The sequence below is a fragment of the Bradyrhizobium sp. 604_D8_N2_3 genome, from assembly GCF_051810765.1.
Lineage (GTDB): Bacteria > Pseudomonadota > Alphaproteobacteria > Rhizobiales > Xanthobacteraceae > Bradyrhizobium > Bradyrhizobium barranii.
The window spans coordinates 5,138,687-5,253,738 of the sequence record NZ_JBPWPM010000001.1 but is presented as its reverse complement, the minus strand read 5'-3'; the positions used below and the strand labels follow the sequence as shown (position 1 = coordinate 5,253,738).

The window sequence follows — 115,052 nt, the reverse complement described above, 5'->3', positions numbered from 1 at the left end:
GCGGAGGAGGGGCTCGCCAACCGCCTGCGCGTGCACGGCCTGTCGCTGGGCACCACGGAAGAGGACTACGACAAGCGCCTGGCGTTCGAGCTCGACGTCATCATGCGGATGAAATACGCGGGCTACTTCCTGATCGTGTCGGACTTCATCAAATGGGCGAAGGGCCAAGGGATTCCGGTCGGACCGGGGCGCGGTTCGGGCGCCGGCTCTCTGGTCGCCTGGGCGCTGACCATCACCGACCTCGACCCGATCAAGTTCGGCCTGCTGTTCGAACGCTTCCTCAATCCGGAACGCGTCTCGATGCCGGACTTCGACATCGATTTCTGCCAGGACCGCCGCGGCGAGGTGATCAGGTACGTCCAGGAGCGCTACGGTCGCGACCAGGTCGCGCAGATCATCACCTTCGGTACATTGCAGGCGCGCGGCGTGCTGCGCGACGTCGGCCGGGTGCTGCAAATGCCCTATGGCCAGGTCGACAAGCTGACCAAGCTGGTGCCGCAGAATCCGGCCGCGCCGGTGACGTTGGCCGCCGCGATCGAGAGCGAGCCGAAGCTTCAGGCGTTCCGCGATGAAGACCCGGTGGTGGCGCGCGCCTTCGACATCGCGCAGCGCCTCGAAGGCCTGACCCGCCACGCCTCGACGCACGCCGCCGGCATCGTGATCGGCGATCGCCCCTTGAGCGAACTCGTGCCGATGTACCGCGATCCCAAGTCGGACATGCCGGTGACCCAGTTCAACATGAAATGGGTCGAGCCGGCCGGGCTCGTGAAGTTCGACTTCCTCGGCCTGAAGACGCTGACCGTGCTCGACGTCGCGGTGAAGCTCCTGAAGCCGCGCAACATCGACATCGATCTCGCGACGCTGCCGATCGACGATGCCGAAAGCTACCAGATGCTGGCGCGGGGCGAGGTGGTCGGCGTGTTCCAGGTTGAAAGCCAGGGCATGCGGCGCGCGCTGGTCGACATGCGCCCCGACCGTTTCGAGGACATCATCGCGCTGGTCGCGCTCTATCGCCCGGGCCCGATGGCGAACATCCCGACCTATTGCTCGCGCAAGCACGGCGACGAGGAGCCGGAATATCTGCATCCGGTGCTGGAGCCGATCCTGAAGGAGACCTTCGGCGTCATCATCTACCAGGAACAGGTGATGCAGATCGCGCAGGTGATGTCGGGCTACTCGCTCGGCGACGCCGACCTGCTGCGCCGCGCCATGGGCAAGAAGATCCGCGCCGAGATGGACAAGCAGCGCGACATATTCGTCGCCGGCGCGGTCAGGAACGGCGTGCCGAAGGGGCAGGCCGAGACCATCTTCGAGCTGCTCGCAAAGTTCGCCGACTACGGCTTCAACAAGAGCCACGCGGCGGCCTACGCGCTGGTGTCCTACCACACCGCCTATATGAAGGCGCATTACCCGGTGGAGTTCATCGCGGCGTCGATGACGCTCGATCTCAACAACACCGACAAGCTCTCCGAATTCCGTTCCGAGGCGCAGCGCCTCGGCATCAAGGTCGAGCCGCCGAACATCAACCGCTCAGGCCCGACCTTCGAGGTCGGCGAGAAGACGATCTATTACGCGCTCGCCGCGCTCAAGGGCGTCGGCATCCAGGCGATCGAGCAGATCATCGAGGAGCGGACCAGGCGCGGGCTGTTCACCTCGCTCGCCGACTTCGCCGCGCGGGTCAATCCGCGCGCGATCAACAAGCGCATCATCGAGAGCCTCGCCGCTGCCGGTGCCTTCGACACGCTGGAGCCGAACAGGGCGCGGGTCTTTGCCGGCGCGGACTCGATCCTTGCCGCCTGCCAGCGTGCGCATCAGGCCGAGACCATCGGCCAGAACGACATGTTCGGCATGTCGGCGGACGCACCGACCATCATGCTGCCGCAGATCGAGCCCTGGCTGCCGGCCGAGCGGCTGCGCCGCGAATATGACGCGATCGGATTCTTCCTGTCGGGCCATCCGCTCGACGATTACGCGATGGTCCTGAAGCGCCTGCGGGTGCAGAGCTGGGCCGAATTCTCGCGTGCGGTGAAGACCGGCGCCACCGCCGGCAAGGTCGCGGCCACCGTGGTGTCGCGCATGGAGCGGCGCACCAAGACCGGCAACAAGATGGGCATCATGGGGCTGTCTGATCCCACGGGCCATTTCGAGGCGGTGCTGTTCTCCGAGGGCCTCGCGCAATACCGCGATGTGCTCGAGCCGGGCGCCGCCGTGCTGCTCCAGTTGGGCGCGGAATTGCAGGGCGAGGACGTTCGTGCCCGCGTGCTGCATGCCGAGCCGCTCGATGACGCCGCCGCCAAGACGCAGAAGGGCCTGCGCATCTTCGTGCGCGACACCAAGCCGCTGGAGTCGATCGCCAAGCGACTGGCCGGACCCGACATGGCGGCCTCGAACGGCGCCGCGCCAAAAGTCGGCAGTCCCGGCATCGCGCCGCGCTCGAACGGCGACGGCGAGGTCTCGCTGGTGATGATGCTCGACCTCGAGACCGAGGTCGAGATGAAGCTGCCCGGCCGCTTCAAGGTCTCGCCGCAGATCGCCGGCGCGATCAAGGCGGTCGCGGGCGTGGTGGACGTGCAGCAGCTGTAAAGCGCGATGAGATCTGGAAGAATCGTCATCGCGCTTGGGATCGGCGTTGGCGTATGATCTCACCACAAACGCGTGCCGCATTTGTGGTGAGTGAGAATTGCTGCCCTTTTCCGGATCATGCTTTAGCAGCCGATCTCGAATATATGCAGATGGACGCAGCTCTGTGCGGTCGTTGCACGTGAGGCGAGCGATCGCTTCGGCTTTGCAACATGGTTCGCGTTGCAGCAATCATCAGTTGCATCATTTATCATTGGTGATTTCTTCACATCGATGCACCTATCATCGCGACGCTTCCATTCGTCCACTGTACCTGGGGAAACGTCACATGTGCGACAAGTGCTCTGAATCTCTGCATCGAGACATCGCGCCGTCGCGGCGATCCGCGATGCTGTTTGGCGCCGCTGCGTTCGGCATGGCCGTCGCCGGCGGAGCTTTCGCGAGCGGCGCCTTGGCAAAGGAGGCCAAGCAGCCACCCAAGCCGCAGAATGTGTTGTCGCCCGACGCATCGCTGAAGCGGCTGATGGAGGGCAATGCGCGCTATGTCGACGGTGTGGCGCGGCGCCACGATTTCAAGCACGAGCGCGAGGCGCTGGCCGGTGGACAGAATCCGTTCGCGGCGGTTCTGAGCTGCGCCGATTCACGCATCGCGCCGGAATATGCCTTCGACAGCGGCCGCGGGGATCTCTTCGTCTGCCGCGTCGCCGGAAATTTTGCCGGCACCGAAACCATTGCCAGCATGGAATATGCGGTGGCCGTGCTCAACGCACCGCTGATCCTCGTGCTTGGCCATGATGCCTGCGGCGCGGTCGATGCGACGCTGAAGGCAATCAAGGACAACACGTCGCCGCCGGGCCACATTCCCTCGCTGGTCGATGCGATTGCGCCCGCCGCAAAGGCTGCGATGCAGCAGGGCGGGGACGTGCTCAACAAGGCGATCCGGCAGAACGTGATCGACAACGTCGCGAAGCTGAAATCGGCCGCGCCGATCCTCAACGCGGCCGTGGAGCAGGGCAAGCTGAAGGTCGTCGGTGGCATCTACCGGCTCACCACGGGAACAGTCGATCTGATCGCGCAGGGCTGAGCGAGGTTCGCGCCACAGCGCGGTCGCGAGGCTTACGCGGGCCTGACGCAGGGACTTGATGGGGCGGGGGCGCCATGCCGCCGCCTCAATCCGCGCATTTCGTTCAAGAGCCATTCAGCCGGCCGCGCGTCTCATGTACGGTGGCAGCTCAACAACGATAGCGGGCAAGCAAGCCATGCGTGGGACCTACAAGGCCTTCATCTGTTTTCTCTTGCCGATCCTGGCGTTCGCTGCGGCCGCGCCCGATCCGGCGCGCGCGCAGCAGCAGGAAAAGCGCATCGCGCTCGTGGTCGGCAACGGCGCTTACGCCAAGTCGCCGCTGGCGACGACCGCGAACGATGCCGGCCTGATCGCGCAGACGCTGCAAGCGGCGGGCTTCGACGTGGTCGGCGCGCGCGATCTCGACGGCGACACGCTGCGCAAGAGTCTTCGCGATTTCATCCAGAAGGCGCAGGCCTCGGGCCCCGGCACCGTCGCGATGATCTATCTTGCCGGTTACGGCGTGCAGCTTGCGGGTGAGAACTATTTCATCCCGGTCGATTCCAACATCATCCGCGACACCGACATTCCGACCGAAGGCCTGCGCATCAGCGACTACGCCCGCCAGCTCGCCTCGATTCCGCTCAAGGCCAACATCGTCGTGCTCGACGCGGCGCGCGCGCAGCCCTTCATCGAGGGCGGCCAGCCGATCGCGAGCGGACTGGCGCTGGTCGAGCCCGATCCGAACATGCTGATCGCCTTCAACGCCGCGCCCGGCACGGTCGCCCCGGAAGAGCCCGGCCCGTACGGCATTTACGCGCAATCGCTGGCGGAGATGATCCGTACCGGCGGTCTGCCGCTGGCCGAGGTGTTCGACCGCGTCCGCCTCCGCGTCAACGAGGCCAGCAAGGGCGCGCAGGTGCCCTGGAACGAGGCGAAGATATCGGCGCCCTTCTCGTTCTTCGAGCGCGGGCCCGATGCGCCGCCGCCGGAGGCCGCGCCCGACCAAATTGCCGCGATCCGCAACAAGCCGATCCGCGATCTCGGCGTACAGGACGCCTATGCGGCCGCGCTCGAGCGCGACACGTTGCCGGCCTATGAAGAGTTTCTCGCGGCCTATCCCGGTGATCCGATGTCGAAGCGCGTGATGGCGATCGTCGCGGCGCGCCGCGAGGCGATCACCTGGCGGCGGACCTATCGCGCCGATACGCCGGACGCCTACTGGTCGTATCTGCGTCGTTATTCGCGCGGTCCGCATGCCGGCGATGCACGGCGCAGGCTTGCAATCCTGACCGCGCCGCTCGAGCCGCCGCCGACTTTCACGATGATGGACTATGACGTGCCGCCGCCGCCGCCGGAGGAGATCGTCTATGTCGACCGTCCCGTGCTGCTGTTCGGCGACCCCGTGTTCGGCTTCGCGCCGCCACCGCCGCCGCCGGTCTATTATCTGCCGCCGCCGCCGCCGGATTTCATCGTGCTCGAGCCGCCGCTGCCCGTGGTCGGCCTGTTCGTGCTGCCGCAGCCGATGTTCGTGCCGATCCCGGTGTTCGTCAGGCCGCCGATCTATGTCGCGCCGCCGCCGAACAACATCGTCTTCAACAACATCCATAACACCACGGTCATCAACACCGTGATCAACCGGCCGCCCGCCCCGCCCGTGGGAGCGGGAGGAGGGACCGGGCCTGGCAATCTGAGGCCGGCGATTGCCGACCGCGCCAACCCGGTAGCGCCAATGTTGCCGCAAGCCGCTACGCAGCGCGCCGCGCTGATCCAGCAGGGCAAGGCGCCGATGCCGCTGAGCGCGACGGTCCAGCCGACGGCGAGGCCGGGGATACCTCCGGGGACGCCGGCCAATGTCGCGCCGACCGGCACGCCCCCCGCCGCACCGCCGACCAGGCTGCCACAGACCAACACGCTGCCGGTTCCCGGCGCCCAAGGCGGGCCGCCAGCGCCGCCGGCCGGGGCAGGTACGTCGCCTGGCGGCAGGCCCTTGGCGCCGACGGCAAATGCACCCGGTGCGCCCCCGCCGACGCATCCGGGGGCGCCGACCACGGCTGCGCCCGGCACAACGCTGCCGTCCCATCCTGGCGCGCCAACGGCCGGCACTCCGACGACCGTTGCGCCCACCGCGAACCCGGCTGCGCCCGGCCAACCGCCGAAGCCCCCGGTTGCTCAGACCCCGGCCGGCGGCGCGCCCGCTGGCGGCAAGTCTGCAACCCGCGAGCCGGCTGTCGCGCCGCCAACTGCTGCGGGCACACCGCCCGGCACGCCCTCGGGCACCACGGGCAAGCCGGTCACGCCGCCGCCCTCGGCCGCGCGCGAGCCGGTCAAACCGCAGAACTTGCCCGCGACCCCTCCAGCGCAGGCCGCCCGGCCGTCGCCGTCAGCTCCAGCACCGCGACCGCAGGCCGTGGCGAGGCCGACGCCGCCACCGCCCGCCGCTCGCCCGGCACCGCCGCCGCATGCCGCATCGCCTCCGCCGGCCCGAGCGGCTCCGCCTGTGGCCGTTGCACGGCCGGCGCCTCCGCCAATGGCCCGGCCTGCACCTCCACCCGTGGCGCGGCCCGCGCCGCCACCGCCGGTCGCCCGGCCGGCACCACCGCCGCCGCCGCGGATGGCCGTCGCGCCCCCGCCGCGTCCAGCGGCACCTCCGCCGCACCCAGCGGCGCCGGCGGCGAAAAAGTGCCCGCCGAACCAGCCCAAGTGCTAGGTCTTTGCGTGCTGGCGTGGTCTTTACGGAAGAGGGCCTTCGGGAGGCGAAAACAGCCCCCGAAAGGCCCTTATTTCCTTGCTTCTGGCCGAAATGGCGCTATATAGCGCCCCATCTCACACGGAAACATGGCTCACAAGGCCGTCCGGTGGCAACCGGGGCGAGAACGCTCCGTTTTGCTCACACGTTTCCGGAGGAACCAACCGGAGAATTGAAACTATGGCGCTACCCGATTTCACCATGCGTCAGCTCCTCGAAGCTGGCGTGCACTTTGGTCACCAGTCTCACCGCTGGAATCCGAAAATGGCACCGTTCATTTTCGGCGCCCGCAACAACATCCACATCGTCGACCTCGCGCAGACCGTGCCGTTGCTGCATACCGCCTTGCAGGCGGTTAGCGACACCGTCGCCAAGGGCGGTCGCATCCTGTTCGTCGGCACCAAGCGCCAGGCGCAGGACGGCGTCGCGGACGCTGCCAAGCGCTGCGCGCAGTATTTCGTCAATTCGCGCTGGCTCGGCGGCACGCTGACCAACTGGAAGACGATCTCGGCCTCGATCAAGCGCCTGCGTCATCTCGATGACGTGCTGTCCGGCGGCGACGCCACCTCCTACACCAAGAAGGAGCGTCTGACGCTTCAGCGCGAGCGCGACAAGCTCGATCGCTCGCTCGGCGGCATCAAGGACATGGGCGGTCTGCCCGACCTGATCTTCGTGATCGACACCAACAAGGAAGACATCGCGATCCAGGAAGCCCAGCGGCTCAACATTCCGGTCGCCGCGATCGTCGACACCAATTCGGATCCCAAGGGCATCACCTATGTGGTCCCGGGCAATGACGACGCCGGCCGCGCGATCGCGCTGTATTGCGACCTGATCGCACGTGCGGCGATCGACGGCATCTCGCGTGCCCAGGGCGATTCGGGCATCGACATCGGTGCCTCGGCTCGTCCGGTCGCCGAAGAACTGCCGGCCGCTTCTTCGAGCGGCTTCCAGGGCCTTGCCGGTCCGCGCGGCACCGCCGACGACCTCAAGAAGCTCCCCGGCGTGTCGGGCGCGATCGAGAAGAAGTTCAACGACCTCGGCATCTTCCACTTCTGGCAGCTCGCCGAGCTCGATCACGACACCGCGCACAAGATCGGCGAAGAAGTCGGTCTGCCGAGCCGTGCGGATGCCTGGGTGGCCAAGGCCAAGGCGCTGACCGCGGAAGCGGAATAGTCAAAAAGAGCGATGGGTTGGCCGGATATAAGTCCGGCCACCATTTCAGTTGACGCGAATTCCTGAGATGGACCGCGGCGGGGCTGTTTGATGCCACGCCGCGGCAAACCGGCAGGCAAGAAGGATTTTCAACGATGGCAACGATCACAGCTGCGATGGTCAAGGATCTGCGCGAGTCCACCGGCGCAGGCATGATGGACTGCAAGGCCGCGCTCACCGAAAACGACGGCAACATGGAAGCCGCGCAGGACTGGCTGCGCAAGAAGGGCCTGTCGAAGGCCGCCAAGAAGTCCGGCCGCGTCGCCGCGGAAGGCCTGATCGGCGCGCTCACCAAGGGCACCAAGGGCGTCGTGGTCGAGGTCAACTCCGAGACCGACTTCGTCGCGCGCAACGGTCAGTTTCAGGGCCTCGTCAAGATGGTCGCGCAGGTCGCATTCGACGTCGGCGCCGATGTCGAGAAGATCAAGGCCGCCAAGGTCGGTGACGTCACGATCGAAGCCGCGATCAACGACGCGATCGCCACCATCGGCGAGAACATGACGCTGCGTCGCGCAGCTTCGCTCGAAGTGACGCAGGGCGTCGTGTCGAGCTACGTCCACGGCGCCGTCGTCGAAGGCGCCGGCAAGATGGGCGTGATCGTCGCGCTCGAATCGCCCGGCAAGGCCGATGAGCTCGCAGCCCTCGGTCGCCAGATCGCGATGCATGTCGCGGCCACGAACCCGCTCGCGCTCGAGCCGTCCGGCCTCGATCCGGCGGTCGTGAAGCGCGAGAAGGACGTGCTCGCCGACAAATATCGCCAGCAGGGCAAGCCCGAGAACGTGATCGAGAAGATCGTCGAGTCCGGCCTCAAGACCTATTACAAGGAAGTCTGCCTGCTCGAGCAGGCCTTCATCCACGACACCGGCAAGTCGGTGGCGCAGGCGGTGAAGGAAGCCGAAGGCAAGGTCGGCGGCGCGGTGAAGATCGCGGGCTTTGTGCGCTATGCTCTCGGTGAGGGAATCGAGAAGCAGGAAAGCGACTTCGCGGCCGAGGTCGCAGCGGCCAGCGGCAAGAAGTAAGCGCCGGTACGTTCCTTCCGGCTTGCCGCCGGAAGCGGCGCCCGGACGGGGAAAGTGCTCATGACTGATCCGGTCTATCGTCGCGTCGTGATCAAGCTGTCCGGCGAGTATCTCGCGGGGCAGCAGGGTTTTGGCATCGATCAGCCGACCCTCGACCGGGTTGCGGACGATCTGATCGCCGCCCGCCAGCTCGGTACCGAAGTTGCGGTGGTTATCGGCGGCGGCAACATCGTGCGCGGCGTCGAAGTGTCCTCGCAAGGGGTGTCGCGCACCACCGGCGACACCATGGGCATGCTCGCCACCATGATGAACTGCCTCGCGCTGGAGGCGACGATCGAGCGCAAGGGCACGCCGGCACGTACGCTGTCGGCCTTCGTCATGCCCGAGATTTCCGAGCTGTTCACCCGCACCGCGGCGCACAAATACCTCGCCGAGGGCCGGATCGTGCTGCTCGGGGGCGGAACCGGCAATCCGTTCTTCACCACCGATACGACCGCGGTGCTGCGGGCCGCCGAGATCGGAGCCGAGGCTGTGCTGAAGGCAACCAATGTCGACGGCGTCTACTCGGCCGACCCGAAAAAGGATCCGACCGCCACGCGATTCGACCGGCTGACGCATTCGCAGGCGATCGAGGGTGGCTACAAGGTGATGGATGCGACCGCCTTCGCGCTTGCCCGCGAGACGTTGCTGCCTATCATCGTGTTCTCGATCGCGGAGCCGGGTTCGATCGGCGCTGTGCTGCGTGGCGGCGGCCACGGAACCGTCGTCGCCGGCTGACGGCTCGTCGGTCGCGCCGGAGGGGCGCGGAGTGGGTCGCCGGGATTTTGAAGGAGAAACGTGATGGCCACGGGTAATTTCGACCTCAACGAAGTGAAGCGTCGCATGCAGGGCGCCGTCCAGGCCCTCAAGCACGAGCTTGGCGGCCTGCGCACGGGGCGCGCGTCGGCCTCGATGCTCGACCCGGTGCAGGTCGAGGCCTACGGCAGCCACATGCCGCTCAACCAGCTTGCCACCGTCAGCGTGCCGGAGCCGCGGCTGATCTCGGTGCAGGTCTGGGACAAGTCGATGGTCAAGCCGGTCGAGAAGGCGATCGTCGATTCCAATCTCGGCCTGTCGCCCGCGACCGAAGGCCAGGTGCTGCGCCTGCGCATCCCCGAGCTCAACGAGGAGCGTCGCAAGGAGCTCGTCAAGGTCGCGCACAAATACGCGGAAGCGGCCAAGGTCGCCGCGCGTCACGTCCGCCGCGATGGCCTCGACGTCCTCAAGAAGCTCGAGAAGAATCACGAGATGTCGGAAGACGATCAGAAGCGTCACGCCGACGAGGTGCAGAAGGCGACCGACGGCACCATCTCCGAGATCGACCAGTTGCTGGCTGCCAAGGAAAAAGAAATCCTCACCGTCTAAAGCGCGATCATCGCGCTTTAGGTTATTGTTCGCGCATGGTCTTTTCGGAAAGCCGCGTCGCACTTGTCCGGATCATGCTTTTGGGGCCGCCTTCATGTCCAACGCCGCCGCGCCAGCAACCGAAGGACCCGACCGGTCCGACGCGCCTGCGCATGTCGCCATCATCATGGATGGCAACGGGCGTTGGGCCGCCGCGCGCGGCCTGCCGCGGGCCGAAGGGCATCGCCGCGGTGTCGAGGCGCTGCGCCGGGTGGTGCGTGCCTCGCACGAGCTCGGCATCCGCTATCTCACCATCTTCTCCTTCTCTTCGGAGAACTGGTCGCGCCCGGCGAGCGAGATCGGCGATCTGTTTGGTCTCCTGCGTCGCTTCATCCGCAACGATCTCGCGAGCCTGCACCGCGATGGCGTCAAGGTCCGCATCATCGGCGAGCGCGACGGACTCGATAGCGACATCTGCGCACTCCTCAACGAGGCCGAGGAGCTGACGCGCGACAACACGCGCCTGACGCTGGTCGTCGCCTTCAATTACGGTTCGCGGCAGGAAATCGCGAAAGCGGCGCAGAAGCTCGCGCGGGAAGTCGCAGACGGCAAGCGCGCCCCTGAAACGATCGACGCCGAGACGATCGGGGCTCATCTCGATGCGCCCGACATCCCCGATCCCGATCTCATCATCCGCACCAGCGGCGAGCAGCGGCTGTCCAACTTCCTGATGTGGCAGGCCGCCTACAGCGAGCTGGTCTTCGTGCCGATCCATTGGCCCGATTTCGACAAGGCGGCGCTGGAAGGCGCGATCGCCGAATTCGCCAGACGCGAGCGCCGCTTCGGCGGTCTGGTCGCGAAAAACGCCTCGTGAGCGAACCCGACGCCGCATCGGCGGGCGAGAAGCCTGCCCCGAGCAATCTCGTGATGCGAGTCCTCGCAGCGCTAGTGCTGGCGCCGCTAGCTATTGCACTCGCTTATGCCGGCGGCTGGCTGTGGGCGCTTCTCGTCACCCTGGTGTCGATCGGGCTGTTCGCGGAATGGCTGATGGTGGTGGGCGCGGGGTCTGCTGCACTGACCGGGGCAGGGACGATCGTCATTGCCATGATGGGGGCCTGCGTCGCCTTCGGCGCGCTCAAGACCGCAATCATCACCGGCCTCATCGGCGGCGCGATCGTGACGCTGATCGCGCGGGGCAAGTTCATCTGGGCGGCCACCGGCTTCGCCTACGCATCAGCGGCGCTGCTGGCCTCGATCCTGGTGCGGCAGGATCTCGTCAACGGCTTCGCCGCGCTGATGTTCGTGCTGCTGGTGGTGTGGGCGACCGATATCGGCGGCTATTTCGCCGGACGCAGCATTGGCGGGCCGAAACTATGGCCGCGCGTGAGCCCGAAGAAGACCTGGTCCGGGGCGCTCGGTGGCTTCGCGGCGAGCCTTTTGGTTGCGGCCGGTTTTGCGGCGTGCGGGATCGGAAAGGCGGTTCCACTGCTGCTCGTCAGCGCCATCCTGTCGGTGGTATCGCAGGCGGGCGATCTGTTCGAATCCGCTGTGAAGCGGCGCTTCGGCGTCAAGGATTCCAGTCACTTGATTCCCGGCCATGGCGGGCTACTGGACCGTCTGGACGGTTTTGTTGCCGCCATCCTGATGGCATGGATTATCGGCTTTCTCCGCCATGGTGTGCATAGCGCCGGAAGCGGTCTTATGGTTTGGTGAGGATATGAGCGCGGTCCCATTGCGTAACAACAAGGCTGTGGCGTCGACCGTCCGCAGTGTCACGGTTCTCGGCGCCACCGGCTCGATCGGCGACAGCACGATGGATCTGCTGCGCGCCTCTCCCGAGCGCTATCGCGTCGAAGCCTTGACGGCGAACGGCAATGTCGAAGCGCTGGCCAAGCTCGCCAAGGAGTTTTCCGCGCGCTACGTCGCGATCGCCGACACATCCAAGTTCGCCGAGCTCAAGGCCGCGCTCGCGGGAACGAGCACGGAATGCGGCGCGGGCGAAAGCGCGGTGATCGAAGCCGGCGCGCGTCCGGCCGATTGGGTGATGGCCGCCGTGAGCGGTGCCGCCGGACTGAAGCCGGCCCTGGCCGCGGTCGATCGCGGCGCGCATGTCGCGCTCGCCAACAAGGAATGTCTCGTCTGCGCCGGCGATTTCTTCATGCAGCGCGCGGCGAAAGCGGGCGCCTGCATCCTGCCGGCCGATTCCGAGCACAATGCGCTGTTCCAGGCGCTCGGCTCAGGCAACCGCGACGAGCTCGTCCGCGTCATCATCACTGCCTCGGGCGGGCCGTTCCGGACCTGGAAGCCCGCCGACATCGAGCAGGCGACCCTCGAGCAGGCCCTGAAGCATCCGAACTGGAGCATGGGCCAGAAGATCACGATCGATTCCGCCTCGATGATGAACAAGGGCCTCGAGGTGATCGAGGCGTCCTATCTATTCGCGCTCTCGCCCGACGAGATCGACGTTCTCGTGCATCCGCAGTCGATCATCCACGGCATGGTCGAGTTCTCCGACCGTTCGGTGGTGGCCCAGCTCGGTTCTCCCGACATGCGCACGCCGATCGCGCACTGCCTCGGCTGGCCCGATCGCATCAAGGGGCCGGCGGCCAAGCTCGATCTGGCCAAGATCGGCCAGCTGACCTTCGAGGCGCCGGACTTCGAGCGCTTCCCTGGGCTTCGGCTGGCCTTCGATTCGCTCCGGACCGGGAAGGGGGCGACCACCGTCTACAACGCCGCCAACGAGGTTGCGGTCGCCGCTTTCATTGCCGGCAAGATCCGGTTCGGCGCGATCGCGCGGCTGGTCGAGGCGACGCTGGACGACTGGATTCGCGGCGGGAACCAGGCTCCCCTGACGTCCGCCGACGATGCAATCTCTGTTGACCATGTTGCGCGAAATAGAGCTGCCGCCCTATTGCCTCAAATTGCCTTAAAGGCATCCTAGATGGCACGGGGCCAGGGCCTTGCGGCGCTGGATGAGGGAATTCGATGATCGACTTTTTCGTCCATAGTTTCAATACGTTGAGCCATGGGCTCCTCGGCTACGCGGTTCCCTTCCTGTTCGTCCTGACGATCGTCGTGTTCTTCCATGAGCTCGGCCATTTCCTGGTCGCGCGCTGGGCGGGCGTTCGGGTGCTGACCTTCTCGCTCGGTTTCGGACCGGAGCTGGTCGGCTTCAACGACCGCCATGGCACCCGCTGGAAGATCTCGGCGATCCCGCTCGGCGGTTACGTCAAATTCTTCGGCGACGAGAGCGAAGCTTCGACCCCGTCAGCCGAGACGCTTGCGGCCATGACGGCCGAGGAGCGCGCCGGCAGCTTCCATCACAAGAAGGTCGGCCCGCGCGCCGCCATCGTCGCGGCCGGACCGATCGCCAATTTCATCCTGGGCGCACTGATCTTCGCCGCCATGGCGCTCTATTACGGCAAGCCGAGCACGATCGCCCGCGTCGACGGCGTCGTCGCCGACGGCGCTGCGGCCACGGCCGGCTTCAAGATCGGCGACGTCGTCGTGCAGATCGACGGCAAGCCGATCGAGAGCTTTGCCGACATGCAGCGAATCGTTGCGATGAATGCGGGTTCGGCGCTTGCCTTCCAGGTCAAGCGGGACGGCGCCATCGTCTCCCTGACCGCGACGCCGGCGCTGCTCGAGCGCAAGGATCCGTTCGGCAACAGCCACCGCCTCGGCGTGCTCGGCGTCGAGCACAAGTCGCAGGCCGGCGAGGCCTCGACCACGCCGGTCGGCGTCGGCGAAGCGCTCAAGATCGGGGTCGAGCAGGTCTGGTTCATCATCACCAGCACCTTCAAGTTCCTTGGCTCGCTGTTTGTCGGACAAGGCAATCCCAACGAGGTCAGCGGCGTGCTCGGCATCGCCAAGATGTCGGGGCAGGCGGCCAGCGCCGGGTTCCAGTTCGTGATCAATCTGTGCGCGGTGCTGTCGGTGTCGATCGGGCTGTTGAACCTGTTCCCGATCCCGCTGCTCGATGGCGGTCACCTGATGTTCTACGCGGCGGAGGTGGTCCGGGGCCGACCCCTGTCCGAGCGGACTCAGGAGATGGGGTTCCGAATCGGGCTCGGTTTGGTGCTGATGCTGATGGTGTTTGCCACCTATAACGACATCTTGCGGATGGCAGCTTCCTGATACGGGCTTTTTTGTGGCGTTGCTCATGAGCAACGTCTTGGAATGAAATTGAAATTACGGTGTCAGCGGCCGTTTGCGACATCGGGGAAATTGGCTACAAGCGGCTTCGAACTTGGGGAATCTCCCGGACCGGCGTTGGGGTTGGGTCTGGTACTGATAAGGGCGCGTTGCGCAATGAAGTTTGGACTGCGACTCCGGGGGGGCTTGCTCGCATCCCTGATCTTGTTCGGCGCGCCGGTGCTTGCCCCGGTTGGGGCTGCTTTTGTGTCTTCGTCTGCGCTTGCTCAGACCGTCCAGTCGATTTCCGTCGAAGGAAATCGCCGTGTCGAGGTGGAGACGATCCGCTCCTATTTCAAGCCGGGCCCGGGTGGCCGCCTGGATCAGGGCGCCATCGATGACGGCCTGAAGGCCCTGATCGAGACCGGCCTGTTCCAGGACGTGCGAATCAATCGCGGTTCCGGTGGCCAGATCATCGTCTCCGTGGTGGAAAACCCGGTGATCGGCCGCATCGCGTTCGAAGGTAATAAGAAGGTCAAGGACGAGCAGCTCACCGCTGAAGTCCAGTCCAAGGCGCGCGGCACCTTCTCCCGCGCCATGGTGCAGTCCGACACCCTGCGAATCGCCGAAATCTACCGCCGCTCGGGTCGCTATGACGTCCGCGTCACGCCCGAGATCATCGAGCAGCCGAACAACCGCGTCGACCTGATCTTCACGGTCGAGGAGGGCGCCAAGACCGGCGTCAAGTCGATCGAGTTCGTCGGCAATAACGCGTTCTCGTCCTACCGCCTGCGCGACGTCATCAAGACGCACGAATCGAACCTGCTGAGCTTCCTCGCCAGCAACGACCTCTACGATCCCGATCGCGTCGAGGCCGACCGTGACCTGATTCGCCGTTTCTATCTCAAGAACGGTTTCGCCGACGTCCAGGTGGTCGCCGCGCTCACCGAATACGATCCGGAGAAGAAGGGCTTCAACGTCACCTTCAAGATCGAGGAAGGCTCGCAGTACCGCGTCGGCACCGTCGACTTCCGCTCCTCCATTCCGAACTTCGATCCGACCACGATGCGTAACTATTCGCGCGTCAATGTGGGCGCGCTCTACAACGTCGAATCGGTCGAGAAATCGGTCGAGGAAATGCAGATCGAGGCGTCGCGGCGCGGCTATGCCTTCGCCGTGGTCCGTCCCGGCGGCGACCGCAATTTCGAGGCGCACACCGTCGCCGTCGTGTTCAACATCGACGAGGGCCCGCGCACCTATATCGAGCGCATCAACGTCCGCGGCAACACCCGCACGCGCGACTACGTGATCCGCCGCGAGTTCGACATCTCCGAGGGCGATGCCTACAACCGCGCGCTGGTCGACCGTGCCGAGCGCCGCCTGAAGAACCTCGACTACTTCAAGAGCGTGAAGATCACGACGGAGCCGGGCTCCTCCAGCGACCGCGTGGTCCTGATCGTCGATCTCGAAGAGAAATCGACCGGCGACTTCTCGGTCTCGGGCGGCTACTCCACGACCGACGGCGCGCTCGCCGAAGTCTCGATCTCCGAGCGCAATTTGCTCGGCCGCGGCCTGTTCGCCAAGGCGTCGGTGACCTACGGCCAGTATGCGCGCGGCTATTCGCTGTCGTTCGTCGAGCCGTATCTGCTCGACTACCGCGTCGCGCTCGGTCTCGACCTCTATCAGCGTCAGCAGCTCTCCAACAGCTACATCTCCTACGGTACGAAGACGCTGGGCTTCAGCCCGCGCCTCGGCTTCAGCCTGCGTGAAGATCTGTCGCTCCAGCTGCGCTACTCGATCTACCAGCAGGAAATCACGCTGCCGTCCTACCTGGCGAACTGTAACAACGTCCTCGGTTCGTCGGCCTTCAACCCGAGCCCGGCCTTTGCCGCATCGCAAACGCCGCCGATCGATCTGACCTCGACCGGCGGTCTCGGCTGCTACTCCGACGGCGAAGCCTCGCTGCCGGTCCGCAAGGAGCTTGCCGGCGGCAAGACCCTGACCTCGGCGCTCGGCTACACGCTGACCTACAACACGCTGGACAACAACAAGAACCCTACCGACGGTCTGCTTGTCGACTTCCGTCAGGATTTCGCCGGCGTGGGCGGCGACGTCACCTACCTGAAGTCCGTCGTCGACGCGAAGTACTACGCTCCGCTGGTGTCCGACATCGTCGGCCTCGTTCACCTTCAGGGCGGCATGCTGAACAAGATCGGCAACAACGATATCCGCATGCTGGATCAGTTCCAGATGGGCCCGAACTTGGTCCGCGGCTTTGCTCCGAACGGCATCGGTCCGCGCGATTTGAATCCCTTTGGCACGCAAGACGCGCTTGGCGGCACCAAATATTGGGGCGCTTCGTTCGAATTGCAGATGCCGTTCTGGTTCCTGCCGAAGGAAGTGGGTCTGAAGGGCGCGGTCTACGCCGACGCCGGCGGCCTCTTCGACTATCAGGGCCCGACGACGTGGTCGCTGACGAACGAAATGACCACGACCAGGAACTCGAACTGTACGCCGTCGACCATCAACCCGCCCTCGGCTGGAACCTGTACCGGCCTGGTGTATGACAACGGCAATGTCGTCCGTTCGTCGGTTGGTATTGGCCTGATCTGGCAGTCGCCGTTCGGTCCGCTGCGGTTCGACTACGCCGTGCCGCTCACCAAGGGCCAGTTCGATCGCGTGCAGCAGTTCAGGTTCGGCGGCGGCACCTCGTTCTAGTTCGATCAGCAGGGCATGAGCCGGCCCCTTGTTGGGGCCGGTTTCCAAAAAGATCGTGCTCAATCCGTGAGATAAGGCATGATGCGGCCTCACCGCTTCATGCCGAAGCCGGACCGCGATGGGGTGGAATGGCGCAGCCGACCTTCTTCAAAAAGCCGCCGGCCTCAGCGCTGGCTGACATTGCCGCGCTGACCAAGGCGCAACTCGTCGACCCTGCCAGGGGCGGTCACGTCATTACCGGTCTTGCTTCGCTCGACGAAGCCGGCCCGATGCATCTGGCGTTCTTCGATAACCTCAAATATGCCGACGAGCTCAAGGCGACCAAGGCCGGGGCTTGCCTGGTGAGTCCGCGCTTCGAGGCCCAGGTGCCCGCGCATGTGGCCGTGTTGCGGGTGGCGCAGCCGTTCCGCGCCTTTGTCGGGCTCGCCCGGGAATGGCACGGCGATGCGCTGCGCCCGCAGTCCTGGGTCGGCAATGACGGCATCGCCCCGTCGGCCATCATCGATCCCTCGGCCCGGCTGGAGGACGACGTCATCGTCGATCCCCTGACCGTCATCGGCCCTGACGTCGAGATCGGCAGCGGCACCGTGATCGGGGCCGGCGTGGTCATCGGTCCCGGCGTCAAGATTGGCCGCGACTGCAATGTCGGCGCCCGCACGGCCATCCAGTGCGCGCTGATCGGCAACAACGTGCTGATCCATCCCGGCTGCTCGATCGGCCAGGACGGCTATGGCTTCATCTTCTTCGGCCCCGAGGGCCATCTCAAGGTGCCCCAGACCGGCCGCGTGCTGATCCAGAACAATGTGGAAGTCGGCGCCGGAACGACCATCGATCGCGGCTCCCTGCGCGACACGGTGATCGGGGAGGGCACCAAAATCGACAACCAGGTCCAGATCGGCCACAATGTGACCATCGGTCGGAACTGCCTGCTGGCGGCCCAGATCGGGCTCGCGGGCAGCCTGACGATCGGCGACAACGTGGCGCTGGGAGCAAAGGTTGGCATCAACAATCACCTCAAGATCGGCGATGGGGCCCAGGTCACCGCGATGAGCGGCGTCAAGGACGACATCCCGCCGAACGGACGCTGGGGCGGCTTTTTCGCCAAGCCGACCAAGCAGTGGTTCAAGGAAATTATCGCGGTGGAGCGCCTGGTACGCGACAGCAGGGCCGATCCGAAGAACGAGGGACGGGAATGACGGAGGAATCACCGATCAAATTCGAGCTGGTGGATATCAACGCGATCCTCCGGACGCTGCCGCACCGTTTCCCGATGCTGCTGATCGACCGTGTGATCAATATCCGCGCCGATTACAGCGGCATCGGCATCAAGAACGTCACCTTCAACGAGCCGGCCTTCCAGGGGCATTTCCCGGAGCGCCCGGTCTATCCCGGCGTGATGATGATCGAAGCGATGGCGCAGACCGCGGGCGTGATCGGCATCACCTCGGTCGAGGGCACCGAGAAGCCGCGCGCGGTGTATTTCCTCACCATCGACAAGTGCAAGTTCCGCAAGCCGGTGCTGCCCGGCGATACCATCGAATATCACATGCGTTCGATCGGCCGCCGCAAGGCGATGTGGTGGTTTCACGGCGACGCCAAGGTCAACGGCCAGATCGTTGCGGAGGCCGATGTCGGCGCCATGCTGACGGACTGAGCGGCTCAAGCCAGCGGAAATGGATTGTGCGCCGCAGCCGTAACGGCCGCCGGCCGTCTCGCGCCTGATATTTCGGTTGAAGAACTGGCCCATCGACGGCACGCCGAGCAGGCTGTCGATCGTCTCGGCCGCGACTCCGCAATAGCGGTCATATTGGCCGTCGATCGCGACGATGAGGTCCTGCCGCGCGCGGTCGTAGCAGACCCGCTGAAGCACCGAGCTGCGAGTGATGTCGCGGCACTCGAACGTGCCGAGATCGACGAAGCGGCGTTCGCCGGTCTCGACCGTCTCGGAGACGATCGGGGCGGCCGCGAGCTGTGCAAGCAGAACTGCCAGGGCCCTGACCACGATGACTTCAAGCTCCACATGAAGGCGTTGACGAGCTAGAGCATGATCCGGAAAAGCGTGCAGCGGTTTTCAGAAAGGATCATGCTCGAACGATAGCCTGAAGCGCGATGACGATTCATCCCAATCTCATCGTGCTTTAGGACGGCCGGCTCATCCGGTGCCTGAAACAGGCCGAGATGATACGTCACTGGACAGATCGGGCATAGTCGCGCTAACCACCGGAAAACTGAGCGACTTCAACACATAATCAGACCTTCTTGATGAGTCAGATTGCTTGATGAGTAAGATTGATCCCACCGCACGGGTCGAGGACGGCGCCGTGATCGGCGAGGGTACCGAGATCGGACCCTTCTGCATCATCGGTCCGAATGCCGTGATCGGCGCGAACTGCAAGCTGATCGGACAAGTCACGGTCATCGGCCACACCTCGATCGGCGACGGCTGCGTGATCTCGCCCTTCGCTGTGCTGGGCGGGGCGCCCCAGGATCTCAGCTACAAGGGCGAGCCGACCAGGCTGGAGGTCGGTTCCGGCTGCACCATCCGCGAAGGCGCGACGATGAATGTCGGCACCATCAAGGGCGGCGAGCTGACGCGCGTCGGCAACGGCGGCTACTTCATGAACAACAGCCATGTCGGCCATGACTGCATGGTCGGCAACAACGTGATCTTCGCGACCTCGGCGACGCTCGGCGGCCACTGCGAGATCGGCGATTTCGTCTATATCGGCGGCTTGTCGGCGGTGCATCAGCTCACGCGCATCGGCCCGCAGGTGATGGTCGGCGGCCTCTCGGGCGTGCGCGACGACATCATTCCGTTCGGCCTCGCCAACGGCCAGTATGCGGCGCTGGAAGGCCTCAATCTCATCGGGATGAAGCGGCGGCAGTTCACCAAGCAGCGGCGCGCGACCGTGCAATCGTTCTACCAAAAACTCTTCCACGGCCCCGGCACGTTTGCCGAGCGGCTCGCGGCGGCCCAGCCGCTCGCGAGCGAAGACCCCGCGATTGCCGAGATCCTCGACTTCATCGGCAAGCGCAAGCATCGCCCGATCTGTCTTCCCGCCATCGAGAAGTGATTTCGGGATGGCCGCGGGCATGACATCGGCGGCTTCGGAGATTTCGTCACCGGTCGGCGTCGTCGCCGGCGGCGGTGCCATGCCGTTCGCGGTCGCCGATTCGCTTGCCGCGCGCGGCATCACGCCGGTGCTGTTCCCGCTGCGTGGCGCCTGCGATCCGACGCGGGTGGAGCAATTCCGCCATCGCTGGATCTCGGTCGGCCAGCTCGGCCGCGCGATGCGGCTGTTCCGCGAGGAGGGCTGCCGCGATCTGATCTTCATCGGCACATTGGTGCGGCCCGCGCTGTCCGAAATAAGGTTCGACGTCACGACACTGCGCCTGCTCGGCAACGTCATCCGCGCCTTCCGCGGCGGCGACGATCATCTGTTGTCCGGGGTCGGGCGCATTCTCGAGCAAGGCGGCTTTCGCATGGTCGGCATCAAGGATGTCGCGCCGGATCTGCTGATGCCCGAGGGCTGCATCAGCCGCGCCTGGCCGAACGACAACAGCAAGGCCGACATCGAGCGCGGCCGCGCGGTGCTGACCGCGCTCGGCCCGTTCGACATCGGCCAGGCCGCGGTCGTGATCGACGGCCATGTAGTGGCGATCGAGGATATCGAGGGCACCGACGCGCTGCTCTCGCGCGTGGCACGCCTGCGCGAGGAAGGTCGCATCCGCGCTGCGACAGGACGCGGGGTGCTGGTGAAGGTGCCGAAGAGCGGGCAGGATTTGCGCTTCGACCTGCCGACGATCGGCCCGCGTACCCTCGAGGGCGTCGCCCGCGCTGGACTGGCCGGCATCGCCGTCGTCGCCGGCAACACCATCGCCGCCGAGCCGCAGGCGATGATCTCGCTCGCCGACGCCAAATATCTCTTCGTCATCGGCCTGACGGCATGATGCAGAGCCGCGATCCCAAGCGGAAGATCTTCCTGATCGCGACGGAGGAATCCGGCGACCGGCTCGGCAGCGCCTTGATGAAAGTGTTGCGCCAGCGGCTCGGCGACGGCGTGCAGTTTGTGGGCGTCGGCGGCCGGACCATGGCGCGTGAGGGGCTCGAGACGCTGTTTCCGATCGAGGAGCTGTCGATCGTCGGCTTCGCCGGGGTCGTCCAGCAGTTGCCGAAGATTTTGCGGCTGATCCGCCAGACCGCGGATGCCGTGACTGCGGCCGCACCCGACGCGCTCGTCATCATCGACAGTCCCGATTTCACCCATCGCGTCGCCCGCCGCGTGCGCGCGAAGACGCCGGAGATCCCGATTGTCGACTACGTGGCGCCGCAGCTCTGGGCCTGGCGACCCGGGCGGGCGCGCACCATGCGCCGCTATGTCGATCACGTGCTCGGCCTGCTGCCGTTCGAGCCGGAGGAATACCGCAAGCTGGGCGGACCGCCCTGCAGCTATGTCGGCCATCCCCTGATCGAGCAATTGCCGTCGCTGCGGCCAAATGCGGAGGAGCAGCGGCGCCGCGATGCCGAGCCGCCGGTTCTGCTGGTGCTGCCCGGCAGCCGCCGCAGCGAGATCAGGCACCATCTCGACGTGTTTGGCGCGACGCTCGGACGGCTCCAGGCCGAAGGCCGCGCCTTCGAACTGAAGCTGCCGACCATGCCGCATCTCGAAGCCACCATCCGCGAAGGCATCGCGAGCTGGCCGGTCAAGCCGCAAATCGTGGTCGGCGAGACCGAGAGGCGTGCCGCATTCCGAACCGCGCGCGCGGCGCTGGCCAAATCCGGCACCGTGACGCTGGAGCTCGCGCTGTCCGGCATTCCGATGGTGACGGCCTATCGTGTCGGCGCGATCGAAGCCTTCATCCTGCGCCGCGCGATCCGCGTCTCCTCGGTGATCCTCGCCAATCTCGTGATCGGCGAGGATGTCGTTCCGGAGTTCTTGCAGGAGGACTGCGTACCGGAGAAGCTGGCGCCGGCACTGTCCGAACTGCTCACGGACACGCCGCTGCGCAAACGACAGGTCAACGCCTTCGCTCGGCTCGACACCATCATGTCCACCGGCAACAAGTCGCCGAGCGTGCTCGCCGCCGACATCGTGCTCGCGACGATGCGCAAGGGGCGGCGGAGCTAGGCGAGGCCGCCGTCGACCCGAAAACACTGGCTGGTGATACGCTGGCTCTCGTCCGATGCGAGAAACAGCGCCATGCTGGCGATGTCCTCGGGCGTCACCGCATCGGGAACCGCCTGGCGGGTGCGCAGCTCGGAGATCTTCTGCTCGTCCGGAAACCAGAGCCGGCGCTGGCGCTCGGTGATCACCATGCCGGGCGCGATCGCGTTGACGCGAATGCGGTCGGGGCCGACTGACCTGGCCAGCGAATTGGTGAAGCCGACGATCGCCGCCTTCGCCGCGGCATAGACCGGCAGCGCCGGCGCACCGCGGATCCACGCCACCGACGACATGTTGATGATCGAGCCGCCGCCGCGCGCCTGCATCTGCGGCACCACCGCCTGGGCCGCAAAGAAGACGTGCTTGAGATTGACGCCGATCGTCCAGTCGAATTCGGCCGGCGTCACCTCGGCCAGCACCTGACGCTGGTCGTTGGCGGCATTGTTGACGAGGACTGCTGCATCGCCGAGCGATCCGTGCACCCGCGCCATGGCCGCGCGCAAGGCGTCGATGTCGAGGAGGTCGCAGGGCACAAACAGGGGCGTTGAGCCGGATCTGGCCGCGACGTCCCGCACCAGCGCTTCGCCGGCGCTCGCCTCGATGTCGAGGAAGGCGACACGGGCGCCCTGGGTCGCGAAGGCGCGCACGAAGGCGGCACCGATGCCGCTGGCGCCACCTGTGATCAACACCACGCGGCCGGCAAGGCTGGGATAGATGGTCCGGGTCATGCGATCAGCCGCTCCGTCTCTGGGTCAAACAGGCAAATGCGCCGCGTGTCGAGCGCGAAGGTGGCGGTCGCGCCGGGCGCGGGACGGATATCCGGCGTGATGCGCGCCAGCGCAGTCTCGCCGCCGAGACGCAGCAGCACGATTGTCTCGGCGCCGGTCGGCTCGATCATCTCGACCGGCGCGTCGACGAGGACGGGTGCCTCGCCGGAAAAGACGCGGCTGGCCTCGGCGATGCATTCCGGCCTGATCCCGACGACCACCTCGCGGCCGACATAAGATGCTGCCGCGTCGTGTCCATGCAGGCGCAGACGAACCTCGTCCGGTCGCCCCGCGCCGATCACGGCCACAGGTCCGCCGCTATCGGCCTCGAGCCGCCCCGGCATGGTGTTCATCGGCGGCGAACCCATGAAGCGGGCGACGAACAGATTGGCCGGATAACGGTACACGGTGTCCGGATCGGCGAACTGCTGCACCACGCCCCGATGCATCACGGCGATGCGCGTTGCCATCGTCATCGCTTCGATCTGGTCGTGGGTGACATAGATGATGGTGGCGCCGATACGCTGGTGCAGGCGCTTGATCTCCATCCGCATCTCGACGCGCAGCTTCGCATCGAGGTTGGAGAGCGGCTCGTCGAACAGGAAGAGCAGGGGATCGCGCACCAGCGCCCGTCCCATCGCCACGCGCTGGCGCTGGCCGCCGGACAATTGCGACGGCTTGCGGCCGAGCAGGGGCTCGATCTGAAGGAGGCGAGCCACATTCGCCAGCGCCTTCTCCTGCTCGGCCTTCGGAACGTGACGGCATTCCATGCCGAAGGTGATGTTCTGGCGCACCGTCATCGACGGATAGAGCGCGTAGGATTGGAACACCATGGCGATGTCGCGATCCTTGGGCGGGACGTCGTTGACGACGCGTCCGCCGATCTCGATCGTTCCGTCACTCGGACGATCGAGCCCGGCGACGATGTTGAGCAGGGTGGACTTGCCACAGCCGGATGGCCCGACCAGCACGGTGAACTCGCCGCTCTCGATGTCGAGGTTGATGCCCTTCAGCACCTCCAGATTGGCGTAGCGCTTGGACAGGGTGCGAATGCTCAGTGCTGCCATGACGACCCCATCATTTCACTGCGCCGGCGGTCAGGCCGCGCACGAAGTACCGTCCGCCGAGGAGATAGATCAACAAAGTGGGTAGCGCCGCGATGATCACCGCGGCGCTCTGCACGCCATGCTGCGGAATGTCCGCAATTGCGGCAGAGAGCGCGATGAGCGCGGCCGTGACGGGCTGCTGCTGGCCGGTGGTGAATGTCACGCCATAGAGGAACTCGTTCCAGATATGCGTGAACTGCCAGATCACGGTGACGATCAGGATAGGAGCTGAGAGCGGCAGGATGATACGCCAGAAAATACGAAAGAACCCGGCGCCATCGATGCGTGCGGCCCTGATCAATTCATGGGGGATGGCGACATAGTAGTTTCGGCAGAACAGCGTGGTGAAGGAGAGCCCCTGGATCGTGTGGATCAGCACGAGGCCCGTCAGCGTGTTGATGAGACCGGTGTCCCGCAGCACGATGGTCCAGGGAAGCAGGCGCATCTGCTGGGGAAGGAAGAGGCCGAGGGTCACGATACCGTAGATCCAGCTATCGCCGCGAAAGCGCCAGAGCGACACGGCGTAACCGGCGACGGCGCCGAGCAAGGTCGAGAAAATTGTCGCCGGGATGGTGACGAGCGCGGAGTTCAGCATGTACGGCCGGATGCCGGCGCAGGTCTCGGCGACGCAGAAACCGCTCCAGGCCTTGGCGTAGTTGCTCCAGGCCAAATGTTGCGGCCAGCCGATCATCGAACCCTGCGCGATCTCCTCGTTGGTGCGGAGAGAGTTCAGGACAACAACAACGAGTGGCGCCAGATAGGCCGCAGCGAACAATGTCACGACGAGATAGATCAGAATTCGGCTCGGTGCGAAGCTGCAGTCACGCATGGGTGGCCTGCCTTCGCTGGACATAACGCCACGCCGCATAGGGTAGCAGCACCGCAAGCAGAATGAGCAGCATGAGCACCGCCGCCGCGGCGCCCCGGCCGAGCTGGCTGCGCTGGAACATGAGGTCGTAGACGACAAGGGCCGGCAGCTGGGTCGCGATTCCCGGCCCGCCATTGGTGAGCGCACGGACGAGGTCGAAGGCCGAGATCGCGAACTGCAACTGGACGACGACGACGGTGATGGTGATCGGCCAGAGCGTCGGCAGAATGACCCGCCAATAGGTTCGGATCGGTCCGGCGCCGTCGATCTGGGCGGCCTTGATGATGTCGGAATCGACGGAGCGAAGGCCGGCGAGGAAGAGCGCCATGGCGAAGCCCGACGATTGCCAGATCGCGGCAATCACGATTGTCCAGATCGCCATGTCGCGGTCGATCAGCCAGTCGAACCGGAAGGAGGTCCAGCCGAGGTCATGGACGAGCTTCTGGATCCCGATGCCGGGATTGAGTAGCCAGCTCCAGACCGTGCCGGTGACGACGAACGACACCGCAAGCGGATACAGGAAGATGGATCGCAGCACATTCTCGCCGCGAATGCGCTGATCGAGCAGGATCGCAAGCATAAGGCCGGTGATCAAGCTCAGCAGCACGAAAGCACTGCCGAACAGCAGCAGATTGTCGAAAGCGATCTGCCAGTTCCGGGACGCCAGGACGGAATTGTAGTTGCGCAAGCCGACCCACCCCGACACCGGAATAAGGGTGGATGGCGTGAACGAAATCCAGATCGTCCAGATCGAAAACGTAATGAGATGCGCTGCGGATAGAAGCAGCGGCACCCAGATCATCAGATATTCAGGCAGCCGGCGCACCGTTTCAGCGGTCGCCGACCGGCCCGGTCGCGTTGCTGTCGAGACGGCGTCGGTCAACGCGCGCCCTCGACGGCCTCGGCGAGGCGGGTAACGGCCTCCTCCGGCTTGATCGTCTTGTTCTTCGCGTACTCCGTGAACACGTCGATCATCGCAGCCGTCAGGCCGTTTTCCTGCGCCATGTTGTGCGCGAGGCTCAGCACGGCCTGATTGTTGGCGACGGCATTCTTCAATGCGGCCGCGGTCGTCCGTTGACCATCCGACCAGCCTTCACCGGTCAGATCGACGTCGGTGCGCACGGGGATCGATCCCGTGATCTGCGAGTACATGGTCTGGATCGCCGGATCCATGACGAGCTGGGCCATCAACATCTGGCCGGCCTGCAGATCGGCCTCCTTGCGCTGCCAGAAGATGAAGGCATCGGCATTCAACAGGAACACCGGCTTGCCATTATCGCTGGGGCCTGGCGCGATGATGAAGTCGTCGAGCTTGAAGCCGGCGTTCTTCAACACGCCCTGTGCCCATCCGCCCATGATGAGCATGCCCATGTCGCCGTCGATGAAGCGCTTCAAATTGACGGCATAAGGTTGGGCGCCGACATTGGGGTCCATCCACTCGGTGAGCTTGCGCATCTGTGCGAAGGCGGCTTTCATCTCGGGACCCTCTAGGGCCTTCTTGTCGAGATTCATGCAGGCGGCGCGGTATGCCGTCGGGCTGATGCCGGCGAGGGACGCCTCGAATTTTTGACCATCGTCGGCCCGGGTGCCGCCGTTAGCGAAGGGATAGGTCACGCCGGCCGCCTTCATCTTCTCGGCGAGCGCATTGAAATCCGCCCACGTGACAGGCGGCTTGTCGGCCTTTGCCTTGTCCAGCGCACGCTTGGAGAGGAACAGCATGTTGGTGCTGTAGATCTGCAGCGGCAGCGCGATCCACTTGCCGCCGGGCTTGTGCAATTTTGCGAGGTCCGGCGCGACGACCTTTTCGTAGCCGGCGGCGGCGACCACGGCGTCGAGGTCGACGGTCGGAGCGATCTTCGACCAGGCCGCAATCTCCGGGCCCTTGAGCTGCGAACAGGCCGGCGGATCGCCGGCGATGATCTGGGCGCGCAACTTGTTCATCATCTCGGTGGTGAAGCCGGGGACCGGCGAGTGCTGCCAGACGCCGCCTTTCTCCTCGAATTTCTTGCCGAGCGCGGTGATCGCCGCCCCATCGCTGCCTGCGGACCATTGCGAGATCGCGGTCAGGCGCGGCTTGGCCGCGCCTTGCGCGCGGGCGAATGCCGGTAGTGCGAGTGCGGCCGCGGATCCAGCGAGCAGACGGCGTCTTGTTGTCGTGATCGGCATGGCAGTTCCTCCCGGTGTGAACTTTCTTGGCGCGTTGAGCCACGCGGCTCAGGGCATGTCAGGCGGCCTCCGTCGAAGCCGCGGGCATCCCGCCGCGGCTGGCGAGACAAAAGGCGGCGAAGGCGAGAGCTGCTTGCGGATCGTTGCCGTTCGAGGGTGGCACGAAGGCGAGCGACACCTGCGCCAGTTTCCGCCCGCCGAGAAGGCAGGCGTCGATCCCATCGACCACCGCTTTCCGATCCTCTTCAGAGAGAAGCGACGGCCAGCCGCTGATCGCGACGCCGTTGCATGGCTTTACGTTGAGCGTGTTGCCGATCGAAAGGCCCAGCCGGAACAGGCGCTGGCGCAACTCTTGGCGCATTCGCGACGAGCGCGGGATCGTGCTCACCCACTCGCTGCCGAGCTGGAGCAGTTCGGCCTCAGTTGCGCCGAGGAGCTCGGCGAGGGCCGGAAGCGACGTGTAGGCCTCGACGCAGCCATGGTGACCGCAGCGGCAGCGCGGCCCGTCGGCGTTGAACACCATATGGCCGAGCTCAACCGGCTGCGGGGCATCGGCCTCAAGCGGATCGTCCATCCAGGCGCCGGCAACGCCCTGGCCGACGAAGACGAAGAGATGTGCGCCGCTGAAGGGATAGTCCTGCGTACGGCAGCGGTGAAACGTGGCGTGTGCGACCACCGAGTTGGTGAACTCGACCGGCACGCCGGCAAACATTCCGCCGAGCATGTCGCTGATGCGTTCGACGTCGCAGGGAATGATCGGATTGCCCGCGGCGCTCAGGCGGCCGAGGCCGGGAATGGTGATGCCGATCTGCGCGAGACTGATGCGGCGGCGGCGTGTCCAGTCGCGCAGTAAGGTGAGGGCTTCGCGGAACACCCTGCCGACGGTCTCGACGGTCGGCTTCTTCAGCAACGGAACACGCTCGGTGTAGTGCATTTCGCCCGACATGCCGCCAACGCCCACGCTGAGCCACTGGCCGGTCAGCTCGAGGGCCGCGAGCGCCACGGAGCCATCGAGCGACACGAGGCCCGTCGGACCGCCGACATAGGGGGCAGGGCGCCGCACTTCCTCGATCAGGCCTTCGGCTTTCAGGTCAAACAGGATGCGCGACAGGCTCGCCTCGGACAGGCGCACGGCCTTGGCCAGCGGCGGCCGGAACGAGCCGCCGGACTGGAGCAAGTGAGTCAAAATGGCAGCACGCGTCTGCCGCCGACTTCTCGGCTGCTCCGGCATTTCCATCCCTGTCGTCATTCTTACTTAGTGTAAGAATTTGCGCGCGGAGCGTTTCGACTGTCAAGCGATTGCGGACGCGATGAGTCGACTTGTTGTTGTGCGTGGCAGCAAGATGAGGCGAGGAACCGATCAGGCTTTTGGTGCCGTGCCTTCGGCCCACTCCGGTAATTCGGCCTTCGGGTCATACCAGTTGGCGGAATCCGATCGCCAGATGTGCATTTCGGGCCGTTCTGCGATCGGTGTGTCGAGGCAGCCCATCCGCAGCAGGACCCTGTCCTTGCCCTCGCGCGAAGCGACGATGTGCGAGCCGCATTGCGAGCAGAAATAGCGGGTTTTGCCGGGCGAGGATTCGAAGCCGCGCAGCAAGTCTTCGCCCTTGATCCAGCGGAAGCGGTCGCGCGGCACGTTGGTGACGGTGGAGAAGGCCGATCCGTGCGTCTTGCGCAGGTCTGGCAATGGCAGTGCATGATGGTGCCCGGGGGCGCGTCGACTTCGTAGGCAACTCCTCCGCAGAGGCAACTTCCGTTCAGCATCGGGTTCTCCGTATCGGTAGGGTGGGCAAAGCGCAGCGTGCCCACCGTTTTTGTCTCGCTCGCGGAGAGGTGGTGGGCACGCTTCGCTTTGCCCACCCTACGGGCCCCAAAAACAAAAACGGCGCCATCGCAGGATGGCGCCGTTTCCAAAAGCCCTAAGGCCGATCTTACTTCCGGTCCTTGATCGCGACGTAGTCGCGGCGGGTGACGCCGGTGTAGAGCTGGCGCGGACGGCCGATCTTCTGCTGCGGGTCCTCAATCATCTCGCTCCACTGGCTGATCCAGCCGACGGTGCGGGCGACCGCGAACAGCACGGTAAACATCGAGACCGGGAAGCCCATCGCCTTCAGCGTGATGCCCGAATAGAAGTCGACGTTCGGGTAGAGCTTGCGGTCGATGAAGTACTGGTCGCTGAGCGCGATCTTCTCGAGCTCGAGCGCCACCTTCAGCATCGGATCGTCGCCATGGCCGGTCTCCTTGAGAACGGCATGACACATCTTCTGCATGATCTTGGCGCGCGGATCGTAGTTCTTGTAGACGCGGTGGCCGAAGCCCATCAGGCGGACTTCGCTGTTCTTGTCCTTCACCTTGGCGATGAATTCCGGAATCTTGTCGACCGAGCCGATCTCGGCGAGCATCGCGAGCGCGGCTTCGTTGGCGCCGCCATGCGCCGGGCCCCAAAGGCAGGCGATGCCGGCGGCGATGCAGGCGAACGGGTTGGCGCCGGAGGAGCCGGCGATGCGCACCGTCGAGGTCGAGGCGTTCTGCTCGTGGTCGGCGTGCAGGATGAAGATCTTGTCCAGCGCGTCAGCGAGCACCGGATTGATCTTGTACTCCTCGCACGGCACGGCGAAGCACATGTGCAGGAAGTTCTCGGCGAACTTCAGCGAGTTCTTCGGATACACGAAGGGCTGGCCGATCGTGTACTTGTAGGCCATGGCCGCCAGCGTCGGGATCTTGGCGATCATGCGCATCGACGCGATCATGCGCTGCTTCGGATCGTTGATGTCGGTGGAGTCGTGGTAGAAAGCGGCGAGCGCGCCGACGGAGGCCACCATCACCGCCATCGGATGGGCGTCGCGGCGGAAGCCCTGGAAGAAGCGGGCCATCTGCTCGTGCACCATCGTGTGATGGATCACGCGGTCGTCGAAATCCTTCTTCTGCGCGGCGGTCGGCAGGTTCCCGTAGAGCAGGAGGTAGCAGGTCTCGAGGAAGTCGCCGTTCTCGGCGAGCTGCTCGATCGGATAGCCGCGGTATTCCAGCACGCCGGCGTCACCGTCGATATAGGTGATCTTGGACTCGCAGCTTGCGGTCGAGGTGAAGCCGGGATCGTAGGTGAACAGCCCGGACTGGGCGTAGAGCTTGCCGATATCGACGACATCAGGCCCGACGCTGCCGCTGTGGATCGGGAGATCGTAGTTCTTGTTTCCGACCGTCAGCGTGGCGGTCTTATTGCTTGCTTTTGCGTCCATCAGAGGTCCCCGATGTGTGGTGAAACGGGCCGGACCCGGAAGGCCCCGATGACTTGGTGGGGCAGGCCGGATATTCCAGAAGGTACGGGTGAGATGGGTATATTATTGCTGTGTGCGCTGCAAGATCGCCGCACGCATGGTCGACTTACGTCGTAGCCTGGTCCTTGGCCTAGTCCTTGGACTGGTCCTTAAGCCGGCCCAGGCTTTCCTGGCGTCCCAGCACGTCCAAAACCTCAAATATACCAGGCGATGTCGACCGTCCCGTCAGCGCAGCCCGCAGCGGCTGGGCGACGGCGCCGAGCTTGAGACTATTTTCCTCGGCAAAGGCGCGCAGCGCGGCCTCCGCATTCGCCGCACTCCACGTCTCGACTTTCTCCAGCGCGGAATGAAGCTGGCCGATCAGCTTGCGGTTCTCGGGCGTCAGCAGCGCTGCCGCCTTGGGATCGAGCTCCAGCGGCCGGTCGGCGAAGATGAAACAGGCGCTGTCGATCAACTCGATCAGCGTCTTGGCGCGCTCCTTCAGGGCCGGCATGGCCTTGAGAAGCTGCGCCCGCGTCGTGTCGTTTAACTTGGCCTTAAGCTCGTTGCGGCTGGGCACGACGTGGTCGAGCACGTCCTCGAACATCTTCACGAGTGATTGATCGTCGGCGTGGCGGATGTAGTGGCCGTTGAGGTTTTCGAGCTTGGCGAAATCGAAGCGGGCGGCGGCGCGGCCGACGCTGGCGAGGTCGAACGCGGCGATCATCTCCTCGGTCGAAAAGATCTCCTGATCGCCATGGCTCCAGCCGAGACGGACGAGGTAATTGCGGAGCGCCGCCGGGAGGTATCCCATGGCGCGGTAGGCATCGACGCCCAGCGCGCCATGGCGCTTGGAGAGCTTCGAGCCGTCCGGGCCATGGATCAGGGGGATGTGGGACATGCTCGGCAGCGCCCAGCCCATGGCGTCGTAGATCTGCTTCTGGCGGGCGGCGTTGATCAGATGGTCGTCGCCGCGGATGACATGGGTGACGCCCATGTCGTGGTCGTCGACCACCACAGCGAGCATGTAGGTCGGATTGCCATCGCCGCGCAGCAGGACGAGATCGTCGAGGTTCTCGTTCTGCCAGACTACACGGCCCTGGACCTGGTCCTCGATCACGGTCTCGCCGGTCTGCGGCGCGCGAAGGCGGATGGTGGGCTTGACGTCGGAAGGCGCCGTTGCCGGGTCACGGTCGCGCCATAGGCCGTCATAGAGGCGGGTGCGGCCCTCGCTGCGCGCCTTCTCGCGCATGGCGGTGAGCTCCTCTGCGGTCGCGTAGCAGCGATAGGCCTTGCCGTCGGCGAGCAGCTGCTCGGCGACCTCGCGGTGGCGGGCGGCGCGGCTGAACTGGTAGATGACGTCGCCATCCCAGCCGAGCTCCAGCCATTTGAGGCCGTCGAGGATGGCGCCGATCGCAGCCTCCGTGGAGCGCTCCCGGTCGGTGTCCTCGATCCGGAGCAGCATCTTGCCGCCGTGCTTTTTCGCATAGAGCCAGTTGAACAGCGCCGTGCGGGCGCCCCCGATATGGAGGAAGCCGGTCGGCGAGGGAGCAAAGCGGGTGACGACGGAATCGGTCATTCTTGGCAGGGCCTATGCATTGGAGGCGGTGGTATATAACAGGACCGGAGCATAACTAAAGCCCGGCAGTGGACCGCTAAGCTCTTGGCTCAGCCAAGCGAATTTGGCAGAAGGGCCGCTGATTTCCCTACAGGATTTTCGTAATGACAGAACCGGTGGCGAACGAGGTTGGGCGCGATTTCATTCGTGACATCATCCAGGCCGACCTCGATCAGGGCAAATACCAGGAGATCGTGACCCGGTTCCCGCCGGAGCCGAACGGCTACCTGCATATCGGGCACGCCAAGTCGATCGCGCTCAATTTCGGCATCGCCCAGGAGTTTCCGGGCCGCTGCCATCTGCGCTTCGACGACACCAACCCGGTCAAGGAAGAGCAGGAATACATCGATTCCATCCAAGCCGACGTGCACTGGCTCGGCTTCGACTGGGGCAAGAACCTGTTCTTCGCCTCGGACTATTTCGACCGCCTGTACGAATGGGCGGAGAAGCTGATCCGCGACGGGCTCGCCTATGTCGACGACCAGACCCAGGAGGAGATTCGCCTCGCGCGCGGCACGCTGACCGAGCCCGGCAAGAACTCGCCGTTCCGCGACCGCAGCGTGGACGAGAATCTCGACCTGTTCCGCCGCATGAAGGCCGGTGAATTCCCGAACGGCGCGCGCGTGCTGCGGGCCAAGATCGACATGTCCGCGGGCAACATCAACCTGCGCGACCCCGTGCTGTACCGCATCCTGCATGCGCACCATCCGCGCACCGGCACCAAGTGGTCGATTTATCCGAGCTACGATTATGCGCACGGCCAGTCGGATGCGATCGAGGGCATCACGCACTCGATCTGCACGCTGGAGTTCGAGGACCATCGGCCGCTCTACGACTGGTTCATCGAAAAGCTGCCGGTGCCGTCCAAGCCGCACCAGTACGAAATGGCGCGGCTCAACCTGACCTACACGCTGCTGTCCAAGCGCGTGCTGACCCAGCTCGTCCGCGACGGTCATGTCGCCGGATGGGACGATCCGCGCATGCCGACTGTAGCGGGGATGCGCCGCCGCGGCGTGCCGCCCGCAGCCTTGCGCGAATTCGTCAAGCGCATCGGCGTTGCCAAGGCCAACAGCGTCGTCGATGTCGGCATGCTGGAGTTCTGCATCCGCGAGGAGCTGAACCGCACGTCGCAGCGGCGCATGGGCGTGCTGCGGCCGCTCAAGGTGGTCATCGAGAACTATCCGGAAGGGCAGACCGAAGAGCTCGAGGCGATCAACCATCCGGACGATCCCTCGGCCGGCACGCGCAAGATCACGTTCGGCCGCGAGCTCTATATCGAGCAGGACGACTTCATGGAGAACCCGCCGAAGAAGTTCTTCCGCCTGTCGCCGGGCAACGAGGTGCGGCTGCGCTACGCCTATTTCGTCAAGTGCACCGGTGTGATCAAGAACGCAGCGGGCGAAGTGGTGGAGCTGCGCTGCACCTACGATCCCGCGACCAAGGGCGGCAACGCGCCCGACGGCCGCAAGGTCAAGGCGACCATGCACTGGCTGCCGGCGGCGACGTCGGTGCCGGCGGAGATCCGCATCTACAACCAGTTGTTCTCCAATCCGAGCCCGGACGCCTCGAACTTCGCGGCCGATCTCAATCCGCAGTCGCTGGAGATCCTCTCCAACGCGCGGATCGAGGCATCGGTTGCGGAAAGCAATTCGACCGAGCCGATGCAGTTCGAGCGTCAGGGCTATTTCGTGCGCGACAAGGACTCGACGCCGGGCAAGCCGGTGTTTTCGCGGACGATAGGCCTGCGCGATACGTTCGCGAAGGAAGTCGCCAAGGGCTGAGGGGATTGGGCCTATGAGCAGTGAAGCCGACGCGATCGTTTCCGCCATCATCGCGAAATGGTGCGCCGGCTTCGCGACGCTCGATGCGGCTGCGCTGTCGTCGCTCTATGCGAAGAACGCGTTCTTCTTCGGCTCGAATCCAAGACTCTATCGGGGCAGGGACGGCGTCGCCGACTACTTCAACGGCCTGCCGCGCTGGCGCCAGCCGAGCGCGGCCTTTTCCGACGTGCAAGCCGCGCAGGCCGGTTCGGACCTGATCAACATGGCCGCGATCGTGTCGTTTGACCTCGCCGGCGAGAGGGCGGAGTTCTCGGTCAAGATGAGCTGGGTCATCCTCCGCGAGGACGGCGACTGGAAGATCGTCAATCACCATGCCTCGTCGCGCGCGCCGTTGATCTAGCTGTCGCGCTACTCCGCCTCTCTCGTCATTCCGGGATGGCCCGAAGGGCCAGGCACGGAATCCATAACCCAGACTTGTGGTTATGGATTCCGGGCTCGCGCCAAGTGGCGCGCCCCGGAATTGCGATAGCAACGAACGCTGCCCCCGCGCGTTGGGGTGGGTCCAACAAGGAACCCACCATGCAGAACATCGCAGAGCATATGGAAGTCATCGGCGCCGATGGCGTCCACATCGGCACGGTCGACAAGGTCGAGGGCCATCGCATCAAGCTGACCAAGAAGGACAGCGGCGAGGGCAGCCACAAGGGCCACCATCACTTCATCGACAAGGGCCTCGTCGCCGGTGTCGAGGGCAACAAGGTTCGGCTCTCGGCCAAGGCGGACGTCGCCGTGACGATGGAAGAGGAAAAGTAGGGGGACCTTCGCTCCGTTCCTGATCCGTACCGCTATTCGCGCAGCCGCACGTTCCGGTAGCCTCCTGGCCTGTCGCGTATCGTAAGGTGCAGGGAATGGCGGAGCCGGGCCGGCCAGTTCGGTCCCAGGGGATTGCGGGGACTTGGATCGCGGGGACTTGGCCCGTCGGCCGAGCTGCCTCCGCGGGCGGCCTCGCGCCGGCAGGGTTCGACCTCTGGACGTCGCTGGCCGAGACCCTGCGCGAATGGGCGCGCGCCGAGGCCGGCGCCGGGCGATTGTTGCCGTGGGTGCCGGTCGCGTTCGGCGGCGGCATCGCGCTCTACTTTGCCGCCGATCATGAACCGGTGCTGTGGGTCGTTGCCGCAACGGCCATCGCGCTCACGCTTGGCGCCGTGCTGTTGCGGCGGAGCCGGTTGTTTGCGCCGGCGATCATGATCGCGGCGGTCGCGGCCGGTTTTGCCACGGCGACCTGGAAGACGGCGCGGATCGCGCACACGGTGCTGGCAAAGCCGCTCTATTCCGTCTCGCTGTCGGGCTTCGTCGAGACCCGCGACATCCGCGAGCGCACCGACCGCTTCGTGCTGCGCGTCACCGCGATGGAGGCGCAGCGCAGCGACGTCAAGCTCGAGCGCGTGCGCCTCTCCGTGCGCAAGGGGACTGCGCCCGAGGTCGGCAGCTTCGTGCAGTTGAAGGCGCGGCTGTTGCCGCCGTTGTCGCCGGTGCGCCCCGGCAGCTATGACTTTTCGCGCGACATGTTCTTCCAGGGCATCGGCGCCTCCGGCTTCGTGATGGGCACGATTGCGGCATCGGCGCCGCCGGATGCCGGCGGCTTGCGGCTGCGTTATGCCGCCTTCATGCAGGGTCTGCGCGATGCGATCGACGCGCGCATCCGCGCCACGCTCGAGGGCGACAATCGGGCGATCGCGACCGCGCTGCTCACGGGCCGGCGCGATGCGATTACCACGCCCGTCAACGACGCCATGTTCATCTCGGGGCTCGGACATGTGCTCTCGATTTCCGGCTATCACATGGCGGTCGTCGCCGGCGTGGTCTTCTTCGCGGTGCGCGCGCTGCTGGCGTTGATCCCTGGAATGGCGGCCGGCTTTGCCATCAAGAAATGGTCGGCGGCCGCCGCGCTGGTCGCAGCCGCGTTCTATCTGCTGCTGTCGGGTGCGGAGGTCGCGACGCAAAGATCGTTCTTCATGACCGCGGTGGTGTTGATCGCGGTCATGGTCGATCGCCGTGCCATCACCTTCCGCACGCTGGCGGTGGCCGCGCTGATCGTGCTCGCGGTCGCACCGGAGGCACTTGTGCATCCGAGTTTTCAAATGTCCTTCGCCGCGACGCTCGGACTGGTGGCACTGGTGCAGATCGGCATGCCAAACCTGTTTGCGTCGCCCGATCATTCCGCGACCGCGCGGATTGCAATGTGGGGCGGACGCGAGATCGCGATGCTGTTCCTGGCCTCGCTGATCGCGGGGCTCGCGACCACGCCCTATGCCGCCTTCCATTTTCACCGCGTCACCCCGTTCGGCGTGCTCGCCAACCTCGGGGCGATGCCGGTGGTCTCGGCCCTGGTGATGCCCGCGGGCCTGTTGGGTTTGATTGCAGCGCCGTTCGGACTTGATGGTCCGTTCTGGTGGCTGATGGGGATCGGCATCGACTGGATGGTTGCGGTGTCGCGCTGGGTGGCCGCTTTGCCGGGCGCGGTCGGCCGCATCTCGGCTTTCGGCATCGCACCGCTGATCGTTGCAAGCTTGGGAATCATCGTGATGGGCTTGTTGCGCACGCCGTTGCGCTGGGCCGGCGCGGTGGTGCTGTTGGCCGCGATCCTCTGGGGACTGTGCGCGCGGCAGCCCGATGTCCTGATCGCCGGTGACGGCCAGAGCGTCGCTGTGCGGGGCAGGGATGGGCACCTGCATCTCATCAGGTCGAGCAAGGACAGTTTTCTTCTGAAGGAATGGCTCGCCGCCGACGCCGATCCGCGCGATGCCGGCAGTGCCTCACTGGCCGCCGGGGTGTCGTGCGACGAGGCCGGCTGCGTGACGCCGCTCGCCGACGGGCGCCTGGTCGCGCTGGCCTTGCGCATCGATTCACTGGCTGACGATTGCAGCCGGGCCGCGCTGGTGGTGACGGCGCGGCCGGCGCCGCCGGATTGCGCAGCGATGGTTGTCGACCGTCAGCGTCTCGCAAGGCAGGGCGCGCTGGCGCTGACGCGAAGCGGCGACGGCTTCGCGGTTCAGGCGGCGAAGGCAAGGGGGGCAGACCGTCCGTGGTCGCCGGCGGCCGCCGGCGAGGCGGATTTCGGCGCGAGCCTTGCGCCGCAGGCGGCGGCTCCCCGCAACCGCGACGCGACGCCATCGGAAGCCGACCTGCAGGCCGAGGATTGAGCGGACGGGTTACAGATACCAGGCCAGCACGGCGTCGAGCCTGGCGTTGCCGATCACCGGCAGGACGACCATCTGGCTCAGTCCAGAGGCGCAGGCCTGCAAGGCCGCGACCGAGCCGTCACGCGCGAGATCGTCGTTGAGCGCGGGCATGCCGGTGGCCCAGGCCCCGCCGATGCTGCCTTCGCCTTTGGCGATGGATTTCGCCGCATAAAGCGCGGCGAGGTCGGTCTGCCCGCTGCAATCGCCGGCGCGGAAGACCAGCGCCGAACGGGCCTCGTCCGGGACCCAGATCTCGAAGCGTCGCGCGATTGGCGTCGCCTGCGCGGAGAGGAATGTCAGCACCCAGGTCTGATCGGTGCCGGTCCGGTAGGGAACGCCGACGCCGAGATTGATTCCGACCTTGGCGGCGTCCTCCCAGCGCAGAAAACTCCTGGCATCGTGCAGATCCTTGATGATCAGCGGCAGGCCGGCTTTCCAGATGCGGCCGGGCAGGCCGAAGCCGCGCGGAAATCTGGTATGGCGGGAGTTGAATTCGAACATGTCGGCGGTGCCGTAATAGCCGTCGACGAGCGCCATCTCGTGGGAGGTTTCGGCATCGTTGTGCCAGAGCTCGATCGCGCCGACATGGGCCTCATCGTCGCCGCAGAACAGCACCATGACGGCTTGCAGGAATTCGCCTGAAAACACCGGCACCGCAACGCCGCAGGTCAGCCCGGCGGCGATGGCCTGATCGGTCCGCCTGAAATAGGAATCGGTGAATCTGGTGAGGATCACGGGGTGGCCGCTGGTCCAGGCCTTGCCGGGAAGCCCCTCGTCATATCCGAAATGCAGACCCTCGCTCACGTCCCTAAACGCGGACAACCCTTCGCCGTAGAGGCCGCCGCCGAATTCCAGCCGCATGCGCGTGCGGTCAGGCACCCAGAGTTCAACGACGCGAATGAAGGTCTTCATCGAACGTGCCCGCCGTCTCAAGCCGCACCAAGCATCGGCCATTTGGCTGCGGAACGGACGTTCAAAATTCAGGCAGGACAGCGCAAACTTCGTGCGGTGGAGACGCCACGGCTTGGTCCGCCCGATGGAGTTTCGCGGGACACAAACGACACCATCTCGCCGGCCTCGGCCGGCGATGGCGATTTCAATCCTGGCCCGACCTGCCGGCCGGGAATGGCTGCATCAGCCGATCGGCAGGCGGGTGATGGTTGTCCGGCTGTCGGTGATGGTCTGCGGCTTGTGCTCGCGCTCGCCGAGCGGCTGGGTCACCGGTAGCTGCAGCACGGTCGCACGCTGGCCTTCGACCAGCTGCGTCACCAGCACGGATTTGCCGTCGGGGAATTCGATCGCATCATGATGGCGATCGGGAATGTGCGGATCGATCTTGCCGAACTTGCCGACGCGCGAATTGACGGTGCGCGTCCAGATCCAGCGATTGTCGTAGCGGACGTTGTCGGCGAAGGCGAGCTCCGTCCCCGGGAGCAGGCAGACCGCGACGGTCGGATCGGCCGCGGAGGCAAAGCCGCGCGTCGAGGTGCCGCGGAAGGTTGTCGTGACGATCGTCTCGCCGACTTCGGCGGGACGCGACGCGACGGCATGCAGGCTGTAGTCACACATCGGGTGCTCCTCATGCAGGGATAGCGACCCACGTCTCTTAATCGAGGCGCAGGCCTCTATCAGAGTGGAAATACCAAACGTTCTGCCGGGTTGTAGGCAAATCTACGGCTCGCCGCCGCAGGCCGCAATCACATTAACTTTCCCGAATCCACCAGGAACAAAGCCCGCCCCTTTGCATTCTGCGGGCGCGTGTCAGCGCCCCGCAGGCGCCGACCAGCCGGAATATTGCCAGCCCGGCCGCGACGGTTGGTCGACGGCCTTGCGGACTTGCTCGCTTACGGCGGTGTCCTTGCGGACACGGGGCCGCGATTGCGCGGCCAAGGCTTGCACGGCCAAGGCTTGCACGGCCAAGGCTTGCGACGCTGATGCTGCGATCAGCGCCACAGCAATTTTGCTCGGAACGATCCGGCGCATGACTTCTCCTCGAACCTGAAGGCCGCGAAGCAGGGCTGCTTCGTGCGGCGTGCCGAGGATTTACCGTCGGAGGAGGGGCCGGATAATCTGCGCGAAACCAGAAAGACTATCCAGCGGAAGCGGACAATCGTCCGCTCCAATCTCGGATCAGCGATGCCGATCGAAAGAGCGCGGGGCGCCCAATAACCGATACCGGCACGTCCGGTATCAATACTTCCGGTACAGCCCGATCAGCTTGCCCTGGATCTTCACCCGGTTGGGCGGGAGGATGCGGACCTCATAGGCGGCGTTGGCGGGCTCGAGCGCGATCGAGGCGCCGCGGCGGCGGAAGCGCTTGAGCGTCGCCTCCTCGTCGTCGATCAGCGCCACCACGATATCGCCGGTATCGGCGCTCTCGTTGCGCTGGATCAGCGCCATGTCGCCGTCGAGAATGCCGGCCTCGACCATGGAATCGCCGCGCACTTCGAGCGCGTAATGTTCGCCCGAGCCGAGCATGTCAGGCGGTACGCTGATGGTGTGGCTGCGGGTCTGCAAGGCCTCGATCGGCGTGCCGGCCGCGATGCGGCCCATCACGGGGACCGCGACGGGGCGCTCGCCCTCGTCCGCCGGCGGGCTCGAAGTCGTGCGGACCTTGCCGAGATTGCCTTCGATGACGCTCGGTGTGAAGCCGCGGCGGCTGCCGGCGGCGGCCTGAAGCTCGGGCAGCTTGATCACCTCGATGGCGCGGGCCCGGTTGGGCAGGCGCCGGATGAAGCCGCGCTCCTCGAGCGCGGTGATCAGGCGATGGATGCCTGATTTCGAGCGCAGGTCGAGCGCGTCCTTCATCTCATCGAAGGAGGGCGGCACGCCGCTTTCCTTCAGCCGTTCGCTGATGAACCGCAGGAGCTCGTATTGTTTGCGCGTTAACATCTCGACCAAAATCCCCCGGTTGATGTCGTTCGATTCCGAGACGCTGAATTCAGCAGTAAGCCGCTACATTCTCGAAACAAATCATGAACGGACACTATATGTTCGATACATGTTCCGCAACTGCTTAATTTACCGTGAACGCGACAAAGTTCGCGGAACGCACGCGAACGAAGCGATCACACGGGCAGCCGCAAGACCTCGCAAGGCGTGCCGGCTTCGGCCTTCGGCGCGAATGGCGCGCGCACGAGAAGTGCCTGTGCCGCAGCAAGATTCGCAAGCAGCGAGGAATCCTGGTGATTGACCGGAAGGGCGACGAGCGTGCCGTCGTCGCGCAGCTCGAGGCGTGCGCGCAGGTAATCCTCGCGCTGGTCATTGGCGCCGACATCGCGGCCGAGCACCGCGCGTTCGCGGCGGTGATGAATCATCGAACGGCCCGAAAGCGCGCGAATCAACGGCACCATGAACAGGAAGCCGCAAACGTAAGATGACACGGGATTGCCGGGCAGGCCGATCACACGCATCGCGCCGAGCCGCCCGTTCATCATCGGCTTGCCCGGCCGCATCGCGATCTTCCAGAACGCCATCGAGATACCTTCGTCCCTCAGCGCCTGCTGGACCAGATCGTGGTCCCCGACCGACGCGCCGCCGGTCGTGATCAGGATGTCCGCGCCGCTCTCCCGCGCGCGGCCGATGCCGGCCGTGGTGGCCTCCAGCGTGTCGGCGGCAACCCCGAGGTCGATGGTATCGGCGCCCTCGCTGCGGGCGAGCGCGTGCAGGGCATAACCGTTGGAATAGACGATCTGGCCGTGACCCGGCGTCGTACCCGGAATCACCAGCTCGTCGCCGGTGGCGAGGATCGCGACCTTCGGGCGTCGCCGGACCGGCAGTTGCGGGTAATTCATGCCGGCGGCGAGCGCGAGGTCGCGCTCGGTGAGCCGGGCCCCTTTGCGCAGCAGCACGTCGCCTTCCGAGAAGTCGACGCCGGCGGGGCGGATGTGCCGCCCCGTTACGGCGGCTTCCTTGATGGTGATGCGCTTGCCGTCCGCGATCGTGTCCTCCTGGATCACGACCGCATCAGCGCCATCGGGAACGACACCGCCGGTGAAGATACGCACGGCCTCGCCGGCGCCGACCGATCCCGCAAACGGTCGGCCCGCCGCGACCTCGCCGATCAGGGTGAGCTGGGAGTCGATCTGCGCCGCATCGACCGCGCGCACCGCATAGCCGTCCATTGCCGACATCGCCTGCGGCGGCTGCGTGCGCCGCGCCGCGACGTCGCGCGCCAGCACGCGGTGGAAGGCCGCGTCGAGCGCGATCATCTCTTCAGGCAGCGGCTCTGCGCCCGCCAGCACCGCAGCGAGCGCGTCGGAAACCGGCATCAGGGCCACGGGTGAAAACTCCTGCTGGGCCCGTTCGGGCAAATCGGCGGCGAGAGTTCTAGCCGAGTGCAGGCGCAGAGGCAAAACAGTGGCCGCGCAGGATGATTTATCCTGCGTCATCCGCTCTGCGATGAAGGGTGAGCATCAAGTCCGCCGCGGCATGATCCAGAAGGCGAGACAGACCGGTACGAGGATGGCCATGGCGAGGACGAGAAGGACGAGAGCCACGGCCAGCATCGGTCAGCCCCCCGGCTGCTTGTACGGACTGACGTCCGGCGCTGCGGGGCCCTGATCCTTGTCAGGCAGCGGGTCGGCCTGGGATTTCAGGTCGGCGGCCTTGCTGATCAGTTTTGCGGAAAGGTCAGAATCCGAGGTGGTTCTGGCGAATTTCATCAGCAGAGAGGCCTGCTTGGTGAGGTAGGTTTTGCCCAACACGACGATAAGCCCGATGTAGAATTCCCAACGGACTCATGAGTCCTGAGAGGGGCAATCGTTCCGGGAACTCTGTATAAAAATGCACAAAGGGACTTGGTTCCTCGCCCCCGGGCAAAATAGTTCCATTCGCGGCCCGTCGGCTTGCCGGCCAGAGATCAGATTCCGAGCGCCTTGAGGGCGTTCCCGACGTCGCGGGGCGAGGTCACGTGGACCGTGGTCAGGCCGCGCGACCGCGCTCCTTCGATGTTCTCGGCAAGATCGTCGAAGAACACGATGCGGTTCACCGGCACGCCGATCGCGGCCACGACATGGTCGAAGGCCTCCACATCCGGTTTGCGCAGGCCGATGCTGGACGACAGATACAGCTCGCGGAAATGGCCGAGCAGGCCGGCATATTCCTTCGAGAAGTGGTCGACATGCGGCCGATTGGTGTTGGAGAAGGCGTAGAGCGGCAACTGCTGTGCCGCACGCGGCAGCAGCTCGGCGATGTCGGGCATCTCGCCGGCGAAGATCGCGTTCCAGCCCTCCAGGAACTGCGCGTCCGAGATGCCGATCCCGAGCGAGACGCGCAGCGAGTCGAAATAGGCCTCGTCGCTGATCTTGCCGACCTCGTGCAGCCGGTAGGCTTCGCTGTCCCGCACGTAGCGCGCGACGATGGCTTCCGGCTTGCAGCCGGCATGTCCCGCCCAGCAGGCGATCGCCTTGGAGAAATCGATGTCGAGCACGACGCGCCCGAGATCGAACAGGAGCGCGTCCGCGCTGCCGGGAGAGAGCGAGCTCATTGCATCCTTTCACTCAATATCGATAGGGGTCGTGGTCGAACAGCGGGAACGCGCTGAACACGCTCGGCGCATTCGTTGCGGTCGCCTGGTGCAGGCAGGACTTGTCGACCTCGGCGAACGAGGTGGCGCCCAAGAGGCCGAGGCAGCGCAGCACCTCGTCCTCGAGCAGCTCCAGCATTCGCCTCACGCCGGCCTCGCCGGCCGCGGCCAATGCCCAGCATTGCAGCCGGCCGATGCCGACCATGTCCGCGCCCGCCGCGATCGCCTTGACGATGTCGGTGCCGCGGCAGAAGCCGCCGTCGACCATGATCTTGGCGCGTCCCTTCACGGCCTCGGCGATCTCGGGCAGCACATGCATGGCACCGCGGCCGTGATCGAGCTGGCGGCCGCCATGGTTGGAGACGTAGATCCACTCCACGCCGTGATCGACCGCGATCCGGGCGTCCTCGGCGGTGGCGATGCCCTTCAGGATGAGCGGGATCTTGAACTTGTCCTTGATCATCTTCACGGTCCGCCACTCCAGGCCCTTCTGGTAATCGCCGCCGGTGGCGCGCAGGCGGCTCTCGCGAACATAGCGCTTGGCAATGTCACGTTCGCGACGGCTGTAATGGGCGGTATCAACGGTCAGGCAGAAGGCGGCGTAGGCGTTCTTCTCGCTCCGGCTGACGACATCGGCGACGAAATCGTCGTCGCCGCGCACATAGAGTTGATAGAGCCGCAGCGCATCAGGGGCGGCCTCGGCGGTCTTCTCCAGGCCGGGCTCGGACACCGAGCTCAGCATGTGCGCCGCGCCGAAGGTGCCGCAGGCGCGGGCGACGCTCGCCGCGCCATCCGGATCGAAGATCTCCAGTGCGCCGACAGGGGCCAGCACCACCGGCAGCCGCATCCGGCGCCCGAACAGCTCGACCGAGCCGTCGACCTCGCGGACGTCGCGCAGCACGCGCGGCCGGAAGGCGATCTCGTCCAGCGCCATGCGGTTGCGGCGCATCGTGGTCTCGGTCTCGGCGGCGCCGACGATATAGTCCCAGGCGTTCTGGTTGAGGTTGGCGCGCGCCTTGCGGATGAATTCGTGCAGGTTTTGGAATGGCTCGGCGCTGGCGCCGAGTTCGACGCTCCTTTCCGGCCGGATGCGGGGCGCGTCATTCATTGTTGTCCTCCCGAGAATTTGAAGCGTTATTGTCATCGCCTATCGTGTCCGGCCCTCCAAAACCATCCTAAAATCGCATAGCTGAGAGGCGTGGGCCGGCCGGCCGATTCCCGCGTTGCGCGAAACGGTTTCGGAACGTTGCCAAAAGTTTAGGCCCGGGCGAAGGGATTTTTACGATGTACCCGCCAGCGTGGCGTCCCGGCCTTGAAGAAACCAGAATGGTATTGTGAACAGCGGGCTGTATCGCCATTTGCATGGCGCCTCACAAGCCCAAAGCAAAGCTCCAAGCAAGAAGGCCAGTCTATCCATGCGGAAAAACCTGCTGTTCCCCCTGGGCGCACTCACGGGAGCGTGTCTAACCCTTCTGGTCGCCAGCCCGCACGGTGGAGTATGGGCGGCACGGGCGGCAGCGAGCGCGGATGATGCCTATTCCCGGCTCAATCTGTTCGGCGAAGTGTTCGAGCGGGTGAAGGCGAGCTATGTCGAGAAGCCCGACAATTCCAAGCTGATTGAGGGTGCGATCACCGGCATGGTGACCTCGCTCGACCCACATTCACGCTACATGAACGACAAGGCCTGGACCGAGATGCAGGAGACCACCTCCGGCGAGTTCGGCGGGCTCGGCATCGAGGTCACGATGGAGGACGGCCTGGTCAAGGTCGTCTCGCCGATCGACGACACGCCGGCGTCCAAGGCCGGGATCATGTCCGGCGACCTCATCAGCAAGATCGACGGCGATGCCGTGCAGGGCATGACGCTCGAGCAGGCCGTCAACAAGATGAAGGGGCCGGTCGATACCCAGACCAAGCTCACCATCGTGCGCAAGGGCGCCGACGCTCCGCTCGACGTCGCGATCAAGCGCGAGATCATCCATGTGCGTCCGGTGCGCTTCCACGTCGAGAACGGCGACATCGGCTATATCCGCGTCACCTCGTTCAACGAGCAGACCACCGACGGCCTGAAGAAGGCGATCGCGTCGATCTCCAAGGACGTTCCGCCGGAGAAGCTGGTCGGCTACGTGATGGACCTGCGCAACAATCCGGGCGGCTTGCTCGACCAGGCCGTCTCGGTGTCGAGCGCCTTCCTTCAGCGCGGCGAGGTCGTCTCGACCCGCGGCCGCAATCCCGAAGAGACCCAGCGCTTCACCGCCCATGGCGGCGACCTCACCAAGGGCAAGCCGCTGGTGATTCTGGTCAATGGCGGCTCGGCTTCGGCCTCGGAGATCGTCGCCGGCGCGCTGCATGACCACAAGCGTGCCACGATCATCGGCACGCGCTCGTTCGGCAAGGGCTCGGTGCAGACCATTATTCCGCTCGGCGCCGGCAATGGCGCGCTGGCGCTGACCACGGCGCGCTATTACACGCCGTCGGGCCGCTCGATCCAGGCCCAGGGCATCGCGCCCGACATCGAGATCCTGCAGGACGTGCCACCCGAGCTGAAGGGCCGGATGGATACGATGGCGGAGTCGCAGATGCGCGGCCATCTGCAGGCCGCCGACGGCACCGAGCAGACCGGATCGCAGTCCTACGTCCCGCCGGAAGAGAAGGACGACAAGGCCCTGCATGCGGCCTACGACTTCCTGCACGGCGTGACCGCGAATGCGGTCGCCGCCAAGCCTGCGCCGAAGGCGGCGGTACCGAACTAAAGCCTTACGACGTCCAGATATCGCCCGGGAGCGGATGACCGCTCCCGGGCGAATTCGTGCGGTGACGCTTCCAATTGTTGGGAAGACCGCACTAGCTGGCCTCGCGGCGCCGGCCTTCCTCGCCGCCGCGCTGGGCGAGGCGGCTGCGATGCAGCGCGAACAGCTCCAACACCTTGTCGGCCGGTTTTGCGGCACTGAACAGATAGCCCTGCATCTCGGAGCAGCCGAGCGCACGGAGCAGGCGCTGCTGCTCCTCGGTCTCGACGCCCTCGGCCGTGGTGGTCATGCGGCGGGCGGCAGCCAGGTTGACGACGGCCTGCACGATGCTGGCGGAGCCGTCGGGACCGGCGATGTCGCTGACGAAGCAGCGGTCGATCTTGATCTTGTCGAACGGGAAGCGGTGCAGATAGCTCAGCGAGGAGTAGCCGGTGCCGAAATCGTCGAGCGCGATCCGCACGCCGATGGCGCGGAGCTGGTGCAGGATCGCAAGCGCGGTGTCGTCGTCGCGGATCAGCACGGCCTCGGTGATCTCGAGCTCGAGCCGGCTCGCCGGCAAATTGGAGGCGGCAAGGGCCGCCATGATCTTCAGCGCCAGCGTGCCGCTCTTGAACTGCACCGGCGAGACGTTGACGGCGAGGCGGATGTCGTCGGGCCAGTTGGCGGCATCGCGGCAGGCCGTGGCCAGCACCCATTCGCCGATCTCGTTGATCAGGCCGGTGTCTTCGGCGATCGGGATGAACTCGGCGGGCGAGACCATGCCGCGTTCGGGATGGCGCCAGCGCACCAGCGCCTCGCAGCCGGTGATCCGGTCGTCCTTCAGGGCGAGGCAGGGCTGGTAGTAGACCTCGAGCCCGCCTTCGAGCCCACCTTGGGCGATGGCATGGCGCAGATCGATCTCGAGCTGCCGGCGCTCCTGGACCTTGGCGTCCATCTCCGGCTCGAAGAAGCGATAGGTGCGGCGTCCGGCGGCCTTGGCGGCATACATCGCCATGTCCGCGTTCTTCAGGATCTGGTCCAGCGCGGTGCCGTGTCGTGGCGCCAGCGCGATGCCGATACTGGCGTCCGTGGTGAGATGATGGCCCATGCAGTCGAACGGCGCGCGGATGGCCTGGAAGACCCGCGCGACGAGCTCGTTGACCTGCTCCAACGACGTCACCGCGCTCTGTACGATGGCGAATTCGTCGCCGCCGAGCCGCGCCACGAAGTCCTGCGGACCCGCGCAGCGGCTGAGGCTCGTCGCGATCGATTTCAACAGCTCGTCGCCGACGAGATGGCCGAGCGCGTCGTTGACGCCCTTGAACTCGTCGATGTCGATGTAATGCACCGCGATCTCTTCGCCACCGGCGATGGCGGCGAGCTCCGCGCGTAGATGCTCGTGGAACATGGTGCGGTTGGGCAGGTCGGTCAGCGCGTCGTAATGGGCGAGGTGGGTGATGCGCTCCTCGATGCGTCGGCGCTCGGTGACGTCTTCGTGGGTCGCCACCCAGCCGCCGTCCGCGAGCGGCTCGTTGAGGATGTGGATCGAGCGCCCGTCGGAGGTGTCGACCACCATGGAGTTACGCACATGGATGTCGCGCAGCACACGGACGACATAGTCGCCGATGTCGCCAGTGAACGAGCCGGTCGCCTTGCGGTGGGCGATGATGTCGTGGAAGCTGGAGCCGGGCTTCACCACCTCGGCTAACAGGCCGTACATCTCGATGTAGCGCTGGTTGCAGATCACCAGCCGCTGCTCGGCGTCGAACAGCAGCAGGCCCTGCGTCATGTTGTTGACGGCGCGGTCGAGGCGTTGCTTCTCCAGCGTCAGCCGCTCGCGGGAGGCGCGGTGCTGCTCCAGCAGCTTGCGCACGATCGCGATCAGCACGCCCGCGATGGCGAGCGCGGAGGCGCCCGCAACCGACATCAGGATGCCGATCTGCTCGCGCCAGTCCGTCAGCGCCGCCGCGCGCGTTGTGGTGGCCATCATCAGGATCGGGAAGTGGGGCAGGGCACGCGAGGAGATCAGGCGGTCTTCTCCGTCGACGGGGCTCATGATGCGGCCGGCGAAGTGATCGACCCCGAAGATCCTCTGCTGCTCGAACGGGCCGGTCTTGAAATTCCTGCCCATCTGCTCGCTGGAATGGGGATAGCGAGCGAGCAGCGTGCCGTCGCGATGCAGCATCGAGATCGTGGCGCCTTCGCCGAGCACGACGGAGGCGAAGAACTTCTCGAAATTGGCCGGTTCGATGCCGCGTCCGACCACGCCCATGAACTCGCCGTTCGGTCCCACGATCTTGCGCACGATCAGGATGGTCCAGGCGCCGGAGACGCGGCTGTGCACCGGCTCGATCAGCACGTTCGGCGAGTAAGGATCGTATTTGAAAGTGCGAAGATAGGCGCGATCGGCGACGTTCACTTTGGGGGCCGGCCACGCCGTCGACGAGTTGATGAGATTGCCTTCGGCATCGATGATGTTGACGCCGCCCATGTAGGGCAGCGCCTCGATCTTCGAGCGCAGCATCCGGTGGACGTCCTGGCCGGAGAGGCGCTTGCGATAGTCCTCGGCGCTTGCGATGCCGGTTGCGCGGACGTGGTCGACGAAATCCTTCTGGATGACCGCGAAATCCTGCAACTGCTGATCGAAATGATGAGCGAGCAGAAGGACGGTGTTTTCCAGCTCGCGGCCGCTGTTGCGCAGCGCGCGCTCTCGGAAATTCTGCGCCATCAGGACCGAGCCAATGGCGATGGCCGCGATCAGCAACGTGCCGCCCACCACCAGCCAGCGGATCGGTCCGCTGCGCACGAAGACCTGGTCAAACAGGCGACTGCCGTATTTCGTCATCATGTCGATCGTTGCCGCGCACACGTCAGGATCGCTTCTTGATCCCGAGAACATCCGTTGGTTTACGGAAACGATATGGAGGCGAAGTTAGGAAGCGCGGTTAATGCGACATGAACGGCCGCGTACAAAAGCAATCGATGCGCGCGACGCAAGACGTGCAGGAATTGCCGGACGCTCTCGCGATGCCGGTCAATTCCTGCCGGTCGTGCCACGGTCAACCAAGGCTTAACCATCTAAGATGTTGGCGATCCACAAGTCGGCATTGGCACGTGATTTGCGAACATGCCTGCCGACGACACAGAGAGGACACGACGATGACAAACACCTTGAAGAACTTCCTCGCCGACGAGCGTGGTGCGACCGCGATCGAATACGGCCTGATTGCCGCCGGCATCGCGCTGGCCATCATTTCCGTCGTGAACGGCATGGGCTCCAAGCTCAACGCCAAATTCGGGTCGATCAGCTCTTCGCTGCGCTGATCGCGTGGGCTCCGCCGCGCGCCAGTATCGTCACCACGATCAGCGCCGCGACGACGTTCGCCGCGGCGCTGATCAGGATCGGCAAGGTATAGCTGTGGTTGACGTCGTAGGCGAAGCCGGCCGCACTCGGGCCAACCAGCGTGCCGAACGCCACGCTGGTGTAGAGAATACCGATGATTCCGCTGACGTTGCGTCCGCCAAAATAGTCCATGACGACAGCGGGCAGCACCGCGACCCAGCCGCCGTAGAACACGCCGTAGACGAAGGCAAAAGCGGCGAGGGTCCAGACATCGGCGGCGATGGCCCAGATCGCCATCGCGAACGCCATTCCGACCAGGACCATGATGAGTGAGCGGTCGCGGCCCATCCGGTCGGCGAGCGCGCCGAGAAAGAAGCGGCCTGCGGTGCTGCCGGCCCCGATCACGCCGAGCAGCAGTACTGCAGAGGACGCCGCGACTCCGTGGTCGCGCGCGTAAGGCACGAGATGGACGAACGGGACGAAGGCGCCGAACGAGCAGACCAGACACGATACGTAGAGGGCGATAAACCGCGTCGACCGGACGGCCTCGCGCACCGAAGCGCCGCCGGCATTGCTTGCGCCCGCGGCCTCGCGAGGCGGATCGCCGTCGGGTCCGAGGCCGCGGTGCTTCGGATCGTTCTCGATCAGCAGCGACGCTCCGCCGCCCAGCACCAGCGCGATCGCGCCCAGCACCAGATAGGCGCCGCGCCAGCCCACCGATGCGATCAACAATGAGGCGAGCGGCGGCATCGCCAGCGTACCGAGCCCGATGCCGCTCACCGCGAGCCCGGAGGCAAAGCCGCGGCGCTTGACGAACCAGCGTTGCACCGCGCCGATCGCGGGAACATAGGCGCAGCCGAGGCCGAGGCCGACGCCCAGCCCGTAGGCGAGATAGACCTCGACAAGGGAACGCGCTGCGCTCGCCGCCGCAAGTCCGACCGCGATCAGGATCATGCCGGCTATGGCCAGCGGACGCGAGCCGAGCCGGTCGGCGAGGGGGCCGCTGACGAGTCCGAGCGCGAAGTACAGAAAGCCCGCAATCGAAAACACGAGCGAGATCGAACCGCGCGAGGCGCCGAAATCGCGCTGGAGCGGCTCCAGAAATGCGCTGAACGTGTAGGCGGAGCCGAAGCCGACGAACATGACGGCGAATGCCGCTGCGACGACGAACCAGCCATGGAAAATGCTTCGCTGAACGAGCGTGGATTGAACGGTCAATGCTGCCTCCGCGAGCTGAGGGAAGGATGGCGACGATGCCAGGACGTGGCACGCTGGAACGCCGCGCCGGCGCGCACGAGCATGGCCTCGTCGAGATGAGCGGCGACGAGCTGGAACGCGATCGGCAGTCCGTCGGCCGATGCACCACCTGGTAGCGTGATCGTGGGATGACCGGTCATGTCGAACGGGCAGGTGTAGCGCTGCAGCTTGGCGATGAGATCCGGCTGCTCGCCGAGCGTCTGGATCATGGCGAGCGTCACCGGCGGGAACGGGTGTACCGGGATCAGCAGCAGGTCAATGGTCTCGAACAGCGAGGTGACGCGGCCGCGCAGCGCCAGCCGCCGCAGCAGGATCTTCTGATGATCGAGAGCGGAGAGCGCGCGACCGGCCTCGATCAGCGAGGCGAGCATCGGGCCGTACTCGTTCTTGCGGGCAGGATAGGTCGCCTCGTGCGCGACCGCAGCCTCCACCGCACAATTCGGTGTCCAGTCGGCAATCGCCTGCATGACGTCGGGAAATCTGACATCGACGATGCCGGCGCCGAGCGCACGGAACGCATCGATGGCGTCCGCCAGCACGTGCTGTGTCTTAACGTCCACGTCGTCGCTGTTCCAGGCGGCATCGACGCCGATCCGCAAGCTTCGCACGTCCTGTGCGGCCGCGGCCAGATAGTCGGGCACCGGATTGAACACCGAGGTGGGGTCGTTGGGGTCGTGTCCGGCAATGACGCCGAGCAGCGCGCCCGCATCGGCCGCGCTGCGGCCGATCGGTCCGACATGGTCGAGCGTCGCGGCCAGCTCGAAGGCGCCGTGTCGGCTGACGCGACCCCAGCTCGGCTTCAATCCGGTCAGCCCGTTGGCGGCGCAGGGCCAGCGGATCGAACCGCCGGTGTCGGAGCCGAGCGAGCCGAAGCAAAGCCCGGCAGCGGTTGCGACCGCCGAGCCACTGGACGAAATGCCCGGCCAGTAACTCGCATTCCACGGATTCTTCGGCGGCGTCACCAATGGATGGTGATCGGAATAGGCGCCCTCGGTGAGTTGCAGCTTGCCGAGTATCACGGCGCCTGCGTCCTTGAGCCGGCGCACGACGGTTGCGTCTTCGTGGGGACGAAAGTCGCGATGAAGCATGGTGCCGGCCGCCGTCGGAATGCCCCTGGTCCAGAACAGGTCCTTGAGCGCAATCGGCACGCCATGCAGCGGCCCCCGATACCGGCCCTGGGCGATTTCGGCGTCCGCGGCTTTTGCCTCGGCGATGGCCGTTTCTGCCATCACGTGAACGTAGCTGCCGAGATCCCGGTCCATGGCGTCGATACGGTCGAGTTGCGCGCGCGTCACGTCCAGCGCGGAGATGTCGCGCGCCTTGAGGCGTGCTGCGAGCGCGGTGAGTTCGAGATAGTGCAGGGCGTCGGCCATCGGTTCGGGGTCTCCGTTCTGGTGATCGCAATGGGCGCTCGATCCCGAAGGATTCGACACTAGTATAATTAGGATACAGGTGTCGCTTGCTGTCAACCAGTAAATCTGTTTTACTGGTGTTCCAATCTTTGGTGTCCCGATGTCGAAAGAGTCTCGCAAATTCCAGGTTCCCGACACGCTGGCGAACGTCTACGATTTCGCCAACACGCTCGATGTTCGCCACTTCATGCATTTCAGCGTGGAGCACCCGGAGAGCGATGAGCTTGGCGGGCCGAAGGAACTTGCGGACTGGATGCGGGAACGCGGCCTTGGCGCCGAAGGCGGGCGTGTCACGCCCGCGATGTTTGAGACCGCGCTAAGACTGCGCGGCGCCTTGCGCGCCTATCTGCAATGTGAGCCCGCCGAGCGGCCCCGGAACAGGAGCGTTCTCGGCACGCTCAATGAGGCGCTCGCGCCGTTTCCGTTGCGGGTGGAGGCGCGCGCAGGCCGTGGCGCGATGCTGTCGGCAGCGCGCGAGGATGCTCTCGCAGGCCTGTCGGCGATCGCGATCGAGCTCCATGACGCAACGCTTGTGGGAACGCTGGACCGGCTGAAGATGTGCGCGTCGGAGGAATGCCGCCGGGTGTTCTTCGACCGGTCGAAACCATCGACGCGGCGGTGGTGCATGTCGACGTTGTGCGGCAACCGGATGAAGACGCGCGCCTATCGCGAGCGGCAGCGCGAGACGAAATAGATCACGCGGCGCTCAGGCGCGGTAGTGGCCCGACTTGCCGCCGAGCTTCTCGACCAGATGGATGCCCTCGATGCGCACGCCGCGTTCGACCGCCTTGATCATGTCGTAGATGGTGAGGCAGGCGACCGACACCGCCGTGAGCGCCTCCATCTCGACGCCGGTCGGGCCCGTCACCTTCACGCTGGCGCGGACGAGGCAGCCCGGCAGTTTCGGGTCGGGCTCGATGTCGACGGTGACCTTCGACAGCGCGAGGGGATGACAGAGCGGGATCAGCTCCGAGGTGCGTTTGGCGGCCATGATGCCGGCGATGCGCGCGGTGCCGAGCACGTCGCCTTTCTTGGCGTTGCCCGAGACGATGAGATCAAGGGTCGCCTTGGTCATGACGACGTGGCCTTCGGCGACCGCGAGCCGCTCGGTCGCGGGCTTGTCCGACACGTCCACCATCCGCGCCTCGCCGGAGGCGCCGATATGGGTGAGGGCAGGGCCGGCTTTCGTCTTGGATTGCCTGGCCTTGGCGGGCTTGCGCGCCATGTCAGCGCGTACTCGTCGCGCGCGCAGTCTCACGCGCGAGCAGCGTGCGCGTGGCGGCGGTCACGTCGGCTTGCCGCATCAGGCTCTCGCCGACCAGGAAGGTCGACATGCCGACGCGCTCGAGCCGGGCGAGATCGGCGGGCGTGAAGATGCCGCTCTCGCCGACCATCAGCCGTTCCGCTGGGATCAGCGGCGCTAGCGTCTCGCTGGTTGCGAGCGTGGTCTCGAAGGTGCGCAAATTGCGGTTGTTGACGCCGATCATCGGCGAACGCAGCTTCAGCGCGCGGTCGAGCTCGGCGCGGTCGTGGATTTCGATCAGCACGTCCATGCCGTAGGCGAGGGCTGCGTCCTCGAGATCCTTGGCGGTGGCATCGTCGAGCGCGGCCATGATGATCAGGATGCAGTCGGCGCCATGCGCGCGCGCCTCAATCACCTGATAGGTGTCGAACATGAAATCCTTGCGCAACACCGGGAGCGACGTCGCCGCGCGCGCCGCCACCATGAAGTCGAGATGGCCCTGGAACGAGGGCGTGTCGGTTAGCACCGACAGACAGGCCGCACCGCCGGCCTCGTAGGCCTTGGCGAGCAGCGGCGGATCGAAATCGGCGCGGATCAGCCCCTTCGACGGCGAGGCTTTCTTGACCTCGGCAATCAGCGCGTAGTCGCCGCTGGCGTGCTTGGCCTCGATCGCGCGCACGAAGCCGCGTGGGGCTCCTTGTGCCTTGGCTTTGGCCTCGACTTCCGAGAGCGGCTGCGCGCGCTTGGCGGCTGCGATCTCTTCGCGCTTGTAGGCTTCGATCTTGGTCAGGATGTCAGACATGTCAGGTTCAGCCGTTCGAGACCGCGATCAGATGCTTCAGCCGCGCACTCGCCGCGCCGCTGTCGAGCGACTTCGCGCCGATCGCAACGCCCTCCTTGAGGTCCTTGGCGCGGCCGGCCACGACCAGCGCGGCGGCGGCGTTGATCAGCGCGACGTCACGATAGGGGCTCGGCTTGCCGTCGAGCACGCTTTGCAAGGCGATCGCATTGGCGTCGGCGTCGCCGCCCCTGAGCGCACCGGGATCGCAGCGCGGCAGGCCGGCGTCCTCCGGCGTCACCTCGAAATTCCGGATCTCGTCATTGTGGAGCGCGGAGACGAAGGTCGGGCCGGTGAGGGTGATCTCGTCGAGACCGTCGGAGCCATGCACCACCCAGGCGGATTCCGAGCCGAGGTTTTTCAGCACCTGCGCAAGCGGCTGCACCCATTGCCGCGAGAACACGCCGACCATCTGGCGCTTGACGCCGGCCGGGTTGGACAGGGGGCCGAGCAGATTGAAGATCGTGCGTGTCGCAAGCTCGACCCGGGTCGGGCCGACGTTCTTCATCGCCGGATGGTGGGCAGGGGCGAACATGAAGCCGATGCCGCATTCGCGCACACAGCGGCCGACCTGCTCGGGCCTGAGGTCGATTTTCACGCCGAGCGACGCCAGCACGTCGGCGGCGCCCGAGCGTGACGACAGCGCACGGTTGCCGTGCTTGGCCACCGGCAGGCCGGTGCCCGAGACGATGAAGGACGCGCAGGTCGAGACGTTGACCGAGCCGGAGCCGTCACCACCGGTGCCGACAATGTCGACGGCGTCCGCGGGCGCGTCGACCGTGAGCATCTTGGAGCGCATCGCCGAGACCGCGCCGGTGATTTCGTCCACGGTCTCGCCGCGCACCCGCAGCGCCATCAGCAGGCCACCCATCTGCGAGGGTGTGGCCTCGCCGGACATCATGGCGTCGAAGGCGGAAGCCGCTTCGTCACGCGACAGGCTGGCGCCGGTCGCCACTTTTCCAATGATCGATTTCAGGTCGTCCATCGCGTGCTTTCAACTCACTGGTTCGCGCCGGTCACCTGCGCGAAGGCGGCCTGATTAATGGTGGTCCCGATGTCGGTTTCAAGCTTGTTGACGTAGGAGGCGACCTGCTCGTCGGTCAGCGCGCGGTCGAGGCTGTCCTTCAGCTTCTTCACCGCGTCGGAGGCGGCATCGACCGCGGGTTCGACGATGTCGGTGACGCGGAAGACGATCACCTCGCTGCCGCCGCTCACGGCGGTCTGTCCGACCCCGTCCTTGGCGGTGCGGAAGGCGGCCGCAACGACGTTGGCGGGCACGCCGGCGGGCGAGTCGTCGCGCTTGAAGCCGGAGGCGGTCTCGACCTTGGCGTTGATCGCGGCGGCCTCGTCAGCGAGCTTGCCGCCCTGTTCGAGCTTCTGCACCATCTCGGTCGCCTTGGTCTTCAGCTTGGCGGCGATCTGGTCCTGGCGCCAGCGTGCCTCGACCTGGTCGCGCACCTCGTCGAGATTGCGGTCGCGCGAGGGCGTGATGGCGAGCACGTCGTACCAGACATAGCCGCCCTTGAACGAGATCGCGTCGTTGTCGACGCCGACATCGGTGTTGAAGGCCTGCGACACCACGTCGAGGCCCTGCGGGATACTGGTGACGGGCTGGCCGTTCGGGGCACGGCCGGAGCGGTCGACGGCATCGATGGTCACGGCGGTGAGGCCGAGCTTCTGCGCCGCGTCGATCACGCTGGCGCCGCCGCCGCGCTCGTCTTCCATCTTGTCACGGAGATCGTTGACCTTGACGCGGGCGCGCTCGGTGGCGATCTCGCGCTTGATGTCGCCGGCAAGGCTGGCGTAGTTCGCCTCATTGCCCGGCTCGATCTTGTCGACCTTGACGATGGACGTGCCGAGACGACCCTGGATCGGCTGGCTGATCTCGCCTGCGGGAAGCGCGAAGGCGGCGTCGCCGACCGCGGGGTCGAGCGACGATTTGGTCACGAGCCCGAGGTCGACATCGGAGCTGCTCAGCCCGCGCTCCTTGCCGAGGTCCTCGAACGACATTCCGCCGGCGAGGCGCTCGCGTGCAGCCTGCGCCTCGGCGGCGTTGGGGAATACGATCTGATGGATCTGGCGCTTCTCCGGCGTGCCGAGCCGGTCCTTGCGCTGGTCGAACACTTTCCTGGCGTCCTCGTCGGAGACCTCGCTCCATTTGCCGATCTCTTCCGGCGAGACCACGACGAAGGAAATCTTGCGATATTCGGGCGCGCGGAACTGGACCTTGTGATCCTCGAAATAGGCGGCGAGGGCTTCGGGCGAGGGAGCGTCGATGGTGCCGGCCTGCGCGGCGTCGAGCCTGACGAATTCGATCGCGCGCTGCTCGTTCTGGAAGCGCGTCAGCACGTCGATCATGGCCTTCGGCGGTTCGAGGCCGGCGCCGATCGTGCCGGTGATCTGCCGGCGCAGCGACACCTTGCGCTGCTCGGAGACGTAGCGCTGCTCGGTATAGCCGAAATTGCGGATCACGGCCTGGAAGCGGTTCGGATCGAAGCTGCCGCCGACGCCCTTGAAGTTGGGGTCGTTCATGATGACCTGGCGGATCTGCTCGTCGGACTGGCCGAGCCCGAGCCGGCGGGCCTCTTCGTCGAGGGCGGCTTCCGCGATCGTCTGCTGGAGCACCTGGCGGTCGAGGCCGAAGGCACGCGCCTGGTCAGGCGTCAGCGGCCGGCCGAACTGGCGGCTGATCTGTTGCAAGCGGTCGGTATAGGTCTGCCGGAACTCGTTCAACGAAATCTCGGTGCTGCCGACCTTGGCCACCGTGGACTGCCCGAAGCCTTTGAAGATGTCGGCGATGCCCCAAACGCCGAAACTGATGATCAACACGCCCATCACCACGGCCATAATGGACTTGCCGAGCCAGTTTGATGAGGCCTTGCGCATTCCTCGAAGCATTTGGTCCAACTTGTTTGGCAGGAGGGGAACGGGAGCGCGTCTTAATGCAGATTCCGCAAAAGCGCGTCACCAAATTGATCAATCATCATAAAGTGGCGGCTTTCCCCCCGCAACCTCAGGCCACGCGGTCCCTCGACGCTGCGGTTAAAAGCCTTAGCTCTCTGGAACTGCCGCGACAGCTCTGCTAGCGCATGCACAAACCTCATTTTGCTGGAAATTGACATGACCGACGCCATCCGACCGCTGATCGCCGGCAATTGGAAAATGAACGGCCTCAAGGGCTCGGCTGCCGAATTCGACGCCATGCTCAAAGGCGCGGCAGAGGTGGCCGCCAAGGCCGACCTGCTGGTCTGCCCGCCGGCGACCCTGATCGCGGCCTTCGCCGACAGGGCGCGCGGAAGCAAGGTCGCGGTCGGGGCGCAGGATTGCCACCCCAAGGCCTCCGGCGCCCATACCGGCGATATCGCTGCCGAAATGCTGGCCGATGCCGGTGCGACTGCCATCATCGTCGGCCATTCCGAGCGTCGCGCCGACCACGGCGAGGGCGATGCCCTGATCCGGCAGAAGGCCGAGGCCGCCTGGCGCGCCGGCGTCACCGCGATCGTCTGCATCGGTGAGACGCAAGGCCAGCGCGATGCCGGCCAGACACTGGACATCCTGCGCGGCCAGCTCGACGGCTCGCTGCCGGACGGCTCGACCGCCGCCAACCTGGTCGTGGCCTATGAGCCGGTCTGGGCGATCGGTACCGGCCTGACCCCGACGGCCAAGGATGTCGAGCAGATTCATGGCTTTATCCGGGAACTCCTGACCTCCCGGTTCAGGGCGGACGGGGCCAGGATGCGGATCCTCTATGGCGGCTCGGTCAAGCCGTCGAACGCGGCCGAGCTGATGTCCGTGAAAAACGTCAACGGCGCGCTGGTCGGCGGCGCCAGCCTGAAGGCGGCCGATTTCCTTGCGATTGCGAAGGGCTGCCCCTAGCTAATCTCAAAGCGCGGCCGTGGCCGATCGGGGGGTGGCAATGCCTCTTCTGATCGTGTAACACCGCGCAACTTCAGGAAAACCCGCGAAGCGCGATCGGCCGCCGTCTCGGCGCTGTCGGCTTGTGACGGAAGGACACTATGCAGACTGTTGTCATCGTCATTCACCTCATGATCGTCGCCGTCATGATCGGCGCCGTCCTGCTCCAGAAGTCGGAAGGCGGCGGCCTCGGCATGGGCGGGGGCGCGGGCTTCATGTCCAGCCGCGGCACCGCGAACCTTTTGACGCGGACCACCGCGATCCTGGCTGGGGGCTTCTTCCTCACCAGCCTGTTCCTGTCCTGGCATGCCGGCTACAACCGGGCGCCTTCGTCGATCATCGGCGCGCCGGCGTCCCAGACCCAGCCGGCCGGAGGCGCCCCGATCGCGCCGCCGACCTCGGGTGGCATCCTGGATTCGCTGAAGAAGGCCGACGAACAGCAGCAGAACCAGGCGCCAGCCGGCCCGCAGGTGCCGCGCTCGCAATAAAGCAGGGGGGCCATGCAGGGCGGCTTCTACCGTCCTGCATCAAAAATCCCCATCAAGGCTCTGTCACCACTCTTAGTTTTGGCTCACCCACAGGCCCGCAAATTATTTGGGGCGGAATACGAATCGCTTTGGCGAATCGAATTCGAGGGATTAGAGGTTAAGTCCCATGGCGCGGTACATATTCATCACCGGCGGCGTGGTCTCTTCGCTCGGCAAAGGTCTGGCTTCAGCGGCACTCGGTGCCCTGTTGCAAGCCCGGGGCTACAAGGTCCGCCTCCGCAAGCTCGACCCCTATCTCAACCTCGATCCCGGAACGATGTCGCCGTATCAGCACGGCGAAGTGTTCGTGACCGATGACGGCGCGGAGACCGATCTCGATCTCGGTCACTACGAGCGCTTCACCGGCCGGCCTGCGACCAAGCAGGACAACATCACCACCGGGCGCATCTACCAGGACATCATCTCCAAGGAGCGGCGCGGCGATTATCTCGGCGCGACCATCCAGGTGGTTCCGCATGTCACCAACGCCATCAAGGAATTCGTCCTCTCCGGCAATGACGATTACGACTTCGTGCTGGTCGAGATCGGCGGCACCGTCGGCGACATCGAGGGCCTGCCTTTCTTCGAGGCGATTCGTCAGCTCAAGAACGAGCTGCCGCGCGATCATGCCGTCTACATCCATCTGACGCTGCTGCCTTACATCCCGAGCGCGGGCGAGCTGAAGACCAAGCCGACGCAACACTCGGTGAAGGAGCTGCGCTCGATCGGCATCCAGCCGGACATCCTGCTCTGCCGCACCGACCGCGAGATCCCGAAGGAAGAACGGCGCAAGCTCGGGCTGTTCTGCAACGTGCGCGAAAGCGCCGTGATCGAGGCGCGCGACGTCGACAACATCTACGCCGTGCCCGAGGCCTATCATAACGCGGGCCTGGACGACGAAGTGCTCGCCGCCTTCGGCATCGGCTCGCGGATTCCGCCGGAGCTGCGAAGCTGGCAGCAGATCAACGAGCGCGTCCGCAATCCCGAAGGCAATGTCACCATCGCCATCGTCGGCAAATATACCGGGATGAAGGATGCGTATAAGTCGCTGATCGAGGCGCTCTCGCATGGCGGCATCGCCAACAAGGTGAAGGTCAATCTCGACTGGATCGAGAGCGAGATCTTCGAGAAGGAAGATCCCGCGCCGTTCCTCGAGCACGTCAACGGCATTCTGGTGCCGGGCGGCTTCGGCCAGCGCGGCGCCGAAGGCAAGATCCGCGCGGCGCAGTTCGCGCGCGAGCGCGACGTGCCATATTTCGGCATCTGCTTCGGCATGCAGATGGCGGTGATCGAAGCCGCACGAAACCTCGTCGGCATCGAGGACGCCAACTCCACCGAGTTCGGCCCGACCAAGGAGCCGCTGGTCGGCCTGATGACCGAATGGCTGCGCGGCAACGAGCTCGAGAAGCGCTCCAAGGCCGGCGATCTCGGCGGCACGATGCGTCTGGGCGCCTATCCCGCGGCGCTCAACCGCGGCAGCCGCGTCTCGCAGGTCTATGGCGGCGCGACCGAGATTTCCGAGCGCCACCGCCACCGCTACGAGGTCAACACCGCCTACAAGGACCGCCTCGAGCAGCATGGGCTGAAATTTTCCGGCCTCTCGCCCGACGGCGTGCTGCCGGAGATCGTCGAGTACGAGGATCATCCCTGGTTCATCGGCGTCCAGTTCCACCCCGAGCTGAAGTCGCGGCCCTTCGAGCCTCATCCTCTCTTCGCCTCGTTCATCCAGGCGGCGATGGTGCAGTCGCGGCTGGTGTGATGCCTCAGGGCGCGGCGGTGTAGTCGCGCACGAGGTGCATCGGCGCCGGCGCGACCGGCATTGAGGCATCAGGCGCAATCGTTCCCGTGACGATCTTCATCTGCGGCCGTCGCGTCAGCTTGTAGACGGCGGCCGGCGGCACGTTCAGCAAGGCGCGATCCACCAGCTTTGCACGCAAGCCCAGCCGGTCGAGCACCGGCCGTGGTACGGGGCAGCTCATCCCGTAGGTGAATTGATAGAACGCGCCTCCCGGGCGGACGTAGCGGAACGCACCGCCGATGATGGAGACGACCTTGCGCGTCGACATATTGAGCAGCGGCAGGCCGCTGACCACGGCGCCGACCGGCGCGCCGTCATAGAGCCGCTCCGTCGTAAGCCGCCCTGCATCCATCCACAACACGCGCGCGCCGGGAAAACGAATTTGCAGGAGCTTCGTGAAGTCCGAACCGTATTCGATCAGCGTGAGGTCCTGCTGGCGCACGCCGCGTTTCAGGAGCTTGTAGGTGAAAGCGCCGGTGCCGGGGCCGAGCTCGAGGATCGGGCCGGTCGTTGCGGTGATCTCGCGGGTGATGAGATCGGCAAGGGCAGCGCCCGAAGGCGCGATCGCGCCGACCCGCCGCGGGGCCGACATCCAGGACAGGAAGAATGAGAGGAAATCGTTGGGCATGCGCACTCCGGCATTTCGATTGCGCCTCGCAAATCAGAGGTGAGGCGGTCGAAGAGTCGCCTGAGCGCATTGCGACAGCATTGCGCTTGAGACGCAGAGACGAATTGAATTAGCCCTGTTGCAGGGGCGGCAGCGTCATCCTGAAGCACGCACCGCCGTTCGGTCCGTCCAGGACCGAAACGTGACCGCCATGCAGGAGCATGATCTCGTGCACCATGTTGAGGCCGAGGCCGGCGCCGCGATCGAGCGGCGTGAGCCGATAGAACGGCTCGAAGATCAGCTCGCGTTGATCGGCCGGAATGCCCGCGCCCTCGTCGGTGACCTCGATGCTGGCGGGGCGGCTGACGCGAATGACGATCGTGCCGCGGCGAGGGCCGTGCTGGATGGCATTCTGCACGAGGTTGGTCAGCGCGCGTTCGAGCGCGGCCGCGTCGCCGAGTACGTCGATCCGCGCCGCAGGCGCGTCGAAGGACAGCTCATAGCCGGCCGCAATCGCGAGCGGTGCGAGGTCGGCGGCAACGCCTTGCGCGACGGAGACCAGGTCGACCGGCACGAATGGATGCCCGCAACGGTCGAGCCGCTGGATATCCAGCAATTGCTCGGCAAGCGTCGCGAGTCGCGCCGCATCCTCGATCAGGCGGGTCTTGTCCGGTCCCGACGGCAATGACTCCAGCCGCGTGTTCAGGATCGCGATCGGCGTACGCAGCTCGTGCGCGGCGTCGGCAACGAAGCGCTTGTGGCGGGCGTAACCCTGATCGAGCCGCGCCAGAGCGTCATTGACCGCGGCCACGAGCGGCACGACTTCAAGCGGAATCTGCTCCACCGACAGCCGCGCGCCGCGCTGATGGATATCGATCCGCCGGGCCTGGTCTGCCGTCGCGTCCAATCCTCTGAAAGCGCGCTGCACGACCATCGGCGTCGCGATGAACGTCGCGGTCCCCATCAACAGCAGGCCGGGGAGCGCGATGCCCAGCAACACGAGTGACGTCGTGAACACCGCCTTGGCGCCGCTGAGCTTGCCCTGCGTCGCCGTGATGACCTGCACGTTGCCGGCGGCCGTGTCGATGCGTTTCAACCGCGCCGCCGGCTTGCGCGGGTCGTCCTCGAAGAGCTGCCAGCCGAGCCGCGCCTGGCTGATCTGGTCGAGGGCGCCGCCGATCCCCGCGAATTCAGCCGGCACGGGGCCTTCACTGAGCGAATGCCCCTGCCTGTCGCGAACCAGCAACCAGAGGTCGGGGGCCTCTTCGCGCAACGCTTTCAGCTCAGCCGTCGGCCGCAGCGTCAGGCCGCCGGCTGCGTCGCGCGCGAGCGCGCTCTGGACGACGTCGATCACGCGATCTTCGTCCCGTTGGACCAGCACGAAGCCTGTAGCGCAAAGCGCGCCGATGATCACGACGACCAAAGCGACGAACAGCGCGGCCTGGAGCGAAAGCAGGCGCCAGCTCAGCCGAGAGCGCAGGCAATATGGGTCGGAGTGCCTGCTCACGGCAGTTTCTTCAGGAGATAGCCGACGCCGCGGATGCCGTGGATCTCCACGTGCGCGTCGGCTTCGGCAAGCTTGCGGCGCAGCCGCGAGACATGCGTATCGAGTGCGTTCGACTGGATCTCGTCGTCGAAGCTGTAGACCGCTTCCTCCAGCGCCGATCGCAGCACGGTCCGGCCCATACGGCGGACCAGGGCTTCGAGCACAAGGAGCTCCCGCCGCGGCAGTTCGAGCGGAGCCCCGTCGACGCTCGCCTCGCGATGGCCGAAGTCGAAGGTGAGGCGGCCGGCGCGAATGATATCGGGCTGAAGCCCGGCGGGCCGGCGCAACACCGCGCGCAGGCGCGCCAGCAATTCCTCCACCGCGAATGGTTTTGCCAGATAATCATCCGCCCCGCTGTCGAGCCCGGCGACGCGATCGGCGAGCTCGCCGCGTGCCGTCAACACGATGATCGGCACACCGTCGGCGCGCGCTCTCAGTTTCGGGATCAGGGCAAGACCGTCGCCGTCGGGCAGCTGGCGATCGAGCAGCACGGCGGCGTGCACGTCGGCGGAAATGGCCTCTTCGGCCTCGGCAAGCGTTGGCACGTGATCGACGATCATGTCGTACCGTTTGAGCGCCGAGGCCAGCGCCCCGGCCATCTCCGCTTCATCCTCGACGAGCAAAATCCGCATGATCCGCACCTGAGCCTCAACCGAAGCGTTGTAGCGGCAGTATCATTGCGGCAGCATTACGGGAACCGGGTGCGATCGGGGCCGGCAAGCCATGCGCCAGACGCCGCGGGCGGCATCGGGCAGGGCCGAAGACACCGTCACGGCCAGCCGCTATAACCCCCGACGTCATCAGGGAGGAACAAGAATGATCTATGAAATGCGCATCTACCGTTGCGTGCCCGGCCGCCTGCCGGCGCTCCTGAAGCGGTTCGAGACGGTCACGCTGAAGCTCTGGGAGAAGCACGGCATCAAGCAGGCCGGGTTCTTCACCACGCTGATCGGCGATTCCAACCAGGAGCTGACCTATTTCCTGGCGTGGGATTCGCTCGCCGACCGCGAAGCGAAGTGGGGCAAGTTCATGACCGACCCGGACTGGATGAAGGCGCGTGCCGAGAGCGAAGCGGACGGCCAGATCGTCGGCAACATCGTCAGCCAGCTCCTGACGCCGACCGCCTTCTCGGCGGTGAAGTAAGGGGCCGCCGGCGCAAGGGCCTCGCACGGAACCCCGGCGCAACCCTGATATTCGGGTGGCCCGGGGCGAATGGGGTTGATCCGACCCTGATGGCGGCTATGGTCGCGCCGAAACGAGGGACATTGGCCTTGAGCTCTTCGACGTCAGCAGCGCCGGTCGTCACCATTGGCACGGTCAAGTTCGGCAATGATCTGCCGATCTCGATCATTGCCGGGCCGTGCCAGCTCGAAAGCCGCCAGCATGCGCTGGAGGTGGCCTCCGCGCTGAAGGAGATTGCCGCGCGGCTGAAGATCGGCCTCGTCTACAAGACCTCGTTCGACAAGGCCAACCGCACCAGCGCGTCGGCAGCGCGCGGTCTCGGGCTCGCACAGTCGCTGCCGATCTTCGCCGAGATCCGCGCCTCCCTCGGCTTGCCGGTCCTGACCGACGTGCATGACGCCGCGCAGTGCGCCGAGGTGGCGCAAGCCGTGGACATCCTCCAGATCCCGGCCTTCCTGTGCCGGCAGACCGATTTGCTGCTGGCGGCCGCCGTGACGGGCAAGGTCGTCAACGTCAAGAAGGGGCAATTCCTTGCGCCCTGGGACATGGCCAATGTCGTGACCAAGATCACGACCGCGAACAATCCCAACGTGCTCGTCACCGAGCGCGGCGCCTCGTTCGGCTACAACACGCTGGTCTCCGACATGCGCGCGCTGCCGATCCTGGCGCGCACCACCGGCGCGCCCGTGATCTTCGACGCCACCCATTCAGTGCAGCAGCCGGGCGGGAAGGGGACGTCCTCGGGCGGCGAGCGTGAATTCGTGCCGGTGCTGGCCCGTGCAGCCGTCGCGGTCGGCGTTGCCGGCGTCTTCATCGAGACCCATCCCGACCCTGATCGCGCGCCCTCGGACGGGCCCAACATGGTGCCGCTGCGCGAGTTCGAAGGGCTGATCCGCACGCTGATGGCATTCGACGCGGTGACGAAAAGCACAACGCGCTGATGTCCCAGCCTGCGACCGGGCCGTCGTCCGACCAGAAGTTTCCGCCCGCGATCAATATCATCGCGCTCGCGAGCTTCTCGGCGGCGTTGTCCACGCGCGCGCTCGATCCCGTCCTGCCGCATGTCGCGGAAGATTTTTCGATCAGCATCACGACGGCCGCCAGCATCGCGGCCGGCTACGCCTTGATCTACGCGCTGGTTCAACCGGTGATCGGAGCCGCTGCCGACCTGTTCGGCAAGGCGCGGTTGATGACACTGTGCCTGGCGCTGCTTGGCGTCTCCTGCATTCTTGGCGCGGTCGCGACCACCTTCTCGGGCCTATTCGCGAGCCGCATCCTCGCCGGGATCGCCTCCGGTGGCGTGTTTCCGGTCGCCCTCGGCCTGACCGCCGACCTCGTCGCACCGGCCAAGCGGCAGGTCGCGATCGGCCGCACGCTTGCGGGGTCGATGACCGGCAATCTGCTCGGCGCGACCGCCTCCGGCATCATCGGTGAACTCATCGGCTGGCGCGGTGTGCTCATGATGCTCGGCGCGCTCGGCCTGATCGCGGCCGTTGCGGTGGCGGCGGGCTTTCGCGGTGCCGCGCTGACGGCGCCGCCGAAGACCGATCTGAAGGCCTTGCGGCAGGGCTACCGGACCATCTTCGCCAACCCCAACACGCGCTACTGCTACTCGGCTGTCTTCGTCGAGGGCTGCTGCGTATTCGGCCTGTTTCCATTCATCGCCGCGCTGCTGTTCGATCTCGGCGAGAAGTCGCCGTCGATCGCGGGCATCGTGATCGCGGGCTTTGCGATCGGCGGATTGTTCTACACCTTCACGGTCTCACGCTTCCTGCCGTGGCTCGGCGTCAGGGGCATGATGATTGCGGGCGCGGGCCTCGTCGGACTGCAGCTCGGCGTGCTCGCCTTCGGTCCCGGATGGAAGCTGCAATTCGCCAGCATGCTGGCGATGGGCTGGGGCTTCTACATGATCCACGGCTGCCTGCAGGTGTTTGCCAGCGAGCTGTCGATCGGGGCGCGGGCGACGGCGATGTCGCTGCATTCGTTCTTCTTCTTCATGGGGCAGACCGTTGGCCCGATCGCCTATGGGCTTGGCCTCCAGCACGGTGGCAAGGTCTCGACCCTGCTCACGAGCGCCGCGATCATGGTGGCGCTTGGTCTCGTCTGCGCCCGGCTGCTCAAGCAGCGGGCACCCTCGGACGCACGGGTCTGAGGGGAGTATCGAACTACCGGTTTCCGTATTTTCCCGGAAGAGATTGGTAGCCAAAGCCGTTCAATCTTAAATCAAATCTCATCGTTCGCTCCGTAGATTGCCCGCGAACCGCGTCTTGGCGGCAATATGGATCAGTCGATGCAAAAGCAGCGTTCGGTCGCCCGCATCCTCGGGGCGGTGGTTGGGTCTCTCGGTCTCGTCCTCGTCGTCATCTGCGCCTATGCGCTGAAGCTCGCGGTCACCCGCTACTCGGACAGCAACCGCATCGTCTCGCTCGCGGTCGCCAGCCGCGACCTGACCAATACGCTCGTGATTTTCCGCCTGGAGCGCGGTGACACGCTGAGCTATCTGGCGTCGGCTGCCCCCGCGCCCGACAGCGTCATGAGCAGTCTCGCCGACCAGCGAGCCACCGTGCAGAAGAATTACGCGCAGGCCTTGCAGAGCCTCGCCTCTGCTGAAGCGCCCGGTCTTGCCGAAAAGCTCGACAAGCTCCGCGGCATCTGGGCGCAGCTCGAGGAGCTGCGGCCGCGCGCGGTCACTGCGCTGAAGCAGGAGAAGGCGGCGCGTGACGCGAACCTGCAACCGAGCTGGGCCAGGATCAGCGACGCCTATATGGACGCGATCGGCGACGTCACCGCCCATGTCGACAACGCGATGACGCTGATCGATCCCGTGGTCGATCGCCTCCTGATCGCCAAGCAGGCCTCCTGGCAGGCCCGCGCCAATGCCGGCCAGACCATTCTGATCCAGTTCTCCTCGATCCTCGCCAACAAGACCTGGACCGCCGCCGATGGCGTCACCTTTGCCGATCTGCGCGGCCGCATCCAGCAGTCCTGGGTGGTCGTGCGCGATCTCAGCCCGAATGTGGCCTCGCCCGAGCTGTTGCAGGCGATCCGTAACGCCGAGCCGGAAATTTCCGGCGCGCTCAGCGACGAACGCAATGCCATTGCGACCAAGCTGCTCGCCGGCGAGCCCGCCGGCGTCGCAGGCATCGACTACCGCGATCGTCAGCTTGTCGGCGCCAACAACGTCGTGATCGTCACACAAACCGCGCTCGCCAACATGATCTCGCGGGCCGAAGACGGCGCCTCGCGCGCCCGCTTCAGCCTGATCCTGTTCGGCCTGCTGGTGCCGGCCTCGCTGGCGCTGACGATCGGCGGGCTGATGCTGATGCGCAACCGCGTCACCCGGCCGCTGACCGCGATCACCGGTGTCATGACCCGTTTCGCGGCGCATGATTTCGCCGGCGAGGTGCCGGGTCTCGGCCGCAACGACGAGATCGGCCGCATGGCCGCGGCGCTCCAGGTGTTCAAGGAAGCCATGATCAACGCCGAGCGCTTGTCCGGCGACCAGGCCGCCGAGCGCGCCGACAAGGAGAAGCGTGCATCCGAATTGTCCGGCCTCGTGCGGCAATTCGAAAGCCGCATCGGCCAGATGGTACAGACGCTGTCGAGCGCCTCGGGCGAGCTGGAGACGACCGCGCGCTCGATGTCGGGCACGGCAGCCGAGGCCCAGACCCAGGCCGGCTCGGCCTCGACCCTTGCCGACCAGGTCGGCGGCGGCGTGCAGACCGTGGCGGCTGCTGCGGAGGAGCTCAACGCCTCGATCCGCGAGATCAACCGTCAAGTCGAGCAGGCGACGCGCGCCACCGAGCAGGCGGTCGTCACCGTCAAGGAAACCGACAGCACCATGCGCGCGCTTGCCGACGGCGCCGATCGCATCGGCGAGGTCATAGGCCTCATCACCTCGATCGCCGGCCAGACCAACCTGCTGGCGCTGAACGCGACGATCGAGGCAGCCCGCGCCGGCGAGTCCGGCAGGGGTTTTGCGGTGGTGGCGAGCGAGGTGAAGAACCTGGCCTCGCAGACGGCGAAGGCGACCGAAGAGATCAGCGCCCAGATCACGGAGATCCAGGGGGCGACGCAGAAGGCGGTCTCGGCGATCGACGGCATCGTCAAGACAATCGAGGAGGTCTCGAGTATCAACCGCGTCATCGCCGCCGCCATCGAGGAGCAGAACAAGGCCACCGCCGAGATCGCAAACACCGTGCAGCACACGGCGGAAGCGACCTCGACCGTCACCCGCAACATCGCAACCGTATCGTCAGCGGCGAACGAGACCGGCCGCGCCGCGTCCGGCGTGCTGAAGGCCGCCGCCAACCTGTCGAGCCAGTCGACCTCGCTGACGTCGGAGGTCGACGGCTTCATCAGCAAGGTGAGGGCGGTGGCGTAAGGGCTGGCGCGCGCTCTATCGAATGTCCTTGGCCCCCAGAGACGGCGCTTCGCGCCGCGCTGGGGTGGCACAATCAACGAGGGCGATGCGCGCGGGCGGCGATTGCTTGCGCGCGTTCGAGCAGCGCTTCGGCGCGCTGCACGATCGGAATATCAATCATCTTGCCGTCGATGGCGAAGGATGCGCGGCCCTCGGCAGCCGCCTGCTTGTTGAGCGCAACGACGCGCTCGGCGTCCGCCACCTCCTTGGCGGAGGGGCTGAAACCCTCGTTCAGGATCGGCACCAGCGACGGATGGATACAGGCAGAGCCCACGAAGCCAAAGTCCGCAGAGCGCCTGACGATCCTTGTGTATCCTTCCAGATCGGAGAAATCGGCGACTGAGCCGATGGTGCCGAGCGGCATGATGCCGGCGGCGCGGGCTGCCTGCACGACCTGTTGCTTCGGCATCAACAGGGTTTCTTCCGTCGGCTTGGCGCCGATGGCGGTGGCATAATCTTCCGCACCCAGTGAAATGCCGGCCAGCCGCGGGATCGATCGCGCGATCTCGTGAGCCCTGGAGAGAGGACCGGGCGCCTCGATCAGGCCGACAAACCAGATCTTGCCGATGGGCAATCCGCGCTCGATCTCCAGTCTGGTCACCATCTCGTCGAGCAGGCGCAGATGCTCGGCGCCTTCGACCTTGGTGATCTTGATCGCGTCCACGCCGGCGATGACAGCCGCTTCCAGATCGGGCACCGCCAATTCGAGCGGCTGGTTGATCCGCACCATGACATCGGAACTTCCGGTGTCGCGAAAGCGCTTCACGATGCCCGGGATCAGCTTTCGAGCGTTGGCCTTTTCAGCCAGCGGCACGCTGTCCTCGAGATCGATGATCAGCGCGTCCGCGCCGCGCTCGACGGCCTTGACCACGAACCGCTCGACGTTCGCGGGTACGAACAGCGCAGAGCGCCAGACGGGGAATTTTCGTTCAACTGTCATGTGCTGGTTTCCTTCACAACGCCCGAGGCGAGGGCGGCATCGATGTCGTCAGGGCTGAGGCCGGCTTCGGCCAGGATGGTGCGACTGTGCTGACCGAGGCGTGGCGCAGGCGTCCGGATGCTTCCGGGCGTCTCGGACAGGCGTACCGGGACGGCGTGCATCGGGAACGTTCCCATGTCCTCGTCGGGATAGTCGGCCAGCAGTCGCCGGGCCTGCACGTGGCGATCGTTCATCAAGCGGACGGTGTCGTTGACCGGACCGATCGTGACCTCGGCCGCCTCGAAGAAGGCGACGTTGTCGTCGACCGTTCGTGTCGCGATGAAATCGCCGATGATCTTGTCGAGTTCGGCGACATGGACGAGCCTCTGCTCGTTGGTCTTGAACTTTGGATCCTCGCAGAGTTCCGGGCGGCCGATCGAACGCAGCACCCGCATCGCCATGCCTTGCGTGGATGCCGACAGGCAAACCCAGCCGCCATCGAGCGTGCGGTAGACATTGCGCGGTACCGAGCCGCTCGAGCGGCTCCCGCTGCGCGGTTTGACCACGCCGGTCAAACGGTAATTTGCCGCCTGAGGCCCGAGCGAGTTGACGATCGGGTCGAGCAGCGGCAGGTCGATCACCTGTCCCTTTCCGCCGTTGATCTCGACTTCCCGCAGCGCCGCCATGGCTGCGAACGCTCCGGTGAGACCGGACAGGGCATCGGCCAGATACATAGGCGGCAATACCGGCTCTCGATCGGGGAAGCCGTTCATCTCGGCGAAACCCGAAAAGCCTTCCACCAATGTCCCGAAGCCGGGCCGGCGATGATAGGGGCCGGTCTGCCCCCATCCCGATATGCGAACGATCACAAGCTTGGGCTCCAGCCGCAGCAGTTCCTCCGGCGAGAGCCCCATCTGCTCGAGCGTGCCGGGACGGAAACTCTCGACTAGCATCGCGGCGCCGGGAATCATCTTGCGGATCAGCGGCACCGCTTCGTCGTGACGGAATTCCAGGCAGATGCTGCGCTTGTTGCGCGAATGGATCTTCCAGTTGGTTTCGACACCCTTGGTGCGCCAGCCGCGCAGCGTATCGCCTTCGCGCGGCTCGACCTTGATGACGTCGGCGCCGAAGTCGGCGAGATGCTGGGTGAGCAGATTGCCTGCGACCAGCCTCGAGAGGTCGATGACGCGGAGCCCTGTCAGCGGGCCGCGGACACCGGGGGTGTAGTCGGCCTGATGCAGTCCGCTTTCGGGAGAGGTGGCGTCAGTGGGATTTACCATGGTTCCGTTCTGTAAACAGGATGCCGCCGGTGACAGGCAGCCACAGGCGCAACTGGCGGTCAGTCGTTGCCTCCTGGGTTTCGATGCGGATCTGATTTCCGCCGACGCTCAATCCGATTTGCCATCGGCCGCCAACATAGGAATGGCTGACCACGTCGGCTTCGACGATCGAACCTCCGATCGCCTGATCGTTGGCCGCCGTCAGGCGCATCTGCTCGGGGCGATAGGCAAACGTGACCTTGTCGCCGAGGGATGGACGTTTGTCGGACTTGATCAGAACGCGCTGACCATCGGCGAGACTGACCAGTGTCTGTCCATCGCCGTCGGGCGCCCCGACCACGTCGCCGTTCAGGAAATTGGTCGTTCCGATGAAGTCGGCGACGAAACTGTCTGCCGGCCGCGTGTAGATCTCTTGGGGCGAGCCGATCTGGCTGATGCGGCCGCCATTCATGACCACGATGCGGTCGGACAGTGCCAGCGCTTCGACCTGGTCGTGCGTCACGTAGATCGTCGTCAGGCCGAGGCGCGTGCGCAGTTCGGCAAGCCAGGTCCGGGCGCGATCGCGCAGCTTTGCGTCGAGATTCGACAGGGGCTCGTCGAGCAGGAGGATTTCGGGCTGGTAGACCAACGTTCGCGCGAGCGCGACCCGCTGCTGCTGGCCGCCCGAGAGCTGATGCGGATAGCGGTCCTGAAAGCGCTCCATCTCGACGAGAGCGAGACTCTCCTCGACGCGGCGCTTGCAGTCGGCGGTCGATACCTTGCGCAGCTTGAGCGGAAACACGACGTTGTCATAGACCGTCATGTGCGGCCACAAAGCGTAGCTCTGGAACACGAGCCCGCAATGGCGCGCTTCCGGCGGCAGGAAGATTCCCTTTTCTCCGTCGAAATAGGTCTTGTTGCCGACGCGGATGCGTCCGCTCGTCGGTTGATCCAGTCCGGCAATGGCGCCGAGCGTTGTTGACTTGCCGCACCCTGACGGCCCCAGCAGCGTGACGAACTCGCCATCGGCAACGTGGATGTTGACGTCGTCGATCGCTTTGACCGGTCCGTACCGCTTGTGCAGGTTCTCGATCAGCAACTCAGCCATAAAGCTTCACTCCGAGAAAAGCGCGCGCCGCCGTGACACAGACGCCGATGACCAGGATCTGGATCGTCGCCAGCGCGGACACCAGACCGACCTCGCCCTGCGTCCATGCCTGGAGCAGCGTGGTCCCGATCACTTCGCTGCCGGGAGCGAACAGGAAGATCGCTGTCGTGTATTCCTTGAAGAACGTGATGAAGAGGATGATGAAGCAGGCAACGAGTGCCGGCCGCAACAAAGGCAAAACGATGCGCCGGCTCGTCGTCCACCAGTCCGCGCCCTGCGTACGGGCGGCGCGATCGAAATCCGGGCTCATCTGCAACAACATCGGAGCAACGGCACCGAGCCCCACAGGAATGAAGTGCATCGTGAAGGCGGCAACCAGAATCCAGATCGTGTTTCGGAGGCCGCCCAAGCCGGGCACGAGCGCAAACGCATAGAAGAAACCGATGCCGGCGACGACGCCGGGCACGGCACGGGGAAACAGTGCGACGTAGTGTAGCGCGCCACGCCAGCGGAAGTCGGACCGCAGCACGATGATGGCGATCAGGGCGACCATCGCAGTGGCGACGACGCCACCGACCGAACTGACGATCAGCGAGTTCCAGATCGAACGCGGGTAGACCGGGTATTCGAGTATGTTGGCGAAGTTGCCGAGCGTCAGCACCTCGCTGATCGGCACCATCGGCGACAGCAGGCTCGTGAAGGCGCGCAGCAGCAGCGCGCCGATCGGCATCACGACAGTTGCGGTGATGTAGATCGCCGAGACGATGCAAAGCGGCCAGCGCAGGTTGTTCAGGCGGAAAGGGCGCGGTCGCGTGGCCTTGCCGCCGAGCGTGACGAAGCGCCTTGTATTGCCGAGCAGGCGTCCTTGTAGCCACACCAACACGCAGACGACGGCAAGCATCAGCACGGCAGCCGTTGCCACCAGCCCGTGATCGGGGCGGGCCGACGCCACGCCGTTGTTGTAGAGGAACGTGGTCAGCACAGTGATGCCGGCGGGATCTCCGAACACCAGCGGAATCGCGAGGAGTTCCAGTCCCACAGTGAAGTTCAGCACGGCACTATAGGCGATCGCCGGCATGAGGAGCGGCAGCGTGATCCGCCACAAGGTCCTCAAGGTGCCGGCGCCGGTCACGCGCGCGGCTTCCTCCAAAGTCGGGTCGGTGATCGAGGCCGACGACATGCAGTAGATGTAGGCGACCGGTGCTTGCGAGACGCCTGCGATCATCGCCATGCCTGGCAGCGAGTAGAGATTCCAGGGCGCGCCGTCGAAGATCGACTGAACCAGAAGCGTGAGGTAGCCGGCCGGTCCGTAGATCGTGTACCAGCCGAACGACAGTACCAGCGCCGAGAGATAGATCGGCCACAGGAAGAGCTCGCCGAACAACCGGGCAAACGGCATGTCGGTGCGGCCGAACAGCACCGCCGCCAGCGTGCCCAGCGTCTGCGAAATCACGGTGGTGAGGGTGGCGAACACGAACGTGTTCCAGATGACGAGCGCGAAGCCGTCGGTGCGAAGCAGGCGCCCGAAATTGCCCAGCGTCAGTTGCTGGCCGGAATCGTAGAGCGCACGATCCAGGAAAGATTGATAGAGAACGGGCAGGAGAGGCGCTGCGATCAGGACAATTGTCAGCAGCGCCATGCCATACTGGATGACGGTATCGCGGCCGGGCAGCGGCTTCGGCAAGGCGTCCGCGGCCGATGACCCCAGTGCGCTGCTTGCGTCAAGCGACATTGAAGGTCTTTTTCCAGCGCGCGAGGAAGCTGTCGTAGTCCCGCACCGCGTCCCGATCGTAGCCGATGTAGCAGATGTTCTGCTCGCCGACGGCTTCCACGATCGACGAGTAGGTGTGGCGGATTCCGTCGCCCGGCTTCACACCGGGGCGTGCCGGCGTCAGGCCGCCCCGTCCGAATGCGCGCTGACCGTCCTCCGAGACGACGTAGTCGAGCATCAGTTTTGCTGCGTTGACGTTCTTCGATCCCTTCGGAATCGCGATGCCACGCAGCACGACCGGCTGACCGTCTCCGATGAAGCTCCAGCCGAGGATCTTTGCCCGCGCCGGATCGTTCAGGCGCGGCCAGAAGGTGATGGCCGAAACGAAGAAGCCCATGGTGTATTCGCCGGAGGTGACCTTCTCGGTCATTGGGCCGCCGGAGCGCTCGAATCGGGGCGAGAGCTTTGCAAGTTGGGCGAACCAGTCCCAGGCCTTTTCGCCGTGCTGCTTCACGAACGCATAGCTGATGCCGTAGCCGAAAGTTGTTTGATGCACGCCGTAGCTGGTGATGCGGTTGCGCCAGGTCTTCTCGTTTGCGACCGCAAGCTCGACGAACTCGGCAAGTGTCTTGGGACGCTTGCCGTCGGCCACCAGCGTGTTGTTCCAGATCAGCGCCATGGGGTCGGACGAGACGGTGTAGACGCCGGGAAACGGCTTTGACCAATCCGGCCAGGCCTTCGCTTCAGGCGATAGGTAGTCGAGGACTTCACCGCGCTCCTGGAAATCGATCCATCCGCCCGGATCGGCCGTCGCGATGAGGTCGCAGGTGCGGCTGTTGGTGCTCCGCTCGGCCAGATATCGCTCGAAGCTCTCGCGGGAGGCGGGGAGATCCAGGGTCTCGACCTTGATCTTCGGGTAGAGCTTGTTGAAGCCCTCGATCACGGGACGCCAGTTTTCCGGCGACATAATCGAGTAAATGAGGAGGCTGCCCTCGTTATGGGCGTCGTCGATGATCTTCTGATAGTTCTCGGGATACCCGTTCGGCGCCGCCTGGGCCGTGCCCCGGAGCCCCATCGTGGCGCCGAGAACCGACATCACCATTAAGCTTCTACGATCGATGCCGGACATCTACTGTTCCTCCCGTCGTCGCGATTTGTTATGTACATTTATTGGCGCCAATTTGTGCGCAATAGTTGCGGTGAGTCAAGCGCTCCAAAAAGGGAAGCAGCCATGAAAGTACGGAAGGAGCAGAAGAGGCTGTTGGCGGCGGAAATCGGTGCCGCCATCCTGCAAGGCGACTACCGGCCAGGCGAATGGTTGCGCCAGATCGACCTGGAAGAAGCCTTCGCTGCCAAACGGTTTGACGTCCGGAGTGCGCTGACCCAGCTTGCCGCAAGCGGGATGGTGACGCATGTCGAAAATCGCGGATACCGGGTCGCGCAACCCGACTTGAACGTCGTTCGCGAGATATTGGCGATCCGCACGCTGCTCGAAGTTGAAGCGGCAAGGCAGGCGCTACCGAATATCGGCCCCGACGAACTCAAGAAGATCAAGCAGGCTCAGCAAATCTTCGAAGATGCTGTGGCGCGCGGCAGCAAGGCGGATCAGGCAAATACCAACGCAGCCTTTCACGACGAGATCTATCGCCATGCAGCGAACCAATCGCTCGCCAGCCTCATCGTGGAAATCAGAAATCGCGCCAGACCAGGGCCGATTGCTTTGTGGCCTTCGAACGCCGAGCTGCAGAGAAGTGCTGCACACCATGTCGAGATCGTCGATGCGATCGAGTCTCGCGATCTCGCCGCGCTCGTTGCAGCAGTGCGACGACACATCGTCGAATCCGGCGCCAACTATCCGGCGCGCGATCTCGGTCCGGTCAAGAAGGCCTCGGCAGCCTCCGATTGACCAGGAGTGGCGAAGCCCCTCTGTTGAGGGCGTGTCAGGAGTAGCGCACGGAGTAGGCCTGCCTCAATTCGCGCCCCCAGCCGGGATCGGCTCCATGCCGCTTGCGATGATCACGTCGCGGGCGGCGGGGGAGGCGAGGAACTTGATCAAGGCACGGCCGGCTTCGGGCTCCTTCGAACCGGCCGCGATCCCGGCCGAGAAGATCGTGATCTCCTGCAATTCGTTCGGCAGCGGTCCGACGATGTCGATGCCGTGCACGGGCTTCAGCTCGCTGATCTGCTGGAAGCCGAGCTCGGCCTCGCCGTGCGCGACGATCTCGCCGACCGGCGTTGCCGGAATCTTTCGTGCCTTGTCCTTCATGACATCGGCGATGCCGAGCTTGTCAAACATCTCGGTCGAGACATAGACGCCGCTGGCGCTATCGGAATAGGCGATCGTTTTCGCCGCCAGCAGCGCGCGCTTGACGGCCTCCACCGAGCTGATGTCCGGCTTCGACGCACCCGATTTCACGGCAACGCCGATCGGAGATCTGGTGAGGTCGACCTGGCTGCCGGCCACGACCTTGCCCTTGCCGGTGAGGTCGGTGAGGGCATAGCCCACCATGATCAGGACATCGGCGGGTTCGCCGCGCTCCAGCCGGACCGGGATCGCATTGGTGGTCGTCCCCATCGACGGCCCATATTCCGTCAGCACTTTGTTGCCGGTGGCCTTCTCGAATTCCGGCACGAGCGCCTTGTAGGCAGCCGTCAATCCGCCCGAGATCATCACATGGACCTCGGCAGCTTCGGCCACGCCGGTCAGCCACAGGACGGTTAGAACGCCGAAGGCAATGTTGCGGAATGTTGCTGATATCGATGTCATCGTCATTCGTCTCCAACTAACCCCGTCCGCGATACGGCACGACGCCTTGCTCTGGCACCCACAATCCCTTCGGCACGCGGCCGGTCTGCCAGAACACGTCGATCGGGATACCGCCGCGCGGATACCAGTAACCGCCGATGCGCAAGAACTTCGGCTTGATCTCGCTCGCGATGCGCTTGCCGATCATGACGGTGCAATCCTCGTGGAATGCGCCGTGATTGCGGAAGCTCGCGATGTAGAGCTTGAGCGACTTCGACTCCAGCAGCCAAGGGCCGGGTGCGTAGTCGATCATCAGATGCGCGAAATCCGGTTGTCCCGTGACCGGGCACAGCGAGGTGAATTCCGGCACGGTGAAGCGCACCAGATAGTCCGTGCCCTTTTGCGGATTGGGCACGCGGTCGAGCTGGGCTTCTTCCGGTGTGTGCGGCCATTCGACCGCACGGCCGAGCTGGAGGGATTTCTTCGCCATCGTCGTCACATCCTGTTCGAGCATGATCCGGAAAAGTGGGCACCGGTTTTCCGAAAGATCATGCTCAACTAAAAAACCGGAGCGCGATAAGATCGCGCTCCAGAGGATGCCGGGATGGACGCAAATGTCGCCGTCGTCAACCAGCCGCGATCGTCTGGATCATGACGATCCGGTCGTTGCCGGACTCGCAGCCCCACAGCTCGCCCGGGCGGCCGTCGAGCTGGCGCACATTGGCATTGGCCATGTCGCTGGCGAAAACGTTGAACCGCTCGGTCGTGGGATCGAAGCGGACGATGGCATTGGCGGAGAAATCGGTCAGCCAGACCTTGTCCTTGTCGTCGACATAGACGGCATAGGTGCGAGGGCGATCGCCCGGCAGCTTCCAGGTTTTCCAGGAGTCCTTGGCGGGATCGTGCACCGAGACGCGACCGCTGTTCCACTCGCTGACCCAGATCCGGCTTTGCGAATCTGACCAGACCCGCCGCGACCCCTGGCTCGGCGTCGGCGGCTCGACAATGGCGGCATTGCCGGTCGCAAGATCAATCTTCGCGATATGGCTGCCGGCCAGCGAGGCGTACCAGACCTCACCCTTGGGCGTCACCGCGATGCCGTAGGGGCCAACACCCCTGGGCGCCCTGAACACGTCCATCTCGCCCGATCTCGGCTTGAGCCGGCCGTAATAGCCGGACTGGCCGGTGAACCAGTAGGTGCCTTCCTTGTCGAACACGCCGGTGTTGAGATTGGCGGAGGCGAACTTTTCGGGCAGGCGGAACAGCGTGACCTTGAGATCGCCGGGATCGACCCGGGCGATCGCGTTCTGGCCGCCCTCGGTGATCCAGGGGGCACCGTCGGGGCCGATCGTCACGCCGTGCGGTGCGGCGCCCTGGCCGAGGCTGACTGTCTTGAAACTGCCATCCCGGGGGTCGAGCCTACCCAGCATGCCCTTGCCCTGCGCCGTGAACCAGACCGTGCCGTCGCGAGCGGGGGCGAGGTCGTGCAGGCCGATGCCGGCGCTGATGGGGAAATATTTTGTCCGGAACAGGCCTTCCTGCGCAAAACTTGGGCGGACGGCGAGGAGGGCGGCGCTCGAGGCAAGAAACTGGCGGCGGTTCATGGCGTTACCCCGACTGTTTCAGATTGAGGTTGGACGCGCAGAGCAGGCGACTTCAAGGATAGTCCGAGCCCGCTCACGCGTCAGTCGAAGCACGCCGTCCAAGCGTTCACATTTGCTTGCGGCCCGTGTAAGACCCCCGGCACCGATCAGCCCTAACGAACGGAAGTGCACATCATGACCGCCATCATCGACATCATCGGCCGCGAAATTCTCGACAGCCGTGGCAATCCCACCGTCGAGGTCGACGTCGTGCTGGAAGATGGTGCGCTCGGCCGTGCCGCGGTGCCGTCGGGCGCCTCCACCGGCGCCCATGAGGCGGTGGAACTGCGCGATGGCGACAAGGCCCGCTATCTCGGCAAAGGCGTCACCAAGGCCGTCGGCGCCGTCAATGGCGAGATCTTCGAGGCCCTGAGCGGCCTTGATGCGGAGCAGCAGGCCCAGATCGACCAGATCATGATCGACCTCGACGGCACGCCGAACAAGAGCCGGCTGGGCGCCAACGCCATCCTCGGCGTCTCGCTCGCCTGCGCCAAGGCTGCCGCGAACTCGCTCGACATGCCGCTCTATCGTTACGTCGGCGGCACCTCGGCGCGTCTGTTGCCGGTGCCCATGATGAACATCATCAATGGCGGCGTGCATGCCGACAATCCGATCGACTTCCAGGAGTTCATGATCCTTCCCGTCGGCGCGTCGTCCTTCGCCGAGGGCCTGCGCTACGGCGCGGAGGTGTTCCACACCCTGAAGTCGGAATTGAAGAAGGCCGGCCACAACACCAATGTCGGCGACGAGGGCGGTTTCGCCCCGAACCTGCCGTCGGCGGACGCCGCGCTCGAGTTCGTCATGAACGCGATCGGCAAGGCCGGCTACAAGGCCGGAACCGACATCGTGATCGGCCTCGACTGCGCCTCGACCGAGTTCTTCAAGGACGGCAAATACGTCTATGAAGGCGAGGGCAAGACCCGCTCGATCTCCGAGCAGGCCAAGTACCTCGCAGACCTGGTGTCGCGCTATCCGATCGTGACCATCGAGGACGGCATGTCGGAAGACGACATGGACGGCTGGAAGGAGCTCACCGACCTCATCGGCAAGAAGTGCCAGCTGGTCGGCGACGATCTCTTCGTCACCAACGTCAAGCGCCTGGCCGAAGGCATCAAGGCCGGCCGCGCCAATTCGATCCTGATCAAGGTCAACCAGATCGGTACGCTGACCGAGACGCTCGCTGCCGTCGAGATGGCGCACAAGGCCGGCTATACCTCGGTGATGTCGCACCGCTCCGGCGAGACCGAGGATTCCACCATCGCCGACCTCGCGGTCGCCACCAATTGCGGTCAGATCAAGACCGGCTCCCTTGCGCGTTCCGACCGCACCGCCAAATACAATCAGCTCCTGCGCATCGAGCAACAGCTCGGCAAGCAGGCGCTTTACGGCGGCAAGGCGGCATTGAAGGCGCTGGCATAAGCCGGCGCTCCAGCTAGGACAGGGGAGGATCGACATGAGCGACGGCAAGACCGGACTGCAACTGCGTTCGCTGATCAAGAAGAGCGGTGAACTGGAAATCTCGCTCGTCGACGTGCCGACTCCCGAGCCCGCCGCGGACGAGGTCGTCGTCCGCGTCGAGGCGGCGCCGATCAACCCGTCCGACCTCGGCCTTCTCGTCGGCGCGGCCGATATGAGCACGGCGAAGGCGTCCGGCAGCAAGGACGCTCCCGTCATCACCGCGAAGGTGCCGGAGGGCGCGATGCGGGCGATGGCCGGCCGGCTCGACGAAGCCATGCCGGTTGGTAACGAAGGCGCGGGCGTCGTCATCAAGACCGGCTCGTCCGATGCCGCGAAGGCATTGATGGGCAAGACCGTCGCGATGATCGGCGGAGCGATGTACGCGCAGTACCGCACGCTGAAAGTGCGCGAGTGCCTGCCGCTGCCGGCGGGCACCACGCCGGCCGAAGGCGCCTCCTGCTTCGTCAATCCGCTCACGGCGCTCGGCATGACCGAGACCATGCGGCGCGAGGGGCACAAGGCGCTGGTGCACACCGCGGCCGCCTCCAATCTCGGCCAGATGCTGAACAAGATCTGCATCAAGGACGGCATTCCGCTGGTCAACATCGTGCGCAGCAAGGAGCAGGCCGACATCCTGCACAAGATCGGCGCCAAATACGTCGTCGACTCCACCGCACCGAGCTTCCTCGGCGATCTCACCAATGCGCTGGTCGAGACCGGCGCCACCATCGCCTTCGATGCCATCGGCGGCGGCAAGCTGGCCGGCGACATCCTCAACTGCATGGAAGCCGCGATCAACAAGACCGCTAAGGAATACAGCCGCTACGGCTCCAACGTGCACAAGCAGGTCTACGTCTACGGCGCACTCGACATCCGCCCGATCGAGTTGCCGCGCGGCTTCGGTATGGCCTGGGGCGTCGGCGGCTGGCTGCTGTTTCCGTTCCTGATGAAGATCGGGCAGGCGGACGGAGCCAGGCTGCGCCAGCGCGTCGTCGACGAATTGAAGACGACCTTCGCCAGCCACTACACCAAGGTGGTATCGCTTCAGGAGGCGCTCGATCCCGCCAACATCGCGGTCTACGCCAAACGGGCCACCGGCGAAAAATTCCTCATCAACCCAAATAAATCTTCGTGATGTGCCACGGCACACCATCCAAAGAAGGACTTGCCTTCTGAGCGAAGCGCGGGAACATTTGCGCCGCAATTGAAAGCGGGGCAACCGCAAGCAAAGAAGGGGACACTTCCATGACTGATCTGAATCGCCGCGACCTGCTCGCGGGCGCTGTCGCTATGGGCGCGGCGGCCGTAACCGGACTTGGACCGACCACTGCCAGTGCCTCGGTGCCGCCAAGCGGGGCGCAGGCGCCCGGCTTCTATCGCTACAAGGTCGGCAGCTACGAGTGCACCTCGATCAACGACGGGGCGCGCACCTTCCCGATGCCGGACAAGTTCGTGGTCAACCTGCCGAAGGAGGAAGCGCTGGCCGCGGGCGAGGCGGCGTACATGCCGAAGGGCATGGTCACGGTACCGTTCAATCCGCAGCTCATCAACACCGGCTCCAAGCTGGTCCTGATCGACACCGGCAACGGCGTTGCCAATCTCGAGCCGAGCAAGGGCGCGGTCGGCCGTACGCTGCAGAACCTCGCCGCTGCCGGCGTCGACCCGAAGCACATCGACGTCGTGCTGCTGTCGCATCTCCATCCTGATCACACCAACGGCATTCGTCTCGCCGACGGCGCGCTCGCGTTCCCGAATGCGGAGATCATGGTGCCGGCGAAGGATTGGGAGTTCTGGGCGAGCGACGAGAACGCGGCCAAGGCTCCGAACGACATGACGAAGAACTACTTCGCCAACGTGAAGAAGACCTTTGCCGGCCTCGAATCCAAAGTCACGAAATACGAGTGGGGCAAGGAGGTCGCCCCGGGCATCACCTCGATCGCGACGCCCGGCCACACGCCGGGTCATACCTCGTTCGCGGTGGCCTCTGGCGACAAGAAGGTGCTGATCCAATCTGACGTCACCAACATTCCGGAGTTCTTCCTGCGCAATCCGGACTGGCACGTGGCGTTCGACAACGATCCGGCACTGGCGCAGGCCACCCGCCACAAATTCTACGACATGGCGGCAGCCGAGAAGGCGACCGTGATCGGATTCCACTTCACCTTCCCCTCGGTGGGGCATGTCGAGAAGGACGGCGCGAAATACCGCCTGATCCCGTCGGCCTGGAATCCGACGATCTGAACCGAGCCAGGGGTTTGCGAGAAACATCAGGCCGCCTTCGGGCGGCCTGATTGTTTTTGGATCGTAGCGACCATCTGCTTTCGAGAAACTCAGCGTTTCCAAACAGGACCGGTTCATGCACTTGCATCCATCGACCCGGATCGCTTAAGTGCCGCCCCGGAACTTCCGCTCAAGCCCCCAAGGACAATCCATGGCCTACAACATCGTCGTGATCGCCGGCAGCCTGCGCAAGGACAGCTTTTCGCTGAAGATCGCCAATGCGATCGCAAAGCTCGCGCCGGCCTCGCTCAAGCTCGAGGTCGTCACGCTGGCAGGCATTTCGTTCTTCAACCAGGACCTGGAGGGCGCGCCGCCTGCGGACTGGCTGGCCTTCCGCGAAAAGCTGCAGAAGTCGGACGGCGTCATTTTCGTCACCCCCGAATACAACCGCGCCATCCCGGGTGTGCTGAAGAACGCCATCGACGTTGCTTCGCGCCCCTATGGCAAGAGCTCGTTCAACGGCAAGCCGGTCGGCATCATCTCGAACTCGCCGGGCCCGCTCGGCGGCGTCAGCGCCGCCAAGACGCTGCAGAACATCCTGCCGGGCATTGCCGGCCCGATCCTGCAGCAGCCGGAGATCTATCTGAACGCGGTCGGCGATGCCTTCGATGCGGAGGGGAACCTGACCAAGGAATCTCTGAAGCCCGTCCTCCAGGCCTATATCGACGCGTTTGCTGCGCACGTGGCCAAACACCACGGCTGACGTCTTTCTTCGTCATGGCCGGGCTTGTCCCGGCCATCCACGTCTTGGCTCGTGGTGACGAAGAACGTGGATGCCCGGCACAAGGCCGGGCATGACGTCTGAGGGTAGGAATTGGAACGCGAAGGGGGAGGCGATTAGCACTCCCTTAACCAACCTGCCGCATCTTCCCAAGATGGTCTCCCGCGCGCGCCTGAAATCGATCCTGACCGGCCTTGCCCTCTATGCGATGGCGGCCGCTATCGTCGGCTATTTCGGCGTCAACGCCTACACCGGCAAATACGGTCTCAACGCCCGCCAGGAGCTCGACCAGGAGATCATCGCGCTGACGAGTGAGCTGGCCCAGCTCAAGCGCGAGCGCGCGAAGAGCGAGCAGCGCGTGTCGCTGCTGCGGACGTCGCGGATCGATCCTGACATGCTGGACGAGCGGGCGCGCTATCAGCTCGACTATGTCAATCCGCACGATCTCGTTCGGATGATCCCGGCGAAGTAGCGCTTTCCGCTGCATTCGAAACCGGCATCGAAAGCCGCTGCCGAAATTCGACAACCGTGTAGCAATTCTACCGAAAGTCTTAGGCTTGGAACCGGGCTGCCGCCTTGACGGCAACGCAGCAACGGCCCCATGGCTTCTGCCGCCGTCTGCCTGAGTTGACGCAGATCAACCGGGCCATGCCGGCGCAGCCTAGACTGCCACCCGGAGGAAACAGTGATGAATGGGCCAATGTCCCGGCATCACGCGGCCCGCGTCGAGGCCGCCATTGCGTCAGGCCAGGCCGCGCGCTCCGCGCTGGTGGCCTCATGGCGCCGTTCGTCCCGATTGCATCATCTCGATCCCGCCGGTCGCAGCGCGCCGATGCGGCTGAGCGATGTCGAGTTGCGGCAGGCGCGCGAGCGCGTCGCGCCGCTGCTCGCCGCCGCGCAAGGCGCGATGGACCGGCTCTATCAGGCGGTCGGCGCGAGCGGCTGCTGCGTGCTGCTCGCCGACGGCGCGGGCGTGCCGGTCGACCGCCGCGGCACAGCGGTGGACGATGCGACGTTCCAATCCTGGGGCCTGTGGACCGGCGCGCTCTGGAGCGAGGAGCATGAAGGCACCAACGGCATCGGCACCTGCGTCGTCGAGCAGCGCCCGCTGACGATCGACCGCGACCAGCATTTCTTCACCCGCAACACGCTTCTGAGCTGCACCGCCGTTCCGATCTACGACCACGAGGCGGCGTTTGCGGGCGTGCTCGACGTCTCCTCCTGCCGCGCCGACCGGACCGATGCGTTTTCCAATCTGATCGCGCTCGCGGCAGGTGAGGCGGCGAGGCGCATCGAAGCTGATCTGTTTCGCCGCGCCTTCGCCCATGCCCGCATCGTGCTGACGCAAGGCGCGGACGGCCAGGCCGGCGGCCTGGTCGCGGTCGATGCGGATGATCTCGTGATCGGCGCGACCCGGTCCGCGCGGGTGGGACTCGGGATTGCGCCCGGCCGTCCCTTGCAGCCGGTGCCCGCGGCTGACCTCCTCGGCGGCGATACCGCGCATGACCATCTTGCGGGCGGCCAGCGCGCGGTGTTGCAGCGGGCGCTGCTGCGCGCGGACGGCAATGTTTCGGCCGCCGCCAAGGCCCTCGGCATCAGCCGCGCCACGCTGCACAGGAAGCTCAAGCGGTTCGAGCTGAAGCACTGAGCTGCGGCTCTATTTTTCTTCCGCGCCCACCAACTCAACCCTCATGGTGAGGAGGCCGCGAAGCGGCCGTCTCGAACCATGCAGGCCTGGCTGTGCCCGCGGCCATCCTTCGAGACGCGCGCAAGAGCGCGCTCCTCAGGATGAGGGCTGAGTGTGTGGGGGCAGCTGCGTCACCTGTCGCAGAACTGCGACAGGTCGGGCCGGCCATCGCTCACGCCCGGGCTGACAGGAAAACGCTCCCGCGACATCGTCGGCGCAAGTCGTGAACACGCGACGAATTGCGCAAACAGCAAACATCGGGAGTGATCAATGAACAAGGTGGAATTCCTCGGCGTCACCCAGGTTCCGTTCGCCGAACGCTATGACAATTTCATCGGCGGCAAATTCGTCGCGCCAATCTCCGGCAAGTACTTTGACAACGCCTCGCCGGTGAACGGCCAGATCGTCTGCAAGATCGCGCGTTCCGATGCGCAGGACGTCGAGGCCGCCCTCGATGCGGCGCACGCCGCCAAGGGCGCCTGGGGACGCACCAGCGTCGCCGAGCGCGCCGCGATCCTGAACCGGATCGCCGACCGGATGGAAGAGAATCTGGAGCGCCTTGCGGTTGCCGAGACCTGGGACAATGGTAAGCCGATCCGCGAGACCCGCGCCGCCGACCTGCCACTCGCGATCGATCATTTCCGCTATTTCGCCGGCGTGGTGCGTGCGCAGGAAGGCTCGATCGGCGAGATCGACCACGACACCATCGCCTATCATTTCCACGAGCCGCTCGGCGTGGTCGGCCAGATCATCCCCTGGAACTTCCCGCTGCTGATGGCCTGCTGGAAGCTCGCGCCGGCGCTCGCCGCCGGCAATTGCGTCGTGCTCAAGCCCGCCGAGCAGACCCCGGCCTCGATCATGGTCTGGGCCGAGATCATCGGCGATCTCCTGCCGCCCGGCGTCCTCAACATCGTCAACGGCTTTGGCCTCGAAGCCGGCAAGCCGCTCGCGTCCAGCCCGCGGATCGCGAAAATCGCCTTCACCGGCGAGACCACGACGGGCCGGCTGATCATGCAATATGCCAGCCAGAACCTGATCCCGGTCACGCTGGAGCTCGGCGGCAAGTCGCCGAACATCTTCTTCAACGACGTCACCGCCGAGGACGACGACTTCTTCGACAAGGCGATCGAAGGTTTTGTGATGTTTGCGCTGAACCAGGGCGAGGTCTGCACCAGTCCGAGCCGGGCGATTGTCCACGCCGACATCTACGACCGCTTCATGGAGCGGGCGCTGAAGCGCGTCGCCGCGATCAAGCAGGGCGACCCGCGTGCGGCCGACACCATGATCGGCGCGCAGGCATCTAGCGAGCAGCTCGCCAAGATCCTCTCCTATATCGACATCGGCAAGCAGGAGGGCGCCAAGGTGCTGGCCGGCGGCGGTCGTGCCGAGCTCGGCGGCGATCTTTCCGGCGGCTTCTACGTCCAGCCGACGGTGTTCGAGGGCCACAACAAGATGCGAATCTTCCAGGAGGAGATCTTTGGTCCCGTCGTCTCGGTCACGACCTTCAAGACCGATGACGAAGCGCTCGCGATCGCCAACGACACGCTCTATGGCCTGGGAGCCGGCGTCTGGAGTCGCGATGCCAACCGCTGCTACCGCTTCGGCCGGGCCATCCAGGCCGGCCGGGTCTGGACCAACTGCTACCATGCGTATCCTGCGCATGCCGCGTTCGGCGGCTACAAGCAGTCGGGCGTCGGTCGCGAGACCCACAAGATGATGCTCGATCACTACCAGCAGACCAAGAATCTCCTGGTCAGCTACAGCCCGAAGAAGCTTGGCTTCTTCTGATCGGGCAAGATCTGATTGGGCAAGATCTGATCGGGCAGGAGAGGGCGGCGCAACCATGCGCCGCCCTCTCCGTCGTCATCCGTCTGTCAGAGTCTTGAGCCAAGACGACAGCGCCGACCGTATTCGGTTCGGCGCCCGTGGCATTCGAAGCGATGCCGGGCAAAGACGGAGGCTTGGTGATGCGGAACAGTCGTTCAGGACGGACAATGAGTGTCGCAGCGATGCTGTTCGGCGCGGCGGTGCTGCCGCTGTCGATGGCCTTTGCACAGTCCGGCCCGGCGCCAACTGGCGCCAAGCCCTTCCTGACCGTCGATGGAAAGGCGCCACTGGTCCTTGGACACCGCGGCCTGCCTGGCTTGGTACCCGAAGAGACCGAGGCGTCGTACGACCTCGCCGCGGCGCTCGGGACCGATGCGCTCGAAGAGGATTTGCACCTGACCAAGGATTGCGTTCTGGTCGTGCGTCATAATCCCTGGCTGAGCGACAACACCAACATTGCCGAGGTGGCGAAGACCAATGCGGCCGTCGCCGCCCGCAAGCGCACCGTGCCCGGTGTGCGCGTCAAGGCCCCGTCGGCCACCGGCGTGCCTGCCGACTACCTGACGGATCTCAGCGACCCGGCCGATCCCAAATCGGTGCTGAAGTCGCTGATCGTCGACGGCGAGGATGATACCAACGATTGGTCGATCAGCGACTTCACCATGGCCGAGCTGAAGCAATGGATCGGCGGCACCACCTATGACGCGGCCAACGAGCGGCCGAAAGTCTTCAACGGCAAGCTCCCGATCATCAGCTTCCAGGACGTCATCGACATCGCCAAGGTCAAGAGCAAGGAGACCGGGCGGTCCATCCTCGTCTATCCCGAAACCAAGAACCCGACCTGGAACAATGCCCAGGCGATCGCCAATGGCTGCGGCGCGGCCGGCAGCCGTCCGCTCGAGGAGGCCCTGATCAAGATCATCGGGGATAACGGCCTCAACACCAAGGACGCTCCCATCCTGGTCCAGAGCTTCGAACCCGGCAGCCTGAAATATATGCGCAGCCACGGCCTTCAGACGCGGCAGGTCCAACTCGTCGACGGCAACGGAATCGACTTCAAAACCGGCAAGGTTCTCCTCAACAACATCACGAATTCGCGCCCGTTCGACTGGACGGTTGCGGGCGATGCGCGCTTGTACGATGCGATGCTGACGCCCGAGGGGCTTGCCGAGATCAAGACCTATGCCGAGGGCATCGGTCCGTGGAAGGCCTATATCGTTCCGCTCAAGATCGCGCCGTGGAAGGACAGCAACGCCGATGGCACGCCCTACAAGGGATCGACGCCGGAGGCTTCGACGCAGGACGCGACCAGCCTTGTCGCGGACGCGCACAAGCTCGGTCTTTTCGTCCATGTCTTCACGTTTCGGAACGAGAAGAAGTATCTTGCCGCCGACTATCGCGGCGACCCGAGCCTTGAATATCTCAAATTCTACCGGCTCGGCGTCGATGGGGTCTTCAGCGACTTCACGCATACCGGCGTTGCCGCCCGTGCGGCGTATTTGCGCGAGTTGGGCTGGTAAAGCCGGCACGGCGAATCGGACGCGCGTGGGATTTCGGATACAAAACAGCGCGTCCGATTTCTCTGCGTTGGCTGCTCACGTTCCCTCCGCTGACCGGTGAGCTAAAGTTGCCCGATCGGCGCCAAAGGTTTTGCAAAGTTTCGGTCACGTTGCAGTGCGGCATAATGAAAGTCGCGCCATGCCGCCGCGGTCCTTTCCAAGGGCGTTTGACTTGGGTTAGAGAGGGCTGAAGTTTTCTCTGACCCGGAATTCCCATGGCCGCACCCAAGAAAGCCGCCGCAAGCACTCCACAGGACAAGACCGAAGGCGGTTCGCCCCCGGAATTCACCAGAGAGCAGGAGCTCAAAGCGCTCCGCGACATGCTCCTGATCCGGCGGTTCGAGGAAAAGGCCGGCCAGCTCTACGGCATGGGCGCGATCGGCGGCTTCTGCCACCTCTATATCGGCCAGGAGGCCGTGGTGGTCGGCATGCAGATGGCCCTGAAGCAGGGCGATCAGGTCATCACCGGCTATCGCGATCACGGTCATATGCTTGCCACCGGCATGGAGGCCAACGGCGTCATGGCCGAGCTCACTGGCCGGCGCGGCGGCTATTCCAAGGGCAAGGGCGGCTCCATGCACATGTTCAGCAAGGAGAAGCACTTCTACGGCGGCCACGGCATCGTCGGCGCCCAGGTCTCGCTCGGCACGGGTCTGGCCTTCGCCAACCACTATCGTGGTAACGACAATGTCAGCGTCACCTATTTCGGCGACGGCGCGGCCAACCAGGGCCAGGTCTATGAGAGCTTCAACATGGCGGAGCTCTGGAAGCTGCCGGTGATCTACGTCATCGAGAACAACCGCTACGCCATGGGCACCTCGGTGTCGCGCGCTTCAGCGCAGCAGGATTTCTCCAAGCGCGGCGCGTCCTTCAATATCCCCGGCATGCAGGTCGACGGCATGGACGTCCGCGCCGTGAAGGCCGCGGGCGAGGAGGCGGCGGCCTGGTGCCGCGCCGGCAAGGGCCCCTTCATCCTGGAGATGCAGACCTACCGCTATCGCGGCCACTCGATGTCCGACCCCGCAAAGTACAGAACGCGCGAAGAGGTCGAAAAAGTCCGCCACGACCAGGACCCGATCGAGCAGGTGCGCAACCGCCTGCTCGCGGCCAAGGTGAGCGAGGCCGATCTCAAGGCGATCGACGCCGAGGTCCGCGACATCGTCAATGCGTCCGCCGACTTCGCCCAGCATGATCCCGAGCCGGATGCCGCCGAGCTCTGGACCGACATTTATCGCTGAACGCGCGCAAGCTTTCTTTTGGAGTCGATATGCCAATTCAAGTGCTGATGCCCGCGTTGTCGCCCACGATGGAGAAGGGCAACCTTGCCAAGTGGCTGAAGAAAGAGGGCGAGACCATCAAGTCCGGCGACGTCATCGCCGAGATCGAGACCGACAAGGCGACCATGGAGGTCGAGGCGACCGATGAAGGTACGCTCGGCAAGATCCTGATCCCCGAGGGCACCGCCGACGTTGCCGTCAACACGCCGATCGCGACCATCCTCGCCGATGGCGAGACGGCTGCCGATCTCGCCAAGGCGCCGGCCGCGCCCGCGCCGAGCGTCGCGCAGGAAGTCGCCGAATCTCGCTCGCCAGTCGGCGAAGGCAAGCCGATGATCTCGGCGCCGAAGGCTGCGGCTGCCCCTCAGGTCGTTGCCGAGCCCGATCCGGAAGTGCCCGCCGGCACCGCGATGGTGACGCAGACCATCCGCGAAGCGTTGCGCGACGCCATGGCCGAAGAAATGCGCCGCGACGCCGACGTCTTCGTGATGGGCGAGGAAGTCGCTGAATATCAGGGCGCCTACAAAGTGACGCAGGGCCTGCTCCAGGAGTTCGGCGCCAAGCGCGTCATCGACACGCCGATCACCGAGCACGGCTTTGCCGGCATCGGCGTCGGTGCTGCCATGACCGGGCTGAAGCCGATCGTCGAGTTCATGACCTTCAACTTCGCCATGCAGGCGATCGACCAGATCATCAACTCAGCGGCCAAGACGCTCTACATGTCCGGCGGCCAGATGGGCTGCTCGATCGTGTTCCGCGGGCCCAACGGCGCCGCCGCGCGTGTCGCCGCCCAGCACAGCCAGGACTACTCGTCCTGGTATTCCAACGTCCCGGGTCTCAAGGTGGTCGCGCCGTTCTCCGCAGCGGACTACAAGGGCCTGCTCAAGGCTGCGATCCGCGATCCCAATCCGGTGATCTTCCTCGAGAACGAGGTGCTTTACGGTCACACCGGCGAAGTGCCGAAGCTCGATGACTTCGTGATCCCGATCGGCAAGGCGCGCATCGTGCGTTCGGGCGGCCACGTCACCATCATCTCCTGGTCGAACGGCATGACCTATGCGCTGAAAGCCGCCGACGAACTTGCCAAGGACGGTATCGAGGCCGAGGTGATCGACCTGCGCACGCTGCGGCCGATGGATACCGAGACCATCGTCAACTCGGTCAAGAAGACCGGCCGTGCGGTCACGGTGGAAGAGGGCTGGGCCCAGAGCGGCGTCGGCGCCGAGATCGCCGCGCGCATCATGGAGAACGCCTTCGACTATCTGGATGCGCCGGTCGCGCGCGTCTCCGGCAAGGACGTGCCGATGCCCTATGCCGCGAACCTGGAGAAGCTCGCGCTGCCGTCGGCAGCCGAAGTGGTCGAGGCCGCCAAAGCCGTCTGCTACAGGTAGATCATGGCGGGCCCGAAGGAGCAGCCATTGCCACCCGACGTCCTCGCCCGCGACGATGCGGTCGAGATCCTGCGCGTATTCGTGCTGGACGGCGGGCTGTCGATGGCGTTCCAGCGCGCCTTCGAGGAGCCCGACATGTGGGGCCTCCTGCTCGTCGATCTCGCCCGTCACGCGGCGCGCGCCTATGCGCGCGAGAGCGAATACACCGAGGAAGACGCGCTGAGCCGGATCCTCGAGATGTTCCAGGCGGAGATTGAACGGCCAACCGATACGGGCACGACGACACCGCGCGGGAAGGGGCACTGATCGTGGCGATCGAAGCCCATCATTTCGATTTCATGCTGGAGGCGATCCGTGAGGCGGAGGCCTCGATCGCACAGGGCGGCCTGCCGATCGGCGCCGTGCTGACGCGCGGCAATGAGATCATCGCCCGCGGCCACAACAACCGTGTGCAGGAAAAGAACGTCATTCTCCACGGCGAGATGAGCTGCCTGCGCGAGGCCGGCGTGATCTCGTTCCACGACACCGTCATGTACACCACGCTGTCGCCATGCTCGATGTGCGCCGGCGCACTCGCTCTGTTCAAGGTGAAGCTGGTGGTGATCGGAGAATCCGTCACCTTCCCGGGCTCCAAGGACATCCTCGACAAGTTCGGCATCCCCTGGATCGACCTTGCCGACGACCGCTCCATCACCATGATGAAGAATTGGCGTTCCATCCCTGCCAACGAGCGCCTGTGGCAGGGCGACATCGGCAACTAAACCTGGTCGTCTTCGCTGTCGGAGACGACGTATTGCAAAGTTCTTCTTGAGGTCAGCATGCCCATCAACATCCTGATGCCCGCTCTCTCGCCGACAATGGAGAAGGGCAACCTCGCCAAGTGGCTGAAGAAGGAAGGCGACAAGGTCAAATCCGGCGATGTCATCGCCGAGATCGAGACCGACAAGGCGACCATGGAGGTCGAGGCGATCGACGAAGGCACGATCGCCAAGATCCTCGTGCCCGAGGGCACGCAGGACGTCCCGGTCAACGACGTGATCGCGGTGCTCGCCGGCGAGGGCGAGGACGTGAAGGCGGCTGGTGCCGCCAAGCCCAGCGCCTCGGCCGCACCTCCGAAAGCTGCTGAAGCGCCCGCCGCCGCGCCGGCTCCCGCAGCTGCGCCTGCCGCGCCCAAGGCGCCGCCGCCGCCTGCCGCTGCACCGGCGCCGCAGGCCGCAGTTCCAGCCGCGCAGAGCAACGGCCATGGCGGCCGCGTGTTCTCATCGCCGCTGGCGCGCCGTCTCGCCAAGGATGCAGGCATCGACGTGTCGATGGTGACGGGCACCGGCCCGCACGGCCGCGTGGTCGCGCGCGACGTCGAGCAGGCCAAGTCCGGCAAGGGCCTGAAGGCGCCTGCCGCTGCGCCGTCCGGGGCGCCCTCGATCGCGCCGACCATGTCGGACAAGCAGATCCTGTCGCTGTTCGAGCCCGGCTCCTACGAGATCGTGCCGCATGACGGCATGCGCCGCACGATCGCACAGCGCCTGACCGCGTCGATCCAGAACGTCCCGCACTTCTACCTCACCATCGACTGCGACATCGGCAAGCTGCTCGCCGCGCGCGAGGAGATCAATGCGGCTGCTCCCAAGGACAAGGAGAAGAAGCCGCTCTACAAGATCTCGGTCAACGACTTCGTGATCAAGGCGATGGCCGTTGCGCTCCAGAGAATCCCGAACTGCAACGTCAGCTGGACCGAAAGCGGCATGGTCAAGCACCACCATTCCGACGTCGGTGTTGCCGTGGCGATGCCCGGCGGCCTGATCACGCCGATCATCCGCAAGGCGGAGACCAAGACGCTCTCCACCATCTCCAACGAGATGAAGGATTTTGCCGCGCGCGCCCGCTCGCGCAAGCTGAAGCCCGAGGAATACCAGGGCGGCACCACCGCGGTCTCCAACCTCGGCATGTTCGGCATCAGCCACTTCACCGCCGTGATCAACCCGCCGCATGCAACCATTCTCGCGGTCGGCACCAGCGAGGAGCGGCCGGTCGTCCGCGGCGGCAAGATCGAGATCGCGCACATGATGAGCGTGACCTTGTCCTGCGATCACCGCGCCATCGACGGCGCGCTCGGCGCCGAGCTGATCGGCGCGTTCAAGCAGCTGATCGAAAATCCCGTCATGATGATGGTCTGAGATGGCGCATGAGGACGCGCTGGCCCTGGATCTCGATGCTGGTCTCGCTGATCCTCACGCTCAGCCCGCTCGGCCGCGACATCGTTGACTCCGCCTTCTTCGCCGGCGAGGCGCTGTCGCGCAACATATGGGCGCCGATCGCGCTCACCATCTTCGCCGTCATGGCGGCCGCCATTCTCTCGGAATGGCTGATCAGAAGCTACATCCGCAATCGCCGCGCCCGCGGCGCAACGACCGCTTGAGTTGAACGGGAGCCGCCATGGCCGATACATCCTTCGACGTAATCATCATCGGCTCCGGCCCCGGCGGCTATGTCACCGCGATCCGCGCCGCCCAGCTCGGCTTCAAGGTCGCGATCGTCGAGAAGTCCTATCTCGGCGGCATCTGCCTGAACTGGGGCTGCATCCCGACCAAGGCGCTGCTGCGCTCCGCCGAGATCTACCACTACATGCAGCACGCCAAGGATTACGGCCTGTCGGCGGAGAAGGTCTCGTTCGACCCGAAGGCCGTGGTGCAGCGTTCGCGCGGCGTCTCGAAGCGGCTGAACGACGGCGTCGGCTTCCTGATGAAGAAGAACAAGGTGAGCGTGATCTGGGGCGCGGCCTCGATCGACGCGCCCGGCAAGGTCACCGTGAAGAAGTCCGACGTCGAGGGCCCGAAGGGTGCGCTGGGCGAGGGGAGCTACCAAGCCAAGCACATCATCATCGCGACCGGCGCGCGGCCGCGCGTGCTGCCGGGGCTCGAGCCCGACAAGAAGCTGATCTGGACCTATTTTGAAGCGATGGTGCCGGAGAAAATGCCGAAGTCGCTGCTGGTCGTCGGCTCAGGCGCGATCGGCATCGAGTTCGCCTCGTTCTTCCACACCATGGGCTCCGAGGTCACCGTGGTCGAGGTGCTGCCGCAGATACTGCCCGTCGAGGACGCCGAGATCGCCGGCCTGGCCCGCAAGCGTCTGGAGAAGCAGGGCATCAAGATCATGTCCTCGACCAAGGTCACGAAGCTGGAGAAGAAGGCCGACAGCGTCGTCGCCACCATCGACGACGGCAAGGGCAAGCCCGTCACCACCGAGTTCGAGCGCGTGATCTCGGCGGTCGGCGTCGTCGGTAATATCGAGAATCTCGGCCTGGAAAAGCTCGGCGTGAAGACCGACCGGGGCTGTATCGTCATCGATGGCTACGGCAAGACCAACGTCCCCGGCATCTACGCCATCGGCGACGTCGCCGGTCCCCCGATGCTGGCGCACAAGGCCGAGCATGAAGGCGTGATCTGCGTCGAGGCCATCAAGGGCCTGCATCCGCATCCCATGGACAAGAACCTGATCCCGGGCTGCACCTATTGCCAGCCGCAGGTCGCCTCCGTCGGCCTCACCGAAGCCAAGGCGAAGGAAAGCGGCCGAGAGATCCGCGTCGGCCGTTTCCCGTTCGTCGGCAACGGCAAGGCGATTGCGCTGGGCGAGGATCAGGGCCTGGTTAAGGTGATCTTCGACAAGAAGACCGGTCAGCTCCTCGGCGCCCACATGGTCGGTGCTGAAGTCACCGAGCTGATCCAGGGCTACGTCGTCGCGATGAACCTGGAGACGACCGAAGAAGAGCTGATGCACACGGTGTTCCCGCATCCGACCCTGTCGGAGATGATGAAGGAAGCCGTGCTCGATGCGTATGGAAGGGTTTTGAATATTTGATGGGCGCCATCGCCGCCCGCCGCCGTCATTGCGAGCGCGGCGAAGCAATCCAGGCGGCCTCTGCGGAAAGATTCTGGATTGCTTCGCTGTGCTCGTAATGACGAGCAGAGAGCCGTTTGCAAAATAAGAAGGAAACCAACCCATGCACGACAACGACAATCTCACCATCGAACGCCCGACCTTCGTCACTCGTCTCGAATGCGCGATGGAAGGCGATCATTACGCTGCCGACCAGGTCCACAATCTCTCCAAGGCCGGCAAGCCGCTTTTGGTGCGCTACGACCTCGCGGGCGTGAAGAAGGCGCTGACCAAGGATGCGCTTGCCCAGCGTCCTGGCGACATGTGGCGCTACCGCGAGCTCTTGCCCGTGCGCAAATGCAAGGACATCGTCTCGCTCGGCGAGGTCACCACGCCGCTGATCCGGCTGCCGAAGCTCGGCGCCAGGCTCGGCGGCGGCGAGATCATCGTCAAGGACGAGGGACGCCTGCCGACCGGCTCGTTCAAGGCGCGCGGCCTCGTGATGGCGGTGTCGATGGGCAAGGCGCTCGGCATCAAGCACATGGCGATGCCGACCAACGGCAATGCCGGCGCGGCGCTCGCGGCCTACGCGACCTCCTGCGGCATCAAGACCACGATCTTCTGCCCGGCCGACACGCCCGAGGTGAACGTGAGCGAGATCGAGCTTCAGGGCGCGACCGTCTATCGCGTCAACGGCTATATCGACGATTGCGGCAAGATCGTCGGCGAAGGCAAGGCAAAAGTCGGCTGGTTCGACACGTCCACGCTGAAGGAGCCGTACCGCATCGAGGGCAAGAAGACGATGGGCCTGGAACTCGCCGAGCAGCTCGGCTGGGACGTGCCCGACGTGATCTTCTACCCGACCGGCGGCGGCACGGGCCTGATCGGCATGTGGAAGGCTTTCGACGAGCTGGAGAAAATCGGGTTCATCGGCTCCAAGCGCCCGCGCATGGTCGCGGTGCAGGCGTCGGGCTGCGCGCCGATGGTGCGGGCCTATGACGCCGGCACAGAGCATGCGACGCGCTGGGAGGACGCCCACACGATTGCGTCGGGCATCCGTGTGCCGCAGGCGATCGGCGACTTCCTGATCCTGCGCGCCGTGCGTCAGAGCAAGGGTTTTGCCATCGCGGTCGACGATGACAAGATCTCGTCGGCGCTCAATGAGGTCGCGCGCGAGGAGGGGCTCTTGCTGTGCCCCGAGGGGGCTGCAACCTACGCCGCCTACAAGGACAGCCTCGCCGATGGCCGCGTCGGCAAGACGGACCGCGTGATGTTGTTCAATTGCGCGACCGGCCTGAAATACCCGCTGCCGCCGGTCACCCGCACGCTCGATCGCCACAAGCCGATCGACTACACGCAGTTCTAAGCAAGATCAGGCAGCCGGAGCGCGATGGTCGCGCTCCGGCGCGTCATTTCGCCTCTTCACGAACGATCCCTCTTCCCGTACGCGGGAGTGCAACAATAAAAATGACATCGCTGGGGAGAAGACAATGAAGAAGGCCATCTGGGCCGGGCTGATCGGTATTCTCGCTGTGACCGGCGCCGCGCGCGCCGACGACTATCCCTCGCATCCCATCACCGTCATCGTTCCCTTCGCCGCCGGCGGCCCGTCGGATGCGATGGCGCGCGTGCTCGCCGAGCGCATGCGGGTGACGCTCGGCCAGCCGCTGGTGATCGAGAATGTCACCGGCGCGGGCGGCTCGATCGGCGTCGGTCGCGCCGTGCAATCGGCGCCGGACGGCTACACCATCTCCTTCGGCCATCTCGGCACCCATGTTGCCAACGGCGCCGTCTACAAGCTCAAATACGACCTCGTTGCCGATCTCGAGCCGGTTGTGCTGCTGCCGAGCAATCCGATGATCGTGGTGAGCAAGAACGCGGTGCCCGCGACCTCGCTGAAGGAGCTCATCGAGTGGCTGAAGTCGCGGCCGTCGCCGCCGACCGCCGGCACCGCCGGCGCGGGCTCCGGCAGCCACATCGCCGGTGTCTATTTCGAGAGCGTCAGCGGCATCAAGCTGCAATACGTGCCTTATCGCGGCACGGCGCCCGCGCTGAACGATCTCATCGCCGGCCAGATCGACGTCATCATCGATCAGACCTCCAACTCCATCAACCAGGTCCGCGCCGGTACGATCCGCGCCTATGCCATCACCGACGACAAGCGGCTCTCGTCGGCGCCGGACATTCCGACGGCCGCCGAGGCGGGGCTGAAAGGCTTCAACATGACGTTGTGGTCGGGCCTGTGGGTGCCGAAGGGCACACCGAAGGAGATCGTCACCAAGCTCAATGCGGCCGCCGTGGAAGCGCTGAACGATCCCGCCGTGAAGAAGCAGCTCGAAAGCCAGGGCCTCGAGATGACGCCCAAGGATCAGCTCACGCCCGAAGCGCTCGGCGCGCGCCAGAAGGCGGAAATCGCAAAATGGTGGCCGATTATCAAGGCCGCCGACATCAAGGTGGATTGAGGCGGATTGCCTCTTCGGATGCGGCCACAACGTCAAGTGGCCGCACCCTGTGGAACAATCGGGTTCACGCGGCGCCGCGTTACGTCTTGGCTTCGCTGTGCTTCGACAGGGCCGTCTCCAGGCAATTCATCAGAGCCGGCGTGGAAAACGGCTTCGCGAGAAAGCAGATGGCGCCAGCTTTCAGTGCGCGGTCGCGCACGGCATCGTCGGGAAAGGCGGTCATGAAGATAAACGGCGTGCGGTGACCAAGGCCGCGCATATGCATCAGGAGATCAACGCCGCTCATGACCGACATCTGCACATCCGCGATCACGCAGGACGTCGTCCTCAGTTCGGCCGACTGGAGAAATTCGAGAGCGGAGCCAAAGATGTAGACGGTGTATCCCCGCGACGTCAGCAGATTGTTGGTCGCAAGGCGGACGGATGGATCATCGTCAATGACGGAAATGACCGAAGGGACTGACAAGATGATCGCTCCTGATCGGGGAGCGGCCGCGCGCGGCGCAGCCGCCCATCGGAAAATGGGCCCCCGGAGCGACCTTGGAAAGCATACTTAGGTTTGCACCTTTCCCCCCGGGCGTGGAATTCCGAGCACCTCGGTCATTCTGACGAGATCGGCCAATGACTTCGCACCCATTTTCCGCATGATCTGCCCGCGATAGATCTTGACGGTAATCTCAGCCAATCCAAGCTCGGCAGCGACTTGCTTGTTCATCAGGCCGGACGCAACCAGGGCGAGAATGTCGCGTTGACGCGGCGTCAGGCCTTCGAAGCGAGTCCGCACGCTCGACACCGACTTCTCGGCATCGCGCCGCTTGCGATCGCGTTCGATCGCAGCCTGGACCGCGTCCAGCATGTCCTGGTCGCGCACCGGCTTGGTCAGAAAATCGATGGCGCCACTCTTCATGGCCCGGACGGTCATGGGGATATCGCCATGACCGGTGATGAAGATGATAGGCGTGCGAATGTCGGCCTTCACGAGGTCCGCCTGGAGGTCGAAGCCGCTCGAGCCGGGCAGGCGGATGTCGAGCACGAGGCAACTGGGGACCACCGGCGGCTTGGCTTCCATGACCTCCGCCGCCGAGCCGAAGGCCTCCACCCTGAGGCCGACCGATTGGAAGAGATTGGTGAGCGCACGCCGCATCGACGGATCGTCATCGACGATCAGGACGATCGGATCATCGGCCCCCGCCTGTGCCTGCGCCTGCGTTGGCTTGGCGTGGTCGGTCACGACGCGGCCTCGTGTGGGAAGGGCAGGGCAATCTGGAATGTTGCACCGCTCCCCTCATTTGGGAATGCCGAAAGCCGGCCCGCGTGAGCCTCGATGATCGATCGGCAGATCGATAGTCCCATCCCCAGGCCGCTCGACTTTGTGGTGAAGAACGGCATGAACATGCGGTCTGTCACGTCGCTGTCAAGGCCGAGACCGCGATCCGTCACGGTAAGAAGCAGGTGCTCGTCGCCGTCTCGACTGGAGCGAATTGCCAGCTCGCGCGGGAGCTCGACATTGGCTTGCATGGCTTCGATCCCGTTCATGACGAGGTTGATCAGCACCTGCTGGAGCTGGATCCGATCGCCGCAAATGTTGGGCAGGCCCGACGACAACTCCATCCGCACCGACACGGCATGGGTAGCGAGCTCGCGCCGAACGAGGGCCATCACCTCCCTCACGACCTGATTGATGTCGACTGGGACCATCTCGATTTCGGTCTTTTTCGCGAGCGCCCGGATCCGGCGGATCACCTCGCTGGCCCGATTGGCGTCCTCGACGATCCATTCGACGGAACGGCGCGCAGCATCGAGATCGGCCGGGTCGCGGCCGAGCCAACCGATGCAGGCGTCGGCATTGGAAATGACGGCGGCGAGCGGCTGATTGATTTCGTGGGCAATCGAGGCGGTGAGCTCGCCGAGCGTCGTGATGCGCGTGACATGCGCGAGCTCGGCTTGCGCTTTGCGCAGGGCATCTTCGGCCTGCTCGGTGCGGATTGCCGCCGTCACATCGCTGCTGACGCCACGATAGCCGAGGAAGTTACCATTCTCGTCATGGAAGGGCTTGCCGCTGGTGCGCACGTAAATCTGAGATCCGTTGCGATCCCTGCTGCGGTAAACCAGGTCGCGGAACGGAAGGTGGGCATCGAGCGCCGCGCGATGCTGCTCCCACTTCTCGGGCTCGAACTCGGCATCGGGCGGAATGTCCCAACGGGTCAGCCCGATCAAGCCCGTCGGCACCGGACTGGCCGTGTCGGCGTGTTCCGATATCCGGGTGATGCGGTGATCCGGCCCGGTCTCCCAAAACCAGTCCGATGCGGTTTCGGCATAGTCGCGGAAGCGCTGCTCGGATTGCTTGAGCTCGTCAAAGGCCTTTTGCAGTGCTTCTTTTGCGGCGAACTGCTCGGTGACGTCCACGTGCGTGCCGATGATTTCCATCACATCGCCATCGCCGCCTTTGACAGGATGTCCCTCCGTATGGACACGTCGTATCGAACCGTCCGGACGTGCAATCCGAAAGTCGATTTCGAAGGGCTCCCCTTGGTGGATTGCGCGACGTTCCACGTCGGCAATTCGTCGAAAGTCATCGGCGAGAATCCGTTGCTGGAAAGCCCGCGCCGGGACATCGATCTGGTCCGGCTCAAATCCGAACAGGCGGTAGAGTTCAGCCGATCGGTAGGCAAACTCCTGACGACGCACGTCCCAGGCCCAGCTGCTCGTATGGCTGAGGCGCTGGGCTTCGGCCAGATAGGCCTCACTCCGGCGCAGCCTCTTCTCTGTTTCCTTTGCAATCGTGACATCGGTGACAGCGCCGGCGAACTCGATGCGCCCGGATGCACGTCTCACCGCGCGTGCCACGGAATGGAGATATTTGATGGATCCATCCGGCATCAACAGGCGATATTCATGGTCGAAATCCTCCGCCTCGCGGAAAGCTCGATCAAGGGTCTTGCGGACCGCATCGCGGTCCTCCGGATGGATGCGCTGAAACACGAAGCCCAGGTTCGGCTGCATGGCCGGGTCACATTGGAAAATGCGAAACGTTTCCCTCGACCAGAAGATCTCGTCGGTCGTGGGGCTCAAGCCGAAGCTGCCGGTGCGGCTCAGTTCCTGAGCCTGGGCGAGGTAGGCCTCGCTCTGCCGCAGCGCATCCTCCGCCTCCTTGCGCTGGGTGATGTTTTCGCAGGCGACCAGCACGACCGGCGTGCCGTCGCCGCGCAGCATCGCCTTGGCGTTTTCACGGACCCAGAGAACCGAGCCGTCTTTGCGGATCTTGCGAATCTCCCAGGTGTGCGACTGGTCCACGGTTTCCAGGCACAACCCTACGCATTGACGGACGAAGTCGCGGTCTTCCTCGAAAAAGACGTTCAGCACGGATTGGCCGGTCAACTCGGTCGCCGTGTAACCCAATTGTGCGGCGCCAAACGTGTTCACGTTGAGCACCGTCCCGGCCGGATCGACCATGAAATACATGACCGGATTATGCTCGAACACCTCGCGCCACTGCTTCACGGCGTCGCGTAGATCGACGATGTCCTGTCGCGAGTCATCACCGACCGCGGAACTGTCCTTCTCGCCGGTGCCGAAAGATCGAAGCGCCGCGAGGCCGCCGAGCAGCAATTGTGCGGCCGAATTACCAAATTTCGCGATTTGGCCAGGCATCATCGCGGGCGTCCCGGCTCGCAGGGGTCGAAGCAAGTAGAGCACTTTGCAATCAGGGGAGCAATTCCCTCCGACCAAAGTAGACTCCGCGCCGAAACTCGCGGCAGCCGTGCAGCCTGCCGGCCTTGCGCCGTCTCGTTGCGAAGGTGCGGCGAAGGCCCGGAAAACTACGGGACAAACCTACGTATAGCTCGCGCATCCCAAGTCATAGCGCACATTTACCTCCGTACAATTGAGTCGTCCGTTGCATGCGGATTAGTCTCACAACCATCGAAGGGACGCGATGTGCAAGGCCACAAGCCGGCGATTAGCTCGATGTGCTGCCGATAGCTCCGCGTCCATTGCCCGACTTGCCGCACGATTGGCTGGTCGCGATTGAGAGGCCGCATTTCACTAACGAGCGTGGATGGCCGGGCGTCAGCGTACGCGCGAAGCCACGACCATGAGAGCCGGGAGGAGAGCATGATGTGCGATACGCCTGAACACTCCGAGCGTGGCCCTGCCGTAAAAGCTTGCGCTGTCTGTAGCGGCAAGTTTGGCCTGATCCGATATTATTCGTGGCGAGCGCCGCTGTGCTCCAGAAAATGTCTCGATCGCTTCAGGGCGCGCCGCGAACGCGACCGCCGATGGTTGTTTCGATTTCAGGCGGCATGAGGATTAGCCCTTCGATCGGCTCCATTCGGCAATTCTGAACCGGAGGCTGCGTGCTGAACGTTGCTTGCAAGCTCCTCTTGATGATCGCGCTGCCGCTTCCGTTGGTAACGGGAGTGAAGGCCGACGAGCTCGGACAGGATGGTGCACATCGTCATCATCCGCTCCAGGATCAGCTCCTGCACGAGAAGTTCTATTCCAGCTGGCACATGCCCGATAATCCCGTGCTCAGCTGCTGCAACAGCGCGGATTGCTATCCGACCGAGGTGCGATACGTCGACGGCCGGATCTACGCGCGGCGCCGGGAGGACGGGAAGTACATCCTCATTCCATCCCAGAAGGTCGAGCGAAACAGGGACAATCCCGACGGTCGCAACCATCTTTGCGCGCCGCCGCCGTCAGCCTCTCTGGTCGACACGGTCTACTGCTTCGCGTTGGGAGGTGCCACGTGAGATTCATATTGGTGAACGGCCGGACCCCTTTCCGCAAGACGTTCTGTCTATGGTGCTGCGAGGAGATCAGCGGCGGTTATCTGCGCGACGCGAAGACGCTGCTGCCCTATTGCGGCTACGAGTGTTACGCGCTCCATCACGAAGCGGCGCCGTTGATCGAGAGGCGAGCGCAAGCGGCGTCTTGAGCTGACGGGTGGGCGAAGCGCATCGGCCGATGCGGCTGCTGGCAGGGGAGAACAGGACGTTGAAATTCATGCTCGTCAACCAGGACCAACCGCGCCATGGCGTCACCTGCAGCGCGTGCGCCCGGCCGCTGGGCTCGAGCTACGTCCGGCATGTGTCCACGCAACGGCAGTACTGCGAGTATGATTGCTACCGCCGGTATCAGCAGACGAGCATGGAAGCGCTCTGGCCTTACCGCAGTTCGCTCGAGATGGTCACGGTGTTAGCGGCCATTTCGAGCTGGAGCTGGATGATGCAATTCGGCGCGCTCTCGGGCGCGCTCACGGAAGCATTTCTGCGCGCGCACGAACCTTCTGACCACGGAAGGAGGTGACGGCTAGCCTATCGATGCGAGCCGCGCAGAGTCGGCTGCCGCAGTCACTGCATCCAGCTTCGCGCCGCGTCCAGCCCCGGCGTTGCGAAGCTAGGGCGCGGCGGCTGCGGCCGCTGCCGTGGGTGCCGCGCTGACTTCGTGCGTCGTGACGCGTTGCTCGGACTTCGCCGTGGCTGTGCCGCTGCCCTCGAACCGGGCGCGGTAGACCAGCACATTCTCCATCACGCGCTGGACGTAGTTGCGCGTCTCCGACAGCGGGATGCGCTCGACCCAGTCGACCGGATCGACCTTGGGGTCGCGCGGGTCGCCGCGCGCCTGCACCCATTCGCGCACCCGGCCGCGGCCGGCATTGTAGCCCGCGAAGGTCATGATCTGGTCGCCGCGATATTCCGACAGCAGCGCGCTGAGCTCGGCCGCGCCCATCTGCGTGTTGTAGACGGGATCGGACACCATCCTGTCCCAGTCATAGGTCAGGCCAAAGCGTCTTGCGGTATCGCGGCCCGCCTCCGGGGTCACCTGCATCAGCCCGACCGCGTTGGCGGCAGACTTGTCGCGCTGGTCGAACGAGCTTTCGGTGCGCGCCACCGAATAGATCACGCTGGTCTCGATTGCGGGCGCGACCTGCTTGTGCTCGGGAATGCCGATGGTCGGGAAGGCGTAATGGTCGAGCGCAAGCCCGCGCGCCAGCGCCGACTTGCCGACCTCCAGCATCACGCGCGCATCGTTGCGCCGGCCGGCGAGCTCGCCGAGCGCTTCCAGCGCTGCGACGTCGGTGCTCTCCTTGGCAAAATCCTCGGCGTAATAGAACACCATGTCGCGCTCGCCGATGCCGTAGAGCATCTCGGCGGCGCGGACGCGCTCGTCCGCGGGCTGCGTGTCGGCCGCGGCCAGCACGGGCGAGGGCGGGCGCAGCTCGATCCCGTCGACGCCGAGCCTGGCGCGTGCGAGCTGGCCGTAATAGGCGGTCGGATAGCGCGCCGCCGCCTGATAGCTCATGCGGGCATCCGCCGTCGCCCCCATCGCCTCGGCCGCGCGGCCGCGCCAGTAATGCGCACGCGACAGCGCGATCGGATTGGCCGAGCCTTCGTCGATCGCGGCGAAATGCACCATGGCCGCCTTGGGATCGTCGAGATAGCGCAGCGCGATCCAGCCGCACATGAAGTGGTAGTCGACGCGATAGACTTCCATCGCGGGCACCGCCGCCGCGCGCACCACGTCGTAGGCGGTCTTGAACTTGCCCTGGTCGAGCAGCTTTCGCGCGAGCAGGCGCCGCTCGCGCCACCAGGCATCGGTGTCCTGGGCCGCCATCGTGTCGGGTGCGGCCGCGAGGATCACCTCGGCGGCGTCGTCGATGCGGTCGTTCTGGAGATGCCACTGCGCGCGGCACAGGACATAGCCGAGATCGCGGCGCGCCTCGGTCGAGACGTCCTCGAGATAATCCTTGGCCTTGTTGGCCTTGCCGGTGACGGCCGAGCAGGCCTTGACGATCGCGAGCGCATCTTCGCCAAGCCGCTTGGCCGCGCGCCTTGCGGCGGCGTAGTCCTTGGCGCCGAGGCGCTTGTCCATGCGGGCGCGATGATCGTCAGCGGTCAGGAGATCGCGGAACGCCTCGTAGGAATCCTCCTCGCTGCGCTCGGACAATTCGTCCGTGCGCCAGGCCTCGCGCACCAGGCGCGTAGCCCTGTCATTGTCGCCTTCACTCAGGAGCACGCGGGCGAGCGCGAACTTGCCCTTGGCGCTGGTCGGCCGGTCCATCGTGAACTTGTGCACGGCCGCCGCGTCGCTCTTCTCCTGCCACAGCCGCGCTTCGGCGCGGCGGCGGAGCAGGGCGCTGCTCGGCCAGTCCGGATTGGCGGCGAGGAAGGCGGCGTAGCGCTTGAAAGGTGCCGTGCTCTCGGAATGGCGCAGCATGAACCAGTCGGCGAGCTTCTGTCCGGCCGGGTCGGCAATGCGGTCGCGCGCCGCGCTCGCATCGTCGGTCTTGCCCTTGCGCGCGAGATCGATGGCGTCCTTCAGCGCGGCGAGGTCGCCGGTGAGCGGCGGCGGCGCCGGCTTGTCCGAGGGCTCGTCGTCCTTCTTGGACTTGCGCTTGGCGTCGGCATGCTTGCCGTGGCGCGACTTCGCGGCAGCGTGACGCTGCTTGCCGCCGGCTTTCGTCTCATGCGTTTTCTTCGACGCCGACGATTTGTGACTGCTCTTCGCTGCCAGCTCGGCAGGAAGAAGGGCCAATGCGGCCACGGCAACGACACACGCGAGCGAGCGTAGGCACTGGTTCATTCGATGGTCCCCCTGCGAAACCACTACAAACCAAGGTCCGCGACGACATGCGGCTTGAGAATCAAAGACGACACCCAAAACGATGCCACGACATCGTTTCGCAGTCCTCACGCTCCTTCAACAATGCGGCAAAATACCGATGGGAACTCGGGAACTTCCGAAATGGCGGAAAGGGTGATGCCTTCAACCTTTGTTAACGAATAGGGCTCGCGCGACGGTTGCGCGCGGTTCAGGGCGCCGCGAAGGCCAGATTGCGCGTGTTCCCGCGTCCAAATCCGGTGTATTGAGTTCCCAACCGATCCTTTCAGCTCTTACCCCCACCGCTCATGCCACTTTTCAACCAGTCGATCAGGCGCAAGATCGTCGGGATCGCCCTCGGATTGATCGTCCTGATGCTGGTCACCGCGATTCTTTCGATGGTGATGTCGAGCCAGGTCGGTGTCCTGCTCGACGAGCTGACCGATCGCTACATTCCGGCCTACGGCCATCTGGCGCGCGCCAACATCCGCTCGCTGGAGCGCTCGGTGGCGCTGCGGCGGATGGTCATGATGAAGATGCAGGCCCCCTCGGAGGAGGAGGCCTATGCGGCGCGCCTGCGCGAATTCGAGGAGGCCGATCGGAAGATCGACGAGGAAGGCGAGGCCGCGCGCACGCACATCAACGCGATCATCGACGACAAGAGGACGCCTTCCGACAATGCCGGGCTGGCGCGGATCGAGACCCGCATCGAAACCGCTCTCACCGAGCTACGTCACGACATGAATGAGGACCACGCAAAACTCCTCAAGCAGGTCGAAGGCAAGCAGATGACGGAGGCGCGCGGGACCCTGGAGCATCTCGACACCATACGCGACCAGTTCAACCAGAAGATCGACGCGATCCGCGCCGACATGCTGAAGCAGGTCTTCGCCAGCACGGCGACAGTGATCGGTCGCCAGCGCCAGGCGATGATCATTTCGGGCATCGTCACCATCCTCGCGGCGGTGGTCGGATTTGCTTTCGCGCTCCTCGTCTCCAGTGGCATCACGCGACCGGTGCGGCTGTTGCTCGCCGGCACCCGCGAGGTCGAGGCGGGCCGCTTCGACAAGACCATCACGGTCTCGACCCAGGACGAGATCGGCGAACTCGCCGCCGCCTTCAATCGCATGATCGAGCAGCTGCGGCACAACGAGCGGATCCGTGAGACCTTTGGCCGCTATATCGATCCCAAGGTGGCGCAGGGGCTGATCGACCGCCCGGAGGTCGCCATCGACGGCCAGCGCCGGGTGATGACGATCATGTTCTCCGACATGAGCGGCTTCACCTCGATGAGCGAGGGCATGACCCCGCGCGGCCTCGTCAAGGTGATGAACCACTATTTCACGGTGATGTCCGCGCCGATCCGGAGCCATCGCGGCGTCATCGATAAATATATCGGCGATGCCATCATGGCCTATTGGGGCCCTCCCTTCATTGAGGAGGACGAGCCGGCGCTATTCGCCTGCTACGCCGCCATCGACATGGCCGATGAGGTGCCGGCGTTGCAGAAGCAATTGCCTGACCTGCTCGGCATCCGCGCCATGCCAGGCCCTTGCGATCTGCGCATCGGGATTGCCACCGGCGAGGTCCTGACCGGCAGCATCGGCTCCGAGCTGATGATGAGCTTCACCGTGATGGGCGATGCCGTGAACCTCGCTTCGCGGCTCGAACTGGTCAACAAGATCTACGGCACGCGGATCCTGATCGCGCAGGCGACGGCGGACGCGATCGGCTCGAACCTCGAGCTGCGCGAGATCGATCGTCTGGCGGTGGCCGGCCAAAGCGCAACGCAGGCCATTTTCGAGGTGATGAGCAAGGCGCACGGGCTCAGCGTCCCGCAGGAGAGCCTGCGCGCGCGCTACGCCGAAGGCCTCGCCGCCTACCGCGCGCAACGCTTCGACGAGGCTCGCGCCGCGTTCAATGCAGCGCTCGAAGCCGTGCCCGGCGACGGTCCCTCGCGCACGCTGCTCGGCCGCATCGCGCAGTTCGAGGCCAATCCGCCGGACGCAGCTTGGGATGGTGCCTGGCGGCTGGAGCAGAAATAGCCGTTCTTGCTGGGCTTGCACCGCCCTTGCTGGAAAAAACGTTTCTACTGGATAACGATGTTCGCCGTGACCTATTTCTCAGGCTTAGGTTTGACGTCCCTTGTGGCGTTTGATGGGGACACGCCGATGACAGAACTTCATGACAGGCTGGAACGGTTCGAGACGCTCACCGCCGAATGCGAGCTGATTGCCAAGCTCGCCACCGACAGCACCAAGCGCGAGTTCTATCTGAGACTCTCGGAGCAGTACCGTCAGCTGGCGGTGGATATGCGGAAGGCGATCGCGACCAAGGCCGCGGCCTGACGCCACCTGCAATCCGTTCTTAATGTTTGGCGCGCATCCTTTGAGGATGCGAGCGTCGCGATCATGATTGCTCGCATTGGGAATGCCGAGGTCCGTTGCGGTGCAGCGCATCTCGCTGACGTCGCTTTGCCGCTCCTAACCAGGGCAATCCCATGCGCCTTCTCGCAGTCCTCATCTTCGCGCTCATGACGGCCGCCTGCAACCAGGAGCAGGACATCACCGGCTCGACCCCGGTCTGTGCGATGCGGAACTACAGCTCCTACAATCCCCGCGACATGAACCAGTGCGTTGCCGCCTGCAAGGCGTGCGACCACGGCAACACCGTCACCTGCACCACGTCATGCACCCTCAAGGGTGCCCACTGAGCGGCGGCGCTGGCTGGAGCTAGCGCTGAGGGTGCTCGGGCACCGGAACGATTCACATGGGTTAGTCATTGAAGCGGCAGGCAGGACGCGGAGTCCTATGGAATGGGTATGCTCGATCCCGGTCGGTTCCTGGTGTCGTGCTCGCATTGCGATGCATGGCCGATGGCGGCCAACGTCAAACGTTCGAGCTGGTCTTCGTCGCCGCACGAGGTCCGCTTCGTATGCCCGCGCTGTCGCCGCGAGGAGACCGCCATCATCTCGGCCTCCGGTGAGCTGACCCCGATCCGGCGCATCGACGCTCCGCTGCGCGACGTCACCGCGGCCTGGGCTCAGGCCCAGCGGCCAAGAGGTCGGGCGTAGCCCGCCCGTCACAGGACCAAGAGATCGGGCGTAGTCGGCTCTGCGCAACGCCTTGCGCGGTCCTTTTTTGGAACCCGGCCTACGCCGACGCGTTTCCGCTCCGACATCAACGCACCGAGGCCCTGCGAATGATCAGCGAGCATTTCGACACCCGCACCCGGATCAACATGAAGCTGGCGCTGGATCGGGTCTGCCGCAATCGCCCGGTCGGCGAGGACCATTGCTTTCGCAGGTCCGTTGCCGAGAACATCATCCGCTGCGCGCTCACAGGCCGCACCGGCATCGGCCAGCTCGTCGATGCCGGCGAGCGGGCGATGATCAGGACGCGTTCGGAGCGGGAGACGGCCTGATTGCGCCGGCTCAATCTCCGGTGCGGTGCTTTGCCCGTCATGCAACCGGCCGATTGACTCTCCGCTTGCCCGCCCCGTAGATTGGCCGGTGACGGTTCTCCTCACGGAGATCAAAAGGGAACGTGGTGCGAGGTTTTCCCGATACCGGGATATTCTCAACGCCACGGCTGCCCCCGCAACTGTAAGCGGTGAATCTTTCGTCATATGCCACTGGGAATCTCGGTCCTGGGAAGGCGACGTAAGGTAACGACCCGCGAGCCAGGAGACCTGCCGTCAGCCGTGGTCACACGCGAAGATGTCGGTCGGGGAGTACAGACATTAGCTTCACCGGAGCAATCGAACGCTCTGCCGTGAAACCTCGTTCGCTGTGACGTGCCACTGACGTCATACCGAGGTTACAAGAGTGTCCCGTATTGTCTTTGCCGCCAGGCGCTTCCGCGCCGGCGTTGTCGCGTTCGTTTCCCTGTATTCGCTCGATCTGTCCATTGCCCAGGCCCAGCAATCGGCATCGCCCGATCTGCTGCCGCCGGTCGAGGTCGCGCCGACCGAGCGTCCGGCCAAGCCGCAAGTCGCGCGGCCTGCGCCGGACAAGCCCGAGCGGCAGCGCGTCGCTCGGTTGCCGAAACCCGAGCTGGTGCCGGCGTCGCCCCCGGTTGCCGGGGTATCCGCGGCCAACCTGTTTCCGACGGTCGTCGTCAGTCCGACGGGCGTTGTCACTCCGACCAATCTGGTTGCGAGCTCGGTGACGGTTCTGACCGCCAGAGACATGGAGCGCGATCAGCGCCGGACCGCATCCGATGCGCTGAGCGCGGTTCCTGGCCTGAACCTCGTGCAGACCGGCGGTCCGGGCGGACAGACGTCGATCTTCATGCGCGGAACGAATTCCAACCACACCAAGGTCCTGATCGACGGCATCGATGTCAGCGATCCCGGCAACCCGAACCGTTCGTTTGATTTCGGCCAGTTGCTCACCTCCGACATTCAGCAGATCGAAGTCCTGCGCGGTCCGCAGGGCGGTCTCTACGGCGCAGACGCGCTGGGGGGCGTGATCTCCATCGTGACGAAGAAGGGCGACGGTCCCGCCCGCGCCACCGGCTCGGTCGAGGGAGGCTCGTTCGGAACGTTCAATCAAACTGCAAGTCTGAGCGGTTCACAGGACCACTTCAACTATGCCTTCAACGTCGCGCATTTCCACGCGAACGACGTGCCGGTGACACCGGTCGAATTGCTGCCGCCGGGGCAGAAGGCGATCGGCAACTATTACGACAACATGACCTATTCGACGAAGCTTGGCGCCGAATTGAGCGAAAACCTGACGCTCAACGGCGTCGCGCGGTATACTGACGCCACCCTGCGCTTTACCGGAGACACTTTCGATCCCGTCACATCCGCGAGCTTTCCCGCGGCCGCGCAAAGCACGCAGACGGTGCACCAGCTCTTCACGCGCGGGGAGGCGGTCTGGTCCGCTCTCGACGACCGGATGAAAAGCTATTTCGGCGTCAACTACACCAATCACTGGAACTACAACATCTCGCCCGGCAACGCGATGGCCACGATCACGACCGGCGACCGCGTCAAGTATGATTGGCACACCACGACCCAGCTCGCGCCCAACAACAATGTCATCATTGGTGCGGAGCATGAGACCGAAACACTGCAAACGGCGACGGTTTCGGCGCAAAACGTCAACAAGGCCGGATATATGGAGCTGCAGTCCCAGTTCCGGGATCGAGTCTTCTTCACGGCCAACGTCCGGCAGGACGACAACGAGCGGTTTGGAGAGCATCCGACCTTTCGTCTGGCGTCTGCCGTGATCGTGCCGGTCACGGATACGAAGTTCAAGGGAAGCTACGGCACGGGGTTCAAGGCGCCGACGCTTAACCAGCTTTACGTCAGCTTTCCCGCGTTCTTCTTCTTTGCAAATCCCAACCTCAGGCCCGAGGAAAGCGTCGGATTCGACGCCGGCTTCGAGCAACCCTTGTTTGGCGATCGCGTTCGCTTCGGGTCGGCCTACTTCCGCAACAACATCACGGACCTGATCCAGAGCACGTTCGATCCCCTGACGTTCACGAGCACCAACACCAATATCGGCAAGGCGATCACGGAGGGCACGGAGAGCTTCGTCGCGGCTGCGATCACGGACCGGCTTCGCGTTCGTGCCGACTACACTTTTACCCGCGCGGTGGATGCGACGGCGGGACTGGAGCTGCTGAGGCGTCCGAAGGAGAAGTGGAGCGCAAATGTCATCTGGAATCCGATCGACCCGCTCACATTGTCCGCAACCGTGTTGCACGTCGGGAGTTTCGTCGATGGTAACCGCGACTTCAGCATTCTGCGTCTGCTGGCTCCGGCCTACACTGTCGTCAACGTCGCAGCCGAATATCTGGTCACCGACCAGGTGAAGGTGTTCGGCCGGGTCGATAATCTCGCCAATGTGCACTATCAAAATCCGACTGGCTTTCTGCAGCCGGGACTGGGCGTCTATGGCGGCATTCGCCTGGCGAATTACGACGTCAGATAGCGAGAGAGAGAAGCCTCATGACGACGGCCGATCCGCTCATGGACCTGATCGCAAGCCAGCTTGCCGACGCTGAGGCCGGCTGGAGCGTCGGCACGTTCGGTGCCATTGCCGAGTTCACACGCGAGCCCGGTGAGGCCTTCGATATGGAGCAGTCGCGCAACGGGGGCAGCGTCGTGACGCAGAAGGGTGGGATGCGCGTTGTCTCCCACCCGGGCCTGCGCCTGATAGCATCGGAATCGCCGACCACGGAGAGCTGGAGCCACCGCATCGCATTGTGCCTTCCGCATGAAGCCAGCGCCATGAGTGGTCGTACCGTGCTGACCGAGCTCGGTCCGGATATCGAGGCGCTCCTGACGAGGGATCGCAGCGGCATCCTGTTCGACCTTGGCCTCGGAACGTTGCAGGTCGACGCCTGCATCCGCGTCAGCGATGCCGATGCCGTCGCCGCGCTCAGGAGCCGCACGGGCCAATCCGTGTTCGCGCCCGAAAGCGACGCCATGCGGATCATTCTGGCCGCCAATCCGCACCGCGTCTTCACCAGCCGTATCGGGCGCGCCGAGGTATTCCAGCCGATCCCGCCGCCGGGTGGGCGAAGCCCTGACGGCCCGCACACCCACGTCCTGCCAAAGCTGCTCGCGCATCGCCGCACCCATGCCGCCACCGAGCCGCTGCCTGAGTGGTGGATCCCCTGCGCGCATCTCTATCCGGCCCATCCGCTGCGCGATCAGCTCGGCCGCAAGCGCGCTTTTCGGCCGGATCATCACGCAGCCTTCCAGGCGCTGCTCGAACTCTATGGGCTGCCGGAGCTGACGGCGTGCAAGAGGGCCGTGGTCGAGGCGGTCGCGAAGGGGCGGGGACCTGAGATGGTGACGCTTCCGCCCGATCGCACGGCGCGCGCCACCGTTCGCGTGGCCTTGCGTCAATTGGCGGCCAAGGAGCCGCACACGGCGGCACTCGCCGCCTGGCTTGCCGCCTACGACCGGCGCGATCCAGCCGAGACTGAAGATCCCATGGAGGCTCTTCACTGAGTCAGACGTGATGCTACGTTCCAGCAAAATTGTGCTACAAATCCTACAAGGAGATCGTTCCATGACTGTCACCATCCTGCCGCCCCACGCCGACCGTTTCCGCCTTCATCCGGTCGCGTCGCGCCTCGCGCCGATGTTCTGCTTTGCGCTGCTGACGGTGTCATGCGCGCTCGCGAGCTTCGCGCTTGCCTGCGCGACGCCGTTTGCGGCGTTCGCCGTCGTCGCCGCCGCAATGCTGCCGATGCGTCCGGCGCTGCTCGTCGTCACTGGCGCCTGGCTCGTGAACCAGACCATCGGCTTCGGCGTGCTGCACTATCCCATCGATGGCAGCACCATCGCCTGGGGCTTTGTCATCGGTGCTGCCGCGTTGCTGTCGACGGCAGCGGCATCGACCGTTCTCCGCCTGCTGCCGCAGGGCCGCACGCCGCTGATGCTGGCCATCGCGCTCGTCGCCGCCTATGCCGCCTATGAGCTCGCGCTGCTTGCCGCGACGCCGTTCCTTGGCGGAGAGGGCGCGTTCACTGCGGCCATCGTGACGCGCATCGGGCTGACCAGCGCCGTCTGGCTCGCCGGCCTCGTCGCCGCCTGCGAGATCGTCCGCCTGGTCGATCCGTTCGGGCGCGCGATGCGGAACGCGTAGGACGCCTCCGGAGTCTCCAGGTCCGGTCGTTGCGATGACCGGACTTTGCCCCACCACCGCAGGGCACCGCGCTTCAGGCTGCGCTCAGCGTGCGGTCCGGAACGCAAGTTCGCGCAACCGAGGCAGGGCGGTGTTGCGGTTGTCACTGCGCCAGATCGCATGGAGTTCGGCGAAGACCGATGGTCCGAGCCTGATCGGGCGAAACACGACGTTGTCGAAACAGGCGTTGCGTGTTTCGTCCGGGACGATCGCAAGGCCGAGACCTGCGCTGACCAGCGACAAGATAGCCTGTGCCTGACTCATCGATTGCACGACCTGGGGCCGGATGCCATTGGCGTCGAACGCCGCCGTCAAGAGCGCGCGCATATATGGACCGCCCGACGAATACATGATGAAGGGCTGGCCCTCGAGATGCGACAGCTCCGGCCGGCGTCGCACCGCGAGCGGATGGTCAAGCGGCAGCGCAAGGGCAAGCCCTTCACGGAAGACGCTCGCGCTTCTAATTGGCTTCTCCGTCTCGATCGGCCGAACCAATCCGAGATCGATCCGGCCCGACCTCAGTGCATCGAGCTGCTGGCGCGATGTCAGCTCCTCAAAGGTGATCTCGATATCCGGCAGTTCATCGCGAACTCGCGTTGCGAGCCAGGGCAAATAGCCGTACGTCGTCGCGCCGACGAACCCGATTGACAGCGCTCCACCGGCGAGCGACGCGGCTTGCCGGGCGGCTTTGACCGCATGCTCGCGCTGCTGAAGCATCGCGCGGGCCTCGCTCAGGAAGGCGCGTCCGGCCGCGGTCAGCCTGACCGATCGGCTGGTGCGCTCGAGCAGCTTGACGGCAAGCGTTGCCTCCAAGATCTGGATCTGCCGGCTGAGCGGCGGCTGCGTCATATTCAGCCGCTTGGCGGCACGACCGAAATTCAGCTCATCGGCCACCGCCACGAACGCGCGTACCTGTCCGAACTCGATCATTGATACCTTTTCTGGATCAATTAAATCCAAAAATGAGTTTAGACCTGAATTGATCGCTGATCTAGCTTTCTCGCGTCCGATCGTCGCTGGCGTTCCGGACATCCACGGTCGCCGAAGGCGGCCGGGCAAACAAAATCGGGAAAGAAGGGGAGCAGCGTGGCCACGGAGCAGAAGCCGTCCGCACGGACGCATTATCGTTTCGTCACTCTGGCGTTGATCACCATCCTGCTCGCGCTCAGCAGCGGCGACCGGGCGACGCTATCGATCGCCGGGCCGAACATGTCGAAGGCGCTCGGCATCACGCCGGTCGAGCTCGGCTGGATGTTTTCGGCGTTCGCGTGGGCCTATGTACTTGCGCATCTTCCCGCTGGCTGGATCGCGGATCGGCTCGGTGCGAAACAGACCATTTTGGGCGGATTGATCTTGTGGTCGCTCGTCACCTTCCTGATGAGCTGCGTCGGCTGGGCCAGCTACCCGTTCCTGGTGATGCTGATCCTGCGCTTCATGCTCGGTGTCTTCGAGTCGCCTGTCGGCCCCGCGGCCGGGCGTATCATCGCGGCGTGGTTTCCGTCCGCGGAGCGCGGCGTCGCGGGCGCCATTTTCAACAGCGCCCAATATGTCTCGCTCGTCCTCTTCACGCCGCTGATGGGCTTCCTCGATCACCGCTTCGGCTGGGAGCACATTTTTGGCGTGATGGGCGTGCTGGGCTTCCTGTTCGCGGCGCTCTGGGCCGTCGCCTACTACCCGCCGAGTCGTCATCCCAAAATTGGAGCCGCAGAGCTCGATCATCTGCGTGCCGGAGGCGCGCTGGTCGAACTCGGCGGGGCATCGTCTGCCGCCGCTGCGGAGCAGGGGCCGCGCTGGTCTGATCTCGCCGAGCTGTTCAGGAGCCGCATGCTCTTCGGCATCTTCCTGGCGCAATACGGCATCTCGTCCATCACCTGGTTCTTCGTGTCCTGGTTTCCGACCTACCTCGTCAAGGACCGCGGCCTGTCGGTGCTCGATGCGAGCCTGATCGCGACCATCCCCGCCATCTGCGGCTTCGTCGGCGGCGTTACCACAGGCTTTTTCACCGACTGGCTGTTCAAGCGCACCGGTTCGCTCAGCATCGCGCGCAAGACCCCGATCACGGTCGGCCTCGTCATGACGGTGCTGATCATCGGCTGCAACTACACGGACTCCACGGTCCTGATCACCGTGCTGATGAGCGCGGCCTTCTTCGGCAAGGGTTTTGGCTCGCTGGGCTGGACGGTCGTTGCCGACACTGCGCCCAAGGAGGTGATCGGGCTCACGGGCGGCGTCTTCAACGCCGTCGGCAACACCGCCGGAATCGTGACGCCTGTTGCGATCGGCTACATCCTCTCCGCCACCGGATCGTTCAACGGCGCGTTGCTGTATGTCGGCCTGCATGGGCTGCTGGCCGTGCTCTGTTACTGGGTCATCGTCGGGCCGATCGAGCGTCTCGTCATTCGCGAAGGCAGCGGGCTGATCCGCTCCGCGCCGGTCGCTGCCGAATGACATCATTTCCCGTAAATCCACATCGATAGGAGAAAGCCATGAACTACCAGGTCAACGCGCGCATTATCGCCAACCCGCTCGCGGCAGGGCTCGCAGCCGGGGAAGCGACGACGGACCGGATCGCATGGGTGAGGACGTCGCTCGTCTTCCTGCCGCTCGCCCAGGCGATCAGCGATGCCAAGGTTCTCACCGGCCGGCAAAAGCCCCTCACCGAGATCGCCTTCCTGTTTGCCGAGATCGAGACCGAGAACGGCCACAGCGGCATCGGCTACAGCTATTCGAAGCGTGCCGGTGGTCCGGGGCAGTTTGCGCACGCCAGGGAGATCGCCGGCGACCTGATCGGCGAGGATCCGAACGACATCGCGCGTCTGTGGGACAAGCTCGTCTGGGCCGGCGCCTCGGTCGGCCGCAGCGGCATGTCCACGCAGGCCATCGCCGCCTTCGACATCGCGCTGTGGGATCTCAAGGCCAAGCGCGCCAAGCTGCCGCTGGCAAAGCTGCTCGGTGCCCATCGTGACTCCGTGCGCTGCTACAACACCTCGGGCGGATATCTTTCGATGCCGATCGAGGAGGTGAAAGAACGCGTCAGCATGGCGCTCGACAGGGGCATCGGCGCCATCAAGCTGAAGGTCGGCCAGCCCGATCCGATGGTCGACCTCAAGCGCATCGAGGCGGTTCGCAACCATATCGGCGACGTTCCGCTGGCGATCGACGCCAACCAGCAATGGGACCGCACCACGGCGCTGCGCTTCGGCCGCATCGCCGAGCAATTCAACCTGACCTGGATCGAGGAGCCGCTCGACGCCTACGATTACGAAGGTCATGCGGCGCTGGCGGCCGAGCTTGCGACCCCGATTGCGACCGGCGAGATGTTGACCAGCATCGACGAGCATTACGAGCTGATCCGCAACAATTCGGTCGATTTCATCCAGCCGGATGCACCGCGCGTCGGCGGCATCACGCCGTTCCTCAAGATCCTCGCGCTCGCCGACCACAAGAAGCTCCAGCTTGCGCCGCACTATTGCATGGAGATCCATCTGCACCTGACCGCGGCCTATGCCCGGGAGCCCTGGGTCGAGCATTTCGAGTGGTCGGAGGCGATGTTCAACGAGAAGCTCGAGGTCGTGAACGGCCGCATGATCGTGCCGAACCGACCGGGCCTCGGCTTCAGCCTGTCGGAGCAGGCGCGCGCCTGGGCCCGTGACGTCCACGAGGTCGGAAAGCGCCCCTGAGGGAGGATGGCCATGTACGAACCAAAGACGAAGCTTAGTCCCCTGGATCCGTCTGTCATCCGCCGGCTGAAGGATGTCTCCTCGGGTTCGCTGACCACCGAGCTGTTCAAGAAAGGCCTGCGCCAGTGCTTCCTGGTCGGGCTGGTGCCGATGAACAAGGACGCGGTCCGCTTCGCCGGCGAGGCCTTCACCATGCGCATGATCCCGGCGCGAGAGGATCTCGATACCATAGAGACGCTCACGCCGTATCCGAACGCGGACAATCTGCAGTGGGAAGCGGTCGAGAGTATCCCGCCCGGCCATGTCCTGGTGATCGACAGCCGTAACGATCCGCGCGCGGCCTCTGCGGGCGCTATGCTGCCGACGCGGATGAAGGTGCGGGGCGCCGCGGCCATTGTCACTGATGGTGCGTTTCGTGACGGCCAGGAGCTGGCGCGGCTCGATTTCCCCGCCTATGCCCGGCAGGTCACGGCATCGACGCGGTTGTCGTATCATCGCGTCGCGGATCTGAATATTCCAATCGCCTGCGCCGACGTGGCGGTCTACCCGGGCGACATCATCGTCGGTGACGGTGACGGCATCACGGTCGTGCCACGGCATTTGGCCGCCGAAATGGCCGACCTCTGCGAGAGGCGGGACCAGCTCGAGAAGTACCTGTCGTATCGTATCAGTGCGGGCGAGCCGCTCTACGGCGTCTATCCGCCCACACCTGCCGTGCGCGCCGACTTTGAGGCCTGGAAAAAGGCCGGTGCGGATCCGGCGCGGGCCACGACGATCCGGGCGGGAGCCTGACATGAGCAAGACATCGCCCGCCGCCATGGAGGCGACGATCCGTCGCTATTTCGACGCCTGCAACGCCGCCGACTACGATGCCTTGATGGCCTGCTTCACAGCGGACGCGGTTCACTACTTCCCACCCGGCTTGCCGGACATTCCATGGCGTGGCGCCGATACCATCGCGCGCAAATGGATCTGGTGCGTCGAGAATCTCGGGTCGCGATGGACGATCGAAAAGATTCT

At 64.9% G+C, this 115,052-nt stretch carries 103 protein-coding genes, 2 pseudogenes and 1 riboswitch (2 of these 106 running past the window's edge); of the genes and pseudogenes, 64 read left to right on the top strand and 41 right to left on the bottom strand.

Features of this window, described 5'->3' with window-relative positions; all coding sequences use genetic code 11:
- The 14 genes from dnaE to fabZ form a co-directional block, all read left to right on the top strand.
- A protein-coding gene (gene dnaE, locus AB7245_RS24965) for a DNA polymerase III subunit alpha (protein WP_085404568.1) crosses the window boundary here: on the top strand, positions 1–2,583 show its 3' portion. The gene continues 921 nt to the left of window position 1, outside the view; only the last 2,583 of its 3,504 coding nucleotides appear in the window; the start codon falls outside the window, past its left edge; the stop codon is at positions 2,581–2,583.
- A gap of 325 nt (positions 2,584–2,908) precedes the next feature.
- On the top strand, positions 2,909–3,664 hold the full coding sequence (locus AB7245_RS24960) for a carbonic anhydrase (RefSeq protein ID WP_085404569.1): 756 nt from the start codon (positions 2,909–2,911) through the stop codon (positions 3,662–3,664).
- A gap of 175 nt (positions 3,665–3,839) precedes the next feature.
- Positions 3,840–6,353: a caspase family protein gene (locus tag AB7245_RS24955; protein WP_085404738.1), complete on the top strand. Its 2,514-nt coding sequence runs from the start codon at positions 3,840–3,842 to the stop codon at positions 6,351–6,353.
- Between the two features lie 219 nt (positions 6,354–6,572).
- Positions 6,573–7,568, top strand: a complete 996-nt coding sequence (locus AB7245_RS24950; RefSeq protein WP_439035051.1) for a 30S ribosomal protein S2 — start codon at positions 6,573–6,575, stop codon at positions 7,566–7,568.
- 134 nt (positions 7,569–7,702) lie between these two features.
- On the top strand, positions 7,703–8,626 hold the full coding sequence (tsf, locus tag AB7245_RS24945; protein ID WP_028169462.1) for a translation elongation factor Ts: 924 nt from the start codon (positions 7,703–7,705) through the stop codon (positions 8,624–8,626).
- A gap of 60 nt (positions 8,627–8,686) precedes the next feature.
- Positions 8,687–9,403 (top strand): UMP kinase, encoded by a 717-nt coding sequence (gene pyrH / locus AB7245_RS24940; RefSeq protein ID WP_028151698.1) that lies wholly within the window; start codon positions 8,687–8,689, stop codon positions 9,401–9,403.
- Positions 9,404–9,466: 63 nt separating this feature from the next.
- On the top strand, positions 9,467–10,030 hold the full coding sequence (frr, locus tag AB7245_RS24935) for a ribosome recycling factor (RefSeq protein ID WP_014494937.1): 564 nt from the start codon (positions 9,467–9,469) through the stop codon (positions 10,028–10,030).
- A gap of 94 nt (positions 10,031–10,124) precedes the next feature.
- The gene (locus AB7245_RS24930; protein ID WP_014494938.1) at positions 10,125–10,883 is read left to right on the top strand and encodes an isoprenyl transferase; all 759 of its coding nucleotides are present in this window, start codon (positions 10,125–10,127) and stop codon (positions 10,881–10,883) included.
- A complete protein-coding gene (locus tag AB7245_RS24925) occupies positions 10,880–11,722 on the top strand; it encodes a phosphatidate cytidylyltransferase (RefSeq protein WP_094184442.1) in 843 nt (280 codons plus the stop codon). The genes AB7245_RS24930 and AB7245_RS24925 overlap by 4 nt, the downstream gene beginning before the upstream one ends.
- Before the next feature lie 4 nt (positions 11,723–11,726).
- On the top strand, positions 11,727–12,950 hold the full coding sequence (gene dxr, locus AB7245_RS24920) for a 1-deoxy-D-xylulose-5-phosphate reductoisomerase (protein ID WP_085404570.1): 1,224 nt from the start codon (positions 11,727–11,729) through the stop codon (positions 12,948–12,950).
- Between the two features lie 44 nt (positions 12,951–12,994).
- Positions 12,995–14,146, top strand: a complete 1,152-nt coding sequence (gene rseP, locus AB7245_RS24915; protein ID WP_028151694.1) for an RIP metalloprotease RseP — start codon at positions 12,995–12,997, stop codon at positions 14,144–14,146.
- Between the two features lie 174 nt (positions 14,147–14,320).
- On the top strand, positions 14,321–16,861 hold the full coding sequence (gene bamA, locus AB7245_RS24910; protein ID WP_085404572.1) for an outer membrane protein assembly factor BamA: 2,541 nt from the start codon (positions 14,321–14,323) through the stop codon (positions 16,859–16,861).
- Between the two features lie 128 nt (positions 16,862–16,989).
- Complete coding sequence (gene lpxD / locus AB7245_RS24905) at positions 16,990–18,057, top strand: UDP-3-O-(3-hydroxymyristoyl)glucosamine N-acyltransferase (RefSeq protein ID WP_085404573.1); 1,068 nt, start codon at positions 16,990–16,992, stop codon at positions 18,055–18,057.
- Positions 18,054–18,515, top strand: a complete 462-nt coding sequence (gene fabZ, locus AB7245_RS24900; RefSeq protein WP_028151691.1) for a 3-hydroxyacyl-ACP dehydratase FabZ — start codon at positions 18,054–18,056, stop codon at positions 18,513–18,515. Before lpxD ends, fabZ begins: the two co-directional genes overlap by 4 nt.
- A 24-nt stretch (positions 18,516–18,539) precedes the next feature.
- On the opposite strand, the pseudogene AB7245_RS24895 reads toward fabZ, so the two are convergent.
- A pseudogene (locus tag AB7245_RS24895) lies at positions 18,540–18,863 on the bottom strand (KTSC domain-containing protein); the annotation flags it as partial.
- Between the two features lie 277 nt (positions 18,864–19,140).
- Between AB7245_RS24895 and lpxA the strand changes: the two are divergent.
- The 3 genes from lpxA to lpxB are packed head-to-tail and all read left to right on the top strand — an operon-like array spanning position 19,141 to position 21,990.
- Positions 19,141–19,935: an acyl-ACP--UDP-N-acetylglucosamine O-acyltransferase gene (gene lpxA, locus AB7245_RS24890; protein WP_439035050.1), complete on the top strand. Its 795-nt coding sequence runs from the start codon at positions 19,141–19,143 to the stop codon at positions 19,933–19,935.
- Between the two features lie 19 nt (positions 19,936–19,954).
- Positions 19,955–20,812: an LpxI family protein gene (locus AB7245_RS24885; protein ID WP_085404739.1), complete on the top strand. Its 858-nt coding sequence runs from the start codon at positions 19,955–19,957 to the stop codon at positions 20,810–20,812.
- Entirely contained in the window at positions 20,809–21,990 is a 1,182-nt protein-coding gene (gene lpxB / locus AB7245_RS24880; RefSeq protein WP_085404575.1) for a lipid-A-disaccharide synthase, read from the top strand. The genes AB7245_RS24885 and lpxB overlap by 4 nt, the downstream gene beginning before the upstream one ends.
- On the opposite strand, the gene AB7245_RS24875 is transcribed toward lpxB, so the two are convergent.
- The 9 genes and pseudogenes from AB7245_RS24875 to gltX all read right to left on the bottom strand — a co-directional run bounded on the left by AB7245_RS24875 (position 21,987) and on the right by gltX (position 31,766).
- Complete coding sequence (locus AB7245_RS24875) at positions 21,987–22,754, bottom strand: SDR family NAD(P)-dependent oxidoreductase (protein ID WP_085404576.1); 768 nt, start codon at positions 22,752–22,754, stop codon at positions 21,987–21,989. The two genes, lpxB and AB7245_RS24875, sit on opposite strands and share 4 nt — an antisense overlap.
- Complete coding sequence (locus tag AB7245_RS24870) at positions 22,751–23,860, bottom strand: ABC transporter ATP-binding protein (RefSeq protein WP_085404577.1); 1,110 nt, start codon at positions 23,858–23,860, stop codon at positions 22,751–22,753. The genes AB7245_RS24875 and AB7245_RS24870 overlap by 4 nt, the downstream gene beginning before the upstream one ends.
- A 10-nt stretch (positions 23,861–23,870) precedes the next feature.
- Complete coding sequence (locus tag AB7245_RS24865; RefSeq protein WP_085404740.1) at positions 23,871–24,728, bottom strand: carbohydrate ABC transporter permease; 858 nt, start codon at positions 24,726–24,728, stop codon at positions 23,871–23,873.
- The gene (locus tag AB7245_RS24860) at positions 24,721–25,650 is read right to left on the bottom strand and encodes a carbohydrate ABC transporter permease (RefSeq protein ID WP_085404578.1); all 930 of its coding nucleotides are present in this window, start codon (positions 25,648–25,650) and stop codon (positions 24,721–24,723) included. The genes AB7245_RS24865 and AB7245_RS24860 overlap by 8 nt, the downstream gene beginning before the upstream one ends.
- Positions 25,647–26,933, bottom strand: coding sequence for an ABC transporter substrate-binding protein (locus AB7245_RS24855; RefSeq protein WP_085404579.1), 1,287 nt, complete (start codon positions 26,931–26,933; stop codon positions 25,647–25,649). Before AB7245_RS24855 ends, AB7245_RS24860 begins: the two co-directional genes overlap by 4 nt.
- A gap of 58 nt (positions 26,934–26,991) precedes the next feature.
- Positions 26,992–28,170 carry an ROK family transcriptional regulator gene (locus AB7245_RS24850; RefSeq protein ID WP_201266260.1) on the bottom strand — a complete coding sequence of 393 codons (1,179 nt, stop codon included), beginning with the start codon at positions 28,168–28,170 and terminating at the stop codon, positions 26,992–26,994.
- Positions 28,171–28,293: 123 nt separating this feature from the next.
- Positions 28,294–28,697: pseudogene (locus AB7245_RS24845) on the bottom strand (GFA family protein).
- Between the two features lie 167 nt (positions 28,698–28,864).
- Complete coding sequence (gltA, locus tag AB7245_RS24840; protein WP_071913479.1) at positions 28,865–30,169, bottom strand: citrate synthase; 1,305 nt, start codon at positions 30,167–30,169, stop codon at positions 28,865–28,867.
- Positions 30,170–30,338: 169 nt separating this feature from the next.
- Positions 30,339–31,766, bottom strand: coding sequence for a glutamate--tRNA ligase (gene gltX / locus AB7245_RS24835; RefSeq protein WP_085404580.1), 1,428 nt, complete (start codon positions 31,764–31,766; stop codon positions 30,339–30,341).
- A 143-nt stretch (positions 31,767–31,909) separates the two neighbouring features.
- Between gltX and AB7245_RS24830 the strand changes: the two genes are divergently transcribed.
- The 4 genes from AB7245_RS24830 to AB7245_RS24815 all read left to right on the top strand — a co-directional run bounded on the left by AB7245_RS24830 (position 31,910) and on the right by AB7245_RS24815 (position 36,789).
- Positions 31,910–33,586, top strand: a complete 1,677-nt coding sequence (locus AB7245_RS24830; RefSeq protein WP_085404581.1) for a glutamine--tRNA ligase/YqeY domain fusion protein — start codon at positions 31,910–31,912, stop codon at positions 33,584–33,586.
- Positions 33,587–33,599: 13 nt separating this feature from the next.
- Positions 33,600–33,986: a YybH family protein gene (locus tag AB7245_RS24825; RefSeq protein ID WP_085404582.1), complete on the top strand. Its 387-nt coding sequence runs from the start codon at positions 33,600–33,602 to the stop codon at positions 33,984–33,986.
- Positions 33,987–34,165: 179 nt separating this feature from the next.
- Complete coding sequence (locus AB7245_RS24820) at positions 34,166–34,399, top strand: DUF2171 domain-containing protein (RefSeq protein WP_028149639.1); 234 nt, start codon at positions 34,166–34,168, stop codon at positions 34,397–34,399.
- A 95-nt stretch (positions 34,400–34,494) separates the two neighbouring features.
- Positions 34,495–36,789 carry a ComEC/Rec2 family competence protein gene (locus AB7245_RS24815; protein WP_354116180.1) on the top strand — a complete coding sequence of 765 codons (2,295 nt, stop codon included), beginning with the start codon at positions 34,495–34,497 and terminating at the stop codon, positions 36,787–36,789.
- A 9-nt stretch (positions 36,790–36,798) separates the two neighbouring features.
- Here AB7245_RS24815 and AB7245_RS24810 read toward each other — a convergent pair whose 3' ends face one another.
- The 8 genes from AB7245_RS24810 to AB7245_RS24775 form a co-directional block, all read right to left on the bottom strand.
- Positions 36,799–37,740 carry a GAF domain-containing protein gene (locus tag AB7245_RS24810; protein ID WP_085404584.1) on the bottom strand — a complete coding sequence of 314 codons (942 nt, stop codon included), beginning with the start codon at positions 37,738–37,740 and terminating at the stop codon, positions 36,799–36,801.
- 222 nt (positions 37,741–37,962) lie between these two features.
- Positions 37,963–38,397: a hypothetical protein gene (locus tag AB7245_RS24805; protein WP_063983046.1), complete on the bottom strand. Its 435-nt coding sequence runs from the start codon at positions 38,395–38,397 to the stop codon at positions 37,963–37,965.
- A gap of 192 nt (positions 38,398–38,589) precedes the next feature.
- Positions 38,590–38,811, bottom strand: a complete 222-nt coding sequence (locus AB7245_RS24800) for a hypothetical protein (protein ID WP_085404585.1) — start codon at positions 38,809–38,811, stop codon at positions 38,590–38,592.
- A gap of 207 nt (positions 38,812–39,018) precedes the next feature.
- Positions 39,019–39,720, bottom strand: a complete 702-nt coding sequence (lexA, locus tag AB7245_RS24795) for a transcriptional repressor LexA (protein WP_014494969.1) — start codon at positions 39,718–39,720, stop codon at positions 39,019–39,021.
- Between the two features lie 176 nt (positions 39,721–39,896).
- The gene (locus AB7245_RS24790; RefSeq protein ID WP_085404586.1) at positions 39,897–41,108 is read right to left on the bottom strand and encodes a molybdopterin molybdotransferase MoeA; all 1,212 of its coding nucleotides are present in this window, start codon (positions 41,106–41,108) and stop codon (positions 39,897–39,899) included.
- A gap of 231 nt (positions 41,109–41,339) precedes the next feature.
- Positions 41,340–41,534 (bottom strand): hypothetical protein, encoded by a 195-nt coding sequence (locus AB7245_RS24785; protein WP_063983049.1) that lies wholly within the window; start codon positions 41,532–41,534, stop codon positions 41,340–41,342.
- Between the two features lie 155 nt (positions 41,535–41,689).
- Positions 41,690–42,316: an HAD family hydrolase gene (locus AB7245_RS24780; protein WP_085404587.1), complete on the bottom strand. Its 627-nt coding sequence runs from the start codon at positions 42,314–42,316 to the stop codon at positions 41,690–41,692.
- 13 nt (positions 42,317–42,329) lie between these two features.
- Entirely contained in the window at positions 42,330–43,463 is a 1,134-nt protein-coding gene (locus AB7245_RS24775; protein WP_085404588.1) for an alpha-hydroxy acid oxidase, read from the bottom strand.
- A 307-nt stretch (positions 43,464–43,770) separates the two neighbouring features.
- On the opposite strand from AB7245_RS24775, the gene AB7245_RS24770 reads away from it, so the two are divergent.
- Positions 43,771–45,108, top strand: a complete 1,338-nt coding sequence (locus AB7245_RS24770) for a S41 family peptidase (protein WP_085404589.1) — start codon at positions 43,771–43,773, stop codon at positions 45,106–45,108.
- A gap of 91 nt (positions 45,109–45,199) precedes the next feature.
- Here the strand turns inward: AB7245_RS24770 and AB7245_RS24765 are convergent, their stop codons facing one another.
- Positions 45,200–47,932, bottom strand: coding sequence for a bifunctional diguanylate cyclase/phosphodiesterase (locus tag AB7245_RS24765; protein ID WP_354116184.1), 2,733 nt, complete (start codon positions 47,930–47,932; stop codon positions 45,200–45,202).
- Positions 47,933–48,243: 311 nt separating this feature from the next.
- Here AB7245_RS24765 and AB7245_RS24760 point away from each other — a divergent pair, with 311 nt between their 5' ends.
- A complete protein-coding gene (locus AB7245_RS24760) occupies positions 48,244–48,408 on the top strand; it encodes a Flp family type IVb pilin (RefSeq protein ID WP_028149628.1) in 165 nt (54 codons plus the stop codon).
- Here the strand turns inward: AB7245_RS24760 and AB7245_RS24755 are convergent.
- Both AB7245_RS24755 and AB7245_RS24750 read right to left on the bottom strand, forming a co-directional pair.
- The gene (locus tag AB7245_RS24755) at positions 48,389–49,645 is read right to left on the bottom strand and encodes an MFS transporter (protein ID WP_085404590.1); all 1,257 of its coding nucleotides are present in this window, start codon (positions 49,643–49,645) and stop codon (positions 48,389–48,391) included. The genes AB7245_RS24760 and AB7245_RS24755 overlap by 20 nt on opposite strands.
- The gene (locus AB7245_RS24750) at positions 49,642–51,057 is read right to left on the bottom strand and encodes an amidase (RefSeq protein ID WP_085404591.1); all 1,416 of its coding nucleotides are present in this window, start codon (positions 51,055–51,057) and stop codon (positions 49,642–49,644) included. Before AB7245_RS24750 ends, AB7245_RS24755 begins: the two co-directional genes overlap by 4 nt.
- Positions 51,058–51,196: 139 nt before the next feature.
- Here AB7245_RS24750 and AB7245_RS24745 point away from each other — a divergent pair, with 139 nt between their 5' ends.
- Positions 51,197–51,790 carry a CGNR zinc finger domain-containing protein gene (locus AB7245_RS24745; RefSeq protein WP_439035049.1) on the top strand — a complete coding sequence of 198 codons (594 nt, stop codon included), beginning with the start codon at positions 51,197–51,199 and terminating at the stop codon, positions 51,788–51,790.
- 12 nt (positions 51,791–51,802) lie between these two features.
- Here AB7245_RS24745 and moaC read toward each other — a convergent pair whose 3' ends face one another.
- The 4 genes from moaC to AB7245_RS24725 are packed head-to-tail and all read right to left on the bottom strand — an operon-like array spanning position 51,803 to position 56,075.
- On the bottom strand, positions 51,803–52,321 hold the full coding sequence (gene moaC, locus AB7245_RS24740; protein ID WP_085404593.1) for a cyclic pyranopterin monophosphate synthase MoaC: 519 nt from the start codon (positions 52,319–52,321) through the stop codon (positions 51,803–51,805).
- A gap of 1 nt (position 52,322) precedes the next feature.
- Positions 52,323–53,141 carry an indole-3-glycerol phosphate synthase TrpC gene (trpC, locus tag AB7245_RS24735; protein ID WP_085404594.1) on the bottom strand — a complete coding sequence of 273 codons (819 nt, stop codon included), beginning with the start codon at positions 53,139–53,141 and terminating at the stop codon, positions 52,323–52,325.
- A gap of 7 nt (positions 53,142–53,148) precedes the next feature.
- On the bottom strand, positions 53,149–54,162 hold the full coding sequence (trpD, locus tag AB7245_RS24730) for an anthranilate phosphoribosyltransferase (RefSeq protein WP_085404595.1): 1,014 nt from the start codon (positions 54,160–54,162) through the stop codon (positions 53,149–53,151).
- A gap of 14 nt (positions 54,163–54,176) precedes the next feature.
- Complete coding sequence (locus AB7245_RS24725) at positions 54,177–56,075, bottom strand: peptidylprolyl isomerase (RefSeq protein ID WP_085404596.1); 1,899 nt, start codon at positions 56,073–56,075, stop codon at positions 54,177–54,179.
- 222 nt (positions 56,076–56,297) lie between these two features.
- Between AB7245_RS24725 and tpiA the strand changes: the two genes are divergently transcribed.
- The 3 genes from tpiA to AB7245_RS24710 all read left to right on the top strand — a co-directional run bounded on the left by tpiA (position 56,298) and on the right by AB7245_RS24710 (position 59,378).
- Positions 56,298–57,053, top strand: coding sequence for a triose-phosphate isomerase (gene tpiA / locus AB7245_RS24720; RefSeq protein WP_085404598.1), 756 nt, complete (start codon positions 56,298–56,300; stop codon positions 57,051–57,053).
- A 140-nt stretch (positions 57,054–57,193) separates the two neighbouring features.
- The gene (gene secG, locus AB7245_RS24715; RefSeq protein ID WP_063983061.1) at positions 57,194–57,580 is read left to right on the top strand and encodes a preprotein translocase subunit SecG; all 387 of its coding nucleotides are present in this window, start codon (positions 57,194–57,196) and stop codon (positions 57,578–57,580) included.
- A 166-nt stretch (positions 57,581–57,746) separates the two neighbouring features.
- A complete protein-coding gene (locus AB7245_RS24710) occupies positions 57,747–59,378 on the top strand; it encodes a CTP synthase (RefSeq protein ID WP_014494987.1) in 1,632 nt (543 codons plus the stop codon).
- Between the two features lie 4 nt (positions 59,379–59,382).
- On the opposite strand, the gene AB7245_RS24705 is transcribed toward AB7245_RS24710, so the two are convergent.
- The 3 genes from AB7245_RS24705 to AB7245_RS24695 all read right to left on the bottom strand — a co-directional run bounded on the left by AB7245_RS24705 (position 59,383) and on the right by AB7245_RS24695 (position 62,202).
- Entirely contained in the window at positions 59,383–60,045 is a 663-nt protein-coding gene (locus AB7245_RS24705) for a class I SAM-dependent methyltransferase (protein ID WP_085404599.1), read from the bottom strand.
- Positions 60,046–60,154: 109 nt separating this feature from the next.
- Positions 60,155–61,531 (bottom strand): sensor histidine kinase, encoded by a 1,377-nt coding sequence (locus AB7245_RS24700; protein WP_085404600.1) that lies wholly within the window; start codon positions 61,529–61,531, stop codon positions 60,155–60,157.
- On the bottom strand, positions 61,528–62,202 hold the full coding sequence (locus tag AB7245_RS24695; RefSeq protein ID WP_354116181.1) for a response regulator transcription factor: 675 nt from the start codon (positions 62,200–62,202) through the stop codon (positions 61,528–61,530). The genes AB7245_RS24700 and AB7245_RS24695 overlap by 4 nt, the downstream gene beginning before the upstream one ends.
- 184 nt (positions 62,203–62,386) lie before the next feature.
- Between AB7245_RS24695 and AB7245_RS24690 the strand changes: the two genes are divergently transcribed.
- The 4 genes from AB7245_RS24690 to AB7245_RS24675 all read left to right on the top strand — a co-directional run bounded on the left by AB7245_RS24690 (position 62,387) and on the right by AB7245_RS24675 (position 67,136).
- Positions 62,387–62,713, top strand: coding sequence for an NIPSNAP family protein (locus tag AB7245_RS24690; RefSeq protein WP_085404601.1), 327 nt, complete (start codon positions 62,387–62,389; stop codon positions 62,711–62,713).
- 128 nt (positions 62,714–62,841) lie between these two features.
- Positions 62,842–63,693 (top strand): 3-deoxy-8-phosphooctulonate synthase, encoded by an 852-nt coding sequence (kdsA, locus tag AB7245_RS24685; protein WP_085404602.1) that lies wholly within the window; start codon positions 62,842–62,844, stop codon positions 63,691–63,693.
- Complete coding sequence (locus tag AB7245_RS24680; protein WP_085404603.1) at positions 63,693–64,904, top strand: MFS transporter; 1,212 nt, start codon at positions 63,693–63,695, stop codon at positions 64,902–64,904. The genes kdsA and AB7245_RS24680 overlap by 1 nt, the downstream gene beginning before the upstream one ends.
- A gap of 138 nt (positions 64,905–65,042) precedes the next feature.
- Positions 65,043–67,136, top strand: a complete 2,094-nt coding sequence (locus tag AB7245_RS24675) for a methyl-accepting chemotaxis protein (protein WP_085404745.1) — start codon at positions 65,043–65,045, stop codon at positions 67,134–67,136.
- Positions 67,137–67,209: 73 nt separating this feature from the next.
- Here the strand turns inward: AB7245_RS24675 and AB7245_RS24670 are convergent, their stop codons facing one another.
- The 5 genes from AB7245_RS24670 to AB7245_RS24650 are packed head-to-tail and all read right to left on the bottom strand — an operon-like array spanning position 67,210 to position 73,301.
- The gene (locus tag AB7245_RS24670) at positions 67,210–68,115 is read right to left on the bottom strand and encodes an HpcH/HpaI aldolase/citrate lyase family protein (protein WP_014494995.1); all 906 of its coding nucleotides are present in this window, start codon (positions 68,113–68,115) and stop codon (positions 67,210–67,212) included.
- A complete protein-coding gene (locus AB7245_RS24665; protein ID WP_439035048.1) occupies positions 68,112–69,374 on the bottom strand; it encodes a CaiB/BaiF CoA transferase family protein in 1,263 nt (420 codons plus the stop codon). The genes AB7245_RS24670 and AB7245_RS24665 overlap by 4 nt, the downstream gene beginning before the upstream one ends.
- Positions 69,358–70,461 (bottom strand): ABC transporter ATP-binding protein, encoded by a 1,104-nt coding sequence (locus tag AB7245_RS24660; protein ID WP_354116182.1) that lies wholly within the window; start codon positions 70,459–70,461, stop codon positions 69,358–69,360. The genes AB7245_RS24665 and AB7245_RS24660 overlap by 17 nt, the downstream gene beginning before the upstream one ends.
- Entirely contained in the window at positions 70,454–72,193 is a 1,740-nt protein-coding gene (locus tag AB7245_RS24655) for an ABC transporter permease (protein WP_085404606.1), read from the bottom strand. Before AB7245_RS24655 ends, AB7245_RS24660 begins: the two co-directional genes overlap by 8 nt.
- Positions 72,183–73,301, bottom strand: coding sequence for an ABC transporter substrate-binding protein (locus AB7245_RS24650; RefSeq protein ID WP_245344247.1), 1,119 nt, complete (start codon positions 73,299–73,301; stop codon positions 72,183–72,185). Before AB7245_RS24650 ends, AB7245_RS24655 begins: the two co-directional genes overlap by 11 nt.
- A 102-nt stretch (positions 73,302–73,403) precedes the next feature.
- Between AB7245_RS24650 and AB7245_RS24645 the strand changes: the two genes are divergently transcribed.
- Positions 73,404–74,078: a GntR family transcriptional regulator gene (locus AB7245_RS24645; protein WP_208071202.1), complete on the top strand. Its 675-nt coding sequence runs from the start codon at positions 73,404–73,406 to the stop codon at positions 74,076–74,078.
- 63 nt (positions 74,079–74,141) lie between these two features.
- Here the strand turns inward: AB7245_RS24645 and AB7245_RS24640 are convergent, their stop codons facing one another.
- From AB7245_RS24640 to AB7245_RS24630, 3 genes are all read right to left on the bottom strand, one after another.
- Positions 74,142–74,939, bottom strand: coding sequence for a substrate-binding domain-containing protein (locus AB7245_RS24640; RefSeq protein WP_085404609.1), 798 nt, complete (start codon positions 74,937–74,939; stop codon positions 74,142–74,144).
- A 16-nt stretch (positions 74,940–74,955) separates the two neighbouring features.
- The gene (gene queF, locus AB7245_RS24635) at positions 74,956–75,432 is read right to left on the bottom strand and encodes a preQ(1) synthase (protein ID WP_085404610.1); all 477 of its coding nucleotides are present in this window, start codon (positions 75,430–75,432) and stop codon (positions 74,956–74,958) included.
- Positions 75,433–75,544: 112 nt separating this feature from the next.
- Entirely contained in the window at positions 75,545–76,522 is a 978-nt protein-coding gene (locus AB7245_RS24630; RefSeq protein WP_085404611.1) for a Vgb family protein, read from the bottom strand.
- 174 nt (positions 76,523–76,696) lie between these two features.
- On the opposite strand from AB7245_RS24630, the gene eno reads away from it, so the two are divergent.
- From eno to AB7245_RS24545, 17 genes are all read left to right on the top strand, one after another.
- Positions 76,697–77,980 (top strand): phosphopyruvate hydratase, encoded by a 1,284-nt coding sequence (gene eno, locus AB7245_RS24625; protein WP_085404746.1) that lies wholly within the window; start codon positions 76,697–76,699, stop codon positions 77,978–77,980.
- A 34-nt stretch (positions 77,981–78,014) separates the two neighbouring features.
- Positions 78,015–79,154 (top strand): zinc-binding dehydrogenase, encoded by a 1,140-nt coding sequence (locus AB7245_RS24620; RefSeq protein WP_085404612.1) that lies wholly within the window; start codon positions 78,015–78,017, stop codon positions 79,152–79,154.
- Positions 79,155–79,264: 110 nt separating this feature from the next.
- Complete coding sequence (locus AB7245_RS24615; protein ID WP_085404613.1) at positions 79,265–80,260, top strand: MBL fold metallo-hydrolase; 996 nt, start codon at positions 79,265–79,267, stop codon at positions 80,258–80,260.
- A gap of 190 nt (positions 80,261–80,450) precedes the next feature.
- A complete protein-coding gene (locus AB7245_RS24610; protein WP_028149601.1) occupies positions 80,451–81,002 on the top strand; it encodes an NADPH-dependent FMN reductase in 552 nt (183 codons plus the stop codon).
- Positions 81,003–81,174: 172 nt separating this feature from the next.
- Positions 81,175–81,492 carry an FtsB family cell division protein gene (locus tag AB7245_RS24605; RefSeq protein WP_028149600.1) on the top strand — a complete coding sequence of 106 codons (318 nt, stop codon included), beginning with the start codon at positions 81,175–81,177 and terminating at the stop codon, positions 81,490–81,492.
- A gap of 216 nt (positions 81,493–81,708) precedes the next feature.
- Complete coding sequence (locus tag AB7245_RS24600; protein WP_085404614.1) at positions 81,709–82,668, top strand: GAF domain-containing protein; 960 nt, start codon at positions 81,709–81,711, stop codon at positions 82,666–82,668.
- 309 nt (positions 82,669–82,977) lie between these two features.
- Positions 82,978–84,495, top strand: coding sequence for an aldehyde dehydrogenase (gene adh, locus AB7245_RS24595; RefSeq protein ID WP_354116183.1), 1,518 nt, complete (start codon positions 82,978–82,980; stop codon positions 84,493–84,495).
- 206 nt (positions 84,496–84,701) lie between these two features.
- Entirely contained in the window at positions 84,702–86,054 is a 1,353-nt protein-coding gene (locus tag AB7245_RS24590; protein WP_439035047.1) for a glycerophosphodiester phosphodiesterase family protein, read from the top strand.
- Positions 86,055–86,308: 254 nt separating this feature from the next.
- Entirely contained in the window at positions 86,309–87,331 is a 1,023-nt protein-coding gene (gene pdhA, locus AB7245_RS24585) for a pyruvate dehydrogenase (acetyl-transferring) E1 component subunit alpha (RefSeq protein ID WP_085404617.1), read from the top strand.
- A gap of 29 nt (positions 87,332–87,360) precedes the next feature.
- Complete coding sequence (locus tag AB7245_RS24580; RefSeq protein WP_085404618.1) at positions 87,361–88,761, top strand: pyruvate dehydrogenase complex E1 component subunit beta; 1,401 nt, start codon at positions 87,361–87,363, stop codon at positions 88,759–88,761.
- A 3-nt stretch (positions 88,762–88,764) separates the two neighbouring features.
- Positions 88,765–89,067, top strand: coding sequence for a DUF5076 domain-containing protein (locus AB7245_RS24575; RefSeq protein WP_028149595.1), 303 nt, complete (start codon positions 88,765–88,767; stop codon positions 89,065–89,067).
- 2 nt (positions 89,068–89,069) lie between these two features.
- Positions 89,070–89,522, top strand: coding sequence for a nucleoside deaminase (locus AB7245_RS24570; RefSeq protein WP_014495015.1), 453 nt, complete (start codon positions 89,070–89,072; stop codon positions 89,520–89,522).
- 57 nt (positions 89,523–89,579) lie between these two features.
- Positions 89,580–90,935, top strand: a complete 1,356-nt coding sequence (locus tag AB7245_RS24565; protein ID WP_085404619.1) for a pyruvate dehydrogenase complex dihydrolipoamide acetyltransferase — start codon at positions 89,580–89,582, stop codon at positions 90,933–90,935.
- An 8-nt stretch (positions 90,936–90,943) separates the two neighbouring features.
- Positions 90,944–91,177: a hypothetical protein gene (locus AB7245_RS24560; RefSeq protein ID WP_085404620.1), complete on the top strand. Its 234-nt coding sequence runs from the start codon at positions 90,944–90,946 to the stop codon at positions 91,175–91,177.
- Between the two features lie 17 nt (positions 91,178–91,194).
- On the top strand, positions 91,195–92,616 hold the full coding sequence (lpdA, locus tag AB7245_RS24555; RefSeq protein WP_014495018.1) for a dihydrolipoyl dehydrogenase: 1,422 nt from the start codon (positions 91,195–91,197) through the stop codon (positions 92,614–92,616).
- Positions 92,617–92,758: 142 nt separating this feature from the next.
- Positions 92,759–94,000 carry a threonine synthase gene (locus tag AB7245_RS24550; RefSeq protein WP_439035046.1) on the top strand — a complete coding sequence of 414 codons (1,242 nt, stop codon included), beginning with the start codon at positions 92,759–92,761 and terminating at the stop codon, positions 93,998–94,000.
- Positions 94,001–94,124: 124 nt separating this feature from the next.
- On the top strand, positions 94,125–95,096 hold the full coding sequence (locus tag AB7245_RS24545; protein ID WP_085404622.1) for a tripartite tricarboxylate transporter substrate binding protein BugD: 972 nt from the start codon (positions 94,125–94,127) through the stop codon (positions 95,094–95,096).
- Positions 95,097–95,175: 79 nt separating this feature from the next.
- On the opposite strand, the gene AB7245_RS24540 is transcribed toward AB7245_RS24545, so the two are convergent.
- The 3 genes from AB7245_RS24540 to AB7245_RS24530 all read right to left on the bottom strand — a co-directional run bounded on the left by AB7245_RS24540 (position 95,176) and on the right by AB7245_RS24530 (position 98,750).
- A complete protein-coding gene (locus tag AB7245_RS24540; RefSeq protein WP_085404623.1) occupies positions 95,176–95,562 on the bottom strand; it encodes a response regulator transcription factor in 387 nt (128 codons plus the stop codon).
- 87 nt (positions 95,563–95,649) lie between these two features.
- Positions 95,650–96,327, bottom strand: a complete 678-nt coding sequence (locus AB7245_RS24535; RefSeq protein ID WP_085404624.1) for a response regulator transcription factor — start codon at positions 96,325–96,327, stop codon at positions 95,650–95,652.
- The gene (locus tag AB7245_RS24530) at positions 96,324–98,750 is read right to left on the bottom strand and encodes a PAS domain S-box protein (protein WP_085404625.1); all 2,427 of its coding nucleotides are present in this window, start codon (positions 98,748–98,750) and stop codon (positions 96,324–96,326) included. Before AB7245_RS24530 ends, AB7245_RS24535 begins: the two co-directional genes overlap by 4 nt.
- Before the next feature lie 701 nt (positions 98,751–99,451).
- Here AB7245_RS24530 and AB7245_RS24525 point away from each other — a divergent pair.
- Genes AB7245_RS24525 through AB7245_RS24515 form a run of 3 tightly spaced genes read left to right on the top strand, consistent with a single transcriptional unit; the run spans position 99,452 to position 100,406 of the window.
- The gene (locus tag AB7245_RS24525; protein WP_245344248.1) at positions 99,452–99,850 is read left to right on the top strand and encodes a hypothetical protein; all 399 of its coding nucleotides are present in this window, start codon (positions 99,452–99,454) and stop codon (positions 99,848–99,850) included.
- Positions 99,847–100,035, top strand: a complete 189-nt coding sequence (locus AB7245_RS24520) for a hypothetical protein (RefSeq protein WP_084795121.1) — start codon at positions 99,847–99,849, stop codon at positions 100,033–100,035. The genes AB7245_RS24525 and AB7245_RS24520 overlap by 4 nt, the downstream gene beginning before the upstream one ends.
- A gap of 8 nt (positions 100,036–100,043) precedes the next feature.
- A complete protein-coding gene (locus AB7245_RS24515; protein WP_245344249.1) occupies positions 100,044–100,406 on the top strand; it encodes a hypothetical protein in 363 nt (120 codons plus the stop codon).
- Between the two features lie 90 nt (positions 100,407–100,496).
- Here the strand turns inward: AB7245_RS24515 and AB7245_RS24510 are convergent, their stop codons facing one another.
- On the bottom strand, positions 100,497–102,683 hold the full coding sequence (locus AB7245_RS24510; RefSeq protein WP_085404626.1) for a lytic transglycosylase domain-containing protein: 2,187 nt from the start codon (positions 102,681–102,683) through the stop codon (positions 100,497–100,499).
- 326 nt (positions 102,684–103,009) lie between these two features.
- On the opposite strand from AB7245_RS24510, the gene AB7245_RS24505 reads away from it, so the two are divergent.
- The 8 genes from AB7245_RS24505 to AB7245_RS24470 all read left to right on the top strand — a co-directional run bounded on the left by AB7245_RS24505 (position 103,010) and on the right by AB7245_RS24470 (position 110,313).
- Entirely contained in the window at positions 103,010–104,746 is a 1,737-nt protein-coding gene (locus tag AB7245_RS24505; RefSeq protein ID WP_085404627.1) for an adenylate/guanylate cyclase domain-containing protein, read from the top strand.
- A 126-nt stretch (positions 104,747–104,872) separates the two neighbouring features.
- The gene (locus AB7245_RS24500; protein WP_166341944.1) at positions 104,873–105,049 is read left to right on the top strand and encodes a hypothetical protein; all 177 of its coding nucleotides are present in this window, start codon (positions 104,873–104,875) and stop codon (positions 105,047–105,049) included.
- A 152-nt stretch (positions 105,050–105,201) separates the two neighbouring features.
- Positions 105,202–105,414 carry a hypothetical protein gene (locus AB7245_RS24495; RefSeq protein ID WP_063983092.1) on the top strand — a complete coding sequence of 71 codons (213 nt, stop codon included), beginning with the start codon at positions 105,202–105,204 and terminating at the stop codon, positions 105,412–105,414.
- A 102-nt stretch (positions 105,415–105,516) separates the two neighbouring features.
- The gene (locus AB7245_RS24490; RefSeq protein WP_085404628.1) at positions 105,517–105,774 is read left to right on the top strand and encodes a hypothetical protein; all 258 of its coding nucleotides are present in this window, start codon (positions 105,517–105,519) and stop codon (positions 105,772–105,774) included.
- A 128-nt stretch (positions 105,775–105,902) separates the two neighbouring features.
- A complete protein-coding gene (locus AB7245_RS24485) occupies positions 105,903–106,124 on the top strand; it encodes a hypothetical protein (protein WP_085404629.1) in 222 nt (73 codons plus the stop codon).
- A gap of 75 nt (positions 106,125–106,199) precedes the next feature.
- Positions 106,200–106,413, top strand: a riboswitch (cobalamin riboswitch).
- Between the two features lie 114 nt (positions 106,414–106,527).
- Positions 106,528–108,645 carry a TonB-dependent receptor domain-containing protein gene (locus tag AB7245_RS24480; protein ID WP_085404630.1) on the top strand — a complete coding sequence of 706 codons (2,118 nt, stop codon included), beginning with the start codon at positions 106,528–106,530 and terminating at the stop codon, positions 108,643–108,645.
- 17 nt (positions 108,646–108,662) lie between these two features.
- The gene (locus AB7245_RS24475) at positions 108,663–109,673 is read left to right on the top strand and encodes a DUF6925 family protein (protein ID WP_085404631.1); all 1,011 of its coding nucleotides are present in this window, start codon (positions 108,663–108,665) and stop codon (positions 109,671–109,673) included.
- Between the two features lie 61 nt (positions 109,674–109,734).
- Positions 109,735–110,313 (top strand): hypothetical protein, encoded by a 579-nt coding sequence (locus AB7245_RS24470; RefSeq protein WP_063983095.1) that lies wholly within the window; start codon positions 109,735–109,737, stop codon positions 110,311–110,313.
- A gap of 84 nt (positions 110,314–110,397) precedes the next feature.
- On the opposite strand, the gene AB7245_RS24465 is transcribed toward AB7245_RS24470, so the two are convergent.
- The gene (locus AB7245_RS24465) at positions 110,398–111,282 is read right to left on the bottom strand and encodes a LysR family transcriptional regulator (protein WP_085404632.1); all 885 of its coding nucleotides are present in this window, start codon (positions 111,280–111,282) and stop codon (positions 110,398–110,400) included.
- Between the two features lie 156 nt (positions 111,283–111,438).
- On the opposite strand from AB7245_RS24465, the gene AB7245_RS24460 reads away from it, so the two are divergent.
- The 4 genes in view from AB7245_RS24460 to AB7245_RS24445 are tightly spaced (at most 38 nt apart) and all read left to right on the top strand, a layout consistent with a single transcriptional unit that may run on beyond the window.
- Positions 111,439–112,800, top strand: coding sequence for an MFS transporter (locus AB7245_RS24460; protein ID WP_085404633.1), 1,362 nt, complete (start codon positions 111,439–111,441; stop codon positions 112,798–112,800).
- A gap of 38 nt (positions 112,801–112,838) precedes the next feature.
- On the top strand, positions 112,839–114,032 hold the full coding sequence (locus AB7245_RS24455) for an L-talarate/galactarate dehydratase (RefSeq protein ID WP_085404634.1): 1,194 nt from the start codon (positions 112,839–112,841) through the stop codon (positions 114,030–114,032).
- 12 nt (positions 114,033–114,044) lie between these two features.
- The gene (locus AB7245_RS24450; RefSeq protein ID WP_245344250.1) at positions 114,045–114,824 is read left to right on the top strand and encodes a ribonuclease activity regulator RraA; all 780 of its coding nucleotides are present in this window, start codon (positions 114,045–114,047) and stop codon (positions 114,822–114,824) included.
- A 1-nt stretch (position 114,825) separates the two neighbouring features.
- Positions 114,826–115,052, top strand: partial view of a nuclear transport factor 2 family protein gene (locus AB7245_RS24445; RefSeq protein ID WP_085404636.1) — the 5' portion only. It continues 223 nt past the right edge of the window; 227 of the gene's 450 nt are visible here — the first part of the coding sequence; its start codon is at positions 114,826–114,828; the stop codon falls past the right edge of the window.

Coding starts and splice junctions, on each gene's coding strand:
- AB7245_RS24710 (WP_014494987.1), top strand. CDS start 57,747: ATGGCGCGGTACATATTCATCACCGGCGGCGTGGTCTCTTCGCTCGGC.
- trpD (WP_085404595.1), bottom strand. CDS start 54,162: ATGGACGACCTGAAATCGATCATTGGAAAAGTGGCGACCGGCGCCAGC.
- lpxA (WP_439035050.1), top strand. CDS start 19,141: ATGAGTAAGATTGATCCCACCGCACGGGTCGAGGACGGCGCCGTGATC.
- AB7245_RS24660 (WP_354116182.1), bottom strand. CDS start 70,461: ATGGCTGAGTTGCTGATCGAGAACCTGCACAAGCGGTACGGACCGGTC.
- AB7245_RS24505 (WP_085404627.1), top strand. CDS start 103,010: ATGCCACTTTTCAACCAGTCGATCAGGCGCAAGATCGTCGGGATCGCC.
- AB7245_RS24610 (WP_028149601.1), top strand. CDS start 80,451: ATGGCCTACAACATCGTCGTGATCGCCGGCAGCCTGCGCAAGGACAGC.
- AB7245_RS24605 (WP_028149600.1), top strand. CDS start 81,175: ATGGTCTCCCGCGCGCGCCTGAAATCGATCCTGACCGGCCTTGCCCTC.
- AB7245_RS24705 (WP_085404599.1), bottom strand. CDS start 60,045: ATGCCCAACGATTTCCTCTCATTCTTCCTGTCCTGGATGTCGGCCCCG.
- AB7245_RS24750 (WP_085404591.1), bottom strand. CDS start 51,057: ATGGCCGACGCCCTGCACTATCTCGAACTCACCGCGCTCGCAGCACGC.
- AB7245_RS24855 (WP_085404579.1), bottom strand. CDS start 26,933: ATGCCGATCACGACAACAAGACGCCGTCTGCTCGCTGGATCCGCGGCC.
- AB7245_RS24615 (WP_085404613.1), top strand. CDS start 79,265: ATGACTGATCTGAATCGCCGCGACCTGCTCGCGGGCGCTGTCGCTATG.
- AB7245_RS24580 (WP_085404618.1), top strand. CDS start 87,361: ATGCCAATTCAAGTGCTGATGCCCGCGTTGTCGCCCACGATGGAGAAG.
- tsf (WP_028169462.1), top strand. CDS start 7,703: ATGGCAACGATCACAGCTGCGATGGTCAAGGATCTGCGCGAGTCCACC.
- AB7245_RS24770 (WP_085404589.1), top strand. CDS start 43,771: ATGCGGAAAAACCTGCTGTTCCCCCTGGGCGCACTCACGGGAGCGTGT.
- AB7245_RS24475 (WP_085404631.1), top strand. CDS start 108,663: ATGACGACGGCCGATCCGCTCATGGACCTGATCGCAAGCCAGCTTGCC.
- AB7245_RS24620 (WP_085404612.1), top strand. CDS start 78,015: ATGAGCGACGGCAAGACCGGACTGCAACTGCGTTCGCTGATCAAGAAG.
- AB7245_RS24560 (WP_085404620.1), top strand. CDS start 90,944: ATGAGGACGCGCTGGCCCTGGATCTCGATGCTGGTCTCGCTGATCCTC.
- AB7245_RS24450 (WP_245344250.1), top strand. CDS start 114,045: ATGTACGAACCAAAGACGAAGCTTAGTCCCCTGGATCCGTCTGTCATC.
- moaC (WP_085404593.1), bottom strand. CDS start 52,321: ATGGCGCGCAAGCCCGCCAAGGCCAGGCAATCCAAGACGAAAGCCGGC.
- AB7245_RS24675 (WP_085404745.1), top strand. CDS start 65,043: ATGCAAAAGCAGCGTTCGGTCGCCCGCATCCTCGGGGCGGTGGTTGGG.
- dxr (WP_085404570.1), top strand. CDS start 11,727: ATGAGCGCGGTCCCATTGCGTAACAACAAGGCTGTGGCGTCGACCGTC.
- secG (WP_063983061.1), top strand. CDS start 57,194: ATGCAGACTGTTGTCATCGTCATTCACCTCATGATCGTCGCCGTCATG.
- AB7245_RS24820 (WP_028149639.1), top strand. CDS start 34,166: ATGCAGAACATCGCAGAGCATATGGAAGTCATCGGCGCCGATGGCGTC.
- AB7245_RS24495 (WP_063983092.1), top strand. CDS start 105,202: ATGCGCCTTCTCGCAGTCCTCATCTTCGCGCTCATGACGGCCGCCTGC.
- AB7245_RS24640 (WP_085404609.1), bottom strand. CDS start 74,939: ATGACATCGATATCAGCAACATTCCGCAACATTGCCTTCGGCGTTCTA.
- trpC (WP_085404594.1), bottom strand. CDS start 53,141: ATGTCTGACATCCTGACCAAGATCGAAGCCTACAAGCGCGAAGAGATC.
- AB7245_RS24670 (WP_014494995.1), bottom strand. CDS start 68,115: ATGACAGTTGAACGAAAATTCCCCGTCTGGCGCTCTGCGCTGTTCGTA.
- AB7245_RS24745 (WP_439035049.1), top strand. CDS start 51,197: ATGTCGAAAGAGTCTCGCAAATTCCAGGTTCCCGACACGCTGGCGAAC.
- AB7245_RS24485 (WP_085404629.1), top strand. CDS start 105,903: ATGATCAGCGAGCATTTCGACACCCGCACCCGGATCAACATGAAGCTG.
- AB7245_RS24765 (WP_354116184.1), bottom strand. CDS start 47,932: ATGATGACGAAATACGGCAGTCGCCTGTTTGACCAGGTCTTCGTGCGC.
- AB7245_RS24565 (WP_085404619.1), top strand. CDS start 89,580: ATGCCCATCAACATCCTGATGCCCGCTCTCTCGCCGACAATGGAGAAG.
- AB7245_RS24850 (WP_201266260.1), bottom strand. CDS start 28,170: ATGGAAATGCCGGAGCAGCCGAGAAGTCGGCGGCAGACGCGTGCTGCC.
- AB7245_RS24810 (WP_085404584.1), bottom strand. CDS start 37,740: ATGAAGACCTTCATTCGCGTCGTTGAACTCTGGGTGCCTGACCGCACG.
- pdhA (WP_085404617.1), top strand. CDS start 86,309: ATGGCCGCACCCAAGAAAGCCGCCGCAAGCACTCCACAGGACAAGACC.
- lpxB (WP_085404575.1), top strand. CDS start 20,809: ATGATGCAGAGCCGCGATCCCAAGCGGAAGATCTTCCTGATCGCGACG.
- frr (WP_014494937.1), top strand. CDS start 9,467: ATGGCCACGGGTAATTTCGACCTCAACGAAGTGAAGCGTCGCATGCAG.
- AB7245_RS24490 (WP_085404628.1), top strand. CDS start 105,517: ATGGGTATGCTCGATCCCGGTCGGTTCCTGGTGTCGTGCTCGCATTGC.
- AB7245_RS24645 (WP_208071202.1), top strand. CDS start 73,404: ATGAAAGTACGGAAGGAGCAGAAGAGGCTGTTGGCGGCGGAAATCGGT.
- gltX (WP_085404580.1), bottom strand. CDS start 31,766: ATGACCGATTCCGTCGTCACCCGCTTTGCTCCCTCGCCGACCGGCTTC.
- AB7245_RS24695 (WP_354116181.1), bottom strand. CDS start 62,202: ATGCGGATTTTGCTCGTCGAGGATGAAGCGGAGATGGCCGGGGCGCTG.
- AB7245_RS24950 (WP_439035051.1), top strand. CDS start 6,573: ATGGCGCTACCCGATTTCACCATGCGTCAGCTCCTCGAAGCTGGCGTG.
- queF (WP_085404610.1), bottom strand. CDS start 75,432: ATGCTCGAACAGGATGTGACGACGATGGCGAAGAAATCCCTCCAGCTC.
- tpiA (WP_085404598.1), top strand. CDS start 56,298: ATGACCGACGCCATCCGACCGCTGATCGCCGGCAATTGGAAAATGAAC.
- AB7245_RS24455 (WP_085404634.1), top strand. CDS start 112,839: ATGAACTACCAGGTCAACGCGCGCATTATCGCCAACCCGCTCGCGGCA.
- AB7245_RS24825 (WP_085404582.1), top strand. CDS start 33,600: ATGAGCAGTGAAGCCGACGCGATCGTTTCCGCCATCATCGCGAAATGG.
- AB7245_RS24655 (WP_085404606.1), bottom strand. CDS start 72,193: ATGTCGCTTGACGCAAGCAGCGCACTGGGGTCATCGGCCGCGGACGCC.
- AB7245_RS24955 (WP_085404738.1), top strand. CDS start 3,840: ATGCGTGGGACCTACAAGGCCTTCATCTGTTTTCTCTTGCCGATCCTG.
- AB7245_RS24510 (WP_085404626.1), bottom strand. CDS start 102,683: ATGAACCAGTGCCTACGCTCGCTCGCGTGTGTCGTTGCCGTGGCCGCA.
- AB7245_RS24500 (WP_166341944.1), top strand. CDS start 104,873: ATGACAGAACTTCATGACAGGCTGGAACGGTTCGAGACGCTCACCGCC.
- lexA (WP_014494969.1), bottom strand. CDS start 39,720: ATGTTAACGCGCAAACAATACGAGCTCCTGCGGTTCATCAGCGAACGG.
- AB7245_RS24960 (WP_085404569.1), top strand. CDS start 2,909: ATGTGCGACAAGTGCTCTGAATCTCTGCATCGAGACATCGCGCCGTCG.
- AB7245_RS24545 (WP_085404622.1), top strand. CDS start 94,125: ATGAAGAAGGCCATCTGGGCCGGGCTGATCGGTATTCTCGCTGTGACC.
- AB7245_RS24865 (WP_085404740.1), bottom strand. CDS start 24,728: ATGCGTGACTGCAGCTTCGCACCGAGCCGAATTCTGATCTATCTCGTC.
- AB7245_RS24690 (WP_085404601.1), top strand. CDS start 62,387: ATGATCTATGAAATGCGCATCTACCGTTGCGTGCCCGGCCGCCTGCCG.
- AB7245_RS24550 (WP_439035046.1), top strand. CDS start 92,759: ATGCACGACAACGACAATCTCACCATCGAACGCCCGACCTTCGTCACT.
- AB7245_RS24725 (WP_085404596.1), bottom strand. CDS start 56,075: ATGCTTCGAGGAATGCGCAAGGCCTCATCAAACTGGCTCGGCAAGTCC.
- rseP (WP_028151694.1), top strand. CDS start 12,995: ATGATCGACTTTTTCGTCCATAGTTTCAATACGTTGAGCCATGGGCTC.
- lpxD (WP_085404573.1), top strand. CDS start 16,990: ATGGCGCAGCCGACCTTCTTCAAAAAGCCGCCGGCCTCAGCGCTGGCT.
- AB7245_RS24805 (WP_063983046.1), bottom strand. CDS start 38,397: ATGTGTGACTACAGCCTGCATGCCGTCGCGTCGCGTCCCGCCGAAGTC.
- AB7245_RS24600 (WP_085404614.1), top strand. CDS start 81,709: ATGAATGGGCCAATGTCCCGGCATCACGCGGCCCGCGTCGAGGCCGCC.
- AB7245_RS24590 (WP_439035047.1), top strand. CDS start 84,702: ATGAGTGTCGCAGCGATGCTGTTCGGCGCGGCGGTGCTGCCGCTGTCG.
- AB7245_RS24800 (WP_085404585.1), bottom strand. CDS start 38,811: ATGCGCCGGATCGTTCCGAGCAAAATTGCTGTGGCGCTGATCGCAGCA.
- fabZ (WP_028151691.1), top strand. CDS start 18,054: ATGACGGAGGAATCACCGATCAAATTCGAGCTGGTGGATATCAACGCG.
- bamA (WP_085404572.1), top strand. CDS start 14,321: ATGAAGTTTGGACTGCGACTCCGGGGGGGCTTGCTCGCATCCCTGATC.
- pyrH (WP_028151698.1), top strand. CDS start 8,687: ATGACTGATCCGGTCTATCGTCGCGTCGTGATCAAGCTGTCCGGCGAG.
- AB7245_RS24930 (WP_014494938.1), top strand. CDS start 10,125: ATGTCCAACGCCGCCGCGCCAGCAACCGAAGGACCCGACCGGTCCGAC.
- gltA (WP_071913479.1), bottom strand. CDS start 30,169: ATGGACGCAAAAGCAAGCAATAAGACCGCCACGCTGACGGTCGGAAAC.
- lpdA (WP_014495018.1), top strand. CDS start 91,195: ATGGCCGATACATCCTTCGACGTAATCATCATCGGCTCCGGCCCCGGC.
- AB7245_RS24775 (WP_085404588.1), bottom strand. CDS start 43,463: ATGAATGACGCGCCCCGCATCCGGCCGGAAAGGAGCGTCGAACTCGGC.
- AB7245_RS24470 (WP_063983095.1), top strand. CDS start 109,735: ATGACTGTCACCATCCTGCCGCCCCACGCCGACCGTTTCCGCCTTCAT.
- AB7245_RS24530 (WP_085404625.1), bottom strand. CDS start 98,750: ATGATGCCTGGCCAAATCGCGAAATTTGGTAATTCGGCCGCACAATTG.
- AB7245_RS24680 (WP_085404603.1), top strand. CDS start 63,693: ATGTCCCAGCCTGCGACCGGGCCGTCGTCCGACCAGAAGTTTCCGCCC.
- AB7245_RS24815 (WP_354116180.1), top strand. CDS start 34,495: ATGGCGGAGCCGGGCCGGCCAGTTCGGTCCCAGGGGATTGCGGGGACT.
- adh (WP_354116183.1), top strand. CDS start 82,978: ATGAACAAGGTGGAATTCCTCGGCGTCACCCAGGTTCCGTTCGCCGAA.
- AB7245_RS24870 (WP_085404577.1), bottom strand. CDS start 23,860: ATGGCAGCACTGAGCATTCGCACCCTGTCCAAGCGCTACGCCAATCTG.
- AB7245_RS24885 (WP_085404739.1), top strand. CDS start 19,955: ATGACATCGGCGGCTTCGGAGATTTCGTCACCGGTCGGCGTCGTCGCC.
- AB7245_RS24650 (WP_245344247.1), bottom strand. CDS start 73,301: ATGTCCGGCATCGATCGTAGAAGCTTAATGGTGATGTCGGTTCTCGGC.
- eno (WP_085404746.1), top strand. CDS start 76,697: ATGACCGCCATCATCGACATCATCGGCCGCGAAATTCTCGACAGCCGT.
- AB7245_RS24630 (WP_085404611.1), bottom strand. CDS start 76,522: ATGAACCGCCGCCAGTTTCTTGCCTCGAGCGCCGCCCTCCTCGCCGTC.
- AB7245_RS24780 (WP_085404587.1), bottom strand. CDS start 42,316: ATGAGCTCGCTCTCTCCCGGCAGCGCGGACGCGCTCCTGTTCGATCTC.
- AB7245_RS24465 (WP_085404632.1), bottom strand. CDS start 111,282: ATGATCGAGTTCGGACAGGTACGCGCGTTCGTGGCGGTGGCCGATGAG.
- AB7245_RS24830 (WP_085404581.1), top strand. CDS start 31,910: ATGACAGAACCGGTGGCGAACGAGGTTGGGCGCGATTTCATTCGTGAC.
- AB7245_RS24760 (WP_028149628.1), top strand. CDS start 48,244: ATGACAAACACCTTGAAGAACTTCCTCGCCGACGAGCGTGGTGCGACC.
- AB7245_RS24575 (WP_028149595.1), top strand. CDS start 88,765: ATGGCGGGCCCGAAGGAGCAGCCATTGCCACCCGACGTCCTCGCCCGC.
- AB7245_RS24665 (WP_439035048.1), bottom strand. CDS start 69,374: ATGGTAAATCCCACTGACGCCACCTCTCCCGAAAGCGGACTGCATCAG.
- AB7245_RS24875 (WP_085404576.1), bottom strand. CDS start 22,754: ATGACCCGGACCATCTATCCCAGCCTTGCCGGCCGCGTGGTGTTGATC.